Source organism: Corynebacterium sp. CCUG 71335 (genome assembly GCF_024454075.1).
Taxonomy (GTDB): Bacteria; Actinomycetota; Actinomycetes; order Mycobacteriales; family Mycobacteriaceae; genus Corynebacterium; species Corynebacterium genitalium.
Window position 1 is genome coordinate 1 of record NZ_JAGPYY010000008.1, and the last position, 111,544, is coordinate 111,544.

103 protein-coding genes and 1 pseudogene are annotated in these 111,544 nt (G+C 63.6%); 63 read left to right on the plus strand and 41 right to left on the minus strand.

Annotation, left to right across the window (positions count from 1 at the left end; genetic code table 11):
• Positions 1–284: 284 nt before the first annotated feature.
• Genes truA through eccB form a run of 3 tightly spaced genes read left to right on the plus strand, consistent with a single transcriptional unit; the run spans position 285 to position 4,819 of the window.
• Positions 285–1,196: a tRNA pseudouridine(38-40) synthase TruA gene (gene truA / locus KBX19_RS06975; RefSeq protein ID WP_255998049.1), complete on the plus strand. Its 912-nt coding sequence runs from the start codon at positions 285–287 to the stop codon at positions 1,194–1,196.
• A gap of 36 nt (positions 1,197–1,232) precedes the next feature.
• Entirely contained in the window at positions 1,233–3,470 is a 2,238-nt protein-coding gene (locus KBX19_RS06980; protein ID WP_255998050.1) for a DUF6541 family protein, read from the plus strand.
• Positions 3,471–3,511: 41 nt separating this feature from the next.
• Positions 3,512–4,819 carry a type VII secretion protein EccB gene (gene eccB / locus KBX19_RS06985; protein ID WP_005286621.1) on the plus strand — a complete coding sequence of 436 codons (1,308 nt, stop codon included), beginning with the start codon at positions 3,512–3,514 and terminating at the stop codon, positions 4,817–4,819.
• A gap of 6 nt (positions 4,820–4,825) precedes the next feature.
• Here the strand turns inward: eccB and KBX19_RS06990 are convergent, their stop codons facing one another.
• The gene (locus KBX19_RS06990) at positions 4,826–5,812 is read right to left on the minus strand and encodes a hypothetical protein (protein ID WP_005286618.1); all 987 of its coding nucleotides are present in this window, start codon (positions 5,810–5,812) and stop codon (positions 4,826–4,828) included.
• A 76-nt stretch (positions 5,813–5,888) separates the two neighbouring features.
• On the opposite strand from KBX19_RS06990, the gene KBX19_RS06995 reads away from it, so the two are divergent.
• Positions 5,889–6,488, plus strand: coding sequence for a TetR/AcrR family transcriptional regulator (locus KBX19_RS06995; protein ID WP_255998051.1), 600 nt, complete (start codon positions 5,889–5,891; stop codon positions 6,486–6,488).
• Here KBX19_RS06995 and KBX19_RS07000 read toward each other — a convergent pair.
• The 4 genes from KBX19_RS07000 to eccD all read right to left on the minus strand — a co-directional run bounded on the left by KBX19_RS07000 (position 6,485) and on the right by eccD (position 9,889).
• Positions 6,485–6,709 (minus strand): hypothetical protein, encoded by a 225-nt coding sequence (locus tag KBX19_RS07000; RefSeq protein WP_005286613.1) that lies wholly within the window; start codon positions 6,707–6,709, stop codon positions 6,485–6,487. The two genes, KBX19_RS06995 and KBX19_RS07000, sit on opposite strands and share 4 nt — an antisense overlap.
• 71 nt (positions 6,710–6,780) lie before the next feature.
• A complete protein-coding gene (locus KBX19_RS07005; protein ID WP_255998052.1) occupies positions 6,781–7,290 on the minus strand; it encodes a hypothetical protein in 510 nt (169 codons plus the stop codon).
• A 59-nt stretch (positions 7,291–7,349) separates the two neighbouring features.
• Positions 7,350–8,519: a type VII secretion-associated serine protease mycosin gene (gene mycP / locus KBX19_RS07010; protein ID WP_255998053.1), complete on the minus strand. Its 1,170-nt coding sequence runs from the start codon at positions 8,517–8,519 to the stop codon at positions 7,350–7,352.
• A gap of 47 nt (positions 8,520–8,566) precedes the next feature.
• Positions 8,567–9,889: a type VII secretion integral membrane protein EccD gene (eccD, locus tag KBX19_RS07015; protein ID WP_255998054.1), complete on the minus strand. Its 1,323-nt coding sequence runs from the start codon at positions 9,887–9,889 to the stop codon at positions 8,567–8,569.
• 161 nt (positions 9,890–10,050) lie between these two features.
• Here eccD and eccCa point away from each other — a divergent pair, with 161 nt between their 5' ends.
• The 10 genes from eccCa (at position 10,051) to KBX19_RS07065 (ending at position 20,718) form a co-directional block, all read left to right on the plus strand.
• Positions 10,051–13,683 carry a type VII secretion protein EccCa gene (gene eccCa, locus KBX19_RS07020; protein ID WP_255998055.1) on the plus strand — a complete coding sequence of 1,211 codons (3,633 nt, stop codon included), beginning with the start codon at positions 10,051–10,053 and terminating at the stop codon, positions 13,681–13,683.
• A complete protein-coding gene (locus tag KBX19_RS07025) occupies positions 13,680–14,696 on the plus strand; it encodes a type VII secretion-associated protein (RefSeq protein ID WP_255998056.1) in 1,017 nt (338 codons plus the stop codon). The genes eccCa and KBX19_RS07025 overlap by 4 nt, the downstream gene beginning before the upstream one ends.
• 205 nt (positions 14,697–14,901) lie before the next feature.
• Positions 14,902–15,219, plus strand: a complete 318-nt coding sequence (locus KBX19_RS07030; protein WP_005286596.1) for a WXG100 family type VII secretion target — start codon at positions 14,902–14,904, stop codon at positions 15,217–15,219.
• A gap of 38 nt (positions 15,220–15,257) precedes the next feature.
• Entirely contained in the window at positions 15,258–15,545 is a 288-nt protein-coding gene (locus KBX19_RS07035) for a WXG100 family type VII secretion target (protein ID WP_005286593.1), read from the plus strand.
• Between the two features lie 344 nt (positions 15,546–15,889).
• Positions 15,890–16,333 carry a 50S ribosomal protein L13 gene (rplM, locus tag KBX19_RS07040; protein WP_005286590.1) on the plus strand — a complete coding sequence of 148 codons (444 nt, stop codon included), beginning with the start codon at positions 15,890–15,892 and terminating at the stop codon, positions 16,331–16,333.
• Complete coding sequence (rpsI, locus tag KBX19_RS07045) at positions 16,333–16,899, plus strand: 30S ribosomal protein S9 (RefSeq protein WP_255994436.1); 567 nt, start codon at positions 16,333–16,335, stop codon at positions 16,897–16,899. Before rplM ends, rpsI begins: the two co-directional genes overlap by 1 nt.
• 106 nt (positions 16,900–17,005) lie before the next feature.
• Positions 17,006–18,349 (plus strand): phosphoglucosamine mutase, encoded by a 1,344-nt coding sequence (gene glmM / locus KBX19_RS07050; protein WP_255998057.1) that lies wholly within the window; start codon positions 17,006–17,008, stop codon positions 18,347–18,349.
• 131 nt (positions 18,350–18,480) lie between these two features.
• Positions 18,481–18,801 (plus strand): hypothetical protein, encoded by a 321-nt coding sequence (locus tag KBX19_RS07055; RefSeq protein ID WP_255998058.1) that lies wholly within the window; start codon positions 18,481–18,483, stop codon positions 18,799–18,801.
• Positions 18,794–20,464, plus strand: a complete 1,671-nt coding sequence (locus KBX19_RS07060; RefSeq protein ID WP_255998059.1) for a hypothetical protein — start codon at positions 18,794–18,796, stop codon at positions 20,462–20,464. The genes KBX19_RS07055 and KBX19_RS07060 overlap by 8 nt, the downstream gene beginning before the upstream one ends.
• The gene (locus tag KBX19_RS07065) at positions 20,464–20,718 is read left to right on the plus strand and encodes a hypothetical protein (protein WP_005286575.1); all 255 of its coding nucleotides are present in this window, start codon (positions 20,464–20,466) and stop codon (positions 20,716–20,718) included. Before KBX19_RS07060 ends, KBX19_RS07065 begins: the two co-directional genes overlap by 1 nt.
• A gap of 33 nt (positions 20,719–20,751) precedes the next feature.
• Here the strand turns inward: KBX19_RS07065 and KBX19_RS07070 are convergent, their stop codons facing one another.
• A complete protein-coding gene (locus KBX19_RS07070) occupies positions 20,752–21,603 on the minus strand; it encodes a dienelactone hydrolase family protein (RefSeq protein WP_005286573.1) in 852 nt (283 codons plus the stop codon).
• 87 nt (positions 21,604–21,690) lie between these two features.
• Here KBX19_RS07070 and glmS point away from each other — a divergent pair, with 87 nt between their 5' ends.
• The 11 genes from glmS (at position 21,691) to groL (ending at position 31,451) form a co-directional block, all read left to right on the plus strand.
• Positions 21,691–23,553, plus strand: a complete 1,863-nt coding sequence (glmS, locus tag KBX19_RS07075; RefSeq protein ID WP_255998154.1) for a glutamine--fructose-6-phosphate transaminase (isomerizing) — start codon at positions 21,691–21,693, stop codon at positions 23,551–23,553.
• A 9-nt stretch (positions 23,554–23,562) separates the two neighbouring features.
• Positions 23,563–24,222 (plus strand): hypothetical protein, encoded by a 660-nt coding sequence (locus KBX19_RS07080; protein ID WP_255998060.1) that lies wholly within the window; start codon positions 23,563–23,565, stop codon positions 24,220–24,222.
• A 175-nt stretch (positions 24,223–24,397) separates the two neighbouring features.
• A complete protein-coding gene (gene alr / locus KBX19_RS07085) occupies positions 24,398–25,525 on the plus strand; it encodes an alanine racemase (protein ID WP_255998061.1) in 1,128 nt (375 codons plus the stop codon).
• A complete protein-coding gene (gene tsaE, locus KBX19_RS07090) occupies positions 25,509–25,988 on the plus strand; it encodes a tRNA (adenosine(37)-N6)-threonylcarbamoyltransferase complex ATPase subunit type 1 TsaE (protein WP_255998063.1) in 480 nt (159 codons plus the stop codon). The genes alr and tsaE overlap by 17 nt, the downstream gene beginning before the upstream one ends.
• 10 nt (positions 25,989–25,998) lie before the next feature.
• Positions 25,999–26,535: a hypothetical protein gene (locus tag KBX19_RS07095; protein WP_255998064.1), complete on the plus strand. Its 537-nt coding sequence runs from the start codon at positions 25,999–26,001 to the stop codon at positions 26,533–26,535.
• Positions 26,536–27,222, plus strand: coding sequence for a tRNA (adenosine(37)-N6)-threonylcarbamoyltransferase complex dimerization subunit type 1 TsaB (gene tsaB / locus KBX19_RS07100; RefSeq protein WP_255998066.1), 687 nt, complete (start codon positions 26,536–26,538; stop codon positions 27,220–27,222).
• Positions 27,223–27,708, plus strand: coding sequence for a ribosomal protein S18-alanine N-acetyltransferase (rimI, locus tag KBX19_RS07105; RefSeq protein ID WP_005286553.1), 486 nt, complete (start codon positions 27,223–27,225; stop codon positions 27,706–27,708).
• Positions 27,705–28,757 carry a tRNA (adenosine(37)-N6)-threonylcarbamoyltransferase complex transferase subunit TsaD gene (tsaD, locus tag KBX19_RS07110; protein ID WP_255998068.1) on the plus strand — a complete coding sequence of 351 codons (1,053 nt, stop codon included), beginning with the start codon at positions 27,705–27,707 and terminating at the stop codon, positions 28,755–28,757. Before rimI ends, tsaD begins: the two co-directional genes overlap by 4 nt.
• Before the next feature lie 105 nt (positions 28,758–28,862).
• Positions 28,863–29,312, plus strand: coding sequence for a hypothetical protein (locus tag KBX19_RS07115; RefSeq protein ID WP_005286548.1), 450 nt, complete (start codon positions 28,863–28,865; stop codon positions 29,310–29,312).
• Positions 29,313–29,521: 209 nt separating this feature from the next.
• Positions 29,522–29,824 (plus strand): co-chaperone GroES, encoded by a 303-nt coding sequence (gene groES / locus KBX19_RS07120; RefSeq protein WP_040423912.1) that lies wholly within the window; start codon positions 29,522–29,524, stop codon positions 29,822–29,824.
• A gap of 19 nt (positions 29,825–29,843) precedes the next feature.
• The gene (gene groL, locus KBX19_RS07125) at positions 29,844–31,451 is read left to right on the plus strand and encodes a chaperonin GroEL (RefSeq protein ID WP_005286542.1); all 1,608 of its coding nucleotides are present in this window, start codon (positions 29,844–29,846) and stop codon (positions 31,449–31,451) included.
• A 77-nt stretch (positions 31,452–31,528) separates the two neighbouring features.
• Here the strand turns inward: groL and KBX19_RS07130 are convergent, their stop codons facing one another.
• Positions 31,529–31,843, minus strand: a complete 315-nt coding sequence (locus KBX19_RS07130; protein ID WP_040423419.1) for a WhiB family transcriptional regulator — start codon at positions 31,841–31,843, stop codon at positions 31,529–31,531.
• A 264-nt stretch (positions 31,844–32,107) separates the two neighbouring features.
• On the opposite strand from KBX19_RS07130, the gene KBX19_RS07135 reads away from it, so the two are divergent.
• On the plus strand, positions 32,108–32,701 hold the full coding sequence (locus tag KBX19_RS07135) for a sigma-70 family RNA polymerase sigma factor (RefSeq protein WP_255998156.1): 594 nt from the start codon (positions 32,108–32,110) through the stop codon (positions 32,699–32,701).
• Between the two features lie 2 nt (positions 32,702–32,703).
• Positions 32,704–33,642 carry a hypothetical protein gene (locus KBX19_RS07140; RefSeq protein ID WP_255998070.1) on the plus strand — a complete coding sequence of 313 codons (939 nt, stop codon included), beginning with the start codon at positions 32,704–32,706 and terminating at the stop codon, positions 33,640–33,642.
• A gap of 22 nt (positions 33,643–33,664) precedes the next feature.
• On the opposite strand, the gene KBX19_RS07145 is transcribed toward KBX19_RS07140, so the two are convergent.
• Entirely contained in the window at positions 33,665–34,036 is a 372-nt protein-coding gene (locus tag KBX19_RS07145) for a DUF5319 domain-containing protein (protein WP_040423417.1), read from the minus strand.
• Positions 34,037–34,150: 114 nt separating this feature from the next.
• On the opposite strand from KBX19_RS07145, the gene guaB reads away from it, so the two are divergent.
• Entirely contained in the window at positions 34,151–35,683 is a 1,533-nt protein-coding gene (gene guaB / locus KBX19_RS07150; RefSeq protein WP_255998071.1) for an IMP dehydrogenase, read from the plus strand.
• A gap of 3 nt (positions 35,684–35,686) precedes the next feature.
• Positions 35,687–36,901: a GuaB3 family IMP dehydrogenase-related protein gene (locus KBX19_RS07155; protein ID WP_255998073.1), complete on the plus strand. Its 1,215-nt coding sequence runs from the start codon at positions 35,687–35,689 to the stop codon at positions 36,899–36,901.
• Here KBX19_RS07155 and KBX19_RS07160 read toward each other — a convergent pair.
• Positions 36,885–37,286 carry a DMT family transporter gene (locus KBX19_RS07160; RefSeq protein ID WP_255998074.1) on the minus strand — a complete coding sequence of 134 codons (402 nt, stop codon included), beginning with the start codon at positions 37,284–37,286 and terminating at the stop codon, positions 36,885–36,887. The genes KBX19_RS07155 and KBX19_RS07160 overlap by 17 nt on opposite strands.
• A gap of 718 nt (positions 37,287–38,004) precedes the next feature.
• On the opposite strand from KBX19_RS07160, the gene guaA reads away from it, so the two are divergent.
• Positions 38,005–39,615: a glutamine-hydrolyzing GMP synthase gene (gene guaA, locus KBX19_RS07165; RefSeq protein ID WP_255998076.1), complete on the plus strand. Its 1,611-nt coding sequence runs from the start codon at positions 38,005–38,007 to the stop codon at positions 39,613–39,615.
• 26 nt (positions 39,616–39,641) lie between these two features.
• On the opposite strand, the gene KBX19_RS07170 is transcribed toward guaA, so the two are convergent.
• Entirely contained in the window at positions 39,642–40,757 is a 1,116-nt protein-coding gene (locus KBX19_RS07170) for a PspC domain-containing protein (RefSeq protein ID WP_255998078.1), read from the minus strand.
• A 112-nt stretch (positions 40,758–40,869) separates the two neighbouring features.
• On the opposite strand from KBX19_RS07170, the gene KBX19_RS07175 reads away from it, so the two are divergent.
• The 5 genes from KBX19_RS07175 to KBX19_RS07195 all read left to right on the plus strand — a co-directional run bounded on the left by KBX19_RS07175 (position 40,870) and on the right by KBX19_RS07195 (position 46,319).
• Positions 40,870–42,096, plus strand: a complete 1,227-nt coding sequence (locus tag KBX19_RS07175) for an ATP-binding protein (RefSeq protein WP_255998080.1) — start codon at positions 40,870–40,872, stop codon at positions 42,094–42,096.
• Positions 42,097–42,130: 34 nt separating this feature from the next.
• Positions 42,131–42,793 (plus strand): response regulator transcription factor, encoded by a 663-nt coding sequence (locus tag KBX19_RS07180; RefSeq protein WP_255998082.1) that lies wholly within the window; start codon positions 42,131–42,133, stop codon positions 42,791–42,793.
• Between the two features lie 227 nt (positions 42,794–43,020).
• A complete protein-coding gene (locus KBX19_RS07185) occupies positions 43,021–43,806 on the plus strand; it encodes a hypothetical protein (protein WP_232210311.1) in 786 nt (261 codons plus the stop codon).
• Complete coding sequence (locus tag KBX19_RS07190; RefSeq protein ID WP_255998084.1) at positions 43,807–45,372, plus strand: DNA polymerase Y family protein; 1,566 nt, start codon at positions 43,807–43,809, stop codon at positions 45,370–45,372.
• A gap of 26 nt (positions 45,373–45,398) precedes the next feature.
• Entirely contained in the window at positions 45,399–46,319 is a 921-nt protein-coding gene (locus KBX19_RS07195) for a sucrase ferredoxin (protein WP_050748763.1), read from the plus strand.
• On the opposite strand, the gene KBX19_RS07200 is transcribed toward KBX19_RS07195, so the two are convergent.
• Genes KBX19_RS07200 through KBX19_RS07210 form a run of 3 tightly spaced genes read right to left on the minus strand, consistent with a single transcriptional unit; the run spans position 46,306 to position 48,947 of the window.
• Complete coding sequence (locus KBX19_RS07200) at positions 46,306–46,986, minus strand: methionine ABC transporter permease (RefSeq protein ID WP_005286491.1); 681 nt, start codon at positions 46,984–46,986, stop codon at positions 46,306–46,308. The genes KBX19_RS07195 and KBX19_RS07200 overlap by 14 nt on opposite strands.
• The gene (locus KBX19_RS07205) at positions 46,987–48,051 is read right to left on the minus strand and encodes a methionine ABC transporter ATP-binding protein (protein ID WP_255998086.1); all 1,065 of its coding nucleotides are present in this window, start codon (positions 48,049–48,051) and stop codon (positions 46,987–46,989) included.
• The gene (locus tag KBX19_RS07210; RefSeq protein WP_255994460.1) at positions 48,051–48,947 is read right to left on the minus strand and encodes a MetQ/NlpA family ABC transporter substrate-binding protein; all 897 of its coding nucleotides are present in this window, start codon (positions 48,945–48,947) and stop codon (positions 48,051–48,053) included. The genes KBX19_RS07205 and KBX19_RS07210 overlap by 1 nt, the downstream gene beginning before the upstream one ends.
• 200 nt (positions 48,948–49,147) lie before the next feature.
• Between KBX19_RS07210 and KBX19_RS07215 the strand changes: the two genes are divergently transcribed.
• The 4 genes from KBX19_RS07215 (at position 49,148) to KBX19_RS07230 (ending at position 55,958) form a co-directional block, all read left to right on the plus strand.
• On the plus strand, positions 49,148–52,372 hold the full coding sequence (locus KBX19_RS07215) for an error-prone DNA polymerase (RefSeq protein ID WP_255998158.1): 3,225 nt from the start codon (positions 49,148–49,150) through the stop codon (positions 52,370–52,372).
• Positions 52,373–53,144: 772 nt separating this feature from the next.
• Positions 53,145–54,059: a cytochrome b/b6 domain-containing protein gene (locus tag KBX19_RS07220; protein ID WP_255998087.1), complete on the plus strand. Its 915-nt coding sequence runs from the start codon at positions 53,145–53,147 to the stop codon at positions 54,057–54,059.
• A 97-nt stretch (positions 54,060–54,156) separates the two neighbouring features.
• On the plus strand, positions 54,157–54,606 hold the full coding sequence (locus KBX19_RS07225) for a PH domain-containing protein (RefSeq protein ID WP_255998160.1): 450 nt from the start codon (positions 54,157–54,159) through the stop codon (positions 54,604–54,606).
• Entirely contained in the window at positions 54,603–55,958 is a 1,356-nt protein-coding gene (locus KBX19_RS07230) for a PH domain-containing protein (RefSeq protein WP_255998088.1), read from the plus strand. The genes KBX19_RS07225 and KBX19_RS07230 overlap by 4 nt, the downstream gene beginning before the upstream one ends.
• Here KBX19_RS07230 and KBX19_RS07235 read toward each other — a convergent pair.
• A complete protein-coding gene (locus tag KBX19_RS07235; protein WP_255994463.1) occupies positions 55,916–56,377 on the minus strand; it encodes a tRNA (cytidine(34)-2'-O)-methyltransferase in 462 nt (153 codons plus the stop codon). The two genes, KBX19_RS07230 and KBX19_RS07235, sit on opposite strands and share 43 nt — an antisense overlap.
• Positions 56,378–56,413: 36 nt before the next feature.
• Here KBX19_RS07235 and KBX19_RS07240 point away from each other — a divergent pair, with 36 nt between their 5' ends.
• The 7 genes from KBX19_RS07240 to KBX19_RS07270 all read left to right on the plus strand — a co-directional run bounded on the left by KBX19_RS07240 (position 56,414) and on the right by KBX19_RS07270 (position 63,141).
• Positions 56,414–57,274, plus strand: coding sequence for a bifunctional methylenetetrahydrofolate dehydrogenase/methenyltetrahydrofolate cyclohydrolase (locus tag KBX19_RS07240; RefSeq protein WP_255998089.1), 861 nt, complete (start codon positions 56,414–56,416; stop codon positions 57,272–57,274).
• 94 nt (positions 57,275–57,368) lie between these two features.
• Positions 57,369–57,701, plus strand: coding sequence for a DUF3017 domain-containing protein (locus KBX19_RS07245; protein WP_255994465.1), 333 nt, complete (start codon positions 57,369–57,371; stop codon positions 57,699–57,701).
• A gap of 137 nt (positions 57,702–57,838) precedes the next feature.
• The gene (locus KBX19_RS07250) at positions 57,839–58,684 is read left to right on the plus strand and encodes a hypothetical protein (RefSeq protein ID WP_255998091.1); all 846 of its coding nucleotides are present in this window, start codon (positions 57,839–57,841) and stop codon (positions 58,682–58,684) included.
• Positions 58,684–59,664 carry an ABC transporter ATP-binding protein gene (locus KBX19_RS07255; RefSeq protein ID WP_255998093.1) on the plus strand — a complete coding sequence of 327 codons (981 nt, stop codon included), beginning with the start codon at positions 58,684–58,686 and terminating at the stop codon, positions 59,662–59,664. Before KBX19_RS07250 ends, KBX19_RS07255 begins: the two co-directional genes overlap by 1 nt.
• Positions 59,665–59,697: 33 nt before the next feature.
• Complete coding sequence (locus KBX19_RS07260; protein ID WP_255994468.1) at positions 59,698–60,759, plus strand: ABC transporter substrate-binding protein; 1,062 nt, start codon at positions 59,698–59,700, stop codon at positions 60,757–60,759.
• 32 nt (positions 60,760–60,791) lie between these two features.
• The gene (locus KBX19_RS07265; protein ID WP_255998095.1) at positions 60,792–62,450 is read left to right on the plus strand and encodes an iron ABC transporter permease; all 1,659 of its coding nucleotides are present in this window, start codon (positions 60,792–60,794) and stop codon (positions 62,448–62,450) included.
• A gap of 34 nt (positions 62,451–62,484) precedes the next feature.
• Positions 62,485–63,141 carry a metallophosphoesterase gene (locus tag KBX19_RS07270; RefSeq protein ID WP_050748762.1) on the plus strand — a complete coding sequence of 219 codons (657 nt, stop codon included), beginning with the start codon at positions 62,485–62,487 and terminating at the stop codon, positions 63,139–63,141.
• 70 nt (positions 63,142–63,211) lie between these two features.
• On the opposite strand, the gene KBX19_RS07275 is transcribed toward KBX19_RS07270, so the two are convergent.
• Together KBX19_RS07275 and KBX19_RS07280 are read right to left on the minus strand one after the other, a co-directional pair.
• Positions 63,212–64,354, minus strand: coding sequence for a homoserine O-acetyltransferase (locus tag KBX19_RS07275; protein ID WP_255998098.1), 1,143 nt, complete (start codon positions 64,352–64,354; stop codon positions 63,212–63,214).
• Complete coding sequence (locus tag KBX19_RS07280) at positions 64,351–65,670, minus strand: O-acetylhomoserine/O-acetylserine sulfhydrylase (RefSeq protein WP_255998100.1); 1,320 nt, start codon at positions 65,668–65,670, stop codon at positions 64,351–64,353. Before KBX19_RS07280 ends, KBX19_RS07275 begins: the two co-directional genes overlap by 4 nt.
• A 239-nt stretch (positions 65,671–65,909) precedes the next feature.
• On the opposite strand from KBX19_RS07280, the gene KBX19_RS07285 reads away from it, so the two are divergent.
• Positions 65,910–66,524 carry a PH domain-containing protein gene (locus KBX19_RS07285; RefSeq protein ID WP_255998102.1) on the plus strand — a complete coding sequence of 205 codons (615 nt, stop codon included), beginning with the start codon at positions 65,910–65,912 and terminating at the stop codon, positions 66,522–66,524.
• Between the two features lie 72 nt (positions 66,525–66,596).
• On the opposite strand, the gene KBX19_RS07290 is transcribed toward KBX19_RS07285, so the two are convergent.
• Complete coding sequence (locus KBX19_RS07290; RefSeq protein WP_255998104.1) at positions 66,597–68,816, minus strand: NADP-dependent isocitrate dehydrogenase; 2,220 nt, start codon at positions 68,814–68,816, stop codon at positions 66,597–66,599.
• An 84-nt stretch (positions 68,817–68,900) separates the two neighbouring features.
• On the opposite strand from KBX19_RS07290, the gene KBX19_RS07295 reads away from it, so the two are divergent.
• Positions 68,901–69,806, plus strand: a complete 906-nt coding sequence (locus tag KBX19_RS07295) for an exodeoxyribonuclease III (protein WP_255998106.1) — start codon at positions 68,901–68,903, stop codon at positions 69,804–69,806.
• A 65-nt stretch (positions 69,807–69,871) separates the two neighbouring features.
• Here the strand turns inward: KBX19_RS07295 and KBX19_RS07300 are convergent, their stop codons facing one another.
• On the minus strand, positions 69,872–70,633 hold the full coding sequence (locus tag KBX19_RS07300) for a hypothetical protein (RefSeq protein WP_255998108.1): 762 nt from the start codon (positions 70,631–70,633) through the stop codon (positions 69,872–69,874).
• Positions 70,634–70,901: 268 nt separating this feature from the next.
• On the minus strand, positions 70,902–71,528 hold the full coding sequence (locus tag KBX19_RS07305) for a CAP domain-containing protein (RefSeq protein WP_255998110.1): 627 nt from the start codon (positions 71,526–71,528) through the stop codon (positions 70,902–70,904).
• Positions 71,529–71,771: 243 nt separating this feature from the next.
• Here KBX19_RS07305 and bioB point away from each other — a divergent pair, with 243 nt between their 5' ends.
• Together bioB and KBX19_RS07315 are read left to right on the plus strand one after the other, a co-directional pair.
• Positions 71,772–72,848, plus strand: coding sequence for a biotin synthase BioB (gene bioB, locus KBX19_RS07310; protein WP_255998112.1), 1,077 nt, complete (start codon positions 71,772–71,774; stop codon positions 72,846–72,848).
• Positions 72,849–73,052, plus strand: a complete 204-nt coding sequence (locus KBX19_RS07315; protein ID WP_255994483.1) for a hypothetical protein — start codon at positions 72,849–72,851, stop codon at positions 73,050–73,052.
• A 60-nt stretch (positions 73,053–73,112) separates the two neighbouring features.
• Here the strand turns inward: KBX19_RS07315 and KBX19_RS07320 are convergent, their stop codons facing one another.
• The 4 genes from KBX19_RS07320 to trpS form a co-directional block, all read right to left on the minus strand.
• Complete coding sequence (locus KBX19_RS07320) at positions 73,113–73,826, minus strand: hypothetical protein (RefSeq protein ID WP_255998114.1); 714 nt, start codon at positions 73,824–73,826, stop codon at positions 73,113–73,115.
• Complete coding sequence (locus KBX19_RS07325; RefSeq protein WP_255998116.1) at positions 73,823–74,581, minus strand: AAA family ATPase; 759 nt, start codon at positions 74,579–74,581, stop codon at positions 73,823–73,825. The genes KBX19_RS07320 and KBX19_RS07325 overlap by 4 nt, the downstream gene beginning before the upstream one ends.
• A complete protein-coding gene (locus KBX19_RS07330; protein WP_156774774.1) occupies positions 74,578–74,931 on the minus strand; it encodes a GntR family transcriptional regulator in 354 nt (117 codons plus the stop codon). The genes KBX19_RS07325 and KBX19_RS07330 overlap by 4 nt, the downstream gene beginning before the upstream one ends.
• Before the next feature lie 106 nt (positions 74,932–75,037).
• A complete protein-coding gene (gene trpS, locus KBX19_RS07335; RefSeq protein ID WP_255994486.1) occupies positions 75,038–76,066 on the minus strand; it encodes a tryptophan--tRNA ligase in 1,029 nt (342 codons plus the stop codon).
• A 139-nt stretch (positions 76,067–76,205) separates the two neighbouring features.
• Between trpS and KBX19_RS07340 the strand changes: the two genes are divergently transcribed.
• The gene (locus KBX19_RS07340) at positions 76,206–77,288 is read left to right on the plus strand and encodes a YhjD/YihY/BrkB family envelope integrity protein (protein WP_255998118.1); all 1,083 of its coding nucleotides are present in this window, start codon (positions 76,206–76,208) and stop codon (positions 77,286–77,288) included.
• Between the two features lie 4 nt (positions 77,289–77,292).
• Here the strand turns inward: KBX19_RS07340 and KBX19_RS07345 are convergent, their stop codons facing one another.
• Positions 77,293–78,597, minus strand: a complete 1,305-nt coding sequence (locus KBX19_RS07345) for a D-alanyl-D-alanine carboxypeptidase family protein (RefSeq protein ID WP_255998120.1) — start codon at positions 78,595–78,597, stop codon at positions 77,293–77,295.
• Between the two features lie 147 nt (positions 78,598–78,744).
• Here KBX19_RS07345 and KBX19_RS07350 point away from each other — a divergent pair, with 147 nt between their 5' ends.
• Positions 78,745–79,491, plus strand: a complete 747-nt coding sequence (locus KBX19_RS07350) for a VIT family protein (RefSeq protein WP_255994489.1) — start codon at positions 78,745–78,747, stop codon at positions 79,489–79,491.
• Positions 79,492–79,668: 177 nt separating this feature from the next.
• On the opposite strand, the gene KBX19_RS07355 is transcribed toward KBX19_RS07350, so the two are convergent.
• Genes KBX19_RS07355 through KBX19_RS07365 form a run of 3 tightly spaced genes read right to left on the minus strand, consistent with a single transcriptional unit; the run spans position 79,669 to position 82,208 of the window.
• Positions 79,669–80,907: a hypothetical protein gene (locus KBX19_RS07355; protein WP_255998122.1), complete on the minus strand. Its 1,239-nt coding sequence runs from the start codon at positions 80,905–80,907 to the stop codon at positions 79,669–79,671.
• Positions 80,908–80,928: 21 nt separating this feature from the next.
• A complete protein-coding gene (locus tag KBX19_RS07360; RefSeq protein WP_255994491.1) occupies positions 80,929–81,927 on the minus strand; it encodes a C40 family peptidase in 999 nt (332 codons plus the stop codon).
• The gene (locus KBX19_RS07365) at positions 81,924–82,208 is read right to left on the minus strand and encodes a hypothetical protein (protein WP_040423413.1); all 285 of its coding nucleotides are present in this window, start codon (positions 82,206–82,208) and stop codon (positions 81,924–81,926) included. The genes KBX19_RS07360 and KBX19_RS07365 overlap by 4 nt, the downstream gene beginning before the upstream one ends.
• Before the next feature lie 70 nt (positions 82,209–82,278).
• On the opposite strand from KBX19_RS07365, the gene upp reads away from it, so the two are divergent.
• From upp to KBX19_RS07400, 7 genes and pseudogenes are all read left to right on the plus strand, one after another.
• Positions 82,279–82,914, plus strand: a complete 636-nt coding sequence (gene upp / locus KBX19_RS07370) for a uracil phosphoribosyltransferase (protein ID WP_255994492.1) — start codon at positions 82,279–82,281, stop codon at positions 82,912–82,914.
• A gap of 52 nt (positions 82,915–82,966) precedes the next feature.
• Positions 82,967–83,374: a helix-turn-helix domain-containing protein gene (locus tag KBX19_RS07375; RefSeq protein WP_005286363.1), complete on the plus strand. Its 408-nt coding sequence runs from the start codon at positions 82,967–82,969 to the stop codon at positions 83,372–83,374.
• Positions 83,375–83,480: 106 nt separating this feature from the next.
• Positions 83,481–84,665, plus strand: a complete 1,185-nt coding sequence (locus KBX19_RS07380) for an amidohydrolase (RefSeq protein ID WP_255998161.1) — start codon at positions 83,481–83,483, stop codon at positions 84,663–84,665.
• An 88-nt stretch (positions 84,666–84,753) separates the two neighbouring features.
• Positions 84,754–86,160, plus strand: a complete 1,407-nt coding sequence (locus KBX19_RS07385; protein ID WP_255998124.1) for an NAD(P)H-quinone dehydrogenase — start codon at positions 84,754–84,756, stop codon at positions 86,158–86,160.
• 224 nt (positions 86,161–86,384) lie between these two features.
• A pseudogene (locus KBX19_RS07390) lies at positions 86,385–86,624 on the plus strand (MmgE/PrpD family protein); the annotation flags it as partial.
• 105 nt (positions 86,625–86,729) lie between these two features.
• Positions 86,730–87,857, plus strand: coding sequence for an ATP-binding protein (locus KBX19_RS07395; protein WP_255998125.1), 1,128 nt, complete (start codon positions 86,730–86,732; stop codon positions 87,855–87,857).
• 51 nt (positions 87,858–87,908) lie between these two features.
• Positions 87,909–91,367: a pyruvate carboxylase gene (locus KBX19_RS07400; RefSeq protein WP_255998127.1), complete on the plus strand. Its 3,459-nt coding sequence runs from the start codon at positions 87,909–87,911 to the stop codon at positions 91,365–91,367.
• Here the strand turns inward: KBX19_RS07400 and KBX19_RS07405 are convergent.
• Entirely contained in the window at positions 91,364–91,960 is a 597-nt protein-coding gene (locus tag KBX19_RS07405; protein WP_005286346.1) for a response regulator transcription factor, read from the minus strand. The two genes, KBX19_RS07400 and KBX19_RS07405, sit on opposite strands and share 4 nt — an antisense overlap.
• On the minus strand, positions 91,960–93,105 hold the full coding sequence (locus tag KBX19_RS07410) for a sensor histidine kinase (protein WP_255998130.1): 1,146 nt from the start codon (positions 93,103–93,105) through the stop codon (positions 91,960–91,962). Before KBX19_RS07410 ends, KBX19_RS07405 begins: the two co-directional genes overlap by 1 nt.
• A gap of 111 nt (positions 93,106–93,216) precedes the next feature.
• Between KBX19_RS07410 and KBX19_RS07415 the strand changes: the two genes are divergently transcribed.
• Together KBX19_RS07415 and KBX19_RS07420 are read left to right on the plus strand one after the other, a co-directional pair.
• Entirely contained in the window at positions 93,217–94,197 is a 981-nt protein-coding gene (locus tag KBX19_RS07415) for an ABC transporter permease (RefSeq protein WP_255998132.1), read from the plus strand.
• Complete coding sequence (locus tag KBX19_RS07420; protein WP_255998138.1) at positions 94,197–94,838, plus strand: ABC transporter ATP-binding protein; 642 nt, start codon at positions 94,197–94,199, stop codon at positions 94,836–94,838. Before KBX19_RS07415 ends, KBX19_RS07420 begins: the two co-directional genes overlap by 1 nt.
• A gap of 144 nt (positions 94,839–94,982) precedes the next feature.
• On the opposite strand, the gene KBX19_RS07425 is transcribed toward KBX19_RS07420, so the two are convergent.
• From KBX19_RS07425 to KBX19_RS07455, 7 genes are all read right to left on the minus strand, one after another.
• Positions 94,983–95,549, minus strand: a complete 567-nt coding sequence (locus tag KBX19_RS07425) for an HNH endonuclease signature motif containing protein (protein WP_255998140.1) — start codon at positions 95,547–95,549, stop codon at positions 94,983–94,985.
• Positions 95,550–95,825: 276 nt separating this feature from the next.
• On the minus strand, positions 95,826–96,302 hold the full coding sequence (locus KBX19_RS07430; RefSeq protein WP_255998143.1) for a GNAT family N-acetyltransferase: 477 nt from the start codon (positions 96,300–96,302) through the stop codon (positions 95,826–95,828).
• A 46-nt stretch (positions 96,303–96,348) separates the two neighbouring features.
• Entirely contained in the window at positions 96,349–97,170 is an 822-nt protein-coding gene (locus tag KBX19_RS07435; protein ID WP_255998144.1) for a carbohydrate ABC transporter permease, read from the minus strand.
• Positions 97,167–98,174, minus strand: coding sequence for a carbohydrate ABC transporter permease (locus KBX19_RS07440; protein ID WP_255998163.1), 1,008 nt, complete (start codon positions 98,172–98,174; stop codon positions 97,167–97,169). The genes KBX19_RS07435 and KBX19_RS07440 overlap by 4 nt, the downstream gene beginning before the upstream one ends.
• A 340-nt stretch (positions 98,175–98,514) precedes the next feature.
• Positions 98,515–99,765, minus strand: coding sequence for an ABC transporter substrate-binding protein (locus KBX19_RS07445; protein WP_255998146.1), 1,251 nt, complete (start codon positions 99,763–99,765; stop codon positions 98,515–98,517).
• Positions 99,766–99,872: 107 nt separating this feature from the next.
• On the minus strand, positions 99,873–101,642 hold the full coding sequence (locus KBX19_RS07450) for an acetyl/propionyl/methylcrotonyl-CoA carboxylase subunit alpha (RefSeq protein WP_255998147.1): 1,770 nt from the start codon (positions 101,640–101,642) through the stop codon (positions 99,873–99,875).
• A 146-nt stretch (positions 101,643–101,788) separates the two neighbouring features.
• Positions 101,789–102,667, minus strand: coding sequence for a sulfurtransferase (locus KBX19_RS07455; protein ID WP_255998148.1), 879 nt, complete (start codon positions 102,665–102,667; stop codon positions 101,789–101,791).
• A gap of 220 nt (positions 102,668–102,887) precedes the next feature.
• Between KBX19_RS07455 and KBX19_RS07460 the strand changes: the two genes are divergently transcribed.
• A complete protein-coding gene (locus KBX19_RS07460; protein WP_255994508.1) occupies positions 102,888–103,949 on the plus strand; it encodes a Cj0069 family protein in 1,062 nt (353 codons plus the stop codon).
• An 85-nt stretch (positions 103,950–104,034) separates the two neighbouring features.
• Here KBX19_RS07460 and KBX19_RS07465 read toward each other — a convergent pair whose 3' ends face one another.
• From KBX19_RS07465 to betT, 3 genes are read right to left on the minus strand one after another with little or no spacing between them, the layout of a single operon-like run.
• Positions 104,035–105,600: a GMC family oxidoreductase gene (locus KBX19_RS07465; RefSeq protein WP_255998149.1), complete on the minus strand. Its 1,566-nt coding sequence runs from the start codon at positions 105,598–105,600 to the stop codon at positions 104,035–104,037.
• Between the two features lie 15 nt (positions 105,601–105,615).
• On the minus strand, positions 105,616–107,100 hold the full coding sequence (locus KBX19_RS07470) for an aldehyde dehydrogenase family protein (protein WP_255998150.1): 1,485 nt from the start codon (positions 107,098–107,100) through the stop codon (positions 105,616–105,618).
• Between the two features lie 51 nt (positions 107,101–107,151).
• Positions 107,152–109,368, minus strand: coding sequence for a choline BCCT transporter BetT (gene betT, locus KBX19_RS07475; RefSeq protein ID WP_255998151.1), 2,217 nt, complete (start codon positions 109,366–109,368; stop codon positions 107,152–107,154).
• Positions 109,369–109,613: 245 nt separating this feature from the next.
• On the opposite strand from betT, the gene KBX19_RS07480 reads away from it, so the two are divergent.
• Positions 109,614–110,837, plus strand: a complete 1,224-nt coding sequence (locus KBX19_RS07480; protein ID WP_255998152.1) for a DUF4282 domain-containing protein — start codon at positions 109,614–109,616, stop codon at positions 110,835–110,837.
• A 7-nt stretch (positions 110,838–110,844) separates the two neighbouring features.
• Here the strand turns inward: KBX19_RS07480 and KBX19_RS07485 are convergent, their stop codons facing one another.
• Both KBX19_RS07485 and KBX19_RS07490 read right to left on the minus strand, forming a co-directional pair.
• Positions 110,845–111,240, minus strand: coding sequence for a DUF3151 domain-containing protein (locus KBX19_RS07485; protein ID WP_255998153.1), 396 nt, complete (start codon positions 111,238–111,240; stop codon positions 110,845–110,847).
• Positions 111,241–111,244: 4 nt separating this feature from the next.
• Complete coding sequence (locus KBX19_RS07490) at positions 111,245–111,499, minus strand: DUF3253 domain-containing protein (protein ID WP_255998165.1); 255 nt, start codon at positions 111,497–111,499, stop codon at positions 111,245–111,247.
• Positions 111,500–111,544 lie beyond the last annotated feature (45 nt).

Below are 111,544 nucleotides of genomic sequence, written 5' to 3' on the forward strand. Positions count from 1 at the left end.
GAAGACGCCTACTATCAACAATCACACGCCCACCCGTTGGGCGTTCAATAAGCGGAACGAAAACCAGGACGCTTCACGCCCCCCAACCGCTGCGCCGCATTGAGGTAAGTTCGAAATCGCCGTTCCAGAAGAGCTTCTAGCAGATAGATTGCATCCCCCAAGATGTAGTATGAAACCCGAGCGCAGGACGAGCTTCTCGCATATACATCGCACCGCCCGAAGGTTCGCTTTCGGGCGGTGTTGTCATATCGGGATTAGGCCGCTGATTGGTACGGTAAGCCCCGATGAAACATCAAGCATCCAACCCTGGTTTAGATGAAGAGCAAGCGGGCATTGTCCGCCTCCGCCTCGACATCGCGTATGACGGCACTCGGTTCCACGGCTGGGCCCGCCAGGCGGCTGCCCCGGGGGAGGAGACCCCAGTACGGACGGTGCAGGGGGAACTGGAGGATGCGCTCAGCCTCATCTTGCGTCATCCTGTGGAGCTCACCGTTGCGGGGCGCACGGACGCCGGGGTGCATGCTACAGGCCAAGTCGCGCACGCGGATGTGCCCAAACACGCGCTCGACCGGCGGTCGATCGACGGGGAGCCGGAGAAGCTCACCCGCCGCCTCGCCCGGCTGCTAGAACCGGATCTTCGGGTCACCGCCGTCACCGAGGCACCACGAGATTTCGATGCCCGGTTCTCTGCGCTGACGCGCACCTACCGCTACCGGGTGACCACCAATACTGCTGGTCCGAACCCGCTCAGGCGCACGGACACCGCGGCGTGGACCAAGAAGATTGACCTTCACGCCGTGCAGGAGACGGCGACAGCCTTGGTCGGGCTGAATGACTATGCGGCGTTCTGTAAGCCCCGGCCTCACGCCACCACGATCCGCGACATTCACTCTTTCAGGTGGGCGGATGTCTCCACGGCGGAGGAACCGGAGCTCTACGAAGCCACGATCACCGCTGATGCGTTTTGCTGGCACATGGTTCGGGCCCTCGTCGCTACGTGTTTGGACGTCGGCTCAGGTGCTCGTGAAGTCTCATGGGCAAAGACGTTGCTCGCCGCACACGAGAGGGATCCGTTGGTCAAACTCGCGCCGGCGAACGGGCTTACCCTCATTCGCGTGGACTACCCAGATGCCGCTCAGCTGGGGGAGAGGGTGTTGGTGACTAGGGATCGTCGTAAAGCGAAGGATGTGGAATAGACTGCTCTGATGGAACAGGGAAGAAAGTAGGGCCGCATGGATGTAGTCGGAGCTGTTTGGCTCGCCATTGCGGTGTTCACCCTGCCTGGACTCATCGTGGCCTGGGTTGCGGGAGCGAAGCTGCCAGCGGCGGCTGCGGCGAGTTTGCCGGCAACCTTCGGGCTGATCGGGTTCGGTAGCTGGCTGCTGGGCGCGCTGGGGATCCGTTTCGGGTGGCCGTCGTTCATCTTCTTCCTTGTGCTCGTGCTGGTGCTCGCCGGCGTGTGGCGTTTCATGTTCGCGCGGAAAGCCAAGCGTGACGGCGCCGAAACGTGGCTGCGTGCTTTGTGGCCCAGAGATTGGCGGCGGAGAAGCATCCTGGATCCGTCGTGGGTACTCCCAGCTGCCGGTGTGACTGCGGGCGCGTGGATGCTCATCGCGAAGATGCTGGAGCTGCAGGACAACGTTCCGCACAAGATGGAAAACATCGTGCAGGGCTGGGACACGCAGTGGCACGCCAATGCGGTGCGCTTCATCATGGAAGAGGGCGTTGCCTCGCCCACGCGCATGGGTGAGCTGCAAAGCCCGGAGACACACGTGGACTTGTTCTACCCGTCAGGCTTCCACGCAGCGACGGCACTGTTCGCCCATGCTGGCGGGTGGGAGCCAGTGCCGGCGATGAATCTCGCTTCCATTGTCGCGACGAGTCTCGCGGTCGCTGGCGGTGCGGCGGGTCTGGCGTGGGCGATCGCTCGCGGTCAAGGCATGGTCGCGCAAATCGCCGCTGGGCTGGCTCCAATCGCCATTTACGCGTCGCCGTCTGTGGTGTGGATCAGCGATTACGTGGGCATGCGCCCCTACATCGTGTCCATCGGCTTGTCCGGGATTGTGGTCGCGCTGTTCATGCAGGTTCCGCGCTACAGGGCCCTGAGCTTTGCGACGCTCTTTGCCTTCCTCGGCGTCCTCCAAGTCCATCCCGCTGCCGTGACCGTCGTGGTCCTCGCAGTTCTCCTGTACTGGGTGACGTACCTGGTGTGGCGCCCCGACCGCACCCGTGTCAGCGACGTGCTGTGGCTGGCCATTCCTGCGCTGGGTGGCACGCTGTCGTTCCTGCCGCAGTTGCTCGCCGGTCGGACTCAGGCGGAGGAGGTTCAAGCCTGGGACAACCGGGAGGCCGTGACCTCCACAGAGGCATGGCACAGGGCGTTTTACATGCAGGCCCGCCACACCGACGAGTTCTTCCCCACATTTGACCCGACGATGCTGTTCTGGCTCGCCGGCTTCGGCGCCATTGTCATGCTGCTGTGGCGCGGGCAGGTATGGGCGCCGATCTTCTACGGGCTCATGGTGTCCACGACAGCCAACGCGATGCGACCGGTGGACAATCTCTTCGAGCCATTGCTGGCGTTCCTCGGCTCGGCCCACTACAACTCGGCTCACCGCGTCGCCACAATCGTCGCCCTGACACTCTTTGCTGGGGCTGCCGTGGGAGCGGCTGTGATCATCCGGGTGCTGTGCCTGGCGCCGGTCGCGGTGCGTAGGCCGAAGCGCCCGTGGCAGTGGGGGACCGCTATTGCTTCGGCTGTCCTCGCAGGCTTCACCGGCTGGGGCACGGGAGTGTGGGCTGCCACAGCCGCCGCTGAGGGTGCCAAGGAATCCTACGAGGCCTCCCGTGTGGATGACCGGATGATCGATGAAGACCAGTTGGAAGCATTCGAATGGCTCGCATCCCGCCCGGAGGCGCAAGAGGGCTTGGTCATGGGTGAATCCACGGAAGGGTACTCCTGGATCTACTCCATCGAGGGCGTGCCCACCGTGAGCCGCCACTACCTGTGGCCCTCGGGTGGTTTGGGCACCAACTCGAGCATCCTGAGTGACCATGCCGCCCTGCTCGGCGCGGGTCAGCGCGGCAAGCCGGATGAGGGCAATGTTGTCGATGCGGCCGCCGCCCACCTAGACGTGCGGTTCATCATCTCCACCGGAGACACCTTCTGGGGCGAACCGAGTAACTGGCAGGTGGACACTGCCCTGTGGACCTCACCGGGTGTCACGCCCGTCTACCAGCTCAACCATGTGACCATCTTCGCTGTGAACGAGAAGTTCAGCGCCGAAGAGCTGCGCGAGCTCCAACAAGACGCGGTGGACAACGGCGGATCCACGGAGCTTCCATCCCTCCAGCCTGTCGCCCCAGGGGCCGATACGTCAGAGTCCGGCTCTGCAGAATCCGGCACCCCGGGCCCCGAGGGGCGCGGTCCTGCCGCCCGTATGCTTGAAGCCCCGGGGTGGGCGCTCTAAACTCCGAGGGAGTATTTGGGGGGAATTGATCGGGGGGTCACGTGTCCCGCACGCACGACGAGAAAACGAACACAGCGCAGCGGCTGCTGCCAACAACGCGCTCACAGGTCTCGGGGCACCGCTTCATGCGCCGACGGGTGGAGCACGGGCTCATCTACGGTGACATCCGGATGATCCACGATCCACTGGCGTCGCGCCGACGTTCCGCAATCTTCGGCCTCATTGCGGTCGTGCTCATCGCCGGCGGATGCGGGCTGTTCGCCTGGCTCAAACCGAATCCTGATCCGGGGGCGGCGGCGATCATGCGCGCGGCCGACGGCTCGCTCTACGTCCGGGTCGGCGAGGTGGTGCATCCGGTGACGAACTTGACGTCGGCACGCTTGATCGCGGGTAGCCCGGACGAGCCGCAGCGTGTCGGGGACGAACGTTTAACGGATTATCCTCGCGGGGTGCCGCTGGGCCTGACCACCGCGCCCGCGATGTTCGCGCCCGAGGGGAGCAACGACATCGCGTGGAGCGCATGTTCGCTTATCGACGCCTCCCACACCCCCACCCTCACCGTCCATGCCGGCCCCGCTCCTGAATTGCTTGAACCGCGTGAGGCGATTCTTGTCGCCCACGACGGCGACGACTGGCTGGTGACGCAGGCTGGCCGCGCGAAACTCCCGCCTGCCACAGACCCGGCGGGACGGCTGATCCGGCGCGAGCTCGGCATCGATGCGGCCACGCCGCGCCGGGAAATGCACAGCGGTGTTCTCGGCGCATTGCGTGAATTGCCGCCGATCGGCTTGCCACACCCGTTGCCGCGCGTGCTGGAAACGGGTGCGGAGGCGTGGATACTCACCGGCCACGGCGGCGTGCAACAGATCACCCCGCTGCAACGGGATGTGCTCGTGGCGGCAGGCGCGCACACCGAACGAACTGATACGGCTGCGATCGCGGCCTATCCCGACGCCGATCCACCGCTGACGTTGTCGATCCCGGACGAGAAACCGGAATGGGGTGACCCAGCTGCCACCTCCGGTGCTGTAGAGACCGCCGTCTGCGTGGCAGAGAACGGTCAAGCCGGTCGGCGCCCAGCCGATGCACTCACAAGGGGAGCGGTCGAACTGTCAGGGGCAGGCCCGGCTACCCACTTCATCGGGTTGTCGGACGGGGCTGTCGGGGTCGATACCGGATTTGGTTACCACGTTGTGTCGGGTGCAGGGCAGCGTCACGGTGTTGACCAGCAGGCAGTTCTGGAGATGATCGGGGTGGCGCATATGGAAAAGGCCCCGTGGGCAATCATTGGTCTGTTGCCCGCGGGGCCTGATCTCACTCGGGAGGGCGCGTTGACTGCGACCTACTAGCTGGACTTAGGCGGTTGCGCTCGCGGGTTTGGTCGAGCGGTCAAAAAGCAGCAGCAGGAATCCTGTGGCGATCCATGCCGCGAGGACCCACCACGCCGCACCGGCGCCGCTGCCGTCGAAGAAGGACAGGGACCGAACGAGGTGGCCGGTAGCGCCGATGGGCATCCATTGGCCGAGGGTCGACCAGCCGGCCGGGAGGAGCCAAGGGCCGGTGGATAGCCCGGAGAGCGGGTTGGCGAGGAAGATGGTCAGAACCGCACCGATTCCCATACCGGCGGTTCCGATCACGGCCGCGAGGCCAGCGGTGAGCATAGACGTGGCCAGGATGCCCAGGGAAATGGCCAGCCATTCCATGCCGAAGCTGCCCGACAACGTGCCGTAGACCGAGTGCAGCATCCACGTAGCTACGAGCGCGCCCAGAGCTGCGATACCGACGAGGACTCCGAGTTTGACCCACTTATTGCCGCGGAACAGGAACGTCGCGACGACTGCGGAGATGATGCCGCCGAAAGCTAGCGGGAGGCCGAGCAGCGCAATGCCTGCTGCCTGCGGATCGTCCTCGGTTGTGGGGGCGAGATCTTCGCGCTCGACGGGCATGTTCTGAGCTTCGAGGGAGGAGGCGATGCCGTCGATAAGCTGCACGTATGGCGCACCGTTTCCGGAGGCAGTGTAGGCAGTGGCTCCGTCGGGCGTGATGGCGATGCCGCCGACGGTTTCCCGGTTCAGGATCGACTCGCGCACCTCTTCTGGGCTGTTCATGACGCGGATATCGGGGGCATCGTCACCGGCTTTCTCTTTCACGCCTTGGGTGATCTGTTCGATGACGGGCTCGGGGGCGGACAGTGCGACCGGAACGTCTTGAGGGCCGGAGGAGAAATTCGGGGCGAGGAACGCAAAGAGCATGAGCCCGATGATCACCGGGATGCCGAGGATGACGCCGAGGGCTTTTGCTGTTGTCGACGCACTTCGCGTTTCGGTTGTGGCTGTGGACATGGACAAACTCCTTATCTGGAACAGACTGTTTCACTTACAAAGTGGAGCATACTGTTCCATTTGTTAGGATGCATGCGTGAGACAAGATGCAGTAGAAAACAGAGACGTCATTGTCGACGCAGCCCGGAAGCTGTTTGTGGAGCAAGGGCCTGGCGTGTCCATGAGGGCGATCGCCAAGGAAGCCGGTGTCGGTGTAGTGACGGCAAGTAGGCATTTCCCCGGGCGAGTTGAGCTGATCGACGCAATCAGTGCCCGCGCATTGGCCGACATCGAGACAGTGATCGATGAGGCTTTGACGAGTTTCGATGAGAGTCCGCGGGATGCCTGGCGGGGCGCGGCGCACGCCATTGGTGAAATGAAGCTTGCGGTGCTCGCGCAGGCGCTGTTCGGAGCCCTCAGTGCCAGCGTTGAGGGTGGGACACACGAAGTCAGCGAGATCATTGGTAACCGCGCAGCTGGCCTGCGTCGGGTCTACGAACCGCTAGTGGACAAAGCGAAAGCGGCCAGGCTGTGCCCGGCCGACGCCACCCCGCTTGACATCCACCTTGGCCTAGGGGTGATTACGCGTCCTCCTCCGGTGACTGCCGTGAGCGAGAGGTACTTCGGTGGGATTCAGCAAGAACTCTTAGATGTGATGCTTGAAGGCTTGGAAGCTCGGGCGCGGCGGGAACCCTAAGCCCGCGGCGGAGTGTCTTGGTTCTTGCGGATTCCGCGCACAACCAAAACAATGCCCGCGATCCAGCTGGCCAGTGCTGTCATGTAGGAGATCGTGCCCCACGCCGTGGCAACGGCGAGGAACCCAAGCAGAAAGACAATCACTCCGATCATGATGTCCTGCTGCCCGGTGGTGCCGGAAGAACGCGGGTTGCCCGGGTCGTGGGGCATCTGGGAAGTCATGACTGCCAGTGTGCCAGGAAAGCGAACGGCCCTGCCAGGGCAGGGCCTTAAAGGGTGGGGCAAGGTGAGTATTAGAAACCGGCCTCGAGGTGCAGGGTCGGGCCGTCGGAGTCGCCCATGTCCTCGCCGAAGGTGTCCTCGTTCATGGTGTCTTCGGTCGCCGAAGTGTCGTAGTTCTCCTCGTCCGTCCCGATCTCCGTGGTGGTGCCTTGGAAATCGAAGGGGTCATCAGACTCCTCACCGGGCTCCTCCGCCTTCTCGGTGTAGTCCTCGACGTTGCCCAGGCCCTCGACGTAATCGTCGTCGGCGCTGATCTTCGTTTCCAGAACGCCGTCGGCGTTCTCAGAGTCGATGAACATCTCGTCGAATTCGCCGTCACCGTCAACGTCGACAAGCACGGTGTTGGCGTAGCCGTCGCCGTCGGAGTCGAGCACGACGGTGTCGATGGTGCCGTCGCCGTCCAGATCCACCAGTGCGGTGTCGATGGTGCCGTCGTTGTCGGTGTCCAGAACGGCAGCGTCAAAAGTCTCTACGTTCTCGTCGATGGTGTTCGGGTCCTGCGGGTTGTTGGGGTTGGTCATGATTGCGTCCTTCCTGGTGTGTTGAGTGGTGTTTTCATGCGTTTAATGTGCACAGTACGTCAAATGTTCCTGCGCGAGACCAACAAAGAACCTACAGCGGTGCTGAGCAGTGCAAACAAACCCAAAATTGTGAGTACAACACCGGTCTTGCGGGGTGCTGTGGCCACGGTTTTCTCTACGGGAGCAACTGTCAGTGGACCCGTGTCTTCAGCGCGACTAGGGCGGCGGGATTCAGGGGGGAGATGCGTCAGCGCGGTGAGCGTATCGACGGCCCCACCGCTCGGCTCCGCGGCCCCATCCACCATCGCGCGAATCTGCGCCGGGGTGGCATCGGGGTAACGCTGCCGCAGCAACGCCACCGTTGCGCTGACTACCGGAGCAGCAAAACTGGTGCCCTCGTATGGTTGAGCGTCCCCGCGATCGCCCGCAACTCCACCGGTGAAACCGTTTCCGTCGGACGACAAAGCAGCTTGTGGGCGGCCCGGTGCGGAAACAGCTATGTGCTCGTCGGGTACGGGCAGGGAGTACTCGGCCATGGTGTGGCTGTCCGCTCTCGACCCGACAGTGATGACGGTGGGGAAGTGCGCCGGGTACACCGTGGAGCCCGGCGGGCACTCGTGGTTCGCATTGCCCGCGGCGGCGACAACGGCAACACCGTCCAACTCGGCGCGCCCGAGTGCAAGACGCAGGTCCTGGGTGTCCACCCGTGCGGCGAGCTGTGGTTCCACGCAAGAGACGACCGACATATTGATCACGTCGGCGCCCAAGTCGATCGCGTTGTGGATGGCGCGTGCAAGGGTGTCCAAATTCCCCGCGCCGGGGATGTCCTCTGCTTCCGGCGAGCCATCCGGTACTGGGGCCGTAGTTGTGCGGAAGTGCGCGGAGGATTGGCGGATCGCGATGATCTCCGCATCAGGGGCGATGCCCGTTGTCGTGCCCGCGATGATGCCGGCGACGACGGTGCCGTGCGCGTCGCAGTCGTCGAATGGCCGTGGATCATCTGGGGTGACGTAGTCGTTGCCGGGGATGAGCTGGTTGAGCTCGGGGTGCCGGGCAACCCCGGTGTCGATGACAGCCACTTTCACTCCCGCGCCGGTGGCGATCGTACGCACCTGGTCGAGATCGGCCGCAGCGGCGGGTGGGTCCGCGGGAACCGGGACTGCGCAGGCGACATCTTGGGCGTGGGCAGGTGGGGTGGCAACAAGAACGGGCTGGGTTGAGAAAAGCATGAGGGTTAGGGCCGGGATGCACGTGGACGTCGATAAGCGAAAGCGCACTACAGGCCCCTGATCAGCGTGAAGAAACCGGTGAGGTAGACAGCCAGCGGCAACACGGCAATGATCGCGGCAGCCTCGGCGCGCTCGAGCCACACGAGTGTGGTGGGTTCCAGATCGGGGACGAAACGGGCCCAGATCGTCGCGCTTGCCGCAGCCACCGCGAGGACTCCGGCGAGCACGAGTAGCGCTGGATGCGGGCTATCCATCTGTGCGACGGCGATAACAGCACAGGTAACGGCCGTCATGGCAGAAAGTGCGAGGCTCAACCGCGGCGCGGTCGAGTGGTGGCGAGACGCGTGCACGATGAGCGCTCCAGCGACACAGAGACAGAACGCGAAGATCCAGGCTCCGCCCGCGAAGGCGATGGTGATCAGCGCCGGGATCATGCACACGGCGGTGCCGATGCCCAGACCGTCTGTAATACCGCGGGCTTTGTGCGTGCGCAGGTCAACGTCATCCTGGTAGTCGTCCGCGATGGAGAACTCCTGCCCAGCAGTGGGCACCCGGGGAATGCGCAGACCGGCGCCGCGGGTCGCCACGGCAGGTGTGAGCATGACGGCGGTCAACCCCAGCAGCACGACCGTCGCTGCGGGAGCGTGCGGGGACGGCAACCACGACCCCAACGCGCCACCTGCGCTGAGTGCACTCACCGTGAGTACCGCAGTACCGCATCGCGTGCCGGCGAAGCCCAGCACCGCCCCACCGCCGACCAGGACTGCCACCGTCGCCGATGCAGCGATCACACCAAGTGCTGCGCTGCTGTTGAGCGGCCACGCAATCGCTTCCTCGCCCCCGGCCCAGGTGCCGCATGCGATACCCGCAAGCACAACGCCGGCGGGGAACACCGCGCGGGAACGGGAGATGACACCGATCGCGAGCGCGACAAGAGCAGCTGCCCCGACACCGATAACCGGGTTGGTCAGGGCAGCAACAAGAAAACCGACGGCAATGATACCCGCGAGCGATGACGCCGTATCGATCCCGGCGCGCGGGCCCCCGTCAGCCGACACCGCCGCGAGCGATTCCGCAGCGTCGCGCACGACCGGGGGATCGACCTCCTCCTCCGGGCGCAGTGCAAGCACCTGACCGTCCCGCACGCGCATGTGGTGCAGGGGAGTGTGCGGATCCAAGGGAGCGCCTCCGGCAGTGGTGAACTCCCACGGTCGTCCGATTTCCGGAAGTTCGACGAGCCGGGCAAGCTCCGGCAGGACCTCAGCGAACGTCGACGCGGTTGGCAATGTCACGTCAATGGAGCGGTGGTATGTCACGGCACTGACACGCACGGTGACGCGGACGACATGGTGAGTCGATGCGGCGACCACAGTTTTCTTTCCCCCCGGGTTGCACAGTGCAGGCCCCCGCCTGCACACGTGATGAGCTGTGCTGGCGTTCACGCTACACGTAATCGGTAACGGCGCGCTACACTAACGCTCAACACCTGCGGTTGGGGGAACCAGCAGGGATGGTTCGAGGGGGGACATTCATGCTCGGATTGGACAACAATCCTGTCCAAACACCGGTCAATGCTGGCCACAGCGCTGACGATGCACCGCCGCTGCCCGGTGGAAACCTCGTCGCGGAGCCCGTCCCGCAGGCGGTGCGGCGTCCGCCGGAACCAATGATGAAAATCATCATGCCGGTGGTCATGGTCGCAGCCATCGGAGCAATGGTGGCGATCATGGCCTTGTCAGGCCGGGGTGTTAGCCCCATGATGATGGTCTTTCCGCTCATGATGGTTATGGGCATGCTCACAATGCTCAACCCTCCGGAGCGGGCCGGGGATATTGACGAATCCCGCCGTGTGTACTTGCGCCATCTTGACGCGCTGGCGGAGCACGCCCGCGGAAATGGCGACAAGCAGCGTGCCCATGTTGAGTTCTTCCACCCGCATCCGCAGGCATTGGTCAGCGCGGTGCCCACAGAGCGGGTCTGGGAGAGAGTGGACGACGATTCTCGTGCGCTGGAAGTGCGTGTGGGAACAGGAATGTCCGCTTTGTGCACGCCTATCGACGTGCCTGACCCCGGTTCACCTGAAGATCTTGACCCTGTATGCGCTGTGAGTCTGCGCCGCACTGTGGCTGCCGTGAGCGCGGTGCCGCGGGTTCCGATCATCATCCAGTTGGAGGCGTTTCCGCTGATCACACTTGCTGGGCCGAAAGCGCGCACAGTGGCGCGGTCCATGTTGGCGCAGGTGGTGTTCTTCCACGGCCCGGAGCTGCTCGGTATTGAGGTCGCTGCAGAGGGGCTCGAGTTCTCCAAGTGGTTGCCGCACACCCGCGATCCCGAGTCCGCGGCGTTCTCGATCGCGTTCGTGGATGCTGGCTCCCCGGACGCACTAGTGCGCACCGAGCACGACTGCGTTGTCGTGGTCACGGAGGATGAGGATGCCTTCGTTCACGAGGATGCGCTGCACTTGGTGTGCGGGGAACGTATTAGCGCGGTCACGGCAGCTGGCACGGAGCCGCTTGGGGAGCCTGACGAGTTCAGTGACGGTGCCGCAGAATACATCTGCCGGAATCTCGCCTTCTACCGCCGTCCTGAGGGCCAAACAGGTACTGCCAATAGCGGGGACCTGTTAGAGCTGTTGGGGTTCGAAGACGTAGACCAGCTGTCTGGGCCGGCGATGTGGCCTGGGCGGGAGGGGACCCGGCAACGGTTGACGGTACCGATCGGTACGGAAGGTCCGGGATCGGGCGGAGCGCCCGTCTATCTAGACCTGAAGGAGTCAGCGCACGGCGGAATGGGCCCGCATGGATTGTGCATTGGCGCGACAGGAAGCGGTAAGTCTGAACTACTCAGAACACTCGTTGCAGCGCTGGCAGCGACACATTCGCCCGAGGAGCTCAACTTTGTCCTCGTTGATTTCAAAGGCGGCGCCACGTTCCTCGGATGTGAAGGGTTACCCCACACATCCGCGGTGATCACCAACCTGGAAGACGAGGCGGTCCTGGTGGAGCGCATGTTCGATGCGATCTCCGGCGAGCTCAACCGCCGCCAAGAACTGCTGCGCGCATCGGGTAATTTCGCCAACGTCACCGACTACACCGCGGCACGCATGAGCACGCGTCCAGACATGGTTCCGCTGCCGGCACTGCTCATCGTGGTCGACGAGTTCTCCGAGCTCCTCGGCCAACACCCGGACTTCGCGGATCTCTTCGTCGCTGTCGGACGGTTAGGGCGCTCGTTGGGTGTGCATTTGCTGTTAGCCTCACAACGGCTTGAGGAGGGCAAACTGCGCGGCCTGGATTCGCACCTGTCCTACCGCATCGGTCTGCGCACGTTCTCAGCCACCGAGTCGCGCCAGGTACTGGGCATCCCCGATGCTTACGAGTTGCCGGCTGACCCTGGCTCGGGCTACCTCAAGGCCGCATCCAGTGAGGTCACGCGTTTCAAAGCGGCGTATGTCTCCGGTCCACTCATGCGAAAAGACGTTGCGGCGCACGGTTCCCATACCGCAGCGAGCATCCCGGCAGTACGCATTTTCGACGGCTGGGATCCGCCCGAGGTGACCCCGGTCGTCGCAGGTACGCCGGATACGTCGACAACCGTGCTGGCGGCTGTTGTTGAGGCCGCCGGCGAGACTGCTCAGTTGCGCGGGCACAGCGCTCACCGCGTGTGGCTGCCACCACTGCCGCGCCGGGTAGGGATCCCTGCCGTCGTCACGCGAGCGGGAATGCTCACCGCGGGCATTGGGCTTATCGACGACCCCTACCACCAGCGCCAAGATCCCCTCATCCTCGATTTGAACGTCTCCGGCGGCCATGTGGCGATCGCCGGTGGGCCGCAAACGGGCAAGTCGATGGCCGTGCGCACGTTGATCACCTCTTTGGCTGCCACCCACTCGACTGAGCAGATCGGCTTCTACATCGTCGATGCCGGTAGCGGCGACTTCGCGGACCTTGAAAGTCTGCCCCACGTTGCCGGCGTGGCAGAACGCAGCGACGAGGAGCGGGTCCGCCGCGTCGTCGATGAGGTCTTGGGCATCATTGAAAACCCGCGTGGCGCACCGCGACCGCAGCACACGGTGTTGGCGGTCGATGGGTGGCATTCATTGTTGGCGACCGATTCGAAACTGGAGGATCTGCGGGAACCGCTGGCGACCATTGCGGCTGAGGGGCCGGCGGCTGGGGTGCACCTGGTGGCCACCACCCAGCGCTGGGGCGCGATCCGTCCCAACGTGCGCGACATCATCGGCACTCGAGTGGAGCTCAAACTCACTGAGTCGATGGATTCTGTAGTCGACCGCAAAAAGCAGGAGAAACTTCCCGCATTGCCCGGCCGCGGACTCACTCCCGACGGGATGAGCATGCTGGTGGCGGCAACCGCAAAGGAAGATATCGCACACATTGCAGCCACGACTGCGCACCAGCCGCGTGTACCTGCCTTGAGGGTTCTGCCGGAGAGGGTGACGGTGGGGCAGGCGCGCCAGACTCAGACGTCGATAAGCGACACGCCGCTGTTGGGCATTGGTGGACGTGCACTGGAACCTGTGCACCTGGATGGCCAGCATCTCGTCGCTATCGGCGCGGCGGGCTCTGGCAAATCGACGCTGGTGAACACTGTGATCACACAGATCGCCGAGCTCCCGCGGGAACAGGCGCGCATGGTGGTCATCGATCCACGGCGTGTCCACCTGCGCCACGCGGACCACCCCATGGTCGCAGCGTATGCGGGCTCTTCTGACGCGGCCGCTACAGCGGTGACCGACACCGCGGCCACGATGTCGTCGCGTCTGCCGGGGCCAGATGTCACGGCCGAGCAACTCGCCGCTCGCAGTTGGTGGACTGGTCCAGATATCTACCTTGTGATCGACGACCTAGAACTTGTTCCCGACGAGCACCTGCGTCCGCTCGTCGCGCTCCTTCCTCATGCCCACGACATTGGGCTGCACATCATTGCCGCCCGCAAGTTCGGCGGCAGCGCCCGCGCTTTGTTCTCTCCGTTCTTGTCCACGTTGAAAGATCAGCTTCCTGACGCTGTTCTGCTCTCCGGGAACCGGGAAGAAGGACAGCTTTTCGGTGTTCGACCGATGCCGCTTGCGCCGGGGCGCGGGATCCTCGTGCGCGACAACGACAACGCCGGCCCAATCCAGATCGCAGTAGGTGACGCAGCATGACCACACGGTTGACCACACCGCAGCTCACGGTGACTATCCGCCCCGACAGCGTCGTTTTCGAAGGCGTTGCCAACGTGCATCGCCACGACAGTCCGAGCACCAGCGAGATCGCCGCCGCGATCTGCAAATGTTTGGGTAGTGATCCTGCCGGTGCCCACGTGCACATTGTCGGGGATGAAGAAACCATCGACGACCTCGTTGTTCTGATGAGCGGATACGACGTCGTGCTCACCAGCGAGACCACGAAACCGCGCGGAAAGCATGCCCTGCGCACCAATGCGAAAGCGGGCGCTGCCGAAACGGCGGATTCGAGTACGGACTCCGAAACTGAAACAAATCCGTCCACAACCGAATGGGAGGAGATCACGCTGCGTCGCCCGACGCTTTACGACGGCTCACGCGACACCTTCCTACCCGCACGCCCCCTCCTCATTGTGGCGGTGGTCGTCATCGGCGCACTCTGCGCTGCCGCTGTGTGGGCCGTTGCGCGGTCTGGTTCCGATGCGTTAGAGCACGCGGCCGGATCTGGCGCCTCCAGTGACGCGACGACGAGTGAGGTGACGTCGGCTACGTCGCCTGATTCATCCGGACCGTCTACGCAGCCAGCCCCGCAGCCCGAGTTCGTCACTCTCACCCAGGACGGTCTGAGCGTGGAGGTGCCGGTCGGCTTCACCCTCGAGCCCGATGAAGATATGTGGCGCGCGACCGGCCCTGATCCGGATTTCCGCTTGCAGCTTGCCGTTGATCCGCTCTACGGAGTGGCAGGAGAAGCCGTGATCGCCCAGATTGAGCAGGAGATTCTCGGCGACCCCGAGTTACGCCTCATCGAGCGTGATGAGCACAGCATCACCTACAGGCACTTGCTTCCAGACGGCTCCCAAGCCCACTGGCGCGCCTGGGTCGATGCAGACCACCAAATCTCCATTGGTTGCCACACCCGGAAAGCTCCCACGTCAGTCCAGCAGGCCACATGCACCATGGCTAACGACTCGGCCCGGTACAGCCCTCCTTAACCGTCTCACCAAAGGGGCAGGTACCGGCCCGCACGGAGAAAAACTCCAAGAATTTTCACCGCCGAGGGAACCAAACAGGGGCCTGCGGCAGTCCAATAAGGGTGGAAAGGTCACGAACGGCTCGCAAAGGTGCTTCACCGACTACGCGCCACGTGCCCGGACCGGCCTTTGTCCGTTAAGTCACACACCGATATCGGGGGAAAACATGAGCAACATGCAAACAGAAGCCGACGTGATGCGCGCCGCCGCCAAGGAAGTCGAAACGACCAATGAAGAAATCAACGGTGAACTCAACCGTCTGCAGACTCTCGCAGAGGGGGCGCGCAGCCACTGGGGCGGCACCGCACAGGTCAGTTTCAACGAGCTGATGATGCGTTACGACGATGCCGAGCGCCGTCTCGGGGAGGCACTGACCGCCATCGCAATGAACATCCGCGATAACGCGGGCAACTACGAAGACGTCGAGGCCACTAACGCGGATAGCTTCTCGTCGATCGCGCCGTCCTCAGGCCTGGCCCTGTAAGCCCACGAAGAGAATTCAGAGAGTTAAAGGAGAACACCATGACTGTCATCAAGTACCAATTCGCCTCGATCTCAAACACATCCCAGGACATTCTGCAGTCGGCACTCACGATCGACGGCCAGCTCGAGGACCTGAAGGCGCGGTTGCGCCCCATGGTGGACAGCTGGGACGGTGAAGCAGCTGAGGCGTACCAGATCCACCAGGCGAAATGGGATGCCGCGGCAGAGGAGCTGAACGAGATCCTCACCGTCATCGGCAACACCGTCGAAAACGGCAACTCCCGGATGAAGGCGGTCAACACCGCCGCCGCTAACAGCTGGGCCTAAGTACGCCACACACTGCCGTTCCCTTTTTGCAAGCGTCTTAAAGCTGCACTGACCGTTCCGATTCGGTTGGCGTGGGCGGACGCGACGTTGGGCACCGACGCGTGGCGCGGACAGAGGGGGATCAGGTTTTGCCGCGCCGCCGCAGGGAAACTTCTGCGGCGGCGTTTTGGTGTTTCGGCAGGTGGTGCTCTAGGGTTAACGGTCTGTGTGTTGTCTCCGACCGGCGCTCGCTCTGCGGTAGCTGGTCACCTCACATCCGGGTCTCCACCGGCCGCCGGAATGTGAGGGGGGAGCGGGCGCACATGGCCGGCAGCCTCTAGATACAGACTTCAAGGAGTCCATGTATGTCTACTTACCACCCGAAGAGCGGTGACATTACCCGTCAGTGGTACGTCATCGACGCTACCGACGTGGTGCTGGGCAAGCTTGCTTCTACCGTGGCAGACCTACTGCGCGGTAAGCACAAGCCGCAGTTCGCACCGAACGTCGACACCGGCGACCACGTCATCGTGATCAACGCCGACAAGGTCCACATTTCGTCCAACAAGCGCGATCGTGAGATGCGCTACCGCCACTCCGGTTACCCGGGTGGCCTGAAGTCCATGACCCTGGGCCGTGCTCTCGATGAGCGCGCGGACCGCGTCATCGAAGAGGCTGTCAAGGGCATGATGCCGCACAACCGCCTCTCCCGTGAGTCCATTAAGAAGCTTCACGTCTACGTCGGTGCCGAGCACCCGCACGAGGCGCAGAAGCCCGAGAACTTCGAGCTTAAGCAGGTGGCGCAGTAATGACCGAGCCGAACAACACCCCTGAGAACATCGCTGACGCAGCTTACGAGGCTGACGTCACCGACATTGACGCCGCAACCGCAGCGACCGAAGAGTTCAACTACACCATCGGCGACGCCGTGGCAGTCGAGGATGAGACCGCTGGCGCTGAGGAGACCGTCGAGGTCGCGTCCTTCCACGAGGGCCCGATCCAGACCGTCGGCCGCCGCAAGCGCGCCATCGCCCGTGTCACCGTCGTCGAAGGCGAGGGCAAGATCACGGTCAACGGCCGCGAGTTCGAGGACTACTTCCCGAACAAGCTGCACCAGCAGGACATCCTGTCCCCGCTGACGCTGCTGGAGCGCGAAGGCCAGTTCGACATCAAGGCCAACATCAACGGTGGTGGCCCGACCGGCCAGGCTGGTGCTCTGCGCCTGGCCATCGCCCGCGCCCTGAACGTGTACAACCCGGCTGAGCGCCCGACCTTGAAGAAGGCTGGCTACCTCACCCGCGACGCACGTGCCGTCGAGCGCAAGAAGGCTGGTCTGCACAAGGCCCGCCGTGCCCCGCAGTACTCCAAGCGTTAATCGCGGTTACTGCTTCACAAGCGCCGTCACCCTTTGCGGGTGGGGGCGCTTTTGGCTTATCGACGCATTACCAACCTGAAAATCCCCTAAGGCATAATGGTGTCTCATGACTCGACTGTTTGGAACTGACGGTGTCCGTGGCTTGGCCAATGAAGCTCTGACCGCGCCTTTGGCGCTGAAGCTGGGCCAGGCAGCGGCCACGGTGTTGACGCAGACGAAGCGTTCCGACCAGCGTCGTGCGACCGCCATCATCGGCCGCGACCCGCGCGTGTCGGGGGAGATGCTGGCGGCGGCAATGGCAGCCGGTATGGCATCGAAAGGTGTGGACGTGCTCCGCGTCGGAGTCATACCGACGCCGGGCTTGGCGTTTCTCACCGACGATTACGGCGCGGATATCGGCGTGATGATCTCCGCGTCCCACAACCCCATGCCGGACAACGGCATCAAGTTCTTCTCCGCCGGCGGCAAGAAGCTTCCTGACGACGTGGAGAACGACATCGAGGAGGAGATGGCCCACATCGATGAGGGCGGACCAACCGGCACCGGCATCGGCCGCATCATCGAGGAGTCCCCGGAAGCCCACGACCGCTACTTGGACCACCTCAACGCCTCGGTGACCACTCGTCTCAACGGCCTGAAGGTCGTCGTAGACTGCGCCAACGGCGCCGCCTCCCGACTTGCGCCGGAGGCCTACGCAGAAGCCGGGGCGAAGGTCATCCCGATCTTCAACAAGCCCAACGCCTTCAATATCAACGACAACTGCGGATCTACTCACATCTCCCAGGTGCAAAAAGCCGTTGTCGAGCACGGCGCTGATTTGGGCCTGGCCCACGACGGCGATGCCGACCGCTGCCTGGCTGTCGATGCCGAGGGCAATGTTGTCGATGGCGACCAAATTATGGCGATTCTGGCTTTGGGCCTGAAGGAGAAGTCGTCGTTACGCAAAAACACGCTCGTGGCTACCGTGATGAGCAACCTCGGGCTGAAAATCGCCATGGAGCGCGAGGGCATCGCTGTGCGCGAGACGAAGGTGGGCGACCGATACGTGCTCGAGGAACTCGCGCGCGGTGACTACTCACTCGGCGGCGAGCAGTCCGGCCACATCGTGCTGCCGTCCCGCGCGACGACGGGCGATGGAACGTTGAGCGGCCTGATGATCATGGAGCGCATGGCCGAAACCGGCGCGACGCTGAAGGAACTGGCCAGCGTGATGACGGTGCTGCCGCAGGTGCTCATCAACGTGCCTGTGTCGGACAAGTCGCTCATCCTGGACAACCCCGAGGTCAAGGAAGCCACCGCCGCCGCAGAGGCCGAGCTTGGCTCGAGTGGCCGTGTGCTGCTGCGCCCCTCTGGTACCGAAGAGCTCTTCCGCATCATGGTGGAAGCAGCGGAGGAGGAGCATGCGCGCAAGGTAGCTGGCAAGCTCGCCGCCACTGTCGCCTCTGTCTAGCGCGAGTGCGCTGAAAATGCCTTAAAGTAATTGGGGCAGCAGGGAACCAAAGGGGGGTCCGCGGCAGTCTAACTCTGTGTGAGGAATTGGACTGCCGCATGCGCGGCTTCATTTACGCGGGGGGATTGAACGTGAATGCACCTTTAGAGCTAGACACGGGTGAGATGCGGGAAGCGTTACGGGGCGCGATATCCCGGTATACCGAAGCGGTGGAGCTGCTCCGCCAGCAGCGGCCGAGCGTGGATCCGGCCTGTTTGGGGGAGGGGTTCACCAGCGACGCGGAACGCTTGGGGGCGGCCATGACCGCGGTCCATGAGAACACTCTCGCGCACTTGAACGAAAGGGTGCGCCACTACGAGTCTGTTCTCGCGCTCACAGACGATGTCGAGTCAACGGATGAAGACAATGCCGCGCCGTTGGACGCTGTGATGAGGAGGCTCAATCGTGGGTAACGCGCTCGTGAAAGACCGCCTCAATGCTGTCGCACAGGAAGCGGCGGCACTACCTGGTGTCTCGTCCGGGGACCTGAACCAAATCAACGCTAAGGTCAGTGACATCTCAGCGAAGCTGGACTGGACCAACGGGAAAGAAACAGGCGCGCTGTCCACCGAAGTCGCCCGACTCAATCCCGACGGGACCCAACCGGGAGGAAAGTCTCGCCCCGGTGGTCGGCCGGATGCCTGGGGCGTTGTGGGCATTCTCGTTGATCTGGCACCGCTGATGTTTGACTCGATTCGTTCTCGCACGGGTGACTGGCTGCGGGACATCGGGATCACCGGCCACGAGGACAACCTTGACGACGGGCAACTCGAACTGGACCGTTGCCTTGAGGATCTGTGCACTAAGACGGACGAGTGCGTCGAGGCTGTCAATGAGATTGATTCCAACGCGGAAGACGGCGTGCTGGCGATCTTGGAAGCGTTGCTCATGTTCCTTTCTGTGATACGGATAGTGCCGCAGCTGCGCATCGGGGCCACTGTGCTCATGCCCATTCTTGAAGCCCTGATCCACGTGGAGAAAACCGTCGACGACCGCAACGAGTGCATGCGCAAATGCTACGAGCACCTGGAGTGCCTCTATAACGATGCCGGCCAGCTCCAACCCCCGCCCGCAAGGGAGTACTGCCCGCCTAACGGCAACGCACCTGCTCCCCCAGAGCGCGAACCGGCCGCGCCGGAGCAGCCCGAACAACCGGAGCAGAAAGAACCGCCGGTAGACAAACCATCCGCGGACAAAACGCCGTCAGAGGAACCACTGTCAAAGCAACCGTCGGTGAAGGAGCAGCCCCCGATCGGAGCGGCGGAAGCACCGGTGAAACCGGCTGGGCCGCAGGCAGCACCAGCTCCTGAACCTGCCCCGGCACCCGCCACTGGATCGGCGCCAGTTGCTGCACCCTCTCCGTCGGTCCAGGCTGCGCCTCCCAGCGTCGAGTCGTTGATCACGCCGACTAATCCGGCGAGCGTGGCGACGGAGCCCGCAGGGTTCACCGCGAGTGCTGGCGGAGCGAACCTCAACGTGAATATCAACGTCGGCCTGGGTGGTGATCTCGGAGGAGTCCCACCCGCTCCTGCGGCTCCAACGGCACCTCCCGTGCTTCCCACACCGCCCTCTCTTCCCGCGGTCCCTCCGGTGGGGCCGGTGGGCCAAGCCGCAATCGGCCAGTTCATTGCTGGGGTGGAGGAGTTCAAGAACATGGTGATGGACTGTCTCTCCGAAACGGAACTCCCGCCGGCGGCAGACTGCGAATGCCCGCCGGAGGCGCCCGAGACGGAATCGGACACCCTGCCTGAGAAACCGGCACCGGACCACCAGGCACCGGAAAAACCCGCACCGGAGAACCCAGCAACTGAACAACCAGCAACTGAACAACCGGAGGAGAAGCTGGCCCCGCCACCCGAGCTTGCTGAGGTCAAGGAGCCTCCGCCACCGCCGAAACAGTCAGTGGCACCCGCCGGTGCGGGCGAGCTGGGCCAAACGAGCGACGCAACCGACGTTGCCCCAGAGGAGCCACACAAGCCAGCCGAACCTGCAGCGCCGCACACCGACTCCAGCGGCACTGACACCGGTTCTGGCACTGACACAAACGAGCGCACGAGGAAGACGAGGACGTGGTGATGGACTTCAAGGATTTTGTCGACCAGTTCAACCAGCGCACCGCGCGCCGCATGGCGGAGTTCGAACTGGTGCTGCAGCAGACTCAACAGCAAATGGAGCAGACTGCACGGCAGCAGGCTCTCGCCAAGGAAATGAATATTCAGAAGCCGCCGACCACCACCCCGCGCGGAGGTTACCGTGGTGTCCGCCACGGCAAAGTGCAGGGTGTGCTGCGGAGGGAAGGGCCGACAGGGGCCGGATCCGAGCAGGGCTAACGCCAGGCGGCAGGGCGAACCCGCACGCTGGAGTTAGAAGATGCTCTTCGTGTCCGAGCGTGCGAAGCCGGCGTGATCGGCGAGGTCCTTGCCCACGATGGATTCCACACCCTTGCCGGCGGCATCCATCTCGGAGAAGTCTGCGTACTTCTTCTCGTCAGCGAGCTGGTGCAGGAAGAACCCGGTTAACAGGCCGCGGATGGTCTCTTGGACGCTGGTCTTGGACTTGCCCACGCCCAGCAGCATCTTGCGGAAGTTGTCCTCGGTGAGTGCTTGCTGGTTGCCCTTCTTCACCGTGCGGTAGGCGACGGGGCCAGCCCAGTTGTAGGCCAGCTTGGCGGGGTTGCCCGGATCGAAGATCGCGTCCGAGTCCTCATCGGGGCCGATGATCATGCCCGGCTTGAACATGGTGCGGGACGCCTCAACGGCGGAAGGGGCGACGGATGCCGGGTAGACAGGTGCAACTGCCTTGACCTTGTCGTTGTCCACGCTGGCGAGGACGGCGCAGCCGCCGCCCATGCCGTGGCCGGCCACACCGAGCTTGCCCGGGGAAATGGTGACGTTGCCGTTGCCCATGCGCACCCCACCCAGGATCTGCAGGCAGGTCTCCAGGTCGGCGGCGTAACCGGCGTGGTTCGGGTTGAAACCGCGCTCCGTGTCCGGCACGGCGACGGCGATGCCCCAGCTAGCCAGGTGGCGCAGCGTCTTCTCGTAGTTGGCGGCGCTCGTCATCCAGTCGTGGCCGAATGCCACGCCGGGGATGGCGGTGCCTTCGGCAGGCAGGTAGACCTTGCCGGGCAGGCCGGTGTATCCAAGGTCGCCCTCCATGACGCGGTAGGGGCCTCGCTTGGACAGTTCGCTGAGCTTCTTCAAGTTCGCAGACACGCCCCCAAGACTACTGCATACGCCGGGCGGAGGGTGCAGCTGACGTTGGTTAGTAGTGATGGGTCAGACATGGCTATCCTTAAGCGCATGTGTGGAATCGTGGGATACGTAGGAGACCAGCAGGCACTCGGCATCGCGCTCGACGCCCTGAGGCGCATGGAGTACCGCGGGTATGACTCCGCCGGTATCGCTGTAGTGGGTCAAGGCAGCTTGGACGTCGCAAAGCGTGCGGGCAAACTGCAGAACCTCGAGGACAGAATCGAAGAAATTGGCGCAGGGAACCTGGCTGGCACCACGGCGATCGGGCACACCCGCTGGGCTACGCACGGCCGCCCGACGGATGAGAACGCCCACCCCCACATGTCGTTCGACGGCAAGGCTGCCATCGTCCACAACGGCATCATCGAGAACTTCGCGTCTCTGCGCGAGGAGCTGGAGCGCTCCGGGATTGAGATGCAGTCCGAAACCGACTCGGAGGTCGCTGCCCACCTGCTCGCTCTCGCCTATAACGAGGGGGAGACGGCGGGGGACTTCAAGGAGTCGTCGCTAAGCGTGCTGCGCAAGCTCGAGGGCGCGTTCACCATTCTCTTTGTGCACGCTGACCACCCGGACCAGATCATTGCCGCGCGCCGCTCGACCCCGCTCATGGTCGGTGTGGGCGAGGGCGAGATGTTCCTCGGCAGCGACGTCGCCGCGTTCATCGAGTACACGAAGAACGCCGTGGAGCTCGAATCGGATTCCGTCGTGGTGATCACGAAGGACGACTACGAGGTGCTGCATTTCGACGGCACTCCGGCCCAGTCCAAACCCTTCACCATTGACTGGGACTTGGAAGCTGCGGAAAAGGGCGGGTTCGATTCCTTCATGATGAAGGAGATCTACGAGCAACCGGCAGCTGTGCGCGACACCCTGGCCGGCCACTGGGACGGCGAGCGCGTCATCCTCGATGAGAACAGCATCTCTGAGCGTGAACTGAAGTCCTTCAACCAGGTCTTCGTGATCGCCTGCGGTTCCGCCTACCACTCCGGACTGGCTGCGAAGTACGCCATCGAGCACTGGGTGCGCATTCCGGTGCAGATCGAGGTGGCATCCGAGTTCCGCTACCGCGACCCGGTGCTGGATGAGCGCACTTTGGTGCTGGCTATCTCCCAATCCGGCGAGACCGCCGACACCCTCGAGGCTGTCCGCCACGCCAAGACGCAGGGCGCGAAAGTGCTGGCAGTGTGCAACACCAACGGCTCCCAGATCCCGCGCGAGTCCGACGCTGTGCTCTACACCCACGCCGGCCCGGAGATCGGTGTGGCGTCGACGAAGGCGTTTTTGGCGCAGGTCGCTGCGAACTACATCGTCGGCCTCGCGCTCGCCCAGGCGAAGGGCACGAAGTACCCGGATGAGATCCGAGATATCTGGGCGGAACTCGAAGCCATCCCGGAGAAGATCGAAGCTGCGCTGGGCAACCACGACACGTGCAAGCACATCGCGGAGACCCTCGGTGCTGTGAAGACCATGCTCTTCCTCGGCCGTGGCGTCGGTTTCCCGATCGCGCTCGAGGGCGCGCTCAAGCTCAAGGAGCTGGCGTACATCCACGCGGAAGGCTTTGCCGCCGGCGAGCTCAAGCACGGCCCGATCGCGCTGATCGAAGACGACCTGCCCGTCGTGGTCATCGTCCCGAGCCCGCGCGGCGTGTCCCAGCTGCACTCCAAGATCGTCTCCAACATCCAGGAGATCCGCGCCCGCGGCGCCAAGACGATCGTCATCGCGGAAGAAGGCGACACCGCCGTCGAACCGTACGCGAACTGGCTCATGCGCATCCCGCAGTCCCCGACGATCATGCAGCCGCTGCTGGCCACTGTTCCGCTGCAGTTTCTCGCGGCGTTCATTGCTCGCGAGTGCGGCAACGAGGACATTGACAAGCCGCGCAACCTGGCCAAGTCGGTCACTGTCGAGTAGCGCTTACAGATGCTTTCGGCCCTCGGGTTCGCCTTCGTCGACTCGATCAACCTCCTGCTCATCGGGGTGATCGTGGCGGTGGGCATCATCGTGCCGCGCGGCAGCAGCCAGTACGCGCGCACGGTGAGTCTGCTCATCGCCGGGGACTGGCTGGGTGTGGCGTCGCTCGCCTTCATCATGCTGGTGCTTTTCGACGGGCTCGGCTCGGTCGTCCACCGCTTCGTCGAAGGACCGATCTTCGGGATTCTGCTCATTGCCACCGGCCTGGTCACAGGACTGTTGGCGCTGCGCGGTGGGGACAACTCCGCCCTGGTGTCGCGCATTCTGGAACCGCTGCGCACCCCCTCGCCGACGACTGTTGTGGTCGGTTTCATCCTCGGGTTGATCCAGTCGGCCACGTCCGTGCCGTTCTACGGCGGATTGGCCGTGCTGTCGACGGCGGGGGTTGAGCTGGCGACCCGGTACACCTTCCTCATTCTCTACGCCACCGTTGCGTTGAGCCTGCCCACCGTGTGCGCTCTGCTCGTGGGGTGGGTGCGACGGGCCCCGCTCAGCCCCGCTGGCCGCGCCTTCGACTGGGCTCGCGACAACTCCGAGAAGGTCTCTCTTGGCGCCACCTGGTTCGTGGCGGCGCTGCTGGTCCTGCTCGGTGTGATCCACTTCGTGTAGCCCGTGCGGGTGCGTGTGCGTACGCGGCGGGCCCTAAGCCTGCTCGCGGCGCCTAGAAGACTGCTGGCGCTTATTAGCCGCATCGCATACTTCTGACCAGCAGGTTCAGTTGAGCAGTATTCTGAAAAAGCCCGAGCAGTATTCCGGCAAGCGGACCTTTGGCACAATATTCCCCATGAGTCCCGCCACCCTCCGCATCGACCTGAACGCGATCGCGCACAACACCGCCCTGCTCAAACGGGGTGCCGGTGCCGCGAAACTGATGTGCGTGGTCAAGGCGAATGCTTACAACCACGGGGTGGAGCGCGTCGTTCCGGTCATGGACAAGGCTGGAGCGGACGCGTTCGGGGTGGCCACCCTCGCCGAAGCCTCCCAGGTCAAACGTCTCACCGACAAGCCGGTCCTCGCATGGATGTGGGCCCCCGGCGAGCCCATTCCTGCAGGCATCGAGGTCGGTGTCCCCACGCTGACGCACCTGCGCACGCTTATCGACGTTTCCCCCCACACCCCCGTCCACCTCATGCTCGACACAGGCATGAACCGCTCCGGAATTGACGAGGAGGACTGGGCCGATGCGTTCGCGATAGCCACGAACGCTGGCCTCACTGTCAGGGGCGTGATGTCCCACCTTGCCTGCGCTGATGAACCGGGCAACCCGTTCAACACGGAGCAGTACGAGTCCTTTCAGCGTGGCATTGCCCTGGCCCGCAGCATGGGGCTGGACGTGCCGTGCAACCACCTGGCGAACTCTCCCGGCACGCTGTCCCGCAAGGAGCTGGCCTTCGAGCAGGTCCGGGCAGGAGTGGCGCTGTACGGGCTTGACCCCGTCGCGCCGGAAACAGGGCCGGAAGCAGCGCCCGGAACCGCGCCGAACACCGACTTCGACCGCGCCCAGCTGCGCCCGGCGATGACGTGGTCGGCGGAGATCGTCGCCGTGAAACGCATCGGAAAGGGTGAGGGTGCGAGCTACGGGCTGACGTGGACTGCGCCGGAGGACGGGTACACGGCGGTCGTGCCTGTTGGGTATGCCGACGGGCTTCCGCGCGCCTGGCAGGACGCGGTCGAGGTGACGGTGAACGGTGCGCGTTATCCACAGGTCGGACGGATATGCATGGACCAGTTCATCGTTTGGCTCGGTGACAACGCAGCCAATGTGCAACCAGGAGACGCAGCCGTCATTTTCGGCGAGGGCGGCATGACTGCGGCTGAGCTGGCGGACCGCGCCGGGACGATCCACTACGAGGTGGTGTGCTCCCCGTGCGGGCGAGTTGAGAGACAATACAGCCATGAAACCTCCCTTTGATCAGCCCGGGCGCACGGAATGCGCCACCGCCGAGGACACCCGCGCGTTCGGTAAGCAGCTCGGTGCGAGCCTGGAAGCAGGGGATATGGTCATCCTCGACGGCCCACTCGGGGCGGGCAAGACCACGCTGACGCAGGGAATTGCTCAGGGGATGGGGGTGAAAGGCCGGGTGACCAGCCCGACCTTCATCATCGCCAGAGAGCACAAGAACAACGGGGACGGCCCAGCGCTCGTGCACGTGGACGCCTACCGTCTGCTCGACAGCGTCGGTGGAACTGGCACGGCAGACCCGCTGGGAGAGCTCGACGCGCTCGACCTCGATTCGGAGTTGGAAGACGCGGTCGTGGTGACGGAATGGGGTGGTGGGCTGGTGGAACAGTTGACCTCCCGCTACCTGGTGGTCACCCTCAACCGCGACGCTCTCGACGAGGGGCGGGTTATCTCGTGGGCGCCAGCGGGGTAGGGTTGGACGCATGCAAAAGCTCTCAGCAAGCCAGAAGGGCTGGACGGGAATCGTCATCGCGCTGTGGATCATCGCGTTGGTGGCCATGATGTTCCTCATGCCTAAGTCCTCGTCGTCGAAGAACGCTGCCGGGGAACCAACGCCCGTGTCGGAGGCGGATGCATCCGGTTCGCTTGTTTCTACGTTGGAGGAGATGGAGCCGTCGACAAGCGATGCGGTTGCAGCCGAGGTGATTGACCTGCGCTATGTCTACGGTGAGGACATCACGGCGTTCATTCCGCTGTGCAAGGAAGAGCCGCAGGAGCTTATCGACGCAAAGTTGAAGGCCGCTGAGAGCGTCAAGGACAAGATCGATCTCGAGTCCGGCAACAGCTACGTCCTGCTCACCTCGGATGTGGAGAAGGGCTTCGAGGCCGTGGACACCATCCCGAACGACGTGATGGACCTGTGCAACGGCAACTACTTCAACCAGTACGTCAGCACCGAGAACGGGTTCCCGGTGCACTGGGACGGCGACAAGTGGCGCTTCGGGCCGCGCGTGCAGTAGATGAACGTTCTGGCGATCGACACTGCGACGACGGATCTTGTCGCCGGGATCGTCGACACGGATACCGGCGGTGACGCCCGCGTTCTCGCGGAGGCGGTGACGGAAACCCGCGCACACAACGAGCTGCTGGTGCCCACCGTCATGGAGCTGCTGTCGCAAGCAGGGCTCGAGTTCAGTGATCTTGACGCTGTGGTTGTCGGCTGTGGCCCTGGCCCATTCACGGGCCTGCGCGTGGGCATGTCCACGGCTGCTGCTTTTGGGCAGGCGCTGGGCATTCCGGTGCATGGTGTGTGCACCCACGATGCGGTCGCGGCGCTTGCGCAGCAGGAGCACTGGGAGGGCAGCAGCCTGATCGTCACCGATGCCCGCCGCCGCGAGGTGTACTGGGCCCGCTACGAAGCCGCGCGGCGCATGGCGGGGCCAGATGTCGTTGCACCCGCCGCGCTGGACGTGGCCCGTGCAGACGTGATCAGTTGCCCGGAAAGTTTGCGCGGACAGTTGCCCGCCGAGCTTATCGACGTCGCCCGCCACATCACCTACATCCCCCCGCATCCCGCGGGCCTTGTCGCAGCGGCTGACTTGGCCGCAACTCCCGAACCGCTGGCGCCGCTGTATCTGCGTCGTCCGGACGCGAAGGAACCGGCTCCGAAGCCGAAGTCGCCGGCGATCCCGGACGTGGACGTGTAGATGTTCCTGCGTGAGTTGAAGAAGGCCGACGCGTCTGCCGTCGCCGCAATCGAGGCCGACCTGTTCGCTGACGAGAGTCCGTGGTCGCGCGATGTTTTCCTGGTACAGTTCGCGCACCCGCACACGTTCTACGTCGGAGTGTTCGCAGGGGCTGAGCATGCGGAGGCGGAGCTGGTCGGCTACGCGGGCCTGGCTAAGCTCGGCCCCCGCAACGATCCCGAGTTCGAAGTGCACACCATTGCCGTGGCCCGCGAACACCAGGGCGAGGGGATCGGGCGGGTGCTCATGGAGGAGCTCGTGCACGTTGCGGATGCGTACGACGGGCAGATGTTTCTCGAGGTTCGCGTGGACAACACCGCGGCGATTAGGCTTTATGAGCAATTCGGTTTCACCGAGATCGGCCTGCGCAAGGGTTATTACCAGCCATCTGGCGCGGACGCGTACACCATGATGCGGCACAGTCTGAGCGAAAGGAGTGGAGCATGATCATTCTCGGCATCGAGTCCTCCTGCGATGAAACAGGCGTCGGCATTATCCGTCTCTCACCGGACGGCTCGATGGCGGTGCTTGCCGACGTTGTCGCGTCGTCGATGGCCGAGCACGCTCGCTTCGGCGGTGTCGTCCCGGAGATTGCTTCGCGTGCCCACCTGGAGGCTATGCCGCAGGTGATGGAGGAGGCGCTGGGGCAAGCGGGCGTCGATAAGCCAGATGCTGTCGCCGCGACTGTCGGCCCAGGGCTCGCCGGCGCTTTGCTCGTGGGGGCCTCTGCCGCGAAGGCGTACGCCGCAGCGTGGGGTGTGCCGTTTTACGGGGTCAACCACCTCGGCGGGCACGTCGCCGTGGCCAACTTGGATGGGGCTGAGGAACTTCCGCACTCCATCGCGTTGCTTGTGTCCGGCGGGCACACGCAGATTCTTGAGGTGGATGCCGTGGGCAAGCCGATGCGCGAATTGGGCAGCACGCTTGACGACGCTGCTGGCGAGGCCTACGACAAAGTCGCCCGGCTTTTGGGACTCGGGTATCCGGGCGGGCCGGTGATCGACAAGCTGGCGACGCAGGGAAATCCGGACGCGATCCGGTTCCCGCGCGGGCTGTCGCGTGCCGAGGATCTGCGCGGCGAGCACCGCTACGACTTCTCCTTCTCCGGATTGAAAACCGCCGTTGCGCGGTACGTCGAGGCGGCGGAGCGGGACGGCGCCGTCATCTCCATCGAGGACGTGTGCGCCTCGTTCCAGGAGGCTGTCGTCGACGTGCTCACCGCGAAAGCAATGATGGCCTGCGAGGACACCGGTGCGCGCACGCTGCTGCTTGGCGGGGGAGTCGCGGCGAACTCCCGCCTGCGGGCAGTAGCTGAGCAACGCTGTGCGGCTGCAGGAGTTGAACTGCGCGTGCCGCGATTCAAGCTCTGCACGGACAACGGAGTCATGATCGCGGCGTTGGCCGCACAGCTGATTCACGAGGGTGCAGAACCGTCGCCGCTGTCGACGGCCACAGACACTGCCCTCGAGGTGGAAACGCCACTGGTCACCGGCTAGGTGGTGCCAGCGATGCGCTTGCCGAGCGCACGTGGGCATTTAGAGCTAACGTGAAGATGATTCACGCAGAAACACCACCCATAAACTGTGAAAGGACCTCTAGCTATGAGCTCTCGTAAGGACCACGAGCGTTTCGGTTTCCTGGTGTACCCGGACCTGACCTACCACCGCATTGTCTTCGGCACCGGTAGCGCCGAGCAGTTCCTCGGCCCGACCGTGCAGGAGCAGGTCGAGGTCGCATTCGTCCAGCAGGACAACGAGTTCCAGGCGATCTACTCCCCGGAGGCCCGTGAGCAATGCGCAGCCCCGAACCCGGTCGCGTCGATGGCCCGCAACCAGGCAGCCACCGACAACCCGAACTTCCTCACCGACCCGGTGCACGCTATCTCCGGTCCGGTGATCTTCACCGGCCGCGGCGGCAAGAGCATTGACGACGAGATTGTCACCCAGATCAAGCAAGCCATCCGTGCTGTGCGCAACTTCATCAACGACAACGGTGAAGAGTACGAGCTGTGGCGCAACGCCGTGCTCAACATGGGCTCCCCGCAGGAGTAGACCTGCTGTAGAGCTTCGGGCCTTAACCTTCGGGCCGGGTAGACGTGGAGTTCGCTGCAGGCGGACACTGCGGACCCGGCCCTTGTTGTTACCTAGCACTCGCGAGGGTAGAGTGCTAACCAGGTTTTGGGCACAGTTTGTTCACCCGCGACGACGGCTGCGCACCGACCGAAGAAGAAACCAAGTCTGAAACGAAAGGTTTTCAAACCGTGGCAAACGTCAACATCAAGCCCCTGGAGGACAAGATCCTCGTCCAGATCGTCGAGGCTGAAACCACCACCGCCTCCGGCCTGGTCATCCCGGACTCCGCTCAGGAGAAGCCGCAGGAAGCGACCGTCATCGCCGTCGGCCCGGGCCGCTGGGACGACGAGGGTGAGCACCGTATTCCGGTGGACGTCAAGGAAGGCGACACCGTGATCTTCTCCAAGTACGGCGGCACCGAGCTGAAGTACGACGGCGAGGAGTACCTCCTGCTGTCTGCTCGTGACCTGCTGGCCGTCGTCGAAAAGTAAAAGGCGGGATTAATCCCCAATGGCAAAACTGATTGCATTTGATCAGGAGGCCCGCGAGGGCATCCAGCGCGGCGTGGACACGCTGGCTGACTCCGTGCGCGTCACGCTCGGCCCCCGCGGCCGCAACGTCGTGCTGGACAAGGCTTTCGGCGGCCCCGTCGTGACCAATGACGGCGTGACCATCGCCCGCGAGGTCGACCTCGAGGACCCCTTCGAGAACCTCGGTGCGCAGCTGGTCAAGTCCGTCGCTGTGAAAACCAACGACATCGCCGGTGACGGCACCACTACCGCGACACTGCTCGCTCAGGCCCTGGTCAACGAAGGTCTGCGCAACGTCGCTGCCGGCGCCAACCCGATTGAGTTGAACAAGGGCATCTCCGCAGCCACCGAGAAGGTTGTCGAGGAGCTCAAGGCCCGCGCCACCGATGTCTCCTCCAGCGAGGAAATCGCGAACGTGGCCACCGTCTCCTCCCGCGACCCAGAGGTCGGCGAGATGGTCTCCGGCGCCATGGACAAGGTGGGTAAGGACGGTGTTCTCACCGTTGAGGAGTCCCAGTCCATCGACTCCTACGTGGACGTTACCGAAGGAATCTCCTTTGAGAAGGGCTTCCTGTCCCCGTACTTCATGACCGACCCGGAGGCCGGTCAGGCTGTCCTGGAGAACCCGCTGGTTCTGCTGGTGCGCAACAAGATCTCCTCCCTGCCGGAGTTCCTTCCGGTGCTGGAAAAGGTCGTGGCCACCTCCCGTCCGCTGCTCATTATCGCCGAGGACGTTGAGGGTGAGCCGCTGCAGACCCTCGTGGTCAACTCCATCCGCGGCGCCCTCAAGGTCGTCGCCGTGAAGTCCCCGTACTTCGGTGAGCGCCGCGCCGCATTCATGGACGACCTCGCTGTGGTCACCGAGGCCACCGTGGTCGATCCGGAGCTGGGCATCAACCTCAAGGACATCGAGCTCGACGTCCTGGGCAGCGCTCGCCGCGTCACCGTGGACAAGGATGACACCGTCATCGTCGACGGCGCAGGTTCCGCCGAGGCAGTGGAGAACCGCCGCGGCCAGATCCGCCGCGAGATCGAGAACACCGACTCCACCTGGGACAAGGAAAAGGCCGAGGAGCGCTTGGCCAAGCTCTCCGGCGGCATCGCCGTCATTCGCGTCGGCGCGCCGACCGAGACCGAGGTCAACGAGCGCAAGTTGCGCGTCGAGGACGCTATCAACGCTGCCCGCGCCGCCGCACAGGAAGGCATCATCGCCGGCGGTGGTTCCGCACTGGTGCAGATCGCGAACGAGCTGCAGAAGTATGCGGAAGAGTTCGACGGCGAGCAGAAGGTCGGCGTCCAGGCTGTCGCCCGCGCACTGACCAAGCCCGCTTTCTGGATCGCCGAGAACGCCGGTCTGGACGGATCCGTGGTCGTGTCCAAGATCGCTGAGCTGCCCAACGGTGAAGGCTTCAACGCCGCCACCCTCGAGTACGGCAACCTCATCGAGCAGGGCATCATCGACCCCGTCAAGGTCACCCACTCCGCAGTGGTCAACGCTGCGTCTGTGGCACGCATGGTGCTCACGACCGAGGCATCGGTCGTGGATAAGCCTGCCGAAGAAGACGAGCACGCAGGGCACCAGCACTAGAGCTGCACGCCCGCGCGTGATTGCGCAGCAAACGCCCCATCGGAACACGGTGGGGCGTTTTGCTGTGCCGGACGCGCCTAGCGTGCGGCGACGGCGACCTTCTTGCCGCCGCGGCTGCGGTTGCCGCGCAAAGTGGCGTGACGCTCAGACTCGCTCATACCGCCCCAAATGCCGTACGGCTCAGCGACAGCGAGAGCGTGGGCGCGGCACTGCTCGAGCACCGGGCAGCCCAAGCAAATAGCTTTCGCCCGGTTCTCGCGCTGGGTGCGGGCACGGCCGCGCTCCCCGTCCGGGTGGTAGAAGACATCGGACGCCTCTCCGCGGCAAGCGCCGTGGAGCTGCCAATCCCAAAAATCAGCGTTGGGGCCGGGCAGTTGCGAAGGCATGGACATCGTAGGCATTCTTTGCGGTCTCCTGAGGTAGCGATCCGTTCGTGCTTTGCTTGATGGGGAGCCAAGCACCGACAAGGGAGTGTTCACCGTGCGGGTAAACAACGGGTTTCTGTCAGGTGTCGCCCAGTTTGAACACAGAGAGTTCGGCATTCTGGCGCGTCGATAAGCAGCGAAAATGTGCCAAGGTTAAAGCTCGGTGAATTATTCTTAGTTTTCCAGTTGGGGGTATCGGGGAGTATGCGTACGATGGACGGGTCCCTGGCAATGAGCGAGCAAAGGAGAGGCGTGTCAGGAGTAGACACCGACAGCCGGCTGGCTCATCTTGTGCCGCGAGCACAAGAGGGGGACCGTCGAGCGTTAGAAGACATCATTCGAGTCGTGCACCCCATGGTGCTGCGGTACTGCCGTGCGCGCATCAACGGCGGCCGCACACCCACGGCGGAAGACGTCGCTCAAGAGGTGTGCCTCGCTGTGGCAACGTCTGTGGACAAGTACAAGGACACGGGCAAGCCGTTCATGGCTTTCGTTTACGGCATCGCGTTCAACAAAGTCACTGACGCTCATCGGGCCCTTTCGCGCGACAAAACAAACCCCACAGATGAGGTTCCCGACCAGGAGTTTTCCGGTCTCACGCCCGAGGATGCGGCGATGCAGATGGAAGGTAGTAACGCTGCGCGTGAATTGCTCGATCAACTAAGTGAGAAGGCGCGTGAGATTATCGTTTTGCGCGTGTTTGTCGGTCTTTCCGCCGAAGAGACAGCGGAAATCACCGGCAGTACAGCCGGTGCAGTCCGCGTCGCCCAACACCGAGCCTTGGCCACCCTGCGCAAGGCTCTCGAGAAGAAGCAAGGAGGGTAGCCGTGAAACCTCAAGATGCACACCGCAGCGATGAATTCCTGACAGCGCTGTCCCACGGTATTGACCCGTCCGACGGCCAAGACCAGCTGGCTACTCTCTTCTTGGAGCTGCGCGACGACGTTGAAGCGCCGATGCCGGAGGCTCCGACGTTGGAGGCCCCAGCGACGGAGGAGCTGATGCCGGTGGCCCCGATGCCGGAGGACCCGACGGTAGGGGAGCCTCTGGCGGGGGAACCGTTCTTGGACGAGTCGCTCTCGGACGAGCCGCTTGACGACGACTTGCTTGATGACGACGTGGATGCGGCCGTCGCCCCGGTACCGCTCGACGTTGAGCGCAAGAAGCGCCGCAGTTACCGCACCAGCCCATGGATGGCAGGTTTGGTCGGTGCAGCCGCCGCCACGGTCATGGTGGCCGGCACCGGTGCTGCGCTGTACAACGCCACCCCGGATTCACCGCTGTGGGGCCCGTCCCAGAAGCTGTTCGGTGGAAATACCGATTATGTGGAGCTGGCCAGCACGCTCGATGAGATCGACTCGAAGGCTGAAGAAGGCGACATCGAAGGTGCCCGCAGCTTGATCGAGCAACTGCGCTCGAGTTTGAAGGCGGAGCGCAGTGACCGCGGCGATCGCGGCAACTCGCAGCGCGGTACCACCTCGACCCCGCGTCCGGACAAGGAAACGGTCACGGTCACCACTGAGCGGAAGAAAGACGACGCAGAACGTCCGGCTTCCCAGCCGCCTGCACCAGATACCGTCACGGTGACAGTCGTGGTCACCGAGCCAGCAGCGCCTGCGAACCCGGGCACTCAGCCGGCACCATCCAACGCTGCAACGCAAGCCCCGGCGCCGGCACCTGCGCCAGCTCCGTCTTCGGCCCCATCCGGGCCAGCACCGTCAGCGGCCCCGTCGAGCCCGTCCGCATCCTCCGACCAGGCAGGCTAACTAGCTGCGGTCTCGTGCTGCGTTAGCGCGCGTCGAGTCCGTCCAGGTAGCCCAGGGCGTAATCCCACGGCACATAAGCACGCTCGTTCGGTTCCGCGCTCGGCTCGTGGACCGGTGGCAGCTCGTTGTTGAGGTTGGCGATCATGTTGTTGATCATGATGTCCCAGTCATAGAAATGCACTTCATCGCAGTCTTCGCACATGAAGTAGATGCCTAGGATTCCGCGGGGGCCCAAGACTTCCTTGAACTCGCGGGTCTGGGCGAGGTCGCGGATGACGGCCTGGCGCTCCTCGGGCGTCAGTGGCTCCACGACCTCGTCGTCTTCGATGAAGGATGCCGGATCGTTGGGATCGTCGGCGAAGGGGTCGCGCGGCATCATGGAGTCAAAGTTCACGCCTTTCACCCTATTGCGGATCGGGGCGGAAGGACAATCGCGGGGTGTGGGCGCAAGGCACTATGCTATCTGCGTAAGTGCTTGAAGCGGTTGTAAGAAAGGGAGCGATAGGGCATGTCCAGCGAAGCCAATCAGCGAGTACACACCGGTGGGGACGACCCGAACAAGATCGCCCTGCGCGGCCTGACGTTCGACGACGTGCTGCTGCTCCCGGCAGAGTCCCACATCGTTCCCGGTGAAGTGGACACCTCCGCCCAGTTCAGCCGCAACATCCGCCTGGGCATCCCGGTTGCTTCCGCCGCAATGGACACCGTCACCGAGTCCCGCATGGCTATCGCCATGGCCCGCCAGGGCGGCATCGGCGTGCTGCACCGCAACCTGTCCGCCGAAGATCAAGCAGAGCACGTCGATGTGGTGAAGCGTTCGGAATCCGGCATGGTCACCGACCCGGTCACTGCGTCGCCGGACATGACCATCGCTGACGTGGATGCGCTGTGCGCCCGCTTCCGAATCTCCGGCCTGCCGGTCGTCGACGGCGACGGAGTGCTCGTCGGCATCATCACCAACCGCGACATGCGTTTCGAGCCGGACTTCTCCCGCCCGGTTGCCCAGGTCATGACTCCGATGCCGCTCGTCGTCGCCGAAGACGGCGTGAGCAAGGAAGAGGCGCTGAAGCTGCTGAGCGCGAATAAGGTGGAGAAGCTGCCGATCGTCGATAAGCAGGGCAAACTCACGGGCCTGATCACCGTGAAAGACTTTGTGAAGACCGAGCAGTTCCCGAACGCGTCCAAGGACTCCGAGGGGCGTTTGCTGGTCGCTGCGGGCATCGGCACAGGCGAGGACTCCTACTCCCGCGCGGGGCTGCTTGTCGACGCTGGCGTGGACGCCCTCATCGTCGACTCCGCCCACGCCCACAACAACCGGGTTTTGGAAATGGTGGCGCGCGTGAAGAAGGACTTCGGCGACCGCGTCGATGTCGTCGGCGGCAACCTAGCCACCCGCGAAGCCGCCGCCGCAATGATCGAAGCCGGTGCGGACGCCATCAAGGTCGGCATCGGCCCGGGCTCCATTTGCACCACGCGTGTTGTCGCCGGTGTGGGCGCCCCGCAAATTACTTCCATCCTGGAAGCGTCCGTTCCTGCCCACCAGGCTGGCGTGCCCATCATCGCCGACGGCGGTATGCAGCACTCCGGTGACGTGGCCAAGGCGCTCGCGGCTGGTGCATCGACCGTCATGCTCGGCTCGATGCTCGCCGGCACGAAGGAAGCCCCAGGCGAGATCGTCGTTGTGGGTGGCAAGCAGTACAAGCGCTACCGCGGCATGGGTTCCATGGGTGCTATGCAGGGCCGCGGCCTGACAGGGGAGAAGCGTTCCTTCTCCAAGGACCGCTACTTCCAGGCTGACGTCACCAGCGAAGACAAGCTCGTGCCAGAAGGAATTGAAGGCCGCGTGCCCTACCGCGGCGAGCTGGACTCCATTACCCACCAGATCATCGGTGGTCTGCGCGCTGCCATGGGCTACACCGGCTCCGCCTCCATCGAGGAACTGCAGACCAAGCGCTTTGTGCAGATCACCGCCGCTGGCCTGCGCGAGTCCCACCCGCACGACATCACGCAGACTGTCGAAGCTCCGAACTACAAGGGTTAATGCATGCGCGACTACGTTGAAATTGGCATCGGCCGCGAAGCCCGCCGCGCCTACAACCTGCGGGATATCGGGATCGTGCCTGCGCGCCGCACTCGTTCCTCGAAGGACGTGGACCTGAGCTGGCATATCGACGCCTACACCTTCGAGATCCCTTTCACCTCCCATCCGACCGACGCTCTGGCCAGCCCTGAGTTCGTCATCGAGATGGGCAAGCAGGGTGGGCTAGGCGTGATCAACGCAGAAGGTCTGTGGGGCCGCCACGCCGATCTCGACGAAGCGATTGTGAAAGTGATCGCCGCCAAGCTCAATGCGGACGACACTGGCAAGCGTTCGACCTCTGCCGAGGACAGTGCTGTGAAGACCCTCCAGGAGCTCCACGCGGCGCCGCTGGATCACGACCTCTTATCGGAGCGCATCGCCCAGGTCCGCGACTCCGGCGTTACCGTTGCGGTTCGTGTCAGCCCCCAGAACGCCCGCGAGCTAGCTCCCGTCGTGGTCAAGGCCGGCGCTGAAATCCTATTCATCCAGGGCGAGATCATCTCCGCCGAACACGTCCAGGAAGGCGGCGAGCCGCTCAACCTGAAGGAATTCATCGGCTCACTCGACGTTCCCGTCATCGCCGGCGGCGTGGCCGACTACACCACCGCGCTGCACCTGATGCGCTCTGGCGCAGCAGGCATCATCGTCGGGCAGGGGACAACGACGTCGGGTTCCGCATTGGGCATCGGTACCCACATGGCCACCCAGATCGCCGACGCGGCCGCCGCCCGCCGCGAGTACCTCGACGAGACGGAAGGCCGGTACGTCCACATCATCGCTGACGGAGGAATCCGCACCAGTGGAGATATTGCTCGGGCCGTAGCCTGCGGCGCCGATGCAGTCATGCTGGGCACCGCCCTCGCCTCTGCATCAGAGGCCGCAGCGTACGGTTACTACTGGCAGGCGCAAGCTGCGCACCCGCGGTTCCCACGCGGCATCATCAAGAACACCAGCAGCTCATTCAGTTTCGGTTGGGGCCTCGACGACGCCGATGCCACCCAGGACGTGCTGAACAATCTCCGAGAGAATAGCCCGAGCCTGAAGACCATCCTCCACGGCCCAAGCACCAGCACATGGGGCGGCCACAACCTCGCCGGGGGGCTCCGCCGCGTCATGGCCAAATGCGGCTACACCGACACCAAGAGCTTCCAGAAAGTCGACATCACTGTTTCCGGTTAGCGCGCCTGCTTCGGCGCGCTCCCGCGGTCTGGATCACCGACGCGCTGACCACCAGCACGATTGCCACCGTCTTGAGTCCCGTAATGGTCTCTTCGAGCAGGAGCCAGCCGAAGAATGCGGCGAAGACGGGTTCAAGGGAGAGCAGGATGGCGAAGGTGTTGGGGGTGAGGCGTCGTAACGCGATGAGCTCGAGCGAGTAGGGGATGAGCGACGCGAGAATGCCCGTGCCCACTGCGAGGGCGAGGAGATTACTGTCGCTGAGGATAGTCAGCGAGCCCTGCCAGCCCAGCGGCATGAGCACAAGGCCACCGACCGTCAGCGCGACCGCGAGCCCGCCCTGGCCGGGGACAAGGCCGCCCGCACGTTTCGATGCCAAAATGTACATCGCCCAGAAAAAACCTGCGGCCAACACAAACGCGACGCCGACAGGATCCAGGGGGGTGGCCGTTGTACGAGTTGATGCCCAGCAGGATCATGTCCGCGAGCGCGAGGACGACGCAGACGATGTCGCGCGCGGTGCGCGACAGCACCGCCGCAAGCGTGAGCGAGCCCAAGAACTCGATGGTCACAGCTGTGCCGAGCGGGATGCGTTCGATGCGGGTGTAGAAGCAGCCGTTCATGAAACCCATGGATAGACCGAAGGTGATGATCGCCCACCACTGTTTGCGCGTCCACGTCCAGAACTTCGGGCGGGTGACCAGCACCAAGATCACCGCCGCGATGATCAGACGCAGCGACGCCGTCGCCCAACTTCCCGCGTGCGGGAACAACTGCACTGCCAGCGCTGCGCCGAGCTGGAGCGCAATGCACGAACCGAAAATGCAGGCCATGCCCATAGCGGTGCCGGTGGGCGCGGGGGTGCTAGCGGTTGAGGTGGGGGCCGACATGGCGACGATCTTGTCCGAGGTGTCGCGCTCCGTACAATCTCAATATCGCCTTCTGGCGCGTTCAGGGAATTCTGACCTGCGGAAACGTCTTGGGTTAGGTGCGAAAGGCGATACTAAAAATCTATCTCGGGTCACAAGAAGCGAGATTGGGTATCGCACGAGCTGTGCACGGGCACATCAGAATGCCCCTGCGGGCCATGCGATAGGATTTGGAACGTGACCAACCCCGCGCAAGACCCTGCAGAGACCCCGACCGCTAACGCGCATCCGCGCCCGGTTCTCGTTGTCGACTTCGGCGCTCAGTATGCCCAGCTCATCGCCCGTCGCGTGCGTGAAGCGCGCGTCTATTCCGAGGTTGTCCCGCACACCATTTCGGCGGCGGAGTTGAAAGAAAAGGATCCGGTCGCCCTTGTGCTGTCTGGCGGCCCGTCCTCCGTCTACGAGGACGGCGCGCCGCAGCTCGATCCGGAGATTTTCGAGCTGGGCCTGCCGACCTTTGGCATTTGCTACGGGTTCCAGGTGATGACGCAGGCGCTCGGCGGCACCGTGGCCAAGACCGGCTCGCGCGAGTACGGCCGCACGAACATGGACGTACGTGGCGGGGTCCTTCACTCTGGCCTGAATGAGCAGCACCCAGTCTGGATGAGCCACGGTGATTCCGTGACTAAGGCTCCGGACGGTTTCGATGTCACCGCTGCGACTGAGGGCGCGCCTGTTGCGGCCTTTGAGAACGCGGATCTGTGCATGGCCGGCGTTCAGTACCACCCGGAGGTCATGCACTCGCCGCACGGCCAGCAGGTGCTCACCCGCTTCCTCACCGAGATCGCCGGTCTTGAGCAAACGTGGACGGCATCCAACATCGCCGACCAGCTGATCGACGCCATTTCTGAGCAGATCGGCCCCGACGGCCACGCCATCTGCGGCCTGTCCGGTGGCGTGGACTCCGCGGTCGCCGCAGCATTGGTGCAGCGCGCCATCGGTGACCGACTGACCTGCGTTTTCGTCGACCACGGTCTGCTGCGTCAGGGTGAGCGTGAGCAGGTGGAGACGGACTTCGTCGCTGCGACCGGCGCACGTCTGGTCACTGTGGACGAGCGCGAAGCTTTCCTGAGCAAGCTCGCCGGTGTGACCGACCCGGAGGCGAAGCGTAAGGCCATCGGTGCGGAATTCATCCGGTCCTTCGAGCGCGCCGTTTCCGGAGTCCTTGCAGGCTCCGGAAACGATGACCAGAAGGATGTCGGCTTCCTGGTGCAAGGCACCCTGTACCCGGACGTTGTCGAGTCCGGCGGCGGCACGGGTACTGCGAACATTAAGAGCCACCACAACGTCGGCGGCCTGCCTGATGACGTTGAGTTCGAGCTCGTCGAGCCCCTGCGCACCCTGTTCAAGGACGAGGTTCGTGCTGTCGGCCGCGAGCTGGGCTTGCCCGAATTGATTGTGAACCGCCAGCCCTTCCCGGGCCCGGGCCTGGGCATCCGCATCGTTGGTGAGGTCACTGCAGAGCGCCTGGAAACCCTGCGCGCTGCTGACGCCATTGCCCGCGAGGAGCTTACCCGCGCCGGTCTCGACGACCAGATCTGGCAGTGCCCGGTCGTCCTGCTTGCAGATGTCCGCTCCGTCGGTGTCCAGGGTGACGGCCGCACCTACGGCCACCCGATCGTGCTGCGCCCCGTCACCTCCGAAGACGCGATGACTGCGGACTGGGTTCGCGTCCCGTACGAGGTCCTGGAGCTCATTTCCACCCGCATTACCAACGAAGTCGAGGACGTCAACCGTGTGGTTGTGGACATCACGTCCAAACCGCCGGGAACAATTGAGTGGGAGTAAGAACCGGCCCGCTCGGCTTACCCGGCTTATTCAGGCCACGTGACCTGGATCCTGCCAACTCCTTCGTGGATGTTGAGCGTCAGCGTTTCCCCTTCGCCCTGTGTGCTTGACGGCGGGCATGCGGTTTCGCCGACGTTGATGGAGCAGTTCACCTCGTAGGGGATCTTCGCCTTCGGCATGGTCACGTTGACGGTGCCGACTTTGTGGTTGATGTCCAGCGCCGCAGGTTCTTTCAGCGGAGGCAGATCGGTTAGGTCGACGTTGAGTTCGCCGACGTAGCCGTCGATGGGGAAGATTGTCTCTTCGTCGCTGACGACGACTGTGGTTTGCCCGAAGCCGGACCAATCGCGATTTCGTAGATTGCTGCCGACGGCCATGGTGAGGAACACGCTCACGGTCAACAGCACCGCGACCGGAATCCAGATCCACAACGGCCGGTTCGGCTTCATGCGGGCCTGTTGCGGGGGTTCGTAACCCGGGTCCGGGAGGTGCCACAGCTGGGGTGCTGTGCCCAGCGGGTCCCACGACGGGGGAGTGGTGCGGCCGTGGGCCGGGTGGGGGTAGCCCTCCGGGGCAGTGAACCGGGCGGTGACAATCGGGTCCACGGGCTGTTGCTGCTCGGGTTGCGGCTCGGGCTGGGGCTGGGCGCCCGGCTCAGGCTGCGGGTGCCGGACGCGCGATGGCACGATGAGCCCGGCCGGCGGTTCGGGTTGGCGCTGGTGCAGCGCCCACCAGGCGAGGGCGGACAGGGCCAGCCCGCCGAGCGTGGAAGCGGTCGCGTCGGCCCAGGTCCACGCGCTGATCGTCGGGAAGAAAATGAACAGGAGGATCAGCAGGCCCCAGCCGGTGTCTCGTTCTTTGACCTCCACGGCGTCGAGCTGATGCTTGGGGGTTGAAATGGCTTGGGCGGGGGACGTCGATAAGCCGAAGCGCGGCATGAGGAAACCGCACAGGGTGTAGACGAACAGCCCCACTCCGAATACGAGGGACAGTGCGGCGAATGCAACGCGCACGAGGGTGGGGTCGATGTGGTAGCGGACGCCGATTCCTTCGCAGATACCAGCGATCATGGCGTCTCCGCCTTGTTTCTTCGGGATCCGCGGTGGGCGGGTGTCCCACATCAGTTTCAGTGTCTCGTTCATGGTTTCAGTATGCGAAGTACTGGGTGAAAGCGGTATCGGGATTCACCCTGAAATCCCAAGTTCAGGGTTTGCCCTGATTCCCCGCCGCATGCCGCGTGCCAAGATGAACAGCATGCCCCAGCACTATGCCTCCGAGCCGCCCCGGTCCTACCCGCGCTTTGTGCGCGAGCAGGAGCACCGGGTTGTCGCTGGTGTCGCGGCGGGGTTGTCTGCGCATCTGAACATCGAGGTCGTGTACATCCGCCTTTTCCTCTCCCTGTCCTCCCTCTTCGGCGGGCTGGGCGTCATCCTGTACGCCGCTCTGTGGATCTTCACCCCGCAGGGTGAACCGGAGCGGCCTGTCGTGGACGGCAAACGGATCGGAGGGATCCTCAACCTGCTGCTGGTCGTCGCGGCGTTTGTGCTGTGGTCGATGTCGACGTCGGCGGTGGGGGATCCCGGTAATGGCGCGTTCGTCGCGGTGGTGGTCATGGTCGCGGTCGGCGCGGTACTGGCCTGGCGGGCGTACGACCGCGACATGCGTACCGCGGGTTCGATCGCCTCTCTGCTCGTCGGCGGTGTGCTGGTCATGGGGGGTGTCATTGTCATAGCGCTCATGGGCGACCGCGGCGGGATCATGGGCGTGGTTGTGGCTGTGCTGGTGGCTGTGCTCGGCGTGGGCATTCTCGTGGTGCCGCTCATCGCGCGCCTGCTCCGCTCGCTGGTTGAGGAGCGCCAAGATAAGGCGGTCGCCGCGCAGCGTGCCGACATTGCCGCTCACCTGCATGATTCTGTGCTGCAGACGCTCGCGCTCATTCAGAAGCGCGCCGACGACTCTGAGGAGGTCGCCCGCCTTGCGCGCCGCCAGGAACGCGAGCTGAGAGCATGGCTTTACGACGCTTCGCCCGCCCCCGGCTGGACCACCCACACCACCAATCCCGAACCCGCGCCGACTGCTGCTGCGCCACCCACGCCGGCTACCTTCTTCGCCGCGATCAACACCGCCGCCGGAGAAGTCGAGGACCTGTTCAACGTGACCATCCGCCCCGTCACCGTCGGCGACGACACAGCCTTTGATGAGAACGTCGAGCCCATAGTCCTGGCGGCCCGGGAAGCCATGGTGAACGCGGTGAAGCACTCGGGGGCAGACGGGATCGATGTGTATGCCGAAAACCTCGCCGGTGAGCTCTCCGTGTTCGTCCGCGACCGCGGCGCTGGGTTTGACCCAGCGGCGATCCCGGCCGACCGCCACGGCGTTCGCGATTCGATCACCGGCCGCATGGAGCGCGCCGGGGGCACAGCGACAATCAAGACCGCCCCGGGCAAAGGCACCGAGGTCGCACTGACTTTGGCTGCGTGACCCAGCACCTTCGGTGCGGGGTAGTGTCGGGTTCATGGCAGTGAAGGTGTTCCTCGTCGACGACCACTCGGTCTTCCGCTCCGGCGTCCGGGCAGAGCTGAGTGCGGCGCCCGGCATTGAGATCGTTGGTGACGCCGGCACGGTCGCCGACGCGGTGGCGGGGATCGGTGAGGCCCAGCCTGACGTGGTGCTTCTCGATGTCCACATGCCCGACGGCGGCGGCCTCGCCGTGATCACCGGGGCACCCGGGCCGCAGTACCTGGCCCTGTCCGTCTCCGACGCCGCCGAGGACGTCATTGCGCTGATCCGCGTCGGTGCCCGCGGGTATGTGACCAAGAACATCGACGGGCCCGAGCTGGCCGAAGCGATCATTCAGGTGCACGGCGGGGACGCGTACTTCTCGCCGCGGCTGGCCGGTTTCGTGCTCGATGCGTTCGCGTCGGGCGGGGTTGTCGAGGATCCTGCGGGGGAGCCGGAGAAGGCGGGGGAGGATGAGGCGGTAGTCGATAAGCTGACGCGGCGCGAGCTCGAGGTGCTGCGGTTGCTCGCGCGCGGGTACACGTATAAGGAAATCGCGTCTGGACTGTTTATTTCGGTCAAAACGGTGGAGACGCACGCGTCGAATGTGCTGCGCAAGACGCAGACATCGAACCGGCATCAGCTCACGCGGTGGGCGTCGGAACGCGCGCTGGACTAAAGATCAGCTTGGCGCTCGCGAGGTACTCGAAAGCTACTCGAAACGTACTCGAAACACGTTGTATCTAGTCTGACCTGCGCAGATCGATCTACTTGAAACCTACTCGAAACGGTTTCAAGTAGATTGCGTCATGCATGGTCTGAAGTCGCTAGGCCATTCCGCCGCATAGAAAGCATGTTCGATATTTTCGATTGACCTTGGTTACCCCGGCGAGCATAATCATCTTCGTGAGTGGAACAAGTGTTCGCAAGGTGGATGTGGAGGCGCTGGCCGGGTTGGCTGCCGCCTCCGGCTCCGCTGCGCCTGCTGGTCCCGCCAGTTCCGCTCGCACCGAGCAGATCGCGCAGCTGCGCGCCCGCATGGCGCAGATCGGCGGGGAGGTTCCGGACCAGCTCGGCGGGCCTCATGCTGGCCACATTGCAAGGGCTGATGTCCTGGAACTCGGTACGCAATTCGAGAATATTCTGCCCGGCGGCGGCCTGCCGCGCCACGCGGTGACGCACATGAGTGACACCCCGGCACTGGTGGTGGAGATGCTGCTGCAGATCACCGAAGTGGGCGGGTATGTCGGCGTGGTCGGCTGGCCGGAGCTGTCGTACGCGGCGCTTCCGCCAGAGTGTTTGAATCGTGTCATTGCGGTCCCGGACCCCGGGGTGGACCCGTTGGGGATCACCGGGGTGCTGGTGGAGGGGCTGGATCTGGTGGTCTTCCGCACCCGCGCGCGCGTCGAGCTATCCCCGGTGCGGGCGCGTCCGCTGCTGGGCAAGCTGCGCAAAGGCCGGGCCGCGCTCATGCTCGTCGGCGCGACGGTGCCGTCACCGGCGCTCACTGTCACTGGTGACGTGCAGGAGTTCCGGGGGATCGGCCGGGGCACAGGGCGCATCACGGGGCTGGATATCCGGGTGCGGGCGCAGCCGAAAAGCGCGCATCCGGCATCGGGCACGGTCACCGTCGGTCAGGCTCGGGAGACGGTGGCAGCCCCGGCAGCTCCGGCGCTCAAGGTGGTGACGTAGATGCGCGTCGCCGCCATATGGTTCCCCGATTGGCCGGTGCAGGCTGCATGCCTCGAAGACGATCTGGCAGAGCCGTTGGCCGTCGCGCGCCAGCACCGCATCAAGGTCGTTTCGCACGCCGCCCGCAAGCTGGGCATTCGCCGCGGTATGAAGGTGCGCCACGCGCAGTCGGTGTGCCCGGGGCTTACGGTCGTCGACGACAATCCGGACCGTGACGGGCGCATCTTCGCTGCGCTCGCGGCCAGTTTCGATGATGTGGCTTCGTCGGTCGAGGTGTTGCGCCCTGGGCTTATCGTCGTGGACATTGCGGCTGCAGGCAAGTTCCACGGCGGTGAGGAGCGCGCTGCCGAGATGCTTATCGACGCTGCATCACGCCCCGGCATCAACCCGCTCATCGGGATCGCAGACGAGATTGCCACGGCCGTCGTCGCCGCGCGCACCTGCGCGGTGGTCCCGCCGGGCGGGTCGGTGGACTTCCTGGCCAGCCAGCCGTTGCGTGTGCTCACAGCGGAGACGGCGCTCGGTGCAGATGCAGAGACGGTGAAGTCGCTGGGGCAGCTGGGGATTAGCACGCTGGGGGATCTCACTGCCGTACCCGCCACCGCAATCTCGACGCGTTTCGGCCAGACGGGGCTGCACTGCCACCGGATTGCGCGGGGTGCGCCGGACCGCCGCGTCGCCCCGGAGCTGCCTACGACTGATCTCGCGGTGTCCGTGACACCCGAGGATCCGATCGACCGCGTCGACGCCGCTGCCTTCGCCGCCCGCGCGCTGGCCGCCAGCTTGCACGAGCGGCTTGCTGACGCTGGGCAGAACTGCGTGCGGCTCAAAGTGAAAGCGGAGCTGAGCGACGGTACCTCCCTTGAACGCATCTGGCGCACCCGCGATGCCCTGACTGAGGGGGCCACTGCCGACCGCGTGCGCTGGCAGCTCGACGGGTGGCTCACCGGCGGGGGAGCGGGCGCGATCGCCTCGCTCATTCTGGAGCCGCTGGAGGTCGCGGCACCTGAACCGGCCGGTCAGCTCTGGGGCGGTGCTGCCGCGGGGTCGGAGGAAGCAGCCCGGGAAGCCCGCCGCGTCGCCGAGCGGATCCAGTCCTCGCTGGGCATTGATGCCGTCGTTCAGCCCCGCCCTGCCGGGGGCCGCGGCGTTGCCGAGCGCATCGCTCTTGTCCCCTTCGGCGAACAGGACAGCGAGGCCGCCGGTGCCGCAGCGGCTGCGTCATGGCCGGGCGCGATCCTGGCCCCGCTGCCTGCCCGGATCGGCGGCGGTCTGGACCACCCAGCATCGCGGGTGAAGCTGATCAGTGCGGACGCGAAGCACGTCGGCGTCACCGCGGAAGCCTTGTTGACGGGAGAGCCGTACGCGCTGGGGTGGGGCGAGCACCGCTACGTGGTCACCGGCTGGGCGGGGCCATGGCCTGTGGACGAAGGCTGGTGGGGCGACAACCCCCAAAAGGTCGCTCGCCTGCAGGTGGTAGGGGAGAAGCCTGCAGGCAATGAGCGTGCGGCGTGGCTACTGCTGTGGTCGAAGCAGCAGTGGCGGATCGAGGCTTTATATACCTGAGAGCGAGATAGGCTACCCTAAGAAGTATGCCCGCTCCCCGCCAGCCAATGTGTTCCGATGTCGAAGTCGAACCGCTGCCCGGCACCGCCAAAACGGCGGGGACCTATGTCCTGTTCGAGCACCCCGGCCCCTGGAGCCACGATGTTCTCGACGGTGGAACATTAGGTGAGGAGCTCACCGCGAAGCTCAAAGCGCACCTGAAGAAATTCGATGCCTCGCTTCAGCTCATCCGTCACCCCACGCGGGAGGGGCGCGACATTGACAAGCCGCACCTGTACACCGTCTTTTCAGATGTCGGAATCACGGAGGTCCACCACGTCGATGGTGTTGAGGACCTTCTGGAGATGGACTTCTCCGCGCCGGGCCTCAACGGCGGGCAAACGCGCATCGCGCCACTGCTGCTGGTGTGCACGCACGCGAAGCGCGACCGTTGCTGTGCCGTGAAGGGGCGCCCGCTGGTGATGGAGCTGGAGCGGCGCTATCCGTTCCGCCGCACCGGTGACATCGTGTGGGAGACCTCGCATGTCAAGGGGCACCGTTTCGCCCCGGCAATGCTGCTCATGCCGTGGGGGTATAGCTTCGGCCGGATGAATCTGGAGGCCACGGAAGCGATGATCGGCGCGGCGATGCGCGCGCAGTACTTCGTTCCCGGCAACCGAGGACGCGGAACGTTGTCGGCGTCGGCGCAGGCCGCCGAGATCGCCGTGGCTGCCCACTTGCAGAACGAGGGCGAGGATGTCGCCTACGGCCAGTTCACGCTCGTGGACGAAACCGTTGGCGACGGTGCAGCCACAATCGTGTTTGCCGACGATACGCACCGGGGGCCGCGCCAGTTCGCAGTCACCCTTACACAAAACGAAGCCGCAGGAGTGATTTCCTCCTGCGGCGACGAACCGAAAACGGGTACGTACTGGGGCGTCGAAAAGCTCGAACTTATCGGCGCATGACCTTCCGCGACAGCACGTTGCCCAGCAACTGGGCGAGCTGAACGATGACCACAATGGTGATCACTGCCAGCCACGTCACCTGCGGCTCAAACGCGCGGTAACCGTAGACGATGGCGAAGTCACCCAGACCGCCGCCGCCGATGTAGCCGGCCATGGCGGACATGTCGATCACGGCGATGAAGATGAAGGTGAAGCCCAAGATCAGCGGGCCGAGTGCCTCCGGGACGATCACGGTGCGGATGATGCGCCATGGGCCAGCACCCATCGCGCGGGCTGCTTCAATCACGCCGGGATCGATGGCGACGAGGTTCTGCTCCACGATGCGCGCCACAGTGAACGTCGCGGTCACGCACATGACGAATGTGGCCGCCCCGCGTCCGATCGTCGTGCCTACCACCGACAGAGTCACGGAGTAAAGCATGGCGATCATGATGATGAACGGGATGGGGCGGAAGAAGTTCACCAGGATGTTCAGCGTCCAGTAGACAAACCGGTTCTCCAGCACACCGCCAGCGCGGGTGGTGTAGAGGAACATGCCGATGATCAGGCCGAAGAACCCGCCGACGAGCATGGTGATGATCACCATGAACAGCGTGTCCTGAATGGCCTGGAGGTATGTGGGGCCCAGGCGGTCCCAGTCCATTTGGGCGAGGATCTGCTCAGTCATTTACTTCTCCTCCCCAATCTCAGCAGTGGTGTTGCCGGTGATTTCGTGAATGGTGGTGGTCTCCTGCATTCTGCGGTAGAACTCCTCGATGGCGCGGTTGTCGCCGGTCAGGCGCACCGTCATTTTGCCGAAGGACTGTTCCTGCAGGGTGGTCACGCTGCCGTGCACGACATCGAGCCCCACGCCCTGCTCCTGCAGCTTCGCGGCCGCGGAGAAGAACCCGGAGTTCGACGACAAGTCGACGGTGAACAGTCGGCCGTCGCCGCCCAAGAGTTCGCGCTCTTCGCTTTTCGACGGAGTGTTGCGCAACGACGTCGACACAAACCGCTGCGCCACGTGCGTTTTCGGATTAGAAAACACGTCGTAGACAGAGCCGTATTCGACGACCTTGCCGGCCTCCATGACAGCGACCTTGTCCGCGATGGCGCGGATGACGTCCATCTCGTGGGTGATCACGACGATGGTGATCCCGGTGCGCTGGTTGATCACCCGCAACAGTTCCAGGACTTCCTGGGTGGTTTCGGGGTCGAGGGCGGAGGTGGCCTCGTCGGCAAGCAACAGCGAGGGATCCGTGGCAAGCGCACGGGCGATGCCGACGCGCTGCTTCTGGCCGCCGGACAGCTGCTCTGGGTAGTTCTTGCCGCGCTCACCCAGGCCGACGAACTCGAGGAGCTCCTGCACGCGGGCGGCGCGCTCGGACTTGCTCATGTCCGTCATCTTCAGCGGGTACTCAACATTGCCTGCCGCAGTGAGCGAGGTGAGCAGGTTGAACTGCTGGAAGATCATGCCGATGTTGCGGCGCACGTCGCGCAACTGCTTGCCAGGCATGCCGACAATGTTGGTGCCGTCGAGCAGAATCTCACCGGAAGTCGGGGTGTCCAGCCCGTTGATCATGCGCACGAGGGTGGACTTGCCGGCACCCGAATATCCGATGACGCCCAAGATCTCACCGGGTTCAACGGTGAGGTTGACGTTGTCGAGTGCGACGACATCCGCCCCGCCTTTCTTGGAGCGGAACGTCTTGTGGACGTTCCGGAACTCAATCCGGGTGCCGGTGGGTGCCATTACTTGAAGTCCTCTTCCAGGCGCTTGAGGATCTCGTCGAGCTCCTCCTTGGTCTTCTCCACCTGGACAGCGGTGCCGTTGGAGTCCTCGTTCAGAGCCTCGGTGACCTCGTCGGACTGCCAGATCTCCACGAGCTTGTCGTAGGTCGCGTTGTCGACGTCGTCTGCGCGGACAGCGAAGATGTTGATGTACGGCTCCGCCAGCTCAGAGTTCGGGTCGTCTGCGAAGACGGCCGTGGATGCGTCGATGCCGGCGCGGCCCAACCAGGTGTTGTTGATCACGGCCGGGTCGCCCTGGTTGTAGACGGTCGGGGTCTGGGACGCGTCGACCGGGGTGACCTCAACCTTGGAGGCATCCTTGTCGATGTCGGCCGGGGTCGGGTTCAGCGTGTCAGCACCGTCCTTGACCTTGACCAGGTCAGCCTGGACCAGCACGTTGATGGCGCGGCCCTGGTTGGACGGGTCGTTCGGGATGGCGACTTTCTGGCCCTCGATGTCGTCGAGGCTGTCGTGGTCCTTCCAGAACAGACCCAGGGTGTTGATTTCGCCGGAGCCGACGATCTTCAGGTCGTCGCCGGAGGAGGCGTTGTACTCAGCCAGGTACAGGATGTGCTGGAACTTGTTGATGTCGATCTGGTCCTGAGCCAGCGCCGGGTTGACCGGCGGGTACTCGGTGAACGGGGTGAGCTCGAGGGTGATGCCCTCCTTCTCAGCCAGCTCCATGAAGACAGACCAAGCCTTCTGGTCGGAGTCGGTGGTGCCGATCCGGACAACCTGATCGTCGCCGCCGTTGTTCTTGCCGGCTGCGTTGTCTGCCGACTCGTCAGAGCATGCGACCAGGCCGGTTGCCGCCAGAACGGAGGCTGCGGCGGTCGCGATGATGCGGTTGAAGCGCATATCTTTTCCTGCACTTTCTTGCTAGGGGTGGTCAAATATGACTTCGAAAATCTAACACCTAACGGACCGCTTAGTCTAGTTTGGGTTCACACCAACCATTGCTATGCCGGCACTGGATACGGCCCCGCGCCCGTTGCTGATTGGAACAAAGTTTCGACCGCGATTATTCTGGGGGCGTGCGTTTCCATGGCGGCGAGAGAATGTCCTGGTCGCGGCTGGAGAGGATCCTCTCCGGCCGTCCCGGGCCTACTCCTGTGCCCGTCAAGCACACGGGCACGCCCGCCGGGGCGGTCTATGCGCCAGAGGGAGCCGAAGCAGAAGGCGGCGCCGCGCTGGGGGATGGGTCGGCAGGCACCGCGCCCCGCCGTGCACCTGCCGTCCCGTTCGCCGAGCTGCACGCCGTGTCCACCTACAGTTTCCTCAGTGACACCGGCGGTGCGAGCGAGCCGGAAGAGATCGTGGCCCGGGCGCAAGAACTGGGCCTATCGGCAGTCGGCCTGCTGGACCGGGACGGATTCTACGGCGCGGTCAAATTCGCTGAGGCAGCGGCAGAAGTGGGCATGCCCACAGTCTTCGGTGCGGAGCTGTCGCTCCCGCGCGACGATGGCGGCCCAGGCGATGACTCGGTGATTCCGCTGTCCGTCATCGCCCGCGGCCCCGAAGGCTACCGCCGCCTGTCGCACCTCATGGCCGCCGCCCACATGGCAACGGGGGAGAAAGACAAAGTCCTCTATCCGCCCCTGCCGGTGATTGCCGATGAGCTTGCCGGGACGTGCACCGTCCTGGCCAGCTGGCAGTGGGCGGACCGTATCGATGATTTGATCGAATACTTCGGCCCCGACCGGGTTGTGCGCGAATTCACTGCCACCATGCTCCCCGAAGACGCCGACCATAACGAGGCGTTGCGTGCATACCCGCACGTCCCCGCGATCATCAGTGCGGCACCCGGGGCGGCTACGCGCCAGGGGGCGCGGTTGGCGGGGGCGAAGAGGTCGCTGGCGCGTCGTCAAGCAATGGGCGTTGCGTACTGCGACCTGCACCCAATGGGCGCGAACTGGCTGCGCAGCGGCGAGCAGCTGCTCGCGATGGCACCGGGGTGCGCGGACATGCTCGCAGCCACCGTCGATCTGGCGGCCGAGTGCGCGTTCACACTCAACCTTGTCGCGCCGCAACTGCCGCTCTTTCCCACGCCCGACGGCCACGACGAAATGAGCTGGCTGCGCCATCTCGTGCGTGTCCGCGGCGAGGAGCGCTACGCCTCGCGTCCCGCTGACGTGCGTGAGCGGGCGTGCACACAGATCGAGCACGAACTGAACGTCATCGAGCAGCTGGGGTTTCCGGGCTACTTTCTCATCGTCAACGACATTGTGGACTTCTGCCGCGAGTCCGACATCCTGTGCCAGGGGCGCGGGTCGGCGGCGAACTCGGCGGTCTGCTTCGCCCTGGGGATCACTAATGTGGAGCCGATTTCGGCGCAGCTGCTGTTCGAGCGGTTCCTCTCGCCGGACCGCGACGGGCCGCCGGACATTGACATTGATATCGAATCCGGCCGCCGCGAGGAAGCAATCCAGTACGTCTACCGCACCTACGGCCGCGACAACGCCGCGCAGGTGGCCAACGTGATCACGTACCGGTCAAAGGGTGCGGTGCGCGACGCCGCCCGCGCGCTCGGATACCCGCAGGGTGCGGCAGATGCCTGGTCAAAGGGGCTCTCAGAACCGCCGAGTCTTGTCTCTTCGCTAGCCGAGCAATTGCGCGGCCAACCCCGCCACCTGGGCATCCACTCCGGCGGCATGGTCATTTGCGACCGCCCGATTGCCGACGTCGTGCCCGTCGAATGGGCCCGCATGGAGGACCGGTCGGTGGTGCAGTGGGACAAGGACGATTGCGCGTCGGCAGGCTTGGTCAAGTTCGACCTGCTCGGCCTGGGCATGCTCGAGGCGCTGCACCACATGATCGACCTCGTGCGCGAGACCACAGGCCGCGAGGTGCGCTTGTGGGAGCTTCCGCTTGACGACGCTTCCGTGTACGACATGCTCGCCCGCGCCGACGCCGTCGGAGTCTTCCAGGTGGAGTCCCGCGCCCAGATGAACACGCTGCCGCGGTTGAAACCGCGCGAGTTCTTCGACCTGGTGGTGGAGGTCGCCCTGATTCGCCCCGGCCCGATTCAGGGCGGGTCGGTGCACCCGTACCTGCGCCGCCGCGATGGGTGCGAGCCAATCGAGTTCGACCACCCGGTGCTGGAGAAATCCCTCGGCCGCACGCTGGGCATTCCGCTGTTTCAGGAGCAACTCATGCAAATTGCTGTCGACGCCGCAGGCTTCACCGGTGCCGAAGCCGACTCCCTGCGCCGCGCCATGGGGTCGAAGCGGTCCCCGGCGAAGATGGAGGCGCTGCGGCAGCGCTTTTTCGACGGCTGCCGTGAGACGAACGGCATTGACAGTGCCGTCGCCGACAGACTCTGGCAGAAGATCGTCGCGTTCGCCGCCTACGGGTTCCCGGAGTCCCACTCCCAATCGTTCGCGTCGCTGGTGTACTTCTCCGCCTGGTTCAAGCGCTACTACCCGGCGCAGTTCTGCGTGGGCCTGCTGCGCGCGCAGCCGATGGGGTTCTACTCGCCGCAGTCGCTTATCCAGGACGCGCGCCGTCACGGCATTGACGTGCTGCCGGTCAGCGTGAATGACTCTGGGTGCGAAGCGCGCTGCGTTGTGGATGCTGTTTCCGGTGCGGATCCTGCCATCCGGGTCGGCATGAACTTGATTAAGGGACTGGGTGACAAGGCCGCTGAGCGGATCGAAGCTGCCCAGCCGTTCACCGGCATTCCTGACCTGTCGCGCCGGGCTGACTTGTCGGTCGAGCACGTCGAGGCTTTAGCGCGAGCCGGCGCGCTGGACTGTTTCGGGGTGGACCGCAGGCAAGCACTGTGGCAGGCAGGTGTTGCCGCCACCGAGCGAGACGGGATGCTTCCTGGGCTTTCTGCGATCTCGGCACCGGCACTGCCCGGCATGAACGCTTTCGAGCTCATGGCTGCTGACGTTGCCGCGACCGGTGTCACTCCCGGCTTGATGCCGATGGAGATGCTGCGCGGGGCGCTAGGCGCCAACGGGGTCGTCGCCGCCGCGGACCTCATGAGTGTTGAGGACGGCACCCGCGTGCGCATCGCCGGCGTGATCACCCACAGACAGCGCCCCGTCACCGCCGGTGGGGTGACCTTCATGGGTCTGGAGGACGAAACCGGGCTGATGAACGTGGTCATTCCCGTCGGGCTGTGGAACCGCCAGAAAGTGCTTGCCCGCACCGCCAAAGCACTGATCATCCGCGGCATAGTGGAAAACGCCACCGGCGCGGTGAGCATCATCGCCGACAAATTCGAGCCGCTGGAGATGGGTGACTGGCTCGCCCGCGGGGCGCGTGACTTCCACTAGCGGGGGCAGGTGCCAGGTGGGCGCCGGGGGAGGCAGTCAGTCGGGGTAGAGCCAGACCGGAATACTGCTCGATTCTGGGGTGGAATACTGCTCGGCCACATCAGCCGAAACGCATGCTTTTGACCTGCACGTTTGCGTGAGCAGTATTCCGGAAAACCGCCAACAGTATTCCAAGGCCGATCCTGCAAGAGGGGAGTGTGAATCTAAAGGCCTCCCAGAGCGACTTAAATTCAGAGCACCCCTCGAGGTTGGATAGTCTGATTCTGTAATGACTGGAAACAACATCCCCAAAGCGGGCGACACTCCGAACGCCAACGTTCCTGCAGCGCCCAAACCCCCGGCCGCCCCAAGCGCGCCGGCTGCACCGGCTGCACCGGCTGCACCGGCTGCTCCCGGAGCGCCGAAACCCCCGGCTGCTGCACCGAAACCGTCCGCTGCGCCTACAACACCTGCAGCTCCGAAACCTCCGGCAGCGGCACCAGCGGCTCCCGCAGCGCCGAAGCCCCCAGCGGTGCCAGCTGCACCAGCGGCACCTGTCGCGCCACAGCCTCCTGCTGCGGCGGTACCACCGGCGGCACCTGCTGCACCGAAACCGCCCGCTGCGCCTACAACACCTGCAGCACCTGCCGCTCCGAAACCTCCGGCAGCGGCACCAGCTGCTGCTGCACCGAAACCCCCGGCTGCTGCGCCGGCTCCCGCCGCACCCAAACCGGCTGCAGCCAAACCTGCTCCCACCACACCCGCTGGGGAGAAGAGTGGTGGGGGGACGACGGTGGCGCGGGGCGTCGATAAGCGGAGGCGCTGGGTGTGGATCGCTGCGGTGGTCGCACTGGTGTTGCTTGCACTGGGTGTCGGGGGCGCCAGAGCGTTCCTGGGTACGGAGACGGGCCAGGAGTTCGTGGAGAAGTACCCCGGTTATGCACCGATGCCGGAGAGCGCGCCGGTGGGCATTCCCGCGTGGCTGAACTGGTCGCACTTTTTCAACATGTTCTTGATGGTGCTGATCATCCGGACGGGCATGCAGATCCGCACCGAGCGCCGCCCTGAAGCGTACTGGCGGCCGAAGAAGGGCGGGCGGAAGATCAGTTTGACGCTGTGGTTCCACCAGGTGCTCGATATCTTGTGGGTGGTCAACGGGCTGGTGTTCGGTGTGCTGCTGTTTGTAACGGGGCAGTGGATGCGGATTGTGCCGACCAGCTGGGACGTCTTCCCGAATGCGGTCTCGGCCGGGCTGCAGTATCTGTCCTTGAACTGGCCCACGGAAAACGGCTGGGTCCACTACAACGGCCTGCAGCAGCTGGCGTACTTCATCACAGTGTTCGTGGCGGCACCGCTGGCGATCCTGTCGGGTGTGCGCATGAGTAGCTTCTGGCCGGCCAACTCGGCCCGATGGAACAAGGTCTTCCCTGCGCAGGCGGCGCGGGCATTGCACTTCCCGGTGATGATCTACTTCGTGGTGTTCATCGTGATTCACGTCGGGCTGGTCTTGGCTACTGGCGCGCTGCGCAACCTCAACCACATGTACGCGGCGCAAGGCTCGACGGACCCGTCGGAGTACGCGGGGAACTGGACGGGCTTGATCATCTTCCTGGTGTCGCTGGCGGTGGTCGCGGCGGCGTGGGTGGCGGCTCGTCCGGCGACGCTCGCACCGCTTGCCCGGCGCTTCGGTGAGGTCACCGCACGCTAGGCTGAACCGCATGCAGGGCGCCCACGAAGCAGAATCGCCGGATCGCCGCCGTTCGCACCTGAACCAGCCAGCACAGATGCCTACTGATGTCAGTGGCATGAATCCGGTGAGCCGCAAGCTCATCACCGCGCGCTATATCTCGCAGACGACCTGGGCTGCGGTCCTAGCTGGCAGCTTCGGCCTCGCCCAGCACCAGCTTGGCGGCGTGTGGTGGTGGGGTGCTGCCGCCATCGGCCTCTGGTATGTCTTTCAGCTGATCATGATTCCGTTGCGGGTGCGCAATACCGGCTGGTTAGAGACAGACAATGAGCTGCTGATCACCAAAGGCAAGATCACCCAGAATTTCACAGTGGTGCCGTACGGCCGGATCCAGTACGTCGATGTCAGCACCGGCCCATTCACGCGTCCGCTGGGGCTTAAAGAGTTGGCACTGCACACGGCCTCCGCGACAACGGACGCGACCATTCCGGGGCTACCCGCCGAGGAAGCGGATGCGCTGCGTGAGCGGCTTGCGTTCCAAGCTCGTGAACGGATGAGCGGGCTGTGAATACTGTCCCGCGGTACCGCCGCGTCCACCGTCTGACTCCGCTGCTGCGCGTGTGGGCTGGCGTGGCGGCGATTGTCACGCTGATCGTGTTCAATTTCTTCACGTTCGTGACCGATGCGTTGCGTGAGCGCGACCTGACATGGGCCACCATCGGCCAGGTCGCCGGCGGGGCAGGGGTGGCTCTGTTTCTGGTTTTCCTCGGTTCGCAGGTGTGGTGGTACCGCACGACTTTCCGCCTCGGCACAGATGAGGTGGAGTTGAAACGGGGCGTCATCTCCACCAAGGTGCGCGCGGCGCGGTACGACCGTATCCAAGCTGTCGACGTTGTCGAGCCGCTCGCCCCGCGCCTTATCGGCCTTGCGGCTGTGCGCGTCGAGGCAGCCGGAGGGTCCAACTCTGCCATCGAGATCGGCTACCTGCCCCGCACGGAAGCAGAGAATGTCCGCACGGAACTACTGCGAAAGATCGCGCAGCAGGGCACCGACGAGCAGCTGGACACGCTCACACAGACTGCGGGCGCTTATCTCGTTGAACCGATTCCGGTCGCGCGCTCGCTCGCCGGCGCGGCACTGCGTCTGACCACGGTGTTCACGGTCGCATGGTCGTTCATTCCGATCTTCACGGAGCTCACCCTGGCGGTCATCCTCCCGGTCCTGGCCGGGTTCATCCCGCAGATCTGGCGGCAGATCGACCAGTCATGGCGCTACACCGCGACGCTGGACGGCGACGTTGTGAACTTGAGCTACGGTCTGGCCAACCGCCGCCGCCAAGCAGTGCCGCTGGATCGGATCCACGCGATCGGGTTGTCCCAACCGGTGCTGTGGCGCATCTTCGGGTGGTGGTCGGTCACCGTGAACATCGCCGGGTACGGCCGCGAGTCCAATAAACAGTCCGGCACGTCGCGGCTGCTTCCCGTGGGCTCGTACAAGCAAGCGGTCGCGCTCATCGAAGCGATTAGCCCGCTCACCTGCACGCACATCACAGAACCCGACTGGGATCTCCGCTCGCCGAAGCGCGCCCGCATCCCGTCGCCGATCGACGCGTCCTGCCAAGCCGTCTCCCTCGACCTCGTGGGCGGCATCCCCATGGCGACCACGAGCCACGGCCTGCTGAGCCGCCGCTTCGCATTCATCGAAGTGCCCCACATCCAAGAAATCACGTTCCGCCAGGGCCCGATTCAGCGCCGTCTCAACCTGGCGCACGTGCGCTTCGAGTTAGTCCCCGGCACCGTGAAGATGTGCGCGCGCGACCTCGCTACGCCCGACGCCTGGGCGCTTATCGACGAGCTCCGCACCCGCAAACTTCCCCCTCACACCCCGCCGGGGAACCCCAACTGCCGCCACGCCTCATAGGAGGCCACGGCAGCCGAGTTAGCCAGATTCATCGACCGGCGCCCGGGCAGCATCGGGATGCGCAACTGGTCTGTCACGCGCGGGTGGTGGGAGTGCTCCTCGGGCAACCCCGTCGGCTCCGTACCGAATAGAAGCGCATCTGTGTCCCGGTACTCCACGTCTGTGTAGTGGCGGGTGGCGTGGGTGGTGAAGGCGAAGATGCGTGCGTCGATAAGCGACGCGAAGCAGGACTCGATGTCCTCATGAATCTGCACGTCGGCGAGGTCATGGTAGTCCAGGCCGGAGCGTTTCAGATGCTTGTCATCCAGCAGGAAGCCCAACGGTTTGACCAGGTGGAGCGTGAACCCGGTGCCCGCGCAGAGGCGGATCGTGTTGCCAGTGTTGCCGGGGATGACGGGGTTGTCGAAGATCACGTGCACGCCGCTTAGTCTAAAGCTCGGTCTAAGATGACGGGTGTGACTGCGATCAAACTGGACGGAAAACTCTACCGCGAAGAAATCTTCGCCGACCTTCAAGCTCGTGTAACTCGCTTGAAGGAGAAGCATGGTGTGACGCCGGGCCTGGCCACGGTGCTTGTCGGTGAGGATCCCGCCAGCCAGAACTACGTGCGCATGAAGCACAAGGACTGCGAGGAGCTCGGCATCGCGTCCATCATGAAGGAGCTGCCGGGGGATTGCACCCAGGAAGAGCTCGACGCGGTCATCGAGGAGCTCAACAACGACGACGCGGTCACCGGCTACATCGTGCAGCTGCCGCTGCCGAAGCACCTCGACGAGAACCGTGTGCTGGGCCTGATCGACCCGGATAAGGACGCTGACGGCCTGCACCCGGTCAACCTTGGCCGCCTCGTGCTCAACGAGCCCGCCCCGCTGCCGTGCACCCCCTACGGGTCGCTGGCTCTTCTGGAGCGTTTCGGCGTTGACCTGAACGGTGCCATCGTGTGCGTTATTGGTCGCGGTGTGACCGTTGGCCGCCCGATCTCGCTCATGCTGACTAAGCGCGACGTCAACGCGACCGCCGTGCTCTGCCACACCGGCACCAAGGATCTCGCCGCGGAGACCCGCCGCGCCGATGTCATTATCGCCGCCGCGGGCAAACCCCACATGATCACCGCCGACATGATCAAAGACGGTGCCGCAGTGCTCGACGTGGGCGTGTCGCGTCTCGACGGCAAAACCACCGGAGACGTCCACCCCGACGTGTGGGACAAAGCCGGCTGGGTGTCGCCCAACCCCGGTGGTGTTGGCCCGATGACGCGCACCTTCCTGGTGCGCAACATCGTGGAGAGGGCAGAGCGGATTGCCCACGCCGAGTAGCTCACGCCCAGCAAGACGCCCCCCAAGGTGCCCTAACGTAGACCCGGCGGGGCGGGCCGCAACCGCGCCCGCGTCAGCGGCCGCTCCAGCGCAGGTGTCTACGGCTCCGCCGCCGAGCTTGGATAATCCGCACGACATTGGCACCCCGCTGTCCCGGCTGCCCGTGCGCGTCCAGCAGATAATGATCGTGCTGTTCGTCCTCGGTTTCGTCGCGGCCTCGCTGTTCTCGGTGACAGAGCACTGGCGCCGGGCGGCATTCACTCTCGGCGTATCTATGCTTTGGCTCACCGTGTGCCGCTTGACGTGCGACTCGCAAGTGATGGGGTTGTTGGCGGTGCGGTCGCGACGTTTCGACGCGCTATTCTCGGCGTCGACAGGCGCACTGCTGCTCTGGTTGGCGCTCTCGGTGGATGCGTTGGGGAGTTAATCGTGTTGAAAGTCCGCCGACATCGTGGCTGGTCAGAATGTCTATTCTAATTTGGTGGCTGCGGGCTTCGGCATTGTTCACATCGAATTCACCTCTCATCTTCAGGGATTTAATTAGTCCTCCCTAGCATCAGGCTAGTGATCAAACTTAAGCGGACTAGTTTTCAAAGTTCTTTCGCAGGCGCACTAGTGGCCTCATTTTTTCTTTGCTCAAGCCCGGCAGTTGCTGCCCCGGTGGCTGACCCCGATTATCAAGTCAAACTTCGCCTTTCGGAACAAGCCGTTGATGCAAACGGTGAACCCAGCGCGCACTTCCGCCAAAACTTCGAAGTTCTAAGTGAGGGTGGAACCGAAGAGTCTGTCTATTTCGACACTGCGGACGGCTTTTACTCGGAGAACGGGTGGAGCATTCGTCTCCGCCTCAAGGACGGCAATTCGGAGTACGACCTGACGTACAAGTACCGTCAGCCGCTGACTTACAACTCGTTGTCCAAAGAAGTGGTAGACAACGGTCTGCGCGATGCGAAGAACAAGGGTTTCGATTCAAGTGACACCAATTACGAAGCTCAGGTCAACGCAAGCTACGTTTCCTCCAGCCTTGATTTCAGCAATAAGAAGTCCGCAGCATGCGTATCTGCGCAATGTGAGATTCCTTCCGTAGACCAAGCTGTGCCGATTGTCATTGATGCGGAACCGGGGAAAATGCGGAAGACCACCGGGCGAGAACTCAGTGGTTCGGACCTGAAGATGTCCCAGACCGTCAGCCAAAAATCGTGGCGAGTTGAAATCGGCGGAATTAAGACTGACCTCGAAGTGGCGACGTTCGGCGGAACCACGTGGGTTGAAATCTCTGAAGAGGACACCTCGCGTAAGGATGCATCCCGCAAGCGTGACACCCTTGTGAAAGAACTCGATCGAGCTGGACTACTGGTCAAAGAAGACGCATTCAAGACGCCGGTCGTGCTCTCGCTCGGGTGGCAATAATGAGTGTTCCCCAAGTTTCCCTGCGCGAGGTTAAACGCGAATTTCCTGATGGCACGGGTCTGCACGAGACATCGCTCGACATTGAGAAAGGCGAGTTTGTCTCGATCCTCGGCCCGTCGGGCTGCGGAAAGTCAACGATGCTGCGGTGTATCGCCGGATTGGAGACACCGGACTCCGGGGTGATCGAGTTCGCTGGCCGTGAGGTCTACGGATCGAGTGCGAACGTCCCGGTGAACAAGCGCAACCTGTCGATGGTGTTCCAGGATCTCGCGCTATGGCCGCATATGACGGTGGCCAAGAACGTTGAATTTCCGCTGACGACTGGTAACCAGAAGGTTTCGAAAGCCGAGCGCGAGGAACGCGTCACTCGTGCAATGGACATGGTGGGCATCGGTGCTAAAGCCGAGCAACGTCCGAACGAATTATCCGGTGGCCAACAGCAGCGTGTCGCTATTGCGCGCGCACTTGTTTCAGATCCGCAGCTGTTGCTCATGGATGAGCCGCTGTCCGCCTTAGACGCCGCTCTTCGCACACAGATTCGTTCGGAGCTGACCCGCTTGGCGTACGAGCTGAACCTGACCGTCATTTACGTCACGCACGACCAGTCCGAGGCGTTGGCCATGTCGGACCGTGTCGCCGTGATGAATGCTGGCAACGTCCGCCAATTCGCCGACCCGGTCGAGCTGTACGACCACCCGGCAGATGACTTTGTCGCCGGTTTCGTCGGTGTGACCAACACCCACGAAACGCTTCCGGCGAACCGCCCCGAGGACCTCGAGGTCACTCCCCTCGATGGAAAGCGACCGGACACGCAACCGGCGAACTCCATCATCGGCGAGGTGGTGGAGAGCCAATACACCGGTGGACGCTACGAGGTCCGCTGTGTGGTGCCCGGTGCCGCCGATCCCTGGCTGGCTTACTCGCGGCACCGCCTCGGCCGAGGTGACCAGGTCCTGCTGACGGTCACCTCGCATTCCTAAATTTTCCCGTTTTTCAACAAGGAGTTTGCTTTCATGAAGAAGTTTGCTGCTGCACTCGTCGGCATTGGTACCGCTTTCGGCTTGGTCGCCTGCGGATCTGTTGAATCGAGCGATGATGCTGGATCCACCGGCAACGATGACACCGCCTCCACTGCTGAACAGTGGCAGGCGCCGGACGGGCTGTCTGGTTCCATCGACTACTACTCGGCAAACCCGCAGGGTCTTACCGATGCTCTGGTGGAAGCGTTCCAGGAGCGCACTGACGTGACCGTCAACGTCTTCGCTGGTACGACTGGTGAAGTCACTGCGAAGATCAAGGCAGAAGAGGCTAACCCTCAGGCCGATGTCGTTTACCTCGCTTCCTGGAGCGCAGCGGACAAGCAGTCTGAAGGCGGCGCACTAGAGGAGTACAAGCCGGAGAATATCGACTCCGCGAACGCTGATTGGAACGCATCCGACGACACGTTCCATGGTCGTGACGGCTCTGCTTTGGCTCTGGTTGCCAACACCGGTGTAGTCACTGACATGCCCAAGGACTGGGAGGATCTCGCTGACGAGAAGTACAAGGACCAGGTGATCATGCCGGATCCTCGCGAGTCTGGCACCGCGGCTGACCTGATTGCCGCCATGGTGTCCCAGTGGGGCGAAGACAAAACCTGGGAACTCTTTGACAATCTCTTTGACAACGGCATGATCGTTCAAGGCGCCAACGGCCCGGCTCTTGACCAGGTCACCTCTGGTTCCAAGGGCATTGTCCTCGGCGGCGTGGACTACTCGGCTTACTCCGCTAAGGACAAGGGTGAGCCGATTGAGGTCATCATCCCGTCCTCCGGTACCACGGTGACCCCTCGCCCGGTCATGATCATGAAGTCTTCCGACAACATGGACGCAGCAAAGGCGTTTGTCGACTTCATGTTCTCCGAGGAAGCGCAGCAAATTTCTGCTTCCAAGAACATGATTCCGGCTAACAAGAACGTGGATCCGAAGAACGGCCCGAAGCTCGACGAGATTGATCAAATCTCCGACGATTGGTCTGCAATTTCCTCTGAATCGAAGGATCTCCGTGACAAATTCGCTGAGCGCTACCTCTCCTAGGTCGCCAGAGAGTAAGGACAAGTTCTAAGGCGATGAGAACGAGAGCTAAAACTAACGCCGGTGTGTACCCGGTGCTGCTGATCTTGCTAGTGCTGGTTGCGGCGCCGCTCGTGTCCGTCTTGGTCACCGCAGTGACGGGCTACCGGGACGAGGATTCTGCACTGCATACCCTCTTCCGTCCCGAAATGCTTCGGGTCATCTGGAACACAGTTTGGCTTTCGTTCCTCGTCGTCATGTTCTCCACCCTCTTCGCTGCTCCGCTAGCCTTCCTTCGCGCTTGGACACCCATGCGGAAGGCAGAATGGGTAGAGGTCATGATCATGATCCCGTTCATGACGCCGCCTTTTGCCGCAGCTCTGGCGTGGATGGACTTCACACGCCTGCGCGGCGTTGCGGACATGCTCCTCGGCCCCGCGCTCGGTGACGCGGTCCGTTCCGCGATCAACTCGGTGTGGGGTATGGGCTTCATCATGGCGGCGGAACTCTTCCCGTTCCTGTATCTCATCCTCAGAAATGCCTTCGCCTCTATTCCGGCTTCGCAGCTGGAAATGGCGCAAGTGGCAGGGGCGAGTCGCTGGCAGCAATTCAGCCGCGTGGTCGCTCCCATTGTGCTCGGGCCCTTCTCGCTTGGAGCGCTCATTGTCTTCATTAAGGCTGCCGGTGAGTTCGGTACTCCGGTCACGCTCGGTAACGCGATCGGATACCCGGTTCTCGTTTCCTCTATCTACCAAGATGTGACCATTGATCCGCTGAACTTCTCAAAGGCTGCTGCTTCCTCGAGTGTTCTATTCACGCTGGGCGTGCTTGCATGGGGTACTCAGCAATGGGTTGCACGAACTGACTTAGTGAGCGGTGGCCGGGTCTCCCGGGCTGTGCACCTGAACCCCTCGCGCCCCGCGATGGTTGTGGCTTGGATCTACGCTGCGGTGGTGTTCATCCTGTGTGTGGTGATTCCCTACATCTCTATCATCCTCGCGTCGATGACGATCCTGCGTTCAAAGCCGCCGACACTCAACAACCTGACTTTCGATTACTTCAAGATTGTCCTCCAGATGCCGTCCGGGCAGGAGGCGCTAACGCGTTCCATTGCGCTTGGTGCAATTGGTGCAACGACAGCGGTTGTGCTTGCTCTTGCAGTAACGATCTTCACATTGCGTAACCGCACGCTGTCTTCCCGCTTGAGCGACTTCCTTGCAGTGGCTCCCGATACTGTTCCCGGAATCGTGCTCGCGATCGGTTTCATCTTGCTGTGGAACTCTCCGCGTTTGCCGTTCACGCCTTACGGTTCACAAATCATCCTTGTGATGGCATTCACTGTGCTGTTTGTCCCCATGGCGGTGCAAAACATCAAGACTTCAGCGGTGTCCATGTCGCCGACACTCAGCGAGGCATCCGCCGTTTCGGGTGCTACGCGATGGCAAACGTTCACGCGCATCACGCTCCCCATGCTTGCCCCAGGAATTTTCGCAGGCTGGCTGCTGGCGTTCTTCGTGGGCATCCGCGAGCTGGTCATGTCGTCTCTGATTAGGCCCTCGAACATCAACCTGCTCGCCCCCTGGATCATGAACCAGTTCGAGCAGGGACACAGAGCCGAAGCAATGGCGATGACCCTGATCGGTGTGGGTACATCGACTGCGGTCCTGGTGCTCATCCGATGGTGGCAGGGGCGTGCGAGCCATCAGGCCCGCTAGAGGGACCCTGTAGTTTTCGGTTACGGTTCATTTTGTGAGTTCTGTAGCAGTCCTTGCTGACGTACACCTTGGCCGCAAACAGACCGGAGACAAGAAGACTGGGCCCGGAATTGAATGGGCCCTAGAGACCCTTGATCATGCGGCCGCTGCCGGGGCGAGCCACCTTGTCGTGGTCGGTGACATCATCGACCGCAAGCGCTACACCGAGGCCACGTACTCTGAGGTGGCTGCATTCTTCAGCCGTGGGCTCGAACTGTTCGAAACGGTGGTTTTCACCGCGGGCAACCATGACGTCTACCACGATCTCGGCGCCGTCATTCCGCGGGGAGTCATTGTCTCCGGCACACAGCCACACACCATCGAGGTGGGTGAGTGGGCATTGCATTCCGCTGCTGTTGAGGTAGATAGGGACCCGCGCTCACTCGTGAGCGACTTTCCGCACCCTTTACCTCATGCCGTGAACCTTGGGTTGCTTCACACTTCGGTTACCGGCGAGTACTCCAAACACGATTGCCTTCCATGCACGACAGAGGAACTCCTCGCATGCGGGTATGATGCGTGGATCTTGGGTCATGTCCACTCGCAAATCACACTGAACCCTGAGCCTTTTATCGGCTGGGTAGGTATGGGGCGGGCGTATCTCATTGACGTGAACGACGGAGACGTCCGTGTGCAGAACCTGGTGGTGTAAACACAGGCTGGCACCGCGTTACCTTTTCCGGAGGCTTTTGGTGCGTTCGAACGCATGCAGGGCTAAGCCCCTAGATGTCGTAGTTGCCCTGCTCCTTCGCTAAGTCGCTCGCGGACGGGGTCTGGTCCGCCATGGCAATGAAGTTGCGCAGGATGTGGCCCATTTGGCGGGTTTCCACTAGGAAGGCGTCGTGGCCGACGGGGGAGACGATCTTGTTCATGGCCAGCAGGTTGCCGATGTTGCGCGAGATGTGCTCTTGCTGGTGGAACGGGTAGAGGATGTCGGTGTCCACGCCGACGACCATCGTGGGCACGGTGATTTGTGCGAGTGCCCGGTTCAGTCCGCCGCGTCCGCGGCCGATGTCGTGGCGGGAGAGGGACTCGGTGATGGCGACGTAGGAGCCGGCGTCGAAACGCTCCACGAGTCGCTGGCCCTGGTAGTCGAGGTAGCTCTGCACGGCGAAGCGCTGCTGCCTGTCGCGGAAGGCGCCGAGGGGGTTTTCGCCTGGCTGGGCCATGGTGCCAAAACGCTCGTCAATCTCCAGCTCACCGCGGTAGGTCAGGTGCGCCAGCCTGCGTGCGGCGGATAGACCTGCATCGGGGGAGCGGCCGGTGCCGTAGTAGTCGCCGCCCTGCCAGTCCGGGTCGCGTTCGATGGCGGAGATTTGCGCGGACTGGATGCCGATCTGCCAGGCGCTCGCGCGCGCAGACATGGCGATGACGCAGGCGTAGTTCGCCCAGTCCGGGTACATCAGCGTCCACTCGAGGGTGCGTGCGCCGCCCATGGAGCCGCCGATCACGGCGTGCATCGAGGTGATGCCGAGCGCCTCTAAGAAGTGGGCTTCGGTGCGCACATGATCGCGTATCGACGTCGCCGGGAACCGCGAGCCCCACTTACCGCCGTCCGGGTGGTCGCTCGACGGGCCGGTCGTGCCAGAGCAGCCGCCGAGGACGTTCGTGCAGATGACGCAGAAGCGGTCCGTGTCGATCGGCGCGCCGGGGCCGATCAGCCCGTCCCACCACACGACGGCGTTGGAATCGCCGGTCAGGGCATGTTCCACAAGGATGAGGTTGTTGCGGCCATGGGGATCCCCGTGGAACTCACCCCACCGCTGGTAGGCGACAGTCACGTCGCGGATGACGGCACCAGCCTCCGTCTGGAAGTCACCGATCGGTTGGAAGGTCAGTTCGCCTTCGGGCGGAAGCGGGATCATGCGATGGCCGCGAATCCGTGCTCGAGATCGGCGATGATGTCGCGGACATCTTCAATACCGACGGACAGGCGGATCGTCGCCTGCGTGATGCCCGCGCGCGCCAGGCCCGCTTCGTTGGACTGCGAGTGCGTCGTCGACGCCGGGTGCACGACCAGCGAGCGCACATCGCCGACGTTGGCCAGGTTGGAGTGGAGCTTTAGTGCATCGATGAACGCCCAGGCAGACTCGCGGGACGCGTCCGCGATATCAAAGGACAGCACGGACCCGGTGTACTTCAGCCCGAGCTTCTCCTTCGTGGTGTAGTGCGGGGAGCTAGGCAGGCCAGCGAAGTTCACGGTGGCAACTTGCGGATTCGCATCCAGGAATTGTGCGACTTCCAGAGCGTTCGCGTTGTGCTTTTCGACGCGGAGGCCCAACGTATCCATCCCCTGCAGCGCCAACCACGCGTTGAAGGGGGAGATCGCCGCACCTGTGTCACGCAGGATGCCTGCGCGCGCCTTCACGGCATAGGCCGGCGCACCCAGACCCGCGTAGACGAGACCGTGGTACGCCGGGTCGGGGTTGGTGAAATAAGGGAAAACGTCTGCTCCGTCGCGTTGGACGGTCCAGTCGAAAGATCCGCCGTCGATAATCGCTCCGCCGAGCGCCGAGCCGTTGCCGGTGTAGAACTTCGTCGTGGAGACGACAACGATGTCCGCTCCGAGCTCAAGCGGCTTGACCAGCGCGGCTGTGGCCATCGTGTTATCCACGATGAGCGGGACACGGTTAGCGTGGGCGACGTCCGCGATGGCAGGAATGTCCAAGATGTCCGCGATCGGGTTGCCGAAGGTCTCGCCGTAGAAGGCCTTCGTGTTGGGCTTGACCGCAGCCTCCCAAGAGGCCGGGTCATCCGGATTGTCCACGAACGTGAACTCGATGCCGAGGCGGGGGAGGGTGACCTCAAACAGCGTCTCAGTGCCGCCGTAAAGGCGCGGGGAGGTGACAATGTGGTCCCCGGCGCTGGCCAGGTTCGTGATCGCCGCAGTCTCCGCCGCCATGCCGGAGGCGAACGCCACTGCCGCGACACCGCCCTCCAGGGAGGCCAGACGGTTCTCGAACGCGTCCTGCGTCGGGTTGGTGATGCGGGTGTAAATCGGCCCCGGGTCAGCCAGCGCGAACCTCGCCTGCGCGTGCTCCGTATCGTTGAAGACGTAGGAGGTGGTCATGTAGATCGGCTGGTTGCGTGCACCGAAGTCAGAGTCGACATTCTGGCCGGCGTGGACGGCACGGGTATCAAAACCCCACTCGCCTGCAGCGCTGTTGTCGTATTGAGGCATGTCACCAAAGCTACGAGCGTAAGCGCGGAGTGGCAAACAGAGTTTGGCTTTCGGGCGAGAAATCGAGAGCGGCGAATAAAAAAGTCAAACTAAGCTGTCTGTTAGGGCCTGTTCGCGACTGTTAAGAAGTGAATATATTTCCCGTAAAAATATGCATCAAGGTGCGGTGAACGGAAACTAGCGAGTCGGCCTGTTGTGGGTACCTCTAATTAGCAAGTACTGAAGATTATGCTATTCGCATGACTACCCCTAGAAACCCCTACAACGGTTCTGCCTCTATGTCGGATGGCGGATTCGATATCAAATTCTTTGCCCGTGAAGCAGCGGAACGGGTTGCCCATAGGCACGATCACACTACCGAGCCGGGATTGATCTGGAGTGCGGTTGGCAAGCCAGTTTCACGCGTTGGGGCGGGGCGTTATTCCTTGACAGAGGATTTCCTCGTCGTCGAGCGGGGCGTTCTTTCCACCGACCGCCAGCAGATCCGAACGCATGAGATTTTCGATGTCGATGGGCATCAAACAATGACACAGAAAGCTAGAGCGGTAGGTACCGTCACTCTGCGTGCAAAGCGCCCGAGCGGCGAGCTTGACTCTGTTGAGCTGGTCGACATCCCTGAATTCAGACAAGCGGTTCAAGTGATCAATACCACCGCAGAACAGGCTCGCATTCGTATGCAGGAGCGTGCCAACTCACAGACTTTGAGGCACGAAGGGCCACAGCCAAGCAGTTCTGGCGGGGCTGTTGAACGCAGCTTGAATTCTGAATTGCAGAAGCTTGCGGATCTGAAACTGGCTGGTCTACTGACAGACGAGGAGTTTGCAGCGGCAAAACGCAAACTCCTCGGCCTTTAAGCGGGATGATATCCGGGTCCGGGAAGTCGCAGCTCCTGTGAGGCTGCCCCTTTCGTGGTTTAAACCTACGCTCTAGTCGTCTTCGGTTTTGTCGACGATCTTGTTGAAGGTTTCCGACGGACGCATGACTTTCGTGGTCTTTTCGTTGTCCGGCCAGTAGTAGCCGCCGAGGTCGGCGGGCTCGCCTTGGACGTCGAGTAGCTCTTGTAGGATCTGCTCCTCGTTGCCGGCAAGATCCTTCGCGATGGTTTCGAAGCCGGATGCCAGCTCCGTGTCGTCCTCCTGGGAGGCGAGCTCCTCCGCCCAGTAGCGGGCGATCCAGTAGTGCGAGCCGCGGTCGTCGATCTCGTTCACCTTGCGCGACGGGGAGCGGCCCTCGTCGAGGAAGGTCTCAATCGCGCGGTCGAGGGTGTGGCCCAGAATGCCGGCGCGGGCGTTGTCGTTCTTCTCCTCTTCGTGGAAGAAGGATTCGGTCAAAGCGAGGTACTCACCGAGGGAATCCCAGCGCAGGTGGTTTTCCTCCTGGGCCTGCTGGACGTGCTTGGGGGCGGAGCCGCCGGCACCGGTCTCGAACAGGCCGCCGCCTGCCATGAGCGGGACGACAGAGAGCATCTTCGCCGACGTGCCCAGCTCGAGGATGGGGAACAGGTCCGTGTTGTAGTCGCGCAGGACGTTACCAGTGACGGAGATGGTGTCCTCGCCACGGCGGATGCGGTCGACCGTGGTCTGGGTAGCTTCCTCCGGGGACTGGGAGGAAATGTCCACGCCCTCGAGATCGTGCTCTTCGAGGTGCTTGTTCACCAGCGTGCGGATGTTGTTGTCGTGGTCGCGGGCCGGGTCGAGCCAGAAAATGGTCTTCATGCCGGACTTGCGTGCGCGGTCGACGGCCAGCTTGACCCAGTCCTTGATGGCGGGGCCGCGGGTGTGGCAGGCGCGCCAGATGTCGCCCTCTTCCACCTCGTGCTCCATGAGCACGTCGCCGCTCGAGGAGACGACCTGCATGGTGCCGTCGAAAGGCATCTTGAAGGTCTTGTTGTGGGAGCCGTACTCCTCTGCCTTCTGTGCCATGAGGCCGACATTGGGGGAGGTGCCCATGGTGGTCGGGTCGTAGGCGCCGTTGGCGCGGCAGTCGTCGATGACCGCCTGGTAGATGCCGGCGTAGGAGGAGTCCGGGATGACAGCCAGGGTGTCCTGCGGCTTATCGTCGGCGTTCCACATCTGGCCGGAGTTGCGGATCATGGCGGGCATGGAGGCATCCACGATGACATCAGACGGCACGTGCAGGTTGGTGATGCCCTTGTGGGAGTTGACCTGCGCCAGGTCTGGCCCCTCAGCCATGGCCTTGTCGAAGGCCTCGCGGATCTCCGCGCCGTTCTCGAGGTTCTCTAGCCCGGAGTAGATAGCACCCAGGCCGGACTCGCCGTCTAAACCAGCCTCCATGAGCTGCTCACCGTACTGGTCGTAGACGTCCTTGAAGAAGGCGCGTACTACGTGGCCGAACATGATCGGGTCCGAAACCTTCATCATGGTGGCCTTCAGGTGGATGGAGAACAAAACGCCTTCATCCTTTGCGCGCTGAACCGCGTTCAACAGGAAAGCATCCAGTGCCTTGGCGGACATGAACGTCGCGTCCACAACGTCACCGCTATCGACCTTCATGTCGTCGCGGAAGACCTCTTCGCGCCCGTCTGCACCCACGAGCTTCATGGTCAGGGTGTCGTCGTTATTTAGGATGACGGACTTCTCGTTGTGGCGGAAGTCGTTGTCCTCCATCGTGGCCACGTTGGTCTTGGAATCGGAGGACCACTCACCCATGGAATGGGGGTTCTTGCGTGCGAAGTTCTTCACCGAGCGCGGCGCACGACGGTCAGAGTTGCCCTGGCGGAGAACCGGGTTCACAGCGGAGCCCTTCACAGCGTCATAGCGGGACTTGATGTCCTTCTCCTCGTCGCTGGACGGGTTAGCCGGGTAATCCGGAATCTTGAATCCGGCGTCCTGCAACTCCTTGATGGCGTTCTTCAGCTGGACCAGGGAAGCAGAGATGTTCGGCAGCTTCACAATGTTGGCTTGCGGCGTCTCCGCCAACTCACCGAGCTTTGCTAGGTCGTCGTTGACGCGCTGGTCCTCGTCGAGGTAATCCGGGAACTGCGCAAGGATGCGGCCTGCCAGCGAAATGTCGCACGTTTCCACGTCCACGCCAGCGTTCGACGCGAAGGCTTCGACGATCGGTTTGAGGGAGTAAGTTGCCAGCAGCGGTGCTTCATCCGTCTGCGTCCAAATGATCTTGGCCATGGTTCACCTCAATTAATAGGAGCTATTCGTTTCGCTCCCACACTACCTATTTGGTCAAACCTGCGCCGAGTACCCTGGCTTCCTATGAGTCTCACTATCGCCACCGTGAACGTTAACGGCATCCGCGCCGCCACCAAGGTCCGCAACGAGTCCAACCCGGGCATGCTCGCCTGGTTGACCGACACCACTGCCGACGTGGTGCTCATGCAAGAAGTTCGCGCAACTGAGGAGCAAGCCCAGGCAGCACTCGCGCCCGCCATCGAGGAGGGGTGGCACGTGTACACAGCTCCCGCAGCCGCGAAGGGTCGTGCCGGGGTGGCCATCGCCTCGCGCACGCCGCTTATCGACGTCTCCTACGGCATCCCCGGATTCGAAGACTCCGGCCGGTTCATCGCCGGAACGACACCCGGTGGAGAACGCGTCGCGTCCCTGTACTTGCCGTCCGGGTCCACCGGCACAGAGAAGCAGGACGAGAAATGGCAGTTCCTCGATCAGTTCGAGCCGCTGCTAGCCACCTGGCCCGACGTGTACCCCGACATGGTCATCGGCGGCGACTGGAACATCTGCCACCGACGTGAAGACTTGAAGAACTGGAAGACGAACCAGAAGTCCTCCGGCTTTCTGCCGGGCGAGCGCGCCTTCATGGACTCCGTCTTCGGTTGCTTCCCGGACGACGAGGCCCAGGACACCGCCGCCAAGGATGAGGCCGGTTTCTTCGGTGCTGTCGACTATGTCAGCGATGCGCGCCGTTCCGCCTGCGACGAGCCGCGCTGGTTCGATGTCGCCCGCCGCCTCCACCCGGAAGATGCTCCCTACACGTGGTGGACCTACCGCGGCCAGGCTTTCAACAACGACGCTGGCTGGCGCATCGACTACCACGCCGCCACCGCGAGCATGCTCGAGCGCGCCGAGCGCACCTGGGTGGAAAAGGCGCCGACGGTTGAGCAGCGGTGGTCGGATCACTCACCGCTGCTTGTGGAGTACCGCTAACTAGCGGCGCTGTCCTTTCATCACTGTCCTGTATCTACCGCGAAGTTCTACCAGTCGTCTGGGCTTTACCGTCGCAGGCGCGGGGTGCGGGCGATCATGTATGTCGAAGCGGACAGCATGATTAAACCGGCGATGGATGCGGCGGCGATGGGAACAGACCTTGGTTCGGCCAGCGGAACGATCATGTGCGCGGGATCAACTGGGTCTACCTGCCCGCTGGTGTACGGGAAGGCGAGCACGGTGTAGGTGATGGCGTACGCCACGATCGCGATGACCACGGCCGCCGGGAAGAGTAAACCGCCCCGGCGCTTCATGGTCAGACCGAGCGCGAGGCCCCCGACGCAGCACAGCGCGAAGAAGGTGAACGTGAGCAGGGCCGTCAAGGCGACGGTGAGGATGCTCTGGCCAGCGTTTTCCACCAAATACGGTTCAGGAACGAAGCTGGAATCGGCAAAGGGGCCCGGGGAAGTCGCCCACTCGACCGGTTTGTCGGTGGTGAACAGGAAAAAGTCGTAGCCCTTGTAATAAGGATTGAGCTTTTGGTTGATCACCGAGGAAGCTGCCGTCACAAGTGCGAGCACTCCGGAGCCGGTGATCATCGTGAAAGCGGCGGAGTTCATCCACTTGGTGAAGCTCGCTCCGAGTTGGTCCACGGCCTCCCAGTTCCTCCCTGCAATTGTGAAGAGGGCGAACATGCCCGCACCGCCCAGGAGTGTCCACACGGTGCCGTCCCCGGCGAGGAATCGGCCAAGGGGCACAATCACGCACAACACGGCGAACGGCGCGAGGTATTTAACGGGCTTGTGCGGGCTGAGGAAGAGTTTCATAGTTAGGCCTTTCCTGCTCGTGCCGGGGTGGCGGAGGAATGTTTTGACACGGGACGAGTATTTCTTTGGTTTATAGGTTCACCACTCATGTGGGTAACCATATAACTGGTTGGCTCAGTAGCGCAAGCGGCAGGAGGATGCGAAAGGTTTGCTGCGCGCAGAAAAAGGCCCAGCCTGCGCCGATAGTCGGCGAGGCTGGGCCTTGAGGGGACTAGTGGAGGGGCACTGGAGGGGTGCCAGGCATTAATGGCATCCAGGGATAGCCAAATTAGTAGCGCGCGAAGTTCTGGGTCGCGTAGCGCTTTCCATCGGGGTGATCGGCGACACCGACACCAATGCGGTTGATCTCCGGGTCGAGCATGTTCTTGCGGTGGCCCGGGGACTTGGCCCACTGTTCCACGAGGTCATCAGCGTCAGCATCGGTCATGTTCTGCAGCACGTTCTCTGACGCGTTCTTCCATCCCTCCGGGTAGCTCTCGGCAAAGTCGGGGCGGTGCGAGATGCCGCCCCCGGTGCGGGCGAGCTGCTCAGACCAGTCTTGGGCGAGGTCGTTGAGCTCGGGCATCGGTTCGAGCTCTGGGAGTTCGTTTTGGACGCGGAAGCGGTTGGCCGCATCGATCAGCGCCTCCTGTAGATCGCTCAGCTCCTCATCGGAAACCTGTGCGGCATCGTCTGCAGGGGCTTCTGCGGAGTCGTTCGCGGCCGGCACGGGGGCACCGCCCTCGACGAGCGGCTCCTCGGCTTCCTCGCTCAGCTTCGCAGGGGCAGCTTGTACTTGCTCTGCGGTGCCGGTGTCGGGCTTGTGGTCCTTAGCCAGTTCACCAAATGGGAGCCCGAAGATGGGCAGGATGGAGGCAATCAGGCTAATGAACGATTGCAAGATGAGGTTCGTCATCGGGTCACTTTCTCAGTAGGCGCTGCTCCGGTAGGAGCGGTGTCTAGGCGGTAAATCGCGCTACCGCCAGACTGACCGTACCGTCTCCAAATTGTTATGAAAACGTGTCTTATTGAATTCGTAAACATTTCTCAGCCAGGATGGTTGACTGTTGCCGGTTCCGGCTCGCCAGGGTGCTTCTTGAACAGTGTTCAAGCACTGCTCTAAGCTGGCATTGAATACGGACCGATTGGAGACAGATACATGCACGACATTCTCGCAGTGGCACGGGAGAAAGCTCTCGAGAACGGGGAGGGACTGGGCGAGCAAGAGGTGCTTGCTGTCCTGAACGCTGAAGATGATCACCTGGCTGAGCTGCTGGACATCGCCCACCAGACACGCATCAAGCATTGCGGTGTGGATGTCTCGCTCGAGGGCATCATTTCGCTGAAGACCGGTGGTTGCCCAGAAGACTGTCATTTCTGTTCCCAGTCGGGCTTGTTTGAGTCCCCGGTGCGTGCGGTCACTCTCGACATCGCGGAGTTGGTGGAGGCCGCGAAACAGTCAGAGAAAATGGGTGCGTCCGAGTTCTGCATTGTCGCGGCGGTGAAAGGGCCGACGCAGAAACTCTTGGACCAGGTCGCCGAAGCGATCGTGGCTATCACGGACGAGGTGGACATTTCCATATCAGCGTCCTTGGGCATCCTCACCCGTGACCAGGCCCGCCAGCTGCGGGAAATGGGCGTGAGCCGCTACAACCACAACCTTGAAACGGCCCGCTCCTTCTTCACCAACGTGGTGACCACCCACTCCTGGCAAGAGCGCAAGGACACGCTTGAGCATGTGCGCGCAGAAGGGATGGAGACCTGCTGCGGCGGCATTATCGGGATGGGGGAGACGCTTGAGCAGCGCGCGGAGTTCGCAGTTCAGCTCGCCTCCGTCGAGCCGGAGGAAGTCCCGTTGAACTTCCTCGACCCGCGCCCCGGCACGCCATTTTCGGACCGCCCGCTCGTTCCGCAGGGTGAGGCATTGCGTATGGTCGCGGCGATGCGGCTTGCGATGCCGCGCACACAGTTGCGGTTTGCAGGCGGCACTGAGCTTGCGCTTGGCGACGACGGAACCGAAGCCGGTCTCCTCGGCGGCGCCAACGCCATCATCGGAGGGAACTACCTGACCACCTTCGGCCGCCCGATGGAGCGCGACCGCGATGCCGTCGACCAGGCCATGGAGGCCGGTGCGAAACCTGGAATGAAACCGGGTATGAACATAGGCATCACACCGGTCGGGCAGAAGCGCAACTCCGGCAACGGTGCACTCTACGACACCCTCACGGCGTTGTAGATGAAAATTCCCGACAACGACGAGCTTGCTAGCGCAGTGCTCTCTGGCGAGGTCGCGCTGCCGGCTGACCCTGCCCGGCCGTACGACGCGCCGCGGATCTGCCCCTTATGCCAACGGCGCATGGTGGTGAAGATCAGCCCGATGGGGTGGGCGGCAGCCTGTTCGCGCCACGGGGAGCTGCGCTCGGAGTGGTTAGAGCGTTGAACGCCGAAAAAGCCCGCCACTGCATGGGAGCGATTCCCTCGTGGCGGGCTTTTCGGTGGGTTAGCGGATGAAGCGCGGCGCGCGAGCAATCGAGAAGGCCGAAGCTGCTGCCGCAATGAGTGTTGCGACCGTGATAGTGAGCAATCCTGTGTAGGTGGGAGGAAGCGACACGAATTGTCCCCCGATCTCCCTCGTGCTGTAGGCCATGATGGCCACGTTGCAGAACACTGCGGCGGCAACGGCGGCTATCGCGGCGACGATTGGAAGCCAGCGGTACTCGGTTTTCGCTGCGAGACCCGCCCCAACGCCGATCAGGCATGTGAAGAAAAGGAATGTGAAGGTGACAGCGAACGTGGCCATGATCGTCCCGGCGTTCTGAGCGGCGGCGTCGAGCAGATATGCCTCCCCGTTCGTGTCTCTCCATTCGACGGGGTCGTTGCTCACCACGAGGAATGCGTCATAGGCCTTGTAGTAGGGGTTTTGTTCTTGATTGACGACAGATGAGGCGGTGGTGACCACGGCGAGCACTCCGGACACTGCCGCTGCGGTGACCGCGGCAGATTTCAGCCACGTGCGGAAGCTTGTGCCCAATTGGTTGATTGCGGTCCACTGCATTGCCCCGATGGTGAACAGAGCCACTAAGCCGAGTCCGCCGAAGACGGTCCACACAGTCCCGTCGCCCGCGTAGAAGCGTCCGAGGGGTACTGCAGCGACGAGCGCGGCCAAAGCGAGCAGATAGGTGTAGCTAGAGAAGGGGCTCAAAAATAGTTTCATGGCTGGGCCTTTCGGGTCGTTGCTTCGGAGGTTGCGGCGGGAGCGGGAGTCGTCGCCAGGATGTCGAGGAGCTGTGCATCGTCGGGATACTCGACGCTTAGCCCTGGCATGGAGTCCAGGTCTAAGGGTGCTTCCGCGAGCGTGACCCGCGCGGTGGGGCCGAGGGTCGACCGTGTCAGTTCACCGTAGCGTTCAGCGAGCGCGTTCACGTCCTTGATGGGGCCGGTGACGGTGGGGAAGGAGGTGCGGAGATCGTCGATAAGCATTGGCTCGCTGATCTCATGCTCGAACGCTTGGATGACGTGCGTGGCCAGGCCAGCGAAGTCTTCAGTGCGGTGAGAGGCCATGATGATCGTGCGGTCGGTGTTCTCTGCGAGGTAGGCGATGAGGTTCTCCCGGGCGGTGCGGCGCGAGGTGACGTCGAGGCCGTCGAAAGGTTCGTCAAGAAGCAGAAGTGGCGCGTCGACGGCGAACGCGAGATTGATCGTGAGCAGGCGGCGTTGGCCGACGGAAAGGTCGCTGAAGCGGGAGGACTCCTGTACCTTGTCCGGGAGCGATACCGAACTCAGCTTCCTGATCGTGGTGGCGGCGCGAAGATGATCCGCCACGGTGCGGCCAGCGAAGTGGATGTCTGAACCGGCGGGAACGAACGCCGCATCCGGGCCAATGAGGCTGTGGAGGAAGTGGGTCTTGCCCGCGGCGTTGGGGCCCACGAGGGCGTAGAAGCCGGGGGAGAGGGGAAGTGTCGGTGTCATGATCGGCGCTCCTTAGCAATCAAATCAGTCAGCTCATCAGCGGAAATGCCTAGTTGGTCCGCTTCCCGCAGGAGCGGGCGGATGAAGGTAGCGGCAAAGGCGTCGCGCCGGGTGCGCAAGACCTGGTCACGCGCAGAATCCTTGACGAACATGCCAAGACCCCTGCGTTTTTCCACCAAGCCGTCGTTGAACAGCTCGGTTAGGGCTTTTGCGGAGGTGGTCGGGTTGACGGAATAGAACTGCGATAGCTCGTTGGTGGATGGGACTCTTTCGCCCGGCGGATAGGTTCGGGACGCTATGTGATCACGGAGTTCGTCCGCGATCTCTTGGTATAAGGGTTTGCCACTCATGTGGGTAACCATATAACCCAGGGGCCTAAAGGTCAAGAAAAAATCCCCACCTGCCGCATGGGCGTGAGGTGGGGAGTGCGGAACGAGCAGGTCAGCCTGTTGGCGACTACCTCTTCGGGGCGAGGAAACCGATGTGGCGGTAAACGCTGTCAAGCAGCGGCGCTGCGACCTCGCGTGCGCGCTGTGCGCCCTGAGCCAAGATCTCCTCGAGCTGAGCGCGGTCGGCCATGAGCTCGTCGTAACGCGCGCGCAGCGGGGTGGTGAACGCTTCGAGCACGTCGGCGGTGTCGACCTTGAGAGCGCCGTAACCCTGGCCGTCGTACTTGGCCACGAGCGTGTCGATGCTCTCACCCGTTAGGGCAGACTGAATGGCCAGCAGGTTGGACACGCCCGGCTTCGTCTCCCGGTCGAAGGCGATAACGCCGTCGTCATCGGTGACCGCGGACCTGATGCGCTTGGCGGAGGTCTTCGGCTCATCCAGCAGGTTGATGATGCCCTTCGGGTTCGAGCCCGACTTGCTCATCTTCGCCGTCGGTTCCTGCAGGTCGTAGATCTTCGCCGAGCCTTCCGGAATGAAACCCTCCGGGACAACGAAAGTCTCTCCGAAGCGGGAGTTGAAGCGCTCCGCTAGCGTGCGGGTGAGCTCGAGGTGCTGGCGCTGGTCCTCGCCGACGGGCACGAGGTGCGGGGAGTAGAGCAAAATGTCTGCCGCCATGAGCATCGGGTAGGTGAACAAGCCGACGGACGTGCGGTCCTGGCCCTGCTTTGCCGACTTGTCCTTGAACTGCGTCATGCGGCTTGCCTCACCGAAACCGGTCAAGCACTGCAGCACCCACGTCAGCTCCGCGTGCTCCGGCACATGCGACTGCACAAACAGCGTGGACTTCTCCGGGTCAATGCCCAGCGCAATGAGCTGCGCACAGCCAGCGATGGTGCGGGTGCGCAGCTCCTCAGGGTTCTGGTCCACCGTAATGGCGTGCAGGTCCGGAATGAAATAGAACGCGTCGTAGGAGTCCTGCAGGTCGATCCACTGCTTGAGCGCACCAAGGTAGTTGCCCAAGTGGTAGGAGTCCGCAGTGGGTTGAATGCCGGACAGGACGCGCTGCTTTTCATCGTGAGTGCTGGAGCCAGTCATGTGGCCTAATCCTACTCAGCGCATGAAAACCGGGTGATCTCGCGTGCGCCGGAATACCCTATGGGAGACATTTGCACGCTACTGTGGGAGACCGATGTCATCACACCCTGTCGTGTACCCCTGAAAGGAACAATGACGCATGGCCACCTCCACTTCGCCCCGCACGGGCTTCACGGATGAGCAAGGGATCGAGCGCGCCCACCCGACCCAGCAGGACGAAGGGTTGATGGGGGATGTCAAAGATAAAGCCCCCGTCGTCGCCCACGCGATGCGGATGAACGAGCGGTTCGCGGCCAATGGCGGCAACCAATTCGCTGCGGGCATCACCTACTTCTCTGTTCTGTCCCTTTTCCCGCTCGCCATGCTGCTCTTCGCCGGTCTTGGTTTCTTCCTGGCAGCGCGCCCCGACCTGATGGCGCAGATCACCGAGCAGATCACCAACTCAGTCGAGGGTGAGACTGGCGAGATGATCAACAGTGTCGTTGAGTCAGCCATCGATCAGCGCGGAGCTGTCGCCGGCATTGGTTTGCTGACCACCCTGTGGTCCGGCCTGGGCTGGATGAACCACCTGCGTTCGGGCATCAGCGCGATGTGGAACCTCGATGCCAACGAGGGCGGCAACTTCGTGATGAAGAAGTTCTGGGACCTGATCGCCCTGATCGGGCTGCTCGTGCTGTTCATTGTTGCGTTTGCGGTCACCGCCATCGGTGCGTCCAGCTTCACGTCCACGCTCATGGAGCGCCTGGGCATCGGCGACTTCCCGGGTGCACGCTTCCTGGTCTGGCTGGTCGGTTTGGCCGTCGGTGTCCTGGCGAACTTCCTGGTGTTCTGGTGGATGATCGTGTTCATGCCGCGCACCAAGGTGCCGATGCGCGCGGGCCTGAAGGGCGCGCTAATCGGCGCGATCATTTTCGAGCTGCTCAAGCAGTTCTCCACCGTGATCATCGGTTCCGCCACCGGCAACCCGGCCGGCGCCATTTTCGGCCCGATCATCTCGCTCATGGTCGTGCTCTACCTGGTCTGGCGCATCGTCTTGTACGTCTCCGCCTGGACGGCCACGTACCAGGAATCCCTGGCGCTTGAGGAGCCGAACGTTCCGGAACCCGCCGTGATCAACATCCGCGCCGGCGTCAGCGACGAGGACAACACAGGCCGCAACATCGGCATCGGCGCCGCGATCGGTGCGATTGGTGTGGCAGCGGTTTCACTGCTCACGCGCTAGCTGCTTATCGACGGCGCGACCGCACCGACAACCACGTCGCCACGGCCGCCAGAGCGAGCACTCCAATGAACACAGCGATGCCCTGCCAGGGAACCCCGGCAGCGGCGAAGCGCCCAGTACGTGAGTCGGTGCCGGGTTCGTCGGTGATGGGGGAGCCGGTTTCTGTGGGGTCGGCGGAGACGTCGTCAAGCGAAGCGACAGCCTCGGACGAGGTGAACCTGTAGCTTTCGTGCAGCAACCGCTGTGCCTGCTCCCACGCGCGCGCCTCGTCCGCGGTGGTGTCCAGGACGACCGCCATGAGCCTGCGCCCGTCGCGGTCTAGCGCGCCGACGAAGGTGTGGTGTGCGTCATCGGTGTAGCCGGTCTTGCCGCCGATGCCGTCCGGGTCGTTCAAGTAGAGATGGTTGTCGTTGTAGACGTCGAACGGTTCGAAGACAGTGCCGTCCTCCGCGATGTAGCCGGGGAAGGGGTACATCTCCGTCTTGATGATGTTCGCGAACGTGCCATTCTCGTACGCGACCCGGTACGCCAGACCCATGTCCCACGCGGAAGTGGACATGCCGGGCGCGTCGAGGCCCGAGTAGCTCGCAGCGTAGGTGTCCCGCAGATTGAGCTCGCGGGCCTTCGCGTTGATCTTCTCCAAGGTGGCTTGATCGCCGCCGAGCTCTTGGGCGAGGGCGTGGGAGGCATCGTTGCCGGACACCATGAGCAGGCCGTGCAGCAGGTCATTGATGGTGTACTCGCCACCCGCGCCGATGCCGACTGCAGAGCCCTCCTGACCGGCGGATTCTTCACTGACCGTGACCTTCTTGTCCAGGGGAAGCTCGTCAATAGCAACGAGCGCAAGCAGCACCTTGATGATGGAGGCCGGCCGGTAGCGGCCATGCGGGTCCTTCATCGCAATGACATCGCCCGTATCGACGTCCGCCACCATCCACGCCGCGGACACCACCGCTTCATCGACCGTGAAGCCGTCCGGCGTGATGTACCCGCACGGGCCGTCGTAGGTCACCGGCAGCGGCGTCGGCGACGCACTGCCCGGCGCCACGCGTTCCGACGTGCTCACAGGCTCCGGCGGCACCGTCGCCTGGGGGCAGTTATCCGTGTCCGGGGCCTTCTCGCGCGAGGGAGGGGTGTACTCGGTTTCCGTGACCGTTTCGGTGACGGTGGCGTCGTCCGCGGCCTGCCCGTCGTAGCCGAACAGCCCGTCCTGGGCGGCTGCGAACGGGACTGTCAGGGGTGCTGCCGCAATGGACGCTGCGGTAAGAGCAGCTGCTGTGCGGGGTGCGGCATGTGAGTGCGTCTTCATCGTCAGCCAAGTGTAGGCCGTGAGCTGATGGTCCTGGCGGTCGCCCGCACCGAAGCCGAGCCTTACCTCAAAAATACTGCCTGACCTGCAGTTAGTTAGTGCTTACTTGCTTGCGCCCCAAGTTGGCAGCGGGGTAGACCTTGAAGCATGAAGACAACCGAAAGCACGAACGCCGATCACTCTGCGGACGAATTCCCGGAAGTCGAGGTGGAAACCCACGGCATGGGCGAGAAACTGAACCGTCTGCGCGCAGCCGTCCTGGGCGCGAACGACGGCATTGTCTCCGTCGCAGCCGTGGTCGTCGGCGTTGCCGGAGCGACGTCGAGCATCCGTGAGATCTCCACTGCCGGTATTGCGGCGCTCGTCGGTGGCGCGATCTCCATGGCGCTAGGGGAGTACGTCTCCGTCTCCTCCCAGCGCGATGCCGAAAAGGCCGCGATTGAGACCGAACGGAAACTGCAAGAAGCTGACCCGGATGCAGAACTCACCCATCTGGTGCAGGCCTACAAGAACTCCGGCCTGTCCGAGGAAACAGCTATCGCAGTGGCACGGGAGCGTACCGCCCTCAACCCGCTAGCCGCCCACTTGGAGATCCACTACGGCATCGACGAGGAAGACATTGTCAGCCCCTGGTCGGCCGCGATCGCGTCGTTCTTGGCGTTCTTCGTCGGCGCGGTTGTGCCGCTCATCGCCATCGTGCTCGCCCCGGCATCAGTGCGCGTTGCGGTCTGTGTGGCCGTGACCTTGGTGGCTCTGGCGGTTACCGGTGCGATCTCCGCGAAGCTCGGTGGCGCGAAGGCCAACCGGGCAGTAGTCAGGCTCGTCGTCGGCGGCGGGCTGGCGCTGGCCGCGACCTTCCTGGTGGGCATGCTCTTCGGCACCACGGTTGGCTAAGCGCAGACCCGTTGGGTTCGGGGCGCAGACCTGGTAAGCGGATTTAGATTGCATCGTTGTCTCGGCAACGAAATCTGACCTGGGGTTTTGGCGCTACATAGAGCGCTCAATGTGAACGAAATCTTGGGGGCCCAGGACGCCCCTAGAGCCGCGCGCTCAGCCCGCCCGCGTGAGAACCTAGAATTTGGAGAACCTCTTGACCAGCATCTCCTCGAGCTCCTTCCACGCTTCCGCCTTGTCGGTGAACGGGGCGGATGGCACGTAGCCGGCGGCCTCGGTGGAGCCCATCATGTAGGCGAGGTAGTCCTGCATGCGCGGGTTGGACAGCAGGAAGGAGTTCAGGGAGTCGTCCTTGGCCCAGTCGGCGGCGTCAGCCATGAGCTCGTAGGCCTTGGTCATCTGCTGGGTGTCTACAGCATCGACGCCCTTTTCAATGTCGGTGGCGATGCCGTTGAGGGAGTAGGAGTTGTCGGCGTGGACATCGACCTCGAGTTCGCCGGCGTTGGCAAGCGTCATGATGTCTTCCCAGGTGGACACGCCTGCCAGGTCGTGGTCGTCATTATCGACGATCCAGCGCAGCAGGTGCTTGGCCGTGGGGAAGGTGAAGATCTCCCCGTACTTACCCAGGAACACCGGAGCGCCACCCACGTACGTACGCAGCGTGTACACGCCCTTGCCCTGGACGGTCATCTTCACCGGGTCGATACCGGCATCGGCCCAGGGAGAAACGTCGTACGGGTCGGCGGCGGCGCGGGCTTCCTCGGCTTCCTGCTCCGCCTTGGCGCGTGCTTCTTCACGGGCGGCGGTGGCGGCGGCGATGCTCTCGCCCGCCTTCTCCACGCGCGTGGAGTCCAAGTCCTCGTCCTCCACCACGCGCACAGCGCCGTCGAGGGATTCGACGACGTCTTTCCAGTTGGTCAGCACTGCACGGCCAACACCGGTCCACTCGTCCATCCCGTTGGGGCCCGAGTAGTGCTCGTGCCCGCGGTGAATGTTGTTCAGGATGGAGTGGGACGCGAAGAAGATGGATGCGGTCTCGGCGCCCGCGACGTCGGCAAGCGAACGCGAAATCTGCAACACGCGCGAGGCGGCGGAGACGTTTTCGTGGCTGGGGCGGCCGGCCAGGAAGTGGGGCAGGCCGATGATGTCGTACTCGTTCTTCTCCGCGGGCACGACGCGGTCGTCGCCGCGCGCCTGGAATGCGTCCCACTGGGGGTGGTCTGCCAGGTCGTGCTCGGCGTGGTCCTCGAGGTACACCAGCAGCGCTTCGGGGCTGGTGAACGCCAGAATGTCATCCTTGTCGCCGAAGAAGGCCTGCCACTCGGAGCCGCCCTGGCGCCATGTGGGAGCCCAGAGGGTGTAGAAGTCGCCGTCGGTCAAGGAGATTTTCACCGGCAGAATTGCACGCGTCGTCATGGGCAATCACTTTACCTAGGGTCATGCCGTCGGTCGCCAGAACCCCTTGAACGGCATGCCGATGTTTTCTGTGCGGACCGGGTTCATTTGCACCGGATCGCCAGCTTCAACCATCATGCCGTCGCCGGCGTACATAGCCACATGCCCGGACCACACCACAAGGTCGCCGGGTTGTAGCTCCTCATAACTGACTTGTTGTCCCACCGCCTGGTTCTCCGCGGTGCGCGGGATCTCCACCCCGGCCTGCTTGTACGCCCACGACGTCAATCCCGAGCAGTCGAATCCGCCCGGTTGCGATCCGCCCCACACGTAGGGCGTTCCCATCTGCGATTTCGCCGCTTCCACGGCTGCGCGCCCGGCGGCACTGCCTCCTTCACTCTCCCCATCGGGAGGTGCCGTGTCGCCAGCCGGAGGTGGAGGAACTTCGGCGGATGCTGCGGCCGGCGCAGTCTCCGGGGCGTCTGCCAGTTCGCGGAGTTCCTGTTCCGCCGCCTGCGCTTCCGGCGGTGCGACAAGCGGCGGGCGTTCCAACGCGCGCGCCACCACCGTGTCCAGGCGCTCAGTGAGAGGAGCGAGGTCTTGCTCGAGTTGCTCCACACGCTTGACGACGTCCACCAGCGCCTCTCCCACCAACCCCGCCATCCGCCCTATCGCCATAGGGGCGGTGAGCGGAAACATGGCTCCGAGCGCGAACGGGGCGGCGTCAGTGAGGAAGCGTTGCCCGATCATGACGATGTCCGCGGAGGCCGTAGCGACATGCGGTACTGCCTCGCGCACAGCGGCGTCGATTGTTTCACGGTCGGCGGTGAGCGCTGTGGCGGCGTTGTTGATCGTGCTCGGGTCCGCCCCGACAATCTCCGCCAGTGGTGTTACCGAGGTGAAGTCGGGTGTTGCGGGAAACGACATATGCGGTAGCTGCTCTGGAACGGCCTGCATGATCGCGTGGATGCCCTGTTCAATCTGCGAGGCCCAGGGCGCCGTGCGTGTCGGGGACAGAAGTTCGTTCAAAAGTTGCGTCATTGCTGGATTCTCCCGAACGCGTCGCCGGTGGCCCAGTCGGTTCGCTCAGCTGCCGTGACCAGCGTATCCATAGTGCCTGCGGTGCGGCGGGCTTCGGCGGCGAGGAGTTCGGCCTGATGGTTCGCGGCATCAACGGCGGCAGATAAGGCCGCCGCGAATCCGGCGACGGGGCCGGTCGTGGGTAACGGCGGGAGGGTGGTGGGGGTGGTCGAAGAAGCGTCGTTAAGCAAGCGCTCGATGTGGCTGCGTGCGGTGGGCGGATCCAAGATGAAAGTGTGCATGCCATGTTGGACTGCTTTTGACCCGCTTTCGGTTCCCTGCAGCGCGAAATTTCTGGTTAGCATGTCGAATATGCAGATCACAGTGATCGACCACCCGCTGGCCACCGCGCGTTTGACTAAGCTGCGCGACGCGCGCACCAACAACTCCGGTTTCCGCGCCGCGTTGTCGGACTTGGGCGCAATGCTCATCTACGAGGCGTCCCGCGCGCTGGAGGCCGAGACATTCGACTGCATCACCCCTGTTGGCACCGCCGTAGGTACGCGGTTGAAGAACCCGCCGATCATCGTTCCCGTCATCCGCGCCGGGCTGGGGTTGGTGGATCCGGCGCTGTCGATGATCCCGGACGCGCAAGTCGGCTTCATCGGGCTGGCGCGCAACGAAGAAACGCATGAGCCCGTGCCGTACCTCGAAGCGCTTCCCGACGACTTAGCGGGCCAACCCGTCTTCCTCGTCGACCCCATGCTGGCCACCGGCGGATCGCTCGTGCACGCGATCAACCTGCTCACCGACCGCGGCGCCGACGACATCACCGTGATCACCGTCGTCTCCGCACAGCCCGGCGTGGACCGCATTGCGGAGCTGGACGCCCCGATTCGACTGGTCACCACAGCGATCGACCCGGGGTTGAACGAGGACGCGTACATCGTGCCGTGCCTGGGCGACGCCGGTGATCGGTTGTACGGCCCGCGCAACATCGATCTGTAGTAGTCTCAGAGCGGAAACAATCGATGGGGGATCGGTAAAGGGGGGCACCACCGTGAGCGATGCCAGCGCAGCTAGCGGGGCCAGCGAGAACAGCGAAATCTTGCCGGACGCCAAATGGGCGAGCTACGGGTACAGCCTGTCCGCGCGGCTGAAGTCGGTGCGCACCATGCGCGGCGTGAGCCAACAGCGCCTGGCTGACCTGTCCGGACTTTCGCGCAGCCAGGTGTCCAACTTAGAGCGCAACCACAACAACAGCCGCCGGTCCAACGACCCGAACTTGAGCACGATCTACCGCCTGGCGTACGCGCTGCGCGTGCCGCCCGTGCTGCTTCTGCCAGGCGCTGGGGAAGAAGTGGGGGAGATCTGCTGGGACAGTTTCGGCCCGCAGGATGTCAGCGCGCTCAACCTGGAAATTCTCTGGCCAGCCCGCCCCGAGGACACCCGGCCGTTCGCGCTGTAGAAGCCGGCCAACCCCAACTGTCTGTACAGCTTGGTCTAGTACTACACTTCCACAGGTACCTGTCGCACTGTCGTGCATTGTCCGGGAGGGTTGTTCCGTGGAAAAAGTGGGGTTGTCGGCCCAGATTGACTCGTGGTTTGTCGCGCACCGCGATGAAGTCATTCAGTGGCGCAGGCACCTGCACTCCCACCCGGAGGTCTCCCACCATGAGATTGACACCACCCAGTTCATCGCTGAGCGTCTCCGCGAGCGCGGCTTGGAGCCGCACCTGTTCCCGGAGACCGGACTGTACGTCGATATCGGGCCGCAGAGCGACGAAAAGCTCGCCTTCCGCGCCGACATTGATGCCCTGCGCGTTGAGGAAACCACCGGTTTGCCGTTCGCGTCGCGCACCCCGGGTGCCTCCCACTCGTGCGGCCACGACGTGCACACCGCGATCTCCCTGGCGCTGGCGTGCGCGCTGGCGGAGATTGACGTGCCCTTTGGCGTGCGCGTCATCTTCCAGCCGGCGGAGGAAGTCATGGACGGCGGCGCGCCCGACGTGATCAAGTGGGGCGGCCTCGATGGCGTGGCCTGCATTTATGCCGTCCACGCGGAGCCGAAGCTGCGCGTCGGCCAAATCGGCGTGCGCACCGGTGCAATCACCTCAGCCGCCGACGTGCTGCGCATCAACGTCACCGGCCCCGGCGGCCACACCTCGCGCCCGCACCTGACTAACGACGTCGTCTACGCCCTGGGTAGCCTGGTCACGCAACTGCCGGCGCTGCTGACCCGCCGGATCGACCCGCGCACCGGCACCGTGCTGGTCTTCGGGCAGATCGAAGCCGGTTTTGCCCCCAACGCCGTGCCAAAAACCGGTCGCGTCTCCGGCACGATCCGCACCCAGGACATTGCGACGTGGCGCACGCTTGAGCCGCTCATGAGCGAGCTTATCGACGCGATCATCGCCCCGACCGGCTGCTCCCACGAGCTCGCCTACACCCGCGGTGTGCCGCCCGTGATGAACGACGACGTGGCTACTGCCGCTCTCGTCGAAGCGGTGCGCAGCGTCGATCCCCACGCCATCGTCCAGGCCCCGCAGTCCAGCGGCGGCGAAGACTTCTCCTGGTATCTCGAGCAGGTGCCCGGCTCCATGGCGAGGTTGGGGTGCTGGCGCGGCACCGGCAAGAAGTACGACCTGCACCAGGGCGACATCGACATCGACGAACGCTGCATTGACGTGGGCGTGCGCCTGTTCGGCACCATCGTGCAACGCTTCGCGGATTCGGACCGGGTGCCCACCGGCGCGTGATGGCCTTCGTGGCTACAGTGGTCTAGCGAGAATCTGACCGTTCGCAATTCGCTTTTCGCAATTCGCTTTTCGCAACAGGAGTTTTCGCATGTCCAAAAAGATCGTGATCATCGGCGGCGGCCCCGGCGGCTACGAGGCTGCGTTGACTGCGAGCCAGTACGGCGCGGACATCACCCTGATTGAGGCGCTCGGCATGGGTGGTTCGGGCATTCTGCGCGATGTGGTGCCGTCGAAAGGCTTCATCGCCGGCACGAACATCAAGACGGACCTGCGCCGCGCAGATGCCATGGGTCTGCGCCACGGCTTGGGTCAGGTCGATCTATCCATCCCGGCGCTGAACAACCGCGTTGTCGCGCTCGCGTCTGAGCAATCCCGCGACATCCGCGCCCAGCTCGAGCGTTCCGGCGTGCGCATGGTCACCGGCCGCGCCCGCTTCGCCGCCGAGCAGGCGGGCCACACCACCCACCGCGTCAAGGCGGAGCTTGCCGACGGCACAGAGGAGACCTTCGACTGCGACATCGTCCTCATCTCTACCGGCGCTTCCCCGCGCGTGCTGCCGAAGGCGAAGCCCGACGGCAAACGCATTCTCAACTGGCAGCAGATGTACGACCTCATCGAGACCCCGGAGCACCTCGTCGTGGTCGGTTCGGGCGTGACGGGTGCGGAGTTCGTCTCCGCCTACGCTGAGCTGGGCGTGAAGGTGACCATGGTGGGCTCGTCCGACCGCATCCTGCCGCATGACGATGCTGACGCCGCTGACGTCCTCGAATCCGTCCTATCCAACCGCGACGTCACCCTGGTCAAGGATGCCCGCGTGGAGAGCGTGGAGAACACCGGCGAGGGCGTCATCGTGCGCACCAGCGACGGCCGCGAGATCGAAGGCTCCCACTGCCTGATGTCCATTGGTTCGGTGCCGAACACTAAGGACCTCATGCTCGAGTCCCAGGGTGTGGACGTCACCCCGTCTGGCCACATCCACGTCGACCGCGTCTCCCGCACCAACATCTCGGGCATCTACGCCGCCGGCGACTGCTGTGACCTCATGCCGCTGGCATCGGTAGCTGCAATGCAGGGCCGCATCGCGATGTATCACGCGCTGGGGGAGGGCGTGGCGCCGCTGCGCGTGCGCACCGTCGGCTCGGCCGTGTTCACCCGTCCCGAGATCGCCGCTGTCGGCATCACCGAGGCGGAGATCCGCAACGGCGACTATGACGCCGACATTATCAAGCTGGACCTGCCCACCAACCCGCGCGCCAAGATGCGCTCGTTGAAGACTGGTTTTGTGAAGATCTTCTCCCGCAAGGGTTCCGGACAGGTGCTCGGCGGCGTCATTGTCGCCCCGACCGCGTCCGAGTTGATCCTCTCGCTCACCATCGCGGTGACGAACAATCTGACCGTTGCGGACTTGGCCAACTCGATGGCGGTCTACCCCTCCCTGTCGGGTTCGATCACGGAGGCAGCGCGCCGGTTGGTGCACAAGACCGACCTCAACTAGCGGCCGTTCGCCTTTCACAGTTCGCCTTTCACGCCGACCTGCGGGTTTGTCCGTCGGCGAACCGCGATAGGCGAACCATGAAAATCGAACCCGGCCCGGCCAAGAAAACCCGGCCATTCCTCTGCGCGAAATTATTAGTTCACGCATACTAAGCGCACGAACTCCCGGCTGTCCGGCGTTGCCGGCGCAGCCCCACCCGAAGCGCTTGAGGAGGCCCGCTCACCATGATCAACCACAAGGTGCGCACGCACCGATCCGCCGAAAACTTCCCGTATGAGGAACACCTGGCCTACAAGGTCGCCCAGGTCGCCGCTGATCCGGTAGAAGCACCGGCGGATACGATGGAGGTGATCATCAACCGCATCATCGACAACGCCGCGGTGGCGGTGGCGTCGGTGGTGCGCCGGCCGGTCACATCCGCACGTGTGATGGCGCAGGCGCACCCGGCAAGCCAGGCTGCAGGGGAGGGGGCGAAACTCTAAGGAGTATAAAAACGCTTGGCGCGGGGGGAGTATAAGGAGTATAAAAGGCTGGTAGGCCTGGTAGGTGGCGTGTGAGAGGAGATCACCATGGCTAACCCGTTCATTCCGACATTCGGTGTCTCACCGATGGTCTTTGCCGGCCGCGCGAGCGTCGTGTCGTCCTTCGGCCGCGGGCTCGACGGCGGGGTCGGCGACCCGCGCCGGGTGCTGCTGCTGAGCGGCCCGCGTGGCATCGGCAAGACCGTCACCCTCAACGAGCTTGAAGACGAAGCGAAACGCCGCGGCTGGGTCGTGCTCCGGGCCCACCCCAACGCGGTAGTGCATCCCCTGGTGGACACCGTCATCCCGCAAACGCTGGCCACGCTCCGTGAGCGGCCGACCGTCAAACGGCGCATCACCGGGATCAGGGCCAGCGGGTGGGGCATTGAGACGGAAGTGGACACCAGCCGTAAACCGTCTGCGTCTCTCATCTCCTCGCTCAACGAGCTCTCGCGTGAACTCGGCCCGGACAGCGGCATCCTCATCACCGTCGATGAGGTGCAATCGGCTGACCCGGAGCAGTTGTGGGAGCTCACGGCGGCGATCCAAGACCTCATGCGCGACAACCACAACGTCGCCTTCGCCGCGGCGGGGCTGCCGGAAGGAATCGGGGCGCTGCTGCAGCACCCGGGCACGACGTTCCTGCGGCGCGCGCAGCACGCGAACCTCGGGCCCATGACCCCGCAGGACGCCGCCGACGTGCTGGTCCAAACCGCCGCAGAAGGCGGGGTGAGGTTCAATCAAGGCGCGCTCGACGAGGCAGTGCAGCTCACCCGCGGCTATCCGTACCTGGTGCAGCTCGTCGGCTTCCACCTCTTTGAGCGGGCGGCAGCAGGTGGCAGTGTGGTCGAGTTGAACGACACGCTCGCTGTGACCCCGGACGTGCTGGAAACACTCGGGCAGCTCGTGCATGAGCCGGCGCTACGCGGTGTCCCGCCGAAGCAGCATGAATTCCTTGTGGCTATGGCTCAGGTGCAGCACGGCAACGAGGCTGTCTCCGTCAGTGACATCGCCGATGAACTGGGTGGAACCTTGCAATCGCAGTCGATGGCGCGCAAGGCGCTGCTCGACCGGGAGCTGATCTACAGCCCGCGGCGCGGGTTCCTCAACTTCACCATCCCGCATATGGGGTACCACCTGGACAATGAGGGGATCAAGGACACCGGTTGGGACTAGGATCGGGAAGACAGTCCATTCTTTACCGATCCAGGGAGACGAAACCCCACCATGACCACCCCGCAGACGACGAGCCTCCCCGATCCGACAGATCTTCCCACCTTCTCCAAGGTGCTCGTGGCTAACCGCGGTGAGATCGCCGTGCGCGCCTTCCGTGCCGCCGTGGAGACCGGCGCGAAAACTGTCGCCGTGTACCCGCGCGAAGACCGCCACTCCTTCCACCGCCCGTTTGCGGACGAGGCAGTGCTGATCGGCACGGAAGGCCAGCCGGTCAAGGCGTACCTCGACATCGAGAGCATTATCGACGCCGCGAAGCAGACCGGCGCCGACGCGATCTACCCCGGCTACGGCTTCCTGTCGGAGCGCGCAGAGCTGGCGCGCCGCTGCCGCGAAGAGGGCATCAAGTTCATTGGCCCGTCCGCGGAAACGCTCGACCTGACCGGCGACAAGGCCGCTGCAGTCCAGGCCGCCGAGCGTGCCGGCCTGCCCACGCTGAAGGACTCCGAGCCATCCTCTGACCCTGCTGAGCTGGAAAAGTTCGCTGGGGACTTCGAGTTCCCCGTGTTCGTCAAAGCGGTTGCGGGTGGCGGGGGACGCGGGATGCGTTTCGTCGAAAAGCGCGAGGACCTGGCTGCACTGGCAGCAGAAGCCAGCCGCGAAGCTGAAGCCGCATTCGGCGACCCGGATGTCTACATCGAGCGCGCCGTGATCAACCCGCAGCACATCGAGGTGCAGATCATGGCTGACGCGCACGGCAACGTGGTGCACCTCTTCGAGCGCGACTGCTCTGTGCAGCGCCGCCACCAGAAGGTCGTCGAGATCGCGCCCGCGCAGCACATCACCGAGGAGCAGCGCCAGCGCATCTGCCAGGACGCGGTGAACTTCAGCAAGGAGATCAACTACGAAGGTGCCGGCACCGTCGAGTTCCTTGTTGACGAAGCCGGCAACCACGTCTTCATCGAGATGAACCCGCGCGTGCAGGTGGAGCACACGGTGACGGAGGAAGTCACCGGCATCGACATTGTGAAAAACCAGATGTACATTGCCGCCGGCGCCACCTTGAACGCACTGCACCTGCGCCAGGAAGAGATCTCCGTCCATGGTGCTGCGCTGCAGTGCCGCATCACCACCGAAGACCCGAAGAACGGCTTCCGCCCCGACGCAGGCACCATCACTGGCTACCGTTCGCCGGGCGGTGCGGGCGTGCGTCTCGACGGCTCCGTCGCCGTCGGCACCGAAATCACCCCCAACTTCGACTCGTTGCTAGTGAAGATGACCTGCCGCGGCCGCACCTTCCAGGTCGCTGTCGACCGCGCGTTGCGGGCGCTCAAAGAGTTCGCCGTGGACGGTGTGTCCACCAACATCGGCTTCCTGCGCGCGCTGCTGAGCGAGCCGGACTTCCGTTACCAGCGCATCAACACCGGCTTCATCGCCGACCACCCGCTGCTTCTCGATGCCCCATCCGCCGACGACGATGCCGAGAAGATCCTCAACTACCTGGCCACCGTCACGGTGAACCAGCCGAACGGGCCGTGCCCGTCGACGCTGCAGCCGTCGAAGAAGTTGCCGCCGCTGGACTATGGTGAGCTGCCGCGCGGTTCCCGCGACGACCTGCTCGAGCTCGGCCCCGCGAAGTGGGCGGAGAAGCTGCGTAACCAGACCGCGCTGGGCGTGACCGAGACGACGTTTCGCGATGCGCACCAGTCGCTGCTGGCCACGCGCGTGCGCACGAACACGCTCGTCGCCGCGGCGAAGCACGTCGGCCACCTCACCCCGGATCTGGTGTCGGTGGAGGCGTGGGGCGGGGCGACCTTCGACGTCGCCATGCGCTTCTTGCACGAGTCGCCGTGGATGCGTCTCGACGAGCTGCGCGAGGCGATGCCCAACGTGAACATCCAGATGCTGCTGCGCGGGCGCAACACCGTCGGTTACATCCCGTACCCGGAGTCCGTCACGCGCGCGTTCGTGAGCGAGGCCGCCTCCAGCGGCATCGACATCTTCCGCATCTTCGACGCGCTTAACGACGTTTCCCAGATGCGCCCGGCCATCGACGCCGTCCTGGAAACGAACACCACGGTTGCTGAGGTCGCCATGGCTTACTCCGGTAACCTGCTCGACCCTGCGGAGGACATCTACACCCTCGACTACTACCTGCGTTTGGCCGAGGAAATCGTCGAGACTGGCGCCCACGTCCTGGCGATCAAGGACATGGCTGGCCTGTTGCGCCCGGCGGCTGCCGCCAAGCTGGTCACTGCGCTGCGGGAGCGTTTCGACCTGCCCGTTCACGTGCACACCCACGACACCGCAGGCGGCCAACTGGCCACCTACCTGGCGGCGGCGAACGCTGGTGCCGACGCTGTGGACGTCGCCTCCGCGCCGCTGGCGGGCACGACCTCGCAGCCGTCCATGTCGGCGCTCGTCGCAGCCTTTGCCAACACTGAGCGCGACACCGGCATCCCGCTGCAAGCTGTCTCCGACATGGAGCCGTACTGGGAGGCAGTGCGCGCCGTCTACGCGCCGTTCGAATCCGGCATTCCCGGCCCGACCGGTCGGGTGTACAAGCACGAAATCCCCGGCGGCCAGCTGTCCAACCTGCGCACTCAAGCCAGGGCCCTGGGCCTGGCCGACCGCTTCGAGCTCGTCGAGGACTACTACGCCGGCGTCAACGAGATCCTCGGCCGCCCCACGAAGGTGACGCCGTCGTCGAAGGTCGTCGGCGACTTGGCCCTCTACCTCGTCGGCGCCGGTGCCACCCCGGAAGAGTTCGCGGAGAACCCGCGCAAGTACGACATTCCCGAGTCCGTCATCGGCTTCCTGCAGGGCGAGCTGGGTACCCCGCCCGGCGGCTGGCCGCTGCTGCGCGAGAAGGCGCTGGCCGACCGCGCGCCGGTGGACCGCACGGTGCAGGTGCCCGACGACCTCGTAGCCGAACTCGCTGCAACGGACGGCGAGGCGCAGAAGCGCCGCCGCGTCGCCCTGGACAAGCTGCTCTTCCCGAAGGAGCACGAGTCCTACCTGGAGCACCGCCGCCTTTACGGCATCACCGACCAGCTCGGCGACAAGTCCTTCTTCTACGGCCTGGAAGAGGGCAAGGAAGTGATGATCTACTACGGCGAGATCGACTCGAAGCAGACGCCGCTGGTCGTGCGCCTGGACGCGATGAGTGAGCCGGACGAGAAGGGTATGCGCCAGGTCATCCTCACCGTCAACGGCCAGGTCCGCCCGATGACGATCCGTGACGAGAACGCAGAGTCCACCGTCGCCGACGCCGAGAAGGCCGATCCGGGCAACCCGAACCACGTCGCTGTCCCGTTCGCCGGGGTGGTCACCATCACCGCGAAGGTGGGCGACACGGTCAAGGCGGGCGACCCGATCGCCACGATCGAGGCGATGAAGATGGAGGCGGCGATCTCCGCGCCGCACGACGGCACCGTGGAGCGCCTCGCGTTCACCCAATCGACGAAGGTGGAAGGCGGCGACCTCGTGGCTGTGGTCACCGCGGGCAGCTAGATGATTCTGCGCTCCCGCGCCTTATCGACGGCCGCCGTGCGGTTATCCACGCCCAACTTCGCATAGATGTGGATCAGGTGAGTCTTCACCGTCGCCTGGGAGATGAACAAGGCCTCGGCGATTTCTCGGTTGGACATGCCGGTCTGCAGGGCTTTGAGTAGTTCGATCTCACGGCCGGATAGCGCCTCGTCCGGCTTGAGCACCCGCTCGGCGAGCGTGTTGGCGACCTGCGGGGACAGGGTGCGCTCGCGCTGGGCGGCGGCGACGACGGCGTCGTGCAGCTCGTCCTCCGGCGCGTCTTTGAGCAGGTAACCCATCGCGCCGGCTTCCATGGCCGCAACGACGTCCGCCTGGGTGTCATACGTGGTCAAGATGAGCACCGGCGGCCCGCCCTCAGCCACGAGCCGGCGGGTCAGTTCGATCCCGTCGACGCCGGGCATCTGGATGTCGCTGACCACCACATCGACGTCCGCCGGGACCTCGGCCGTGCCGTCGGAAGCCTCGGCGACGACGTCAATGTCGCCGAATGAGTTCAGTACGGCGCGCAGGCCGGCGCGGACGACGGGGTGGTCGTCGATAAGCATGACGCGCATTAGGCTCCTTCCAGCGGCAGCGATGCTGCGAGCACGTTGCCTTCGACGGTGAGGTCGCCGCCGGCTTCTTCCACACGCGCCCGCAGCCCTTTCAGCCCGTAGCCTTCCGGCCCGGTGATGCCGCGGCCATTGTCGTAGATGTCGACGGTCGCGTGCGCCCCCAGCTTATCCACCGTCACCACCGCCAGCGTCGCCCCCGCATGCTTGACGACGTTACTCAGCCCCTCCCTCACAACCCGCTCCACCACCGACGCAACCGGCTCCGGCAGGTCGACCGCGTCCACGCGGACCTCCAGGGGAGTGCCGAGAGCCTTCTGGCGGGCTTCAGCGGAGCGGGCGAGACGCTCGATGCGCGCGGTCAGTGCCTCCCCGGCGCCAAGGCCACTTACCGCCCCCACGCCAGCCCCAGTGCCGCCTGCCGAGTTGCCGGTGACGAAACGGCGGGCCTCCGCCAAATTGTCGGCAGCTGTGTCGTGGATGATGGCGAGGGTGTCGCGGGAGGGGGCGTCGCTAAGCTGCTTGTCCAGCGAGCGGGCGAGCAGCACGATCGAACTCAACCCCTGCGCCATGGTGTCGTGGACCTCGCGCGCCAGGCGCGCGCGCTCCTCCGCACGTCCTGCCTCGTGCTCGGCGGCGGCGAGCTCCAACTGCGCGGCGCGAAGATCCGCGGCGACCTGGCGGTAATGCTCCGCCTCCGCACGCAGCGCGCGGTACGCGTGCACGATGACGACCGCCAACACCGTGCCGATCGTCGGGCCGATCAACCCGCCCACCCCGTTCGCCGGGACCGTCACCGACAGCGTGAACGCCAACAACCCCGCCGTCACGGCGATGCCCCACCACGTCGGCAGCACAAAGCACGCCACCATCACCAGTGGGAACTCCAGCCACACGAACGACGGCGACAGCAACGCCAGCGCCACCCACACCGCAATGACCACCGCCAGCCACACCGCCGCCTGCGCCTGCGTGTACGCGCCACCGCGGTTCTGGTGCACCGTGCCGAACAAATACACAGCCGCGAATGTGCCCGCGGCAGCGACAGTGAGCCAGTCCCGCGTACCTGCGAGACCGACAACCAACAGCACAGCCACCAACACGTGCAAGCTCACGCGCAAGGTGGCCAGAATCCGGTGCGACGTCATGCGCGCCACCCTATCCGCTTGCTGGTGCATGCTTGATCAACCGATCGGTTGACCGCGTTTTCAACCACCCGCCCGATGTCTAGTCGTGCAGGTCAGCGCCACAATTGAGGCATGTTCGTGGGAATCAGAGAAATCAGGAAAGCAAAGGGGCGCTTCGGGCTCATCGTGGGCGCCGTCGCGTTGATCACCCTGCTCGTCGCTGTGCTCACCGGGCTGACGTCGGGCCTGGGCAAGCAGAACACGTCCGCGCTCGAGGCGCTTGCACCGCAGTCCGTCGTTTTCGAGGATCCGTCCGAGCCGTCGTTCACCACCTCGCGCGTTGAGGCGGAGGCGGGCACGGAACCGCTCGGCACGGGTCAGACCCTTATGCAGGTCGACGGCGGCGACGAAGAATCCGTCGCCGTGCTCTCCCTGCCGCGCGGCACCACGTTGCCCGGGGGAGAGGTCTTGGGCGACGGAGTGGTTGCGTCCGAGTCGCTGGGCATTTCGCGTGACGACGCCCTGCGCCTCGGGTCCGCCACCACCACCGTCGACGCCGTGACTGAGGACCTCCACTTCTCCCACACCCCGGTGCTGTGGGTGCCCACCGAGACCTGGCAGGAGGCCTTCCATACCGACGCCGACGGCACCGTGCTGCTGTCCAACGACCCCGACCGCGCCGACGGCGTGTCCCTCAAAGAATCCTTCCAAGGCTTGGCGGCGTACTCCTCCGAGCAGGGCTCGCTGAAGATGATCCAGGGCTTCCTCTACGCCATCGCCGCGCTGGTCATCATCGCCTTCCTCACCGTGTGGACGATGCAGCGCACCCGCGACCTGGCCATTTTGAAGGCCATCGGCGCGTCCAACACGTACTTGCTCAAGGATGCACTCGGGCAGTCGGCTGTGCTGCTGCTCGTCGGCGTGCTCATCGGCGGGCTGGCGGCTTTCAGCATCGGCCTGGCCATGGCCGGCACCGCGCCGTTCACCCTGTCGGCGTCCGTGATCGGTGTGCCCCCGGTCGCCGTGTGGCTCCTAGGCATGGCCGGCGCCCTGCTGGCCACCCGCTCGATTACCAAAGTCAACCCCCAAAGCGCACTCGGAGGTGTCGCATAATGCTCGAACTCACCAACGTCACCGTGTCCTTCCAGGACGGCGAAGAGCGCCGCACCGTCCTGGACAACATCAACTTCACCGCGCAACCGGGCCAGCTCACCTTCATCGTCGGCGAATCCGGCTCCGGCAAGTCCACGCTGCTGTCCGTCGCAGCCGGGTTGATCACCCCGGACTCCGGCACCGCCACCTTGAACGGCCGTGAGGTCAACGACGCTGTGCGACGCGACCGCATGGGCATGATCTTCCAGCAGGCCAACCTGATTAGCGCCCTCAACGTCCGCGACCAGCTGCTGGTCACCGATCACATCCGCGGCATCAAACCCCGTAAGGACCGCGCGGATGAGCTGCTGGCCACCGTCGGTCTCGACGGCCTCGGCGACCGCGACATGCAGTCCCTTTCCGGCGGCCAGCGTCAGCGCGTCGGCATCGCGCGGGCCTTGATGGGCTCCCCGGAGCTCATCCTGGCCGACGAGCCGACTGCCGCCCTCGATTCCGACCGCTCCCATGAGATCGTCGCCCTGCTGCGCCGGCTTGTCGACGAGCATGGCGTCGCCTGCGGGTTTGTCACCCATGACCGCTCGCTCATCTCCACCACCGATGAGGTCTTCGAGATGGACGAGCACACCCCAGCCTTCGCCTAACTTCGCTTAACTCTGCTGTCAGGCACGCCATCTAGCCCGTCCGCCGCATGCGCGGGACGGGTTTCGGTGCTTTCGGCAGCAGAGCGTTCGCGTGCTACGGCAAGCGTCAACTGTCGCGGGCGGCGGCCGCGTTTCTTTGCTGGGTTAACGTGTAGCGGTCGCGGGCCGCTTCCTCCAGTGCCCGAAGAGCGTGTGCATCGCACCGAACGGGTGGCGAGTGTTGGTCCGCGGGTAACCGGTGGGGGAGACCCAGACGTGGCGGCCGCCTCGAATTTCGATGCGGCCGCGTTTGCGGATGTGGTCATCGTCGTCGTTAACGCGGTTGTGGTACTCGCACAGGACCGTCAGGTTGTCCATATTGGTCAGGCCGCCGTTCTTCCAGGCTTGCGCGTGGTGGATTTCGCAGTGGTCGGCGGGCCGGCGGCAATCGGGGCTCGCGCAGATCGGTTGGGTGGCCTTGGCCAGGGTGCGCTGCTTTTCGCTGGCGAAGCGTTTGTCCCGGTAGTGGTTCAGCGGCCCCTCGGTGGGGTGGAACAGTGCGGCCTCGATACCGTAGGCAGGGCCCGCGAGGAACCGGTTCACAAAGTCCGCGCCCCTCATCGTGGTGCCGTCGCTCAAGCCCAGGACAACATCATCACCGTCGCCGGCGATAACGCGCGCGAGCTCCGGCGCCGGGACGAGGACGAGCGGCCGGGGAGCAGCGGCAGGCACCCCAGCCCCGGAGCGCGGTTGAAGCTGGAGAGGTCCTCGAGGCCGATGCCGGTGAGGAGCTCAAGAAGCGGGCTGGATTGGCTCATGCCTCGGACGCTAACCCAGCTCCACCGGGAAGGAAAGGCCTAGCGCCAAGCTGCGGAAAGCGCGCAACGCGGCAAATAAAAGTGCCAGGACCAGCGCAAAGTTATCCACATCCGGCGAACTTTTTTCGCCCGCAGGGAACCGAAACCGCCCCGCGGAAGTCTAATAAGGGTTTGGGGGTTTACAGCGCATCTAGAGCTGCTTGACCATCACTTCCGGGTGGTGGTCGGACTGCACGAAACCAAAATCTTCGTAGACGTGGCGGGCGCGGTCGTTGCCGGGCTCGACGTGCAGCGCAATGGTGCGGGCGCGGTGCTCGGTGGCGAGGTCGCACGCGGCCTGCAGCAAGATGCGGCCCAGCCGGTGGCCGTGGGAGCGGTTCTCCACGGCGATGGCTAGCTCAGGAATGTCGGGGCCCAGGTTGGCTGTGGAGTAGTTCTCGCCGGGTTTCCAGTAGCGCAGCCACACGCCGCCGGCGGGGACGAGTTCGTCGTCGTAGGCGATGAAGCCGCCGTCGTGCTCGGGGGACCACTTGCCCACGTACTCTTCGGCGCTTTGGACGCTTCCGTGGCGGCGGCGCGACTCGTCGCCGAAGACGTCGGCAAGGTAGTCGAGCCGGCGCAAGTACGTGCGGTCGGACTCGGTGGCGGGAACAAGCGTGAATTTCATGGTTACCTCCGTTGACGTTGTTGGCCGTGGATTTCTTCTCTCCTGTCTACCCCTTGACACCGCCGGCGGTCAGCCCGGAGATAATGCGCCGCTGGAAAATGAGCACCATGACGATCAGTGGCACGGTGACTAGCGAACCCGCCGCCATGATCGAGGCATACGGGTACTCGAATGCGCTCGGGCCAGCGAAACGGGCGATGGCCACAGTCACCGGTTCGGTGGCCTCGGTGGACAGCTGGCGTGACAGCATGAACTCGTTCCACGTCGCAATGAACGCGATGATCGCGGTGGTGAAAATCCCGGGCGCCGCCAAGGGCAAGAGCACGAGGCGGAACGCCTGGGCGCGCGTTGCCCCATCGACGCGGGCGGCTTCTTCCAGCTCCCACGGCAACTGCCGGAAGAACGCGATGAGCGTGTACACCGTCAACGGCAACGCGAAGGAAATATTCGGAATGATCATTGCCCGGTAGGTGCCAATCCAACCGATGTCACTGAAAAGCTGGAAAAGCGGGGTGACAAGCGCGATTCCAGGGAACATCGACGCGGCCAGAATGATACCGGTGACAATGCCTTTGCCGGGAAAGTTCAGCCGAGCTAGGGCGTAGCCGGTGAAAACACCCACAGCGACAGCAAGTGCTGTCGTCGTGAGCGAAATGATCAGCGAGTTGCCGATTGCGCCAAGGAAATCGTTGCCTTTGTCCGTGACCAGCGCATCCCGGAAGTTGTCCAACGTGACGTGCGTGGGCCACGGAGTGGTGTCGAAGGTGAAATTCTTGTCTCGTAGCGCGGTGACCAGCATCCAGTAGAACGGTGCTAACCCCCACAGCAGAATGAAGGCCACGCCAATGTAGTGTCCGATTTTCTTCATCGTGCTGGCTCCTGTTCCACTGCGTTGTGTGCGTCGGCGGTTGCTCCGGTCGAGTCTTTCTTGCTGCCTCCGCGTGCCCGGCGCTGACGGCGGGCGCGTTGCTTGTCGGTCTTGCTGCCACCCTCAGCGTCCCCACCCACATCTGCACCGAGGAAGCGGATCATGATGAACGCCACCGTGAAGATGAGCAGGAAGATCAACGTAGACAGTGCGGCGGCTGAATTGAAGTTGCCCTGGCGCATGTCTTCGACGACGAGCTGGGAGATCGTGGCAGTGGGGGAGTTGGACGAGTCAGAGATCATGATCACTGGCAGGTCGTACATGCGCAGGGCATCGAGTGTGCGGAAGAGCACCGCCACCATGAGTGTCGGGCGCACTAAGGGAAGAGTGATGCGGGTGAAGGTTTGCCACGCAGAGGCTCCGTCTACGTGTGCTGCTTCGTAAACATCCTTGGGCACCATTTGCAGCCCCGCCAGGATCAACAGGGCGACGAAGGGGGTTGTTTTCCACACGTCCGCGATGATCACAGCAACACGTGCCGCCCACGGGTCCGTTGTCCACGCAATGGATTGTCCAAGCAGCGAGTTCACCAGACCGTTGGGAGCGAACATGAATTTCCATAGCTGTGCGGTCACTGCGGTAGGAATGGCCCACGGAATGAGCACTGCCGCGCGAATCAGGGAGCGGATCCGGGAGGGGTGGTTCATGATCAGCGCCATGATCATGCCCAACACGACTTCGAGCGAAACGGTGACCACGGTGAAGAACAACGTGACACCCACGGCAGGCCAAAAGTCGGTGGACAGCACGCCCGGCGGGCAGTCACCGACGGTGCCGGAGGGAGTCATGCATTGGTTGTTGATCCAGTAGAGGTAGTTGTCTAACCCGGCGAATCCGCCTTCGACGAAGACTCCTGTTGCTGGATCGAGGTGCCGGTTGGATTGGAAGGACAACCAGATCGCCCGCACAATCGGATAGCCGATGACGACGGCGAGAAACAGCATTGCTGGCGCAATGAGCAGGTATGCTCGCTGCGCGTCGGGGGAGGTGCTGCGGCCACGGCGTTGACGCGGATCAGGCGCGGCGGTGGAACTGGTTCGGTCGGGCGTCCGCGTAGTCGTCGACGACGCGGCGCTAGCGTTGATCGGGGTGCTCATCGGGGATTGACCCTTCATGCGTTGGCTGGTGAGAAAGAAGAACGGGCGAACGCCCGCAACGGGGGCAATCCGTTGCAGGCGTTAGTCTAGGGAGCTGATTCGAAGTCAACGTGGCTCAGCCCACGCCCGCGCTGTCTGTCACGTTGACAGTGCGCGCTGCGAACAGTCGCACGCCCCATGGAGACTCCTACTGTGCTTGCTTGATAGCTGCGGCCATGTCCTTGGTGGCTTCGTCTACGTTCTTGTTGCCGTTCAGGGCGGCGTAGGCGTTGTCCTGGATTGCCTTCGAGATGGCTGGGTAGAACGGGGACACCGGTCGCGGCTTGGCGTTCTCCAGGGATTCTTTCAGGGCAGGCAGGTAGGGTTGCTGCTCAATAAGGTCTGGGTCGTCGTAGACGGATGCCAGCACCGGCGGGAAGGATGCTTCTGCGAAGGAGCGCTGGTTTTCCTCGTTGATGATGAACTGGATGAAGTCGTGCGCGGTGGCCTTGTGCTGCGAGTTGACGTTGATTCCGTTGTTGTAGCCGCCCAGGGTGGACGTGCCCACTCCGTCTGCGCCGACGAGCGGCTGGACCTCGAAGTTGATGCCGTTTTCTTTGGCGTTGGCGTACATGTACGGCCAGTTGATGGCCAGAGCAGTCGTGCCTTCGGTGAAGGCGATGTTGGTCTCTTCTTCCGTGGCGGAGGTGGAGTTCTTGGAGATTGTGCCGTCCTTGTAGGCATTCACCAGCGCTTCCAAGCCTGCCTTTGCTTCGTCCGATTCAACTGTGGGTTCGCCGTTGCTGTCGAGCACCTCGCCGCCCCAGCCGTTCATGAAGCCGACCGTGTTCACGGTGAGGCCTTCGTATTGCTTGAGCTGGGTGGTCAGGCAGTCACCTTCAACTGCCTCGCAGGCGGAGGTGATGTCGGCGAATGTGTCCGGCTTCGAGTCGATTTTGTCCACGTTGCGGAACAGCAGCTGGCCATTAGTGTTCTGCGGCAGTGCGTAGAGGGTGCCGTTGTAGGTGGCGGACTCCACCGTGGGCTGCAGCAGCTTGGAGGTGTCCACTGCGAAGTCGCCTTCCAAAGGCACGAGCCATTGGTTCGCTGCGAAGTCTGCGGTCCACACAACGTCGAGGGCCATGACGTCGTAGTCGGAGTTGCCGGCTTGGAGTGACTGGACCAGGGTGTCGCGCTGGTCATCGGCTTCACCGGCGAGTTCCTTGAGGGTGACTTCCTCGTCAGGGTGCTCCTCGTTCCACTTCTCGATGATGGGAGTGAGCTTGTCGGTGTCGTTGCGGCCCATGGCGAAGGTGATGGGGCCGCGGTCCTCGTCGGACTTGGTGGCACCAGCGTTCTGCCCGGAGTTCGAGTCGTCCGAGCAAGCGACAAGGCTGACGGAGGTCAACGCGATGGCGCACAGTGCTGCCCCGGACTTAAGAGAAATGGAGAGCTTCATTCTCAGGCCTTTCAAACAGGAAACTAGTGTCCATTCAAGATAGCCCACAAGGCAGCTCGAACTGGGCGGTTTGAATGATCCGGATACGCCCGGGGGTAGGTGATCGGTTAGCGGATCTCCATGAGCACGGCGGTCTTGTTCACCTGTTCGCCTTGCTCCACGGCGAGGCCCTTGACGGTGCCGGCCTTGTGGGCCTTGACGGGGTTTTCCATCTTCATGGCTTCGAGCACGAGCAGGATGTCGCCTTCTGCGACCGTGTCGCCGTCTGCGACGTTCACCTTGACGACGGTCCCTTGCATCGGCGCCGGAACCGCATCCCCGGACACAGCCGCGCCGGATGAGCGGCGTTTCTTCGCCTTGCGCTTCGACCCGTTGCCGATGACTAGGGAGGCGGGCAGGGCGACTTCGATGCGCCGGCCGTCGATCTCGACGGCGTACGTGCGGGTTGCCGATTCAGAATCGGCAACGTCCACATCGTCGTCGGCGTCCTGGTACGCGGGGATGGTGTTGGTGAATTCCTCTTCGATCCAGCGGGTGTACACGGAGAAGCCGTTCTCGTCACCGGCAAACGCGGGGTCGTTCAGCACGGCCTGGTGGAAGGGGATGACGGTGGGCAGGCCGTCGACGACGTACTCGTCCAGGGCGCGGCGGGCGCGTTCGATGGCTTCGGTGCGGGTCTCGCCGGTGACGATGAGCTTGGCCAGCATGGAGTCGAACTGGCCGCCGACGATGTTGCCTTGGCGCACACCGGAATCGACGCGGACACCGGTGCCGGTCGGCTCGCTGTAGCGGGTGATGGTGCCCGGCGCGGGCATGAAGTTCATGCCGGGGTCTTCGCCGTTGATGCGGAACTCGATGGCGTGGCCGCGTGGCTCCGGATCTTCAGTCAGGCGCAGGGTTTCGCCGTCAGCAATGCGGAACTGCTCGCGCACGAGGTCGATGCCTGCGGTCTCCTCGGTGACGGGGTGCTCGACCTGCAGGCGGGTGTTGACCTCCAGGAAGGAGATGATGCCCTCCGGGTTCTGCTCGTCGGCAGGGCTGACCAGGTATTCGACGGTGCCGGCACCGTAATAGCCGGCCTCCTTGACAATCGCCTTCGCCGAGTCGTGAATGGACGCGCGCTGCTCGTCGGTGAGGAACGGCGCAGGGGCCTCCTCGACGAGCTTCTGGAAGCGGCGCTGCAGGGTGCAGTCGCGGGTGCCGGCGACGATGACGTTGCCGTGAACGTCGGCAAGCACCTGGGCTTCGACGTGGCGGGCGCGGTCGAGGTAGCGCTCGACGAAGCACTCGCCGCGGCCGAACGCTGCGACGGCCTCGCGCGTGGCGGACTCGAACAGCTCGGGGATCTCTTCTCGGGTGTGGGCGACCTTCATGCCGCGGCCGCCGCCACCGAATGCGGCCTTGATGGCGATGGGCAGGCCGTGTTCGTCGGCAAACGCGAGAACCTCGTCGACCGAGCTGACCGGCTCTTTAGTGCCCGGTGCCATCGGCGCGCCGACCTTCTCGGCGATCCGGCGGGCCTCGACCTTGTCGCCCAGCAGCGCGATGGCCTCGGGCGAGGGGCCGATCCAGGTGAAGCCTTCGTCGATAACGCGGCGGGCGAAATCGGCGTTTTCGGACAGGAAACCGTACCCGGGGTGGATCGCGTCCGCACCGGAGGCCTGGGCGGCGCCAATGATCCGGTCGAAGCTCAGGTAGGAATCGGCGGCGGTGGCCCCGCCGAGCGCGAACGCCTCATCAGCCAGGCCCACGAACGGGGCATCCGCGTCCGGCTCCGCGTAGACAGCGACGGATGCGATGCCGGCGTCTTTCGCGGCGCGGATCACGCGCACGGCGATTTCGCCACGGTTGGCAATGAGAACCTTCGAGATTGTCACGGGGATCTTCCTTCTAGCCGGGTGTACAGACAGTTATCGCCAAGGGTAAAGCACAGCGCAAGCACAGCTGAACTTCAACCGGGCAGTTACGGATGACTAATCGCAAAAACGCTTATCGACGTTTCCCCCGCACCCCAAGCAGCCGCTTACTCTGTGTCCCGCTCAATCGGCATGCGGACCATGTTGCCCCATTCGTACCAGGATCCGTCGTAAAGCGAGACGTTCTCCACGCCCAGCACGTGGCGGAGGATGTACCAGGTGTGGGCGGCGGACTGGCCGGCACTGCAGTAGGTGATCACCGGAGCGCCGGCGGGCACATCGGTGTAGGCGGCGGCGATGGACTCGCGGTCTTTCACGCGCCCGTTGGGGTGGACGGAGTCACCCCACGGGTGGTTCACTGCACCCGGAATGTGGCCGTGGCGCAACACAGGGGAGGCGCAGTTGGAGTCCGGGGCTACTTCAACCTCGGCGCCGGCGAAGTATTCGGGGCCGCGGACGTCGATAAGCAATGTGTCCTCGGGCCGCGAGCGGACGTGCTCCACGAAGCTGCGCCACGTGCTGTCGTCGCGCTCGACCACGGGGTAGCCCTGCGCCGGGTACTCGGGCACAGCGAAGGAGGTGTCGCGTTCTTCGCCCATCCACGCGTCGCGCCCGCCATCGAGTAGGCGCACGTCGGGGTGGCCGAACAGCTCAAACACCCACGTGGTGTAGGCGGCCCACCAGTTGTTGCGGTCGCCGTAGACCACCACCGTGTCATCGCGGCTGATGCCGCGGGCATCCATCAGCGCGGCAAAGGCTTCCCCGTCGATGAAGTCGCGCTGCACCGGATCGTTCAAGTCGCGGTGCCAGTCAATGCGCACCGCCCCGGGGATGTGCCCGATGTCGTAGAGGAACGCGTCCTCGTCCGACTCCACCACCCGCAAACCGTCGACCCCCAGGCGGGCCGACAGCCACGACGCGGAGACGAACTTCTCCGGGTGGGCAAAGTCCTGGAACTGCGGAAACGGGTCAAATTCTATGGCCATGCGAGATTCCTCTACGGCGTGGAAACGGTCACTGCCTAACCTTACCCGTCAACCATTCCTGCCGAGCGCATTTAGTGTGATGCACACCCGGTGTGAAGTTAATTACTATCTCCGTCACTCGCCGAGCGACGACCTGAAAAAGGGCTTAATCTCAGGTGCGGATCACCCTTTACCTGGTGGAGGTCCGCAGAGTACAAGCACTGATCGAAAGGGAACTCACGTGCACAAGGCTATCGTCGTCTTCGAGGTTGAGGGCGGTTCTGACAAGTACTTCGACGGTCACCGTCGCGACACCATGCCGATTGTCAACTCCATCAAGGACAAGGGCTGGCACTCCGAGGTCGTCTTCTTCCGCCCCGAGTGGTCCGACGACATCTTCAACTACGTTTCCGAGAACTTCGACGGCTACATCTCCCGCGTCAACCCGGGCAACATCCCCGGCGGTGAGAAGGGTTACTTCGACCTGCTGACCCGCCTGTCCGAGGCTGGCCTGGTGGGCATGTCCACCCCGGCAGAGATGATCTCCTACGGCGCGAAGGACGCCCTGGTCAAGCTGAACAAGACCGACCTCGTCCCGGAGGACACCGCGGCTTACTACGACGTCGAGTCCTTCCACGAGACCTTCCCGACTTCCCTTTCCTACGGCGAGCGCGTGCTGAAGCAGAACCGCGGCTCCACCGGCTCCGGCATCTGGCGCGTCCGCCTCGCCGACGAGTCCCTGGCAGAGTCTGTCGAGCCGGGCACCGCGCTGCCGCTAGACACCAAGCTCAAGTGCACCGAGGCTGTGGACAACCACACCGAGGAGCGCGAGCTGGGCGAGTTCATGGACTTCTGCGACCAGTACATCATCGGCGACAACGGCATGCTCGTGGACATGCGCTTCATGCCGCGCATCGTCGAGGGCGAGATCCGCATCCTGCTCGTCGGCCCGCACCCGGTCTTCGTCGTGCACAAAAAGCCGGCTGAGGGCGGCGACGCTTTCTCCGCGACCCTGTTCTCCGGCGCAAAGTACACCTACCAGAAGCCGGAGGAGTGGCAGGAGCTCGTCGACATGTTCGCCGAGGCCCGCCCGGTCATCGCCGAGAACCTCGGCGGCGACAACATCCCGCTGATCTGGACCGCCGACTTCATGCTCGCCGACGATGACGAGACCGGTGAGGACACCTACGTCCTCGGCGAGATCAACTGCTCCTGCGTCGGCTTCACCTCTGAGCTGGACATGGGCATCCAGGAGATGGTCGCTGACGAGGCCATCAAGCGCGTCGAAGAGAAGAACGCTTAAACGCGCGCTTATCGACGTAAAAGCTCCCCGCCTGGTCCAGGCGGGGAGCTTTTCGTTGCTGGGGCCGGTGTGACGGCCGGGAGGATTACTCGCCGGCGATCAGCTGGGCGGCCCTCTCGCCGATGATGTAGCAGGTGATGTTCGGGTTGACTGCCACGATCTGCGGCATCACGGATGCGTCGGCGACACGCAAGTTCTTTGTGCCCTTGACGCGCAGCTCTGGGTCGACCGGCGACATCGGGTCATCCGCAGAGCCCATACGTACTGTTCCCACCGGGTGGTAGACGGTGTTGTGGGTCTTGCGGATGTAGTCCGCGATCTCCTCGTCCGTCTGCGCCTCCGGGCCGGGGGACAGCTCGCGCTTTACAACGTCCTTCAGGGCCGGCTGCGCCGCGATCTTGCGGGCCAGCTTGATGCCCTCGACGGCGATGTGCATGTCGTAGCCCTCTTCATCCGTGAAGTAGCGCGGATCGACCTTCGGCTTGTCGCGGTAGTCGTTGGAGCGCAGCTTTACCGTGCCGCGGGAGCGGGCGTGGCAGACGTTCGGTGTCAGCGCGAACGCTTCGTCGGCCTGCGGGTAACCCTGGCGTGCGGTGTGCATGTCAAATGGGGTGCACCCGTAGTGCATCATCAGGTCCGGTAGGTCGGTGTCGCCCTCGATCTGGGTGAAGATGCCGATCTCCCACCACTGGGTCGAGTCGCGCACCATCGGCACGTTGGACTCGAACTGGATGACAGCTTCCGGGTGGTCCTGGAGGTTCTCGCCGACACCAGGGGCGTCGACAAGCACATCGATGCCGAACTCTTCCAAGTGCTCGCGCGGCCCGATGCCAGAGAGCATGAGCAACTGCGGGGTGTTGATCGCGCCGGCGCTGACGATGATCTCCTTGTTCGCGGTGATCGTGGTCTTGCGGTTGAACACGTCGGCAAGCAGTTCGACACCGGTGGCGGTGTTGTCGTCGCTGAAGAGGATGCGCGTGACCCAGGCGCGGGTGATGATGTCCAGGTTCTCCCGGTCCTCGTTCGGGTGCAGGTAGGAGACCGCAGAGGAGCCGCGGGTGTTGTCGGCGTGGGAGTTGATCTGGAAGAAGTTCGCGCCGTGGGTGACCGTCTCACCGGTGTTGAACGGCTTGCGCGGCAGCCCCGCCTCCTCGCAGGCATCGAGTACGGCAACCCCCACCGGGTCATTCTGCGGAACATCCATGAGCTGCACGGGGCCATCGTGGCCGTACTGCTCGCCGTCGCGGGAATTAGTCTCCATCTTCTTGATCAGCGGCGTGATGTTCTCCGGGGTCCAGCCGTTAGCGCCGAGCTTCTCCCAGATCTCCATGTCTTCAGCCGGCGGGTGGAACGCGATGCAGGAGTTGTGGGAGGAGCAGCCGCCCAACACCTTCGCGCGGGCGTGGCGCATAAAGGAATTGCCGTTCTCCTGCTCCTCAATCGGGTAGTCCCAGTCCAGGCCGGATTCGAGCAGCTCCGGCCAACGCTTCAGGCTGAGCACCTCGTCGTGCTCGCGGTCGTCGGGGCCGGCTTCGAGCAGTGCGACGGTGACATCCGGGTTCTCCGACAGACGGGAGGCGACAGCCGCTCCGGAGGAACCGCCGCCGATGACGATGTAGTCGTAGGATTCGCGTGCGTCAGACAGGTTCATAGGTGGGGTCTCCTTCTAGTTCTGCTTGTTGGGGAACCAGCCGGTCACAGCAGGTTCAGTGTTGTGATAGATGTGCTTTGCCTGCGTGTACTCCTCCAGGCCGGCGACACCGAGCTCGCGGCCGATGCCGGACATTTTGAATCCGCCCCACTCCGCCTGCGGGATGTAGGGGTGGTAGTCGTTGATCCAGATGGTGCCGTGCTGCAGGGCACGGGAAACGCGGTTGGCAATGCCCATGTCAGAGGTCCAGACTGCGCCGGCAAGACCATAGTCGGTGTCGTTGGCAATCGCGACGGCCTCTTCTTCCGTGCTGAAGGTCTCCACGGTGATGACCGGGCCGAAGCCTTCCTCCTGCACGGCGGGGTTGTCGCTGGCGCACTGGTCCAGAACGGTGGGGGAGTAGAAGTAGCCGTTTTCGTGTTCTGGGCCGCCCCAGTCGCCGCCGCAGCGCAGCCGCGCACCGGCATCGATGCCGCGCTGAACATAGTCGGTGACCTTGTCGCGGTGCTCCTTCGAAAGCAGCGGGCCGGTTTCAGCACGCTCGTCGAAGGGGCCGCCCATGACGATGTCCTTCGCGCGCCCGACGAGGTCATCGACGAACTTTTCCGCGATCGACTCGTGGATCACGAGGCGCGTGCCCGCGGAGCACACCAGGCCGGAATCCATGAATCCGGCGTTGAGCGCGTTATCCAACGCTGCGTCGTAGTCGGCGTCGGCGAAAATGACGTTGGGGTTCTTCCCGCCGAGCTCAAGAGCGACCTTCTTCACGCCCTCCGCGGCTGTCTTGGCGATGATCCGGCCCGTCTCCAGCCCGCCCGTGAAAGACACCAAGTTGATCTCTGGGTGGGAGGAGAGCACGGAACCAACGTTGGCACCGTCACCGGTGACAACATTGGCCACACCCTTCGGCAGGCCGAGGTCATCGAGCACCTCCGCGATGAGCAGCGTCGTGTGCGGGGTCAGCTCCGACGGCTTGATCACGAAGGAGTTACCGGTTGCCAGGGCCGGAGCGATCTTCCACGCAGCCTGCAACAGCGGGAAGTTCCACGGGGTGATCATGCCGCACACTCCGATGGGCTCGTACACGACGCGGTCGATCACGGAGTCGTCTCCGGCATCCACCAGCCTGCCGGGGTTGGAGTCTGCGATCTTGCCGAAGTAACGGAAGCAGCCGGCAATGTCGTCCATGTCGCCCTCGGCCTCCACGAGGCGCTTGCCCGTGTCGAGAGCCTCCGCCTTGGCGAAGTCCGCTTTGCGTCGTTCAATTTCCTCGGCCACCCGAATCAGGAAATCACCGCGTTCCGAAGCGGGCGTGTTACGCCATTCACCCTTGTCGAAGGCTGCGCGGGCAGCCTCAACTGCACGGTTGGCGTCGTCCGAGGTGCCTTCCGACACCACACCGACCTCGGAACCGTCGGCGGGGCAGATGATTGTGCGCGTCGCCCCGTTAGAAGCGGCCACCCATTGTCCGTCAATGAACAAAGTTGCAGTTTCCGGCATATGCCGTGTCCTTTCGATCCTTAATTTCTAGAGGGCTGTCTCTTGCGCTCTCTACTGTGGATACGTTCCCGAGGGTACAGATCCTTGCGTGTCCGCCTCCGGGGCCGATGCTCCGGCATCCTCCCACGTGGTCGGTGCAGCGACGGTGGTATCAGCGATGACGGTTCCGAAGTCGTCTCCGGCCATGTCCATGTAGAGACGGTGTTGGTCGTAGTAATTCAAGACATCAGAAATCAGCTGGTCTGAGGTGTACCCCATGACATTGTGGCCGCGGGTGCCGCGGGCGTCGAAGACCTCTACGCGGTAGAAGAAGTCTTGGTCGTCTTCCGCGCCGACGGCATAACCCGGCATCTCGTAGGCAACGGGGCATAGCTGGTATTTGAAATCGTCCTGCTCATCGAATTTGACGTTCAAGTCGATGAACGGAAGCTGATTTTCCTCATCTACCCCCTCAATGAAGGTCGCATCCAGGCCCATGTTGCGCATCTCCAGATAGACCTCACGCAGCGCGGGCTGGGCGGTGGAGCCAATGAAGTCCCTGGCTTGATCGCTTGTTGGCCACGATATGTGGCGGGCGAGCCGCTTCTTCCAGTATTTCGAGTCTTCCCCGGTGCCGGCAGGTGCCGCGGCCCGCGATGCCAGTGCACGCTCCTGGGATTCCATCGCCCACTTCTCCGCGCGCAGCACCTTCATCACGGAAGCCATGAGTAGGTACATCACGACCGAAAAGGGCAGTCCGATAAGGACGGTGGCTGCTTGGAGGGTGTACACACCGTCGATAAGCAGCATCGCGAGAGTGAGCACACCGATGATGACAGCCCACACAATGCGCAGCCACGGAGCACCGTCAGAATCTCCTTTCGTCGCGTGCGAGGTCATGTTCGCCATCACCAACGAACCGGAGTCGGCCGACGTGATGTAGAACAGCAGCCCGACGATAACGGCGAGCCCGATGAGGAACGTGGCACCCGGGTATTGCTGCAGCAGGTTGTAGAAACCGGATTCTGGCACTTCCAGCGCCTCATTCAGGAAGTCGTTGTCGCCGTCACGGAAGAAACGCAGCGCGGAATTACCGAAGATAGAAATGACCAGCACAATGAACCCCGGCGGCACAAGCAGCACACCGAGAATGAACTCGCGTAGCGTGCGGCCGCGGGAGATGCGGGTGAGGAAGAGCCCGACAAACGGAGTCCAGGCGATCCACCAGGCCCAGAAGAACAGGGTCCAGTCCTGCAGCCACTGCCCGGCCGGGTAGTCGCTCATGCCGGCGGTGTAACCGAAGGTTTCCAGCAGCATGCCGGGGAAACGGGAGATCGAGTCGCCGACGTTTTGCACTAACTGCGTGAGCAATGTCGCCGTCTGCCCGGTGATGAGGATCCACGCCAGCATGCCCAGCGCTAAGTAGACGTTGAGTTCCGAGAGGAACCGGATGCCTTTGTCGACGCCAGACACCGAGGAGACGATGGAGATCGCCACAGAGACGACAATCAGTGCCGTCCACACAGTGATGTTGTTCGGAATGCCGAATAGCGACGACAAACCGTAGTTGAGGAAGACCACACCAATACCGAGAGAAGTCGCGATACCGAAGATCGTGCCGATCGTGGCGGTGACATCCACCGCGTCACCGGCAGCGCCCTTGACGCGCTTGCCGAACAGCGGCGCAATAGCCGAGCGCAGCGACAACGGCAGGTGGTAGCGGTAGGCTGCCAAACCCAACGCCACGCCCATGAGCGCATACATGGACCACCCCGGCACGCCGTAGTGGAAGATCGTCCAGATCGGGGCCATGCGGGCGGCCTCGTCCGACATCGGGGCGACATCTGGGGGAGTGGCGAAGTTCGTCGCTGGGCCCGCGATGGCGAAGAACATCAAGTCCACGCCAATCCCGGCTGCGAACAGCATCGATGCCCATGTAAACAGGCTGTACTGTGGCCGCGAATGGTCCGGGCCCATGCGGATATCACCGAATCTGCTCAGTGCGACAACGAGCACGAACAGCACGATGAGACCGGCGGTGAGCACGTAGTACCACCCCAAGTTCGCCCCGATCCAGTCCATTGACCCGAAGATCACTTTTTCTGCCTGGCCCGGGAAGAACGCCGACCAGAGAACAAACCCGACAATGAGCACGCCCGAGGTGATGAATACGGGCTTGTTCACCCGGGCAAAACCTTTTTCGTTCAATGCATCGTCGGTTTGCGATTCACCGGAAGGACCGGGATGCGAACCGCCGACACCAGCTGAGAGAGAAGCGGTGGTGGTCACCGTGACTCCTTAAGAAAGTAGATCAAAATTTGCAAGAACCAGCTCCCTGTGACCGGGGGCCAGCTTTACTACACAGTAGTGACAGTCACCACACAGGGTCATGTGTTGCATCTTTTCCAGTGGCGCGGTGCACTCCACTCACCCCACTCCGGGCACCGTCACCCCCGCAGCGACCCGTGGAAATTTTGCAGAAGATAGTTAAACTACAGACGTTCAAGTAGCCACGAACCGAGAAGGACCTAGCAATGTCTACACCGAATAAGCCGAACTCAAACGAGCCCATCAACCCCAACGCCAACGAGTACGGATCATCCGGCTTCGACACCACCAAACCCGGTTCCCGCTCTGACAACACCGGCTCTGATTCGGCGCCCGGCTCTACGCCGTACTCCGGCTACGTCGAATCCTCCGTCCCGTCTTCGCGCAGGAAGCCTGGTGCCGCTGCCGGCACGTCCGATAGTTCCCACCCGGACACCACGGTGATCTCCACGAACCGCGAAGGTGCCGCCGGTTCTGCTTCGACAGGGGGTTACTCGTCGTCCCAGGGCTCTACGGCCTACAGCGCTGGTTCGGCAAGTGCAGGAAACACCAGCGGCACCACTGGTTCCGCGGGTGCTGCTGGCACCACCGGCTCTGCAGGTTCTGCAGGCGCCACCGGTTCGGCTGGCTCCATGGGTTCTGGCACGCACGCCGGCACCTACCAGTACGGCCAGTCTGCTGAGCCCGCAGGCAATTGGGCCGGTACGAGCGCTTCTTCCAGCGCTCCGCAGTCCTACGGTAACCAGTACCCGTCGTCGTACGGCACGCCGGCAGGCCAGCCTGGGCAGCCGGGTCAACCGGCACAGTCGACGCAGACGAACCAGCCGGGCAATCAGTTCGGGCAGCAGCCGAGCAACTTCGGCCAGCCCCAGCAGGGCCAGCAGGCACAGTCCCAGGCGCAGTTCGGTGGCCAGTTCCTCAGCTCCGAGCAGGCCTACGAGATCCGCAGCTCCAACCAGGCCTACGGCGCTGACCAACCGTACGGTGCTAACCAGCCGTACGGCCAGCAGCAGCAGTTTGAACAGCAGCAGTTCGACCAAATGCAGCAGTTCGACAAGGTCCCGCAGGAGAAGGGCAAGGGCTTCTTCAGCTCGTTGTTCGACTTCAGCTTCCGCGAGTTCATCACGATCGACTTCGTGAAGATCATCTACATCGTGCTGTTGGCAGCCTCTGTCGTCGGCTGGGTTGTGGGCCTGATCGCGTCCTTCTCGGGCTTCCAGGCGGGCGCAGGCACCGGCATCATGTTCCTGTTCGGCTGGCTGATTTTCGGCACGCTGGCGACGCTGCTGCAGATCATCCTCATTCGCGTCGGCCTGGAGGCTCTCGTGTCGGTGGTCCGCATCGCTCAGAACACGACTGATCTGGTGGATGAGGAAAAGGGCGCCGAGGACGCTGTGAGCGTCGACAGCGCTGAAGACACCACCAAGTAAAAGCGGCTTACAGCAGCTTTTCGACGGCCGCCGGATCCGCATCCGACAGCATCTGGCGGCACCGGTCGTACTCCGCGTTGTCACCGATGGCCTGAGAGGTCAAGGCCAGCATTGCGATCGATTCGAGAACGCCGCGGTTGGGTTCGTGGGAGTAGGGCACCGGGCCCCAACCCTTCCACCCGTTGGCGCGCAGACGGTCCAGCGAACGGTGGTAGCCGGTGCGCGCGTAGGCATACGCCACGAGCACGTCACCGCCATCGAGTTCGCGGCGGGCGCGGGCGGCCCAGACGCTGGGGGAGTCGGGGTGGGTAAGCGCGGTGTCGTCGTTAAACAAGTCGTTGCCTGCAGCGGGGTCGTCCGGTAGCTGCACGGGCGGCGGGGCCATCATGTCCTTGAATTCCATGGGGTCAATCCTGCCACTTCGGGCCGCGGCGGATGCGGATCGGGCCTTTCGCCGCGGCCATGTCGACTTCGCGGTCGCCCTGGGTGATGATCACCGTGCCCGCAGCGGCGAGCTCAGCCGCAGCCGCGCGCACGTCGTCCATCAGGTCGCGCCAGTCATCGCCGTGGTCGCGTGCGACATCGGACGGGCAGATTGAGGATTCCGGTTTGCGCGCCGCCAGCTTATCGACATGAAGCGTCCTGGTTTTCGTTCCGCTTATTGAACGCCCAACGGGTGGGCGTGTGATTGTTGATAGTAGGCGTCT

Excerpts from the sequence above, each read along its gene's own strand:
- truA (WP_255998049.1), top strand. The coding sequence starts at position 285 with ATGAAACATCAAGCATCCAACCCTGGTTTAGATGAAGAGCAAGCGGGC.
- KBX19_RS06980 (WP_255998050.1), top strand. The coding sequence starts at position 1,233 with ATGGATGTAGTCGGAGCTGTTTGGCTCGCCATTGCGGTGTTCACCCTG.
- KBX19_RS06990 (WP_005286618.1), bottom strand. The coding sequence starts at position 5,812 with ATGTCCACAGCCACAACCGAAACGCGAAGTGCGTCGACAACAGCAAAA.
- KBX19_RS07000 (WP_005286613.1), bottom strand. The coding sequence starts at position 6,709 with ATGACTTCCCAGATGCCCCACGACCCGGGCAACCCGCGTTCTTCCGGC.
- KBX19_RS07005 (WP_255998052.1), bottom strand. The coding sequence starts at position 7,290 with ATGACCAACCCCAACAACCCGCAGGACCCGAACACCATCGACGAGAAC.
- mycP (WP_255998053.1), bottom strand. The coding sequence starts at position 8,519 with ATGCTTTTCTCAACCCAGCCCGTTCTTGTTGCCACCCCACCTGCCCAC.
- eccCa (WP_255998055.1), top strand. The coding sequence starts at position 10,051 with ATGCTCGGATTGGACAACAATCCTGTCCAAACACCGGTCAATGCTGGC.
- KBX19_RS07025 (WP_255998056.1), top strand. The coding sequence starts at position 13,680 with ATGACCACACGGTTGACCACACCGCAGCTCACGGTGACTATCCGCCCC.
- KBX19_RS07030 (WP_005286596.1), top strand. The coding sequence starts at position 14,902 with ATGAGCAACATGCAAACAGAAGCCGACGTGATGCGCGCCGCCGCCAAG.
- KBX19_RS07035 (WP_005286593.1), top strand. The coding sequence starts at position 15,258 with ATGACTGTCATCAAGTACCAATTCGCCTCGATCTCAAACACATCCCAG.
- rplM (WP_005286590.1), top strand. The coding sequence starts at position 15,890 with ATGTCTACTTACCACCCGAAGAGCGGTGACATTACCCGTCAGTGGTAC.
- rpsI (WP_255994436.1), top strand. The coding sequence starts at position 16,333 with ATGACCGAGCCGAACAACACCCCTGAGAACATCGCTGACGCAGCTTAC.
- glmM (WP_255998057.1), top strand. The coding sequence starts at position 17,006 with ATGACTCGACTGTTTGGAACTGACGGTGTCCGTGGCTTGGCCAATGAA.
- KBX19_RS07065 (WP_005286575.1), top strand. The coding sequence starts at position 20,464 with ATGGACTTCAAGGATTTTGTCGACCAGTTCAACCAGCGCACCGCGCGC.
- glmS (WP_255998154.1), top strand. The coding sequence starts at position 21,691 with ATGTGTGGAATCGTGGGATACGTAGGAGACCAGCAGGCACTCGGCATC.
- KBX19_RS07080 (WP_255998060.1), top strand. The coding sequence starts at position 23,563 with ATGCTTTCGGCCCTCGGGTTCGCCTTCGTCGACTCGATCAACCTCCTG.
- alr (WP_255998061.1), top strand. The coding sequence starts at position 24,398 with ATGAGTCCCGCCACCCTCCGCATCGACCTGAACGCGATCGCGCACAAC.
- tsaE (WP_255998063.1), top strand. The coding sequence starts at position 25,509 with ATGAAACCTCCCTTTGATCAGCCCGGGCGCACGGAATGCGCCACCGCC.
- KBX19_RS07095 (WP_255998064.1), top strand. The coding sequence starts at position 25,999 with ATGCAAAAGCTCTCAGCAAGCCAGAAGGGCTGGACGGGAATCGTCATC.
- tsaB (WP_255998066.1), top strand. The coding sequence starts at position 26,536 with ATGAACGTTCTGGCGATCGACACTGCGACGACGGATCTTGTCGCCGGG.
- rimI (WP_005286553.1), top strand. The coding sequence starts at position 27,223 with ATGTTCCTGCGTGAGTTGAAGAAGGCCGACGCGTCTGCCGTCGCCGCA.
- tsaD (WP_255998068.1), top strand. The coding sequence starts at position 27,705 with ATGATCATTCTCGGCATCGAGTCCTCCTGCGATGAAACAGGCGTCGGC.
- KBX19_RS07115 (WP_005286548.1), top strand. The coding sequence starts at position 28,863 with ATGAGCTCTCGTAAGGACCACGAGCGTTTCGGTTTCCTGGTGTACCCG.
- groL (WP_005286542.1), top strand. The coding sequence starts at position 29,844 with ATGGCAAAACTGATTGCATTTGATCAGGAGGCCCGCGAGGGCATCCAG.
- KBX19_RS07130 (WP_040423419.1), bottom strand. The coding sequence starts at position 31,843 with ATGTCCATGCCTTCGCAACTGCCCGGCCCCAACGCTGATTTTTGGGAT.
- KBX19_RS07135 (WP_255998156.1), top strand. The coding sequence starts at position 32,108 with ATGAGCGAGCAAAGGAGAGGCGTGTCAGGAGTAGACACCGACAGCCGG.
- guaB (WP_255998071.1), top strand. The coding sequence starts at position 34,151 with ATGTCCAGCGAAGCCAATCAGCGAGTACACACCGGTGGGGACGACCCG.
- KBX19_RS07155 (WP_255998073.1), top strand. The coding sequence starts at position 35,687 with ATGCGCGACTACGTTGAAATTGGCATCGGCCGCGAAGCCCGCCGCGCC.
- KBX19_RS07160 (WP_255998074.1), bottom strand. The coding sequence starts at position 37,286 with ATGTACATTTTGGCATCGAAACGTGCGGGCGGCCTTGTCCCCGGCCAG.
- KBX19_RS07170 (WP_255998078.1), bottom strand. The coding sequence starts at position 40,757 with ATGAACGAGACACTGAAACTGATGTGGGACACCCGCCCACCGCGGATC.
- KBX19_RS07175 (WP_255998080.1), top strand. The coding sequence starts at position 40,870 with ATGCCCCAGCACTATGCCTCCGAGCCGCCCCGGTCCTACCCGCGCTTT.
- KBX19_RS07180 (WP_255998082.1), top strand. The coding sequence starts at position 42,131 with ATGGCAGTGAAGGTGTTCCTCGTCGACGACCACTCGGTCTTCCGCTCC.
- KBX19_RS07190 (WP_255998084.1), top strand. The coding sequence starts at position 43,807 with ATGCGCGTCGCCGCCATATGGTTCCCCGATTGGCCGGTGCAGGCTGCA.
- KBX19_RS07195 (WP_050748763.1), top strand. The coding sequence starts at position 45,399 with ATGCCCGCTCCCCGCCAGCCAATGTGTTCCGATGTCGAAGTCGAACCG.
- KBX19_RS07200 (WP_005286491.1), bottom strand. The coding sequence starts at position 46,986 with ATGACTGAGCAGATCCTCGCCCAAATGGACTGGGACCGCCTGGGCCCC.
- KBX19_RS07205 (WP_255998086.1), bottom strand. The coding sequence starts at position 48,051 with ATGGCACCCACCGGCACCCGGATTGAGTTCCGGAACGTCCACAAGACG.
- KBX19_RS07210 (WP_255994460.1), bottom strand. The coding sequence starts at position 48,947 with ATGCGCTTCAACCGCATCATCGCGACCGCCGCAGCCTCCGTTCTGGCG.
- KBX19_RS07215 (WP_255998158.1), top strand. The coding sequence starts at position 49,148 with ATGTCCTGGTCGCGGCTGGAGAGGATCCTCTCCGGCCGTCCCGGGCCT.
- KBX19_RS07225 (WP_255998160.1), top strand. The coding sequence starts at position 54,157 with ATGAATCCGGTGAGCCGCAAGCTCATCACCGCGCGCTATATCTCGCAG.
- KBX19_RS07255 (WP_255998093.1), top strand. The coding sequence starts at position 58,684 with ATGAGTGTTCCCCAAGTTTCCCTGCGCGAGGTTAAACGCGAATTTCCT.
- KBX19_RS07260 (WP_255994468.1), top strand. The coding sequence starts at position 59,698 with ATGAAGAAGTTTGCTGCTGCACTCGTCGGCATTGGTACCGCTTTCGGC.
- KBX19_RS07265 (WP_255998095.1), top strand. The coding sequence starts at position 60,792 with ATGAGAACGAGAGCTAAAACTAACGCCGGTGTGTACCCGGTGCTGCTG.
- KBX19_RS07275 (WP_255998098.1), bottom strand. The coding sequence starts at position 64,354 with ATGATCCCGCTTCCGCCCGAAGGCGAACTGACCTTCCAACCGATCGGT.
- KBX19_RS07280 (WP_255998100.1), bottom strand. The coding sequence starts at position 65,670 with ATGCCTCAATACGACAACAGCGCTGCAGGCGAGTGGGGTTTTGATACC.
- KBX19_RS07285 (WP_255998102.1), top strand. The coding sequence starts at position 65,910 with ATGACTACCCCTAGAAACCCCTACAACGGTTCTGCCTCTATGTCGGAT.
- KBX19_RS07290 (WP_255998104.1), bottom strand. The coding sequence starts at position 68,816 with ATGGCCAAGATCATTTGGACGCAGACGGATGAAGCACCGCTGCTGGCA.
- KBX19_RS07295 (WP_255998106.1), top strand. The coding sequence starts at position 68,901 with ATGAGTCTCACTATCGCCACCGTGAACGTTAACGGCATCCGCGCCGCC.
- KBX19_RS07300 (WP_255998108.1), bottom strand. The coding sequence starts at position 70,633 with ATGAAACTCTTCCTCAGCCCGCACAAGCCCGTTAAATACCTCGCGCCG.
- KBX19_RS07305 (WP_255998110.1), bottom strand. The coding sequence starts at position 71,528 with ATGACGAACCTCATCTTGCAATCGTTCATTAGCCTGATTGCCTCCATC.
- bioB (WP_255998112.1), top strand. The coding sequence starts at position 71,772 with ATGCACGACATTCTCGCAGTGGCACGGGAGAAAGCTCTCGAGAACGGG.
- KBX19_RS07315 (WP_255994483.1), top strand. The coding sequence starts at position 72,849 with ATGAAAATTCCCGACAACGACGAGCTTGCTAGCGCAGTGCTCTCTGGC.
- KBX19_RS07320 (WP_255998114.1), bottom strand. The coding sequence starts at position 73,826 with ATGAAACTATTTTTGAGCCCCTTCTCTAGCTACACCTATCTGCTCGCT.
- KBX19_RS07325 (WP_255998116.1), bottom strand. The coding sequence starts at position 74,581 with ATGACACCGACACTTCCCCTCTCCCCCGGCTTCTACGCCCTCGTGGGC.
- KBX19_RS07330 (WP_156774774.1), bottom strand. The coding sequence starts at position 74,931 with ATGAGTGGCAAACCCTTATACCAAGAGATCGCGGACGAACTCCGTGAT.
- trpS (WP_255994486.1), bottom strand. The coding sequence starts at position 76,066 with ATGACTGGCTCCAGCACTCACGATGAAAAGCAGCGCGTCCTGTCCGGC.
- KBX19_RS07340 (WP_255998118.1), top strand. The coding sequence starts at position 76,206 with ATGGCCACCTCCACTTCGCCCCGCACGGGCTTCACGGATGAGCAAGGG.
- KBX19_RS07345 (WP_255998120.1), bottom strand. The coding sequence starts at position 78,597 with ATGAAGACGCACTCACATGCCGCACCCCGCACAGCAGCTGCTCTTACC.
- KBX19_RS07350 (WP_255994489.1), top strand. The coding sequence starts at position 78,745 with ATGAAGACAACCGAAAGCACGAACGCCGATCACTCTGCGGACGAATTC.
- KBX19_RS07355 (WP_255998122.1), bottom strand. The coding sequence starts at position 80,907 with ATGACGACGCGTGCAATTCTGCCGGTGAAAATCTCCTTGACCGACGGC.
- KBX19_RS07360 (WP_255994491.1), bottom strand. The coding sequence starts at position 81,927 with ATGACGCAACTTTTGAACGAACTTCTGTCCCCGACACGCACGGCGCCC.
- KBX19_RS07365 (WP_040423413.1), bottom strand. The coding sequence starts at position 82,208 with ATGCACACTTTCATCTTGGATCCGCCCACCGCACGCAGCCACATCGAG.
- upp (WP_255994492.1), top strand. The coding sequence starts at position 82,279 with ATGCAGATCACAGTGATCGACCACCCGCTGGCCACCGCGCGTTTGACT.
- KBX19_RS07385 (WP_255998124.1), top strand. The coding sequence starts at position 84,754 with ATGTCCAAAAAGATCGTGATCATCGGCGGCGGCCCCGGCGGCTACGAG.
- KBX19_RS07395 (WP_255998125.1), top strand. The coding sequence starts at position 86,730 with ATGGCTAACCCGTTCATTCCGACATTCGGTGTCTCACCGATGGTCTTT.
- KBX19_RS07400 (WP_255998127.1), top strand. The coding sequence starts at position 87,909 with ATGACCACCCCGCAGACGACGAGCCTCCCCGATCCGACAGATCTTCCC.
- KBX19_RS07405 (WP_005286346.1), bottom strand. The coding sequence starts at position 91,960 with ATGCGCGTCATGCTTATCGACGACCACCCCGTCGTCCGCGCCGGCCTG.
- KBX19_RS07410 (WP_255998130.1), bottom strand. The coding sequence starts at position 93,105 with ATGACGTCGCACCGGATTCTGGCCACCTTGCGCGTGAGCTTGCACGTG.
- KBX19_RS07415 (WP_255998132.1), top strand. The coding sequence starts at position 93,217 with ATGTTCGTGGGAATCAGAGAAATCAGGAAAGCAAAGGGGCGCTTCGGG.
- KBX19_RS07420 (WP_255998138.1), top strand. The coding sequence starts at position 94,197 with ATGCTCGAACTCACCAACGTCACCGTGTCCTTCCAGGACGGCGAAGAG.
- KBX19_RS07430 (WP_255998143.1), bottom strand. The coding sequence starts at position 96,302 with ATGAAATTCACGCTTGTTCCCGCCACCGAGTCCGACCGCACGTACTTG.
- KBX19_RS07435 (WP_255998144.1), bottom strand. The coding sequence starts at position 97,170 with ATGAAGAAAATCGGACACTACATTGGCGTGGCCTTCATTCTGCTGTGG.
- KBX19_RS07440 (WP_255998163.1), bottom strand. The coding sequence starts at position 98,174 with ATGCTGTTTCTCGCCGTCGTCATCGGCTATCCGATTGTGCGGGCGATC.
- KBX19_RS07445 (WP_255998146.1), bottom strand. The coding sequence starts at position 99,765 with ATGAAGCTCTCCATTTCTCTTAAGTCCGGGGCAGCACTGTGCGCCATC.
- KBX19_RS07455 (WP_255998148.1), bottom strand. The coding sequence starts at position 102,667 with ATGGCCATAGAATTTGACCCGTTTCCGCAGTTCCAGGACTTTGCCCAC.
- KBX19_RS07465 (WP_255998149.1), bottom strand. The coding sequence starts at position 105,600 with ATGAACCTGTCTGACGCACGCGAATCCTACGACTACATCGTCATCGGC.
- KBX19_RS07470 (WP_255998150.1), bottom strand. The coding sequence starts at position 107,100 with ATGCCGGAAACTGCAACTTTGTTCATTGACGGACAATGGGTGGCCGCT.
- KBX19_RS07480 (WP_255998152.1), top strand. The coding sequence starts at position 109,614 with ATGTCTACACCGAATAAGCCGAACTCAAACGAGCCCATCAACCCCAAC.
- KBX19_RS07485 (WP_255998153.1), bottom strand. The coding sequence starts at position 111,240 with ATGGAATTCAAGGACATGATGGCCCCGCCGCCCGTGCAGCTACCGGAC.